Consider the following 112323-nt stretch of genomic DNA (forward strand, 5'->3'; position numbering starts at 1 on the left):
CCTTCTCGTCGGCGGCACCTGGCTCGGCGCCTCCTACGCCACCGCGCCCGACGGCAACCGCGCCACCGAGCGCACCGCCACCCTCACCGAGGCCCCGGCCCGCGCCGCGACGCCGACGCCCACCGCGCTCTCCGCCGGCTGGACCGCCCACCGCGAGACGGCGATGCACGCCGTGCTCTCGCTGCCGAGCGGATACCGGGCGTCCGCCAGGGAAGGGGGCGCCGCCCGACCGCCCCGCCTCGTCGAGTACGGCGAGACCGACGGCGACGTCAGCATCCGCCTCACCGAGTGGGACAGAGCGCCCCGCACCCCGATGGCCGAGGCGCAGGCGGCCCACGCAGTCTGGAACGGCTACGCCGGGGACGCGCGCACCCAGTACACCCGCACCACCTTCCACGGCCACGAGGCGGTCCTCGCCGACACCACCTACGGCACGGCCGGCTCCCCGACACGGGTGATGCAGCTGATGATCCGCACCGGCGACGGCCGCCTGTACGAACTGCGCGCCGACATGCCCAAGGGCACCCCGGACGAGAAGAAGGGCACGGCGCTCTTCAAGGGCGCGCGTGACCGTTTTGTCATCGGAAAAAGCTGAACCGTATCGGGCCGTCCCCGTACAAGCGCTGATCAGCGCATTCGTTGCCAGTGAGCACTGGCGTCGTGTGAGCAGTCGGTGAAGCCGCGTTACCGACGGGTACCCAAAGCCTGCGCACCGGCATACCCTGCGCCTCATGACGGACGCGCAAGCCCCGGCCAAGACCGGCACGAATCCCCTCGCCCCCGCACCGGAGGGCGCCCGTACGGCCGCCGACGTGGTGACGCCCGAGCTGGTCGCCCAGCTGACCAAGGGCGTGGTCGGCTCCGGCCGTACCGCCAACCACACGCCGTTCACCGGCGAGAAGCTCGCCGACCTGCCGGAGTCCACGCCCGAGGACGTGGCGAAGGCCTTCGACGCGGCCCGTGCGGCGCAGGCGGTGTGGGAGCGGACACCGGTACGGCAGCGCGCGGCCGTCCTGCTCCGCTTCCACGACCTGATGCTCGCCCGCCAGGCCGAGGTCCTCGACCTGATCCAGCTGGAGACCGGCAAGGCGCGCCTGCACGCCCACGAGGAGGTCCAGGCCGTCGCCGTGGCCTCCCGCCACTACGGCCACAAGGCCCCCTCGTACCTCAAGCCGAAGCGGCACACGGGCGCGATCCCGACGCTGACGAAGGTCACCGAACTGCGCCATGCGCGCGGGGTGGTGGGCCAGATCGCCCCCTGGAACTACCCCCTGGAACTGTCGGTCGGCGACGCCCTGCCGGCGTTCGTGGCGGGTAACGCGGTGGTGATGAAGCCCGACACGGAGACCTGCCTCACCGCCCTGTGGGCCCGTGACCTGCTGATCGAGGCCGGTCTGCCCGCGGACGTCTTCCAGGTCGTGCTCGGCGACGGCCCGGTCGTCGGCCCCGAGGTCGTCAAGCACGCCGACTACGTCTCCTTCACCGGCTCCACCCGCACCGGCCGCGAGGTCGCCCAGGGCGCCGCCGCCCGTCTGGTCGGCGTCTCCCTCGAACTCGGCGGCAAGAACGCGATGCTGGTCCTGGAGGACGCCGACATCGAGAAGGCGGCCGCGGGCGCTATCCGTGCCTGCTTCTCCTCGGCCGGCCAACTCTGCATCTCCATCGAGCGGTTGTACGTCCACGAGTCGATCGCGGACGCCTTCCTGGAGCGCTTCGCCGCCCGCACCAAGGGCATGCGCCTCGGCAAGTCCCTCGCCTACGGCGCCGACATGGGCTCGCTGGTGGGGGAGCGGCAGCTGGAGACGGTCACCCGGCATGTCGAGGAGGCGGTGGCCCAGGGCGCGAAGGTCGTCGCCGGCGGCACGGCCCGCCCGGACATCGGCCCGTACTTCTTCGAGCCGACCATCCTCGACGACGTGACCGAGCCGATGTCGGTGTGCACGGAGGAGACCTTCGGACCGGTCGTCTCGATCTACCGCTTCAAGACCGACGACGAGGCGGTCGAGCACGCCAACTCCACGCCGTACGGCCTGAATTCCTCGGTCTGGACGAAGGACGGCGGCCGCGGCCGCGCGGTTGCGGCACGGCTGCGCACCGGCACCGTGAACGTCAACGAGGGCTACGCCCCCGCCTACGGCAGCGTCCAGTCCCCCATGGGCGGGATGAAGGACTCCGGCCTCGGCCGCCGCCACGGCTCCGAGGGCATCCTCAAGTACACGGAGGCCCAGACGGTGGCCCAGCAACGCCTGCTGCCGATGGCGCCGTCGCTGGGGATGGACGACGAGAAGTACGCCCAGTTCATGAGCCGGAGCCTGCGGCTCATGAAGGCGTTCCGGTTCCGGTAGAGGAGAGTGCGCGTGAGCAACGACGCTTACGACTACGACGTCATCGTTGTCGGATCCGGCTTCGGCGGTTCGGTCACCGCCCTGCGTCTCACCGAGAAGGGCTATCGCGTAGGGGTGCTGGAGGCGGGCCGGCGCTGGAGTCGCGACACCCTCCCCAAGAACTCCTGGGACCTGAAGAACTACCTCTGGGCGCCCAAGCTCGGCATGTTCGGCATCCAGCGCATCCACCTGCTCGGCAACGTCATGGTGCTGGCCGGCGCGGGCGTCGGCGGCGGCTCCCTGAACTACGCCAACACCCTCTACGTACCGCCGAAGCCGTTCTTCGACGACCCGCAGTGGCGTGACATCACGGACTGGCAGGAGGAGTTGAAGCCGTACTACGACCAGGCGCAGCGCATGCTCGGCGTCCGGCTGAACCCGACGATGACGCCGTCCGACGTGCATCTGAAGGCCGCCGCCGAGCGGATGGGCGTGGGCGACACCTTCCACATGGCACCGGTCGGCGTCTTCTTCGGCGACGGCGAGGACGCCGAGGGGAAGTCGAGGACCACGCCCGGACAGCAGGTGGACGACCCCTACTTCGGCGGCGCGGGCCCGACGCGAAACGCCTGCACCGAGTGCGGCGAGTGCATGACGGGCTGCCGCCACGGCGCGAAGAACACCCTCAACGAGAACTACCTGTACCTCGCCGAGAAGGCGGGCGCGGTCGTGCACCCGATGACCACCGTCGTGTCGGTCACGGACGACTCGCAGGGCGGCTACGCCGTCGCGACGCTGCCCACCGACAACAAGAAGAAGGACGCCGGCCGCACCTTCAAGGCCCGCCGGGTGGTGCTGGCGGCCGGCACCTACGGCACCCAGACCCTGCTGCACCGTATGAAGAGCGGCGGTCAACTGCCGTACATCTCGGAGAAGCTGGGCGTGCTGACCCGTACCAACTCCGAGGCGCTGGTCGGCGCGCAGACGGACAACCGCCGTTACCGCAGGGCGACGGGCGAGCCGAAGGTCGACTTCACGCGGGGAGTCGCCATCACCTCGTCAATCCACCCGGACGAGAACACCCACATCGAGCCGGTCCGCTACGGCAAGGGCTCCAACTCGATGGGCGGCCTGTCCATCCTCCAAGTCCCGTACGCGGAGGGCTCGTCCAGGGTGCTGGCCTGGCTGCGCAACGCGGTCCGCCACCCGATGCTCGTCCTGCGGTCCCTGTCCAACCGCCGCTGGTCGGAGCGGACCATCATCGGCCTGGTGATGCAGTCCCTGGACAACTCCCTGACCACATACCTGAAGCCGGACGGCATGGGCAAGGGCCTGCTCACCGCCCGCCAGGGCCACGGCGCCCCCAACCCCGTGCAGATCAAGGCCGCTTCGGAGAGCGCCTCGGTCATCGCCGCCGACATCAACGGCTTCGCGGGGTCCAACGTCGGCGAGCTCATGGGCACCCCCCTCACCGCCCACTTCCTCGGCGGCTGCCCGATCGGCTCCTCCCGCGAGACCGGCGTGATCGACGCGTACCACCGGCTCTACGGCCACCCGGGCATCTCGGTGGTCGACGGCGCCGCGGTCTCCGCCAACCTGGGCGTGAACCCCTCCCTCACCATCACCGCCCAGGCCGAGCGCGCGATGTCGTACTGGCCCAACAAGGGCGAGGCGGACCAGCGTCCGGAGCAGGGCGCGGCGTACGAACGCCTGAAGCCGGTGGAGCCGATGGCCCCGGCGGTCCCGGCGGACGCCTTCGGCGCGCTGAAGCTGCCGTTCCTGGGAATGCCGGCGGTGCCGCCCAAGAAGTGACCGTCCGCGCAAGTGACGGCCGTTGGACATGAGAGAAGGACCCGCACCCCCCTCCGAGTGCGGGTCCTTCTCCTGTCCTTGAGCAGGTTCCGGTCAGGCGCTGCGTGTCACGCGGCCGCGCCGGCCTTGCGGCGGCGCACCACGAAGACCGCGCCGGCGCCCAGTGCGACGGCGAGGCCGCCGGTGAGGCCGATCATCGGCAGCGCGGAGCTGGAGCCGGTCTCGGCGAGGCTGCCGGTGGCGTCGACCTCGTTCACGTCCTTGATCGGCTTCATGCCACCGGTCTGCGGCTTGGCGTCGCCCGGCTTACCGGGGTCGGAGCCGGCGGCCAGGATGTCGAAGAAGTAGACCCAGCCGTTCGGGTCGTCGGCGAGCCAGCAGCCCTGCTCGTCCGCGTACTCGGCGAGACCGCCGGTCAGGCCGAGCGAGTCCGGCACCTTGCCGCTGACGCTGAGACGCAGCTGGTAGGAGACCGACTGGCCGGCGCCGAGCGAGAACGCGGTGAAGGTGCCGCCCTCGCCCGCCGCGTCCGCGATGGTCTGCCAGGACTTGGTGGCCTTGTCGAAGACCTGGACCTTGATCTGGCCCGAGTAGTCCTCGGCGTCGTCCCAGCCGATCGCGGCGACGCCGATCAGCGGCTTGATGTCCTTGATCTCCTGGTCACCGTGGTTGGACACGTTGAAGGAGAACCCGGTCCAGCCGCTGCCCGCGACGATCGTGTCGGGCAGGCCGGACAGGCCGCTCTTCAGGGACTCGCTGAGCTCCGCGGTGCTGTCGCCGTTCTCGTCGACGCACAGCTCGCCGCCGGCGGGGGCGCTCGTGCTGGGGCTCGGCGACGCGCTCGCGCTCGCGCTGCTGCTTCCGTCCGGGGCAGGCGTGGTGCTCTCGCCGGCGGCGGGGGTGGTGCTCTCGCCGCCCGCAGGAGTGGTGGTGTCGCTCCCGGCCGGGGTGGTGTTGTCGCCGGAGGGCGTGGTCTCGCCGGCTGCGGGGGTGGTGCTCTCGCCGCCCGCCGGAGGGGTCTCGGTGCCGGGGGCGGAAGTGGTGTCCTCGGCGGCGGGGCTGCTCGTAGAGGTGCTGGGAGTGTCCTCCGCGAAGGCGGCCGGCGCCGAGAGCAGGGTCAGGGGCGCTATCACAGCCGTCGCGGCCGCAGTGGCCATGGCACGACGCAGCTTCATGAAAACCTCAAGGGAGTCCAAAGGGAGGGCTCCGCGTGTGGGGCGCGGGTGTGGGCCCTGATTCGCCAAGTTGGATCAGTGAAACGGGTCAATGGTTGTGCCTGCATTGACAGAATTCTTATGTGGCCCGGGTCACAGTTGATCCCGGGCACGGGAAGCGTGCCGAAGCGGGCACGCGAAGGGCCCCGCGGGCTCGAGCCGCGGGGCCCTTCTCCGTCAGCACCGACGTCAGGGCAGCGCCGGTGCCTGGGAGCGGCGCCGGGGGGTTGCGCCGCTTGTCTCGTGTGCCCTGGGTCGCCGCTCCGGCGCAGTTGGGGCGCACGGATGGTCTCGACCTCTGGCGGTGCGGAAGTGCAAGCAATGCAGTTGTCTGCGGCGGGACTTGGGCTTTGTACGCATCGTGCTGGATGGGCGGGGGCTGCGCAACCGTTTCACCCAGGGTTGTGCATTTTTGCATGTTCCGCCGGTCGGCCCCGGGCGTCCCCGGAGCCGACCGTTCTCTTGGGTGACCGGGCTGCTGTCCCCTGCTGTCCGGCCACATCCCTGGAGCGAGGTCCCACGACGTACGGCACGACCCGTACGTCTCATCGCTCCAGCAAGCCACGCGTGGTTCTTTCGGGCCCGCCCCTGGCTGGCACGGACAACCTCCACAACGAAGGGGTCCGCGGGACGGTCACGCTCCGTACGGGTGAGAGAAGTCCCGAACTCAGATGCGACCGCGGCACAGTTCGAGCAGCGTCATGGCGAGCCCCGTGCCGGGCTTGCCGAGGGCGTCGCTGTAGTGGCCGAGGACCTCCATCTCGCGGGAGAGGTTCACGCGCCGGCCGCCGGAGGCGATGCGCGCCTCCTGGATGACGGCGGAGACGGCCATCCGTTCCTGGATCAGGCCGATGATCCGGTCGTCGAGCGCGTCGATGCGCTCACGGGCGCCGGTGATCACGCCGGCGGCCTCGGTGGTGCGGGCGCCGGTCTTCTCGTTCGCGATGGCGGTCATGTCGGGGGCTCCTCGTCACATGGATGGGATGGGGTGCCCCGGCCCGGCAGGATCCGGTGAAACGCCAGGCGCCCCGGACCTTGTCGGCCCGGGGCGCCTGGGAAGTCGCTTGTCAGTTGCTCAAGCAGCACGACCATGGCAGCCGGTGGGCCGGTTGCCATAGGTAAAGAGGAAGGTCGTCCGGGTGAGCATGGGGTCAGTATGCACGGGGCGGGGGTCCCGGCCAAGCCGCGTCCACGATCCGGGCGGGAGGTGACCCACCGCCACCCCGTTAGAATCGGAAAACACAGACCCCCGCCCCACCGCCGGAAGGCACCCCGTGTCATCAGCGACCCCCGCTGCCGCCGCCCCCGACACCGTCCTGGTGGTCGACTTCGGCGCACAGTACGCCCAGCTCATCGCCCGTCGCGTCCGCGAGGCCCGGGTCTACAGCGAGATCGTGCCGAGCACCATGCCGGTCGCCGAGATCCTCGCCAAGAACCCGGCGGCGATCATCCTCTCCGGCGGCCCCTCGTCCGTGTACGAGGAGGGCGCTCCCGGCCTCGACCGCGCGATCTTCGAGGCCGGCGTCCCCGTGTTCGGCATGTGCTACGGCTTCCAGCTGATGGCGCGCTCCCTCGGCGGCACGGTCGACAACACCGGCGCCCGGGAGTACGGCCGTACGGATCTGCACGTGTCGAAGTCGTCCTCCACCCTCTTCGAGGGCACCCCGGCCGAGCAGCACGTGTGGATGTCGCACGGCGACGCCTGCTCCGCCGCCCCCGAGGGCTTCACCGTCACCGCCTCCACCGAGGTCGTCCCGGTCGCCGCCTTCGAGAACGACGAGAAGAAGCTCTACGGCGTCCAGTACCACCCCGAGGTCATGCACTCCACGCACGGCCAGCAGGTGCTGGAGCACTTCCTTTACCGGGGCGCGGGCCTGAGCCCCGACTGGACCACCGGCAACGTCATCGACGAGCAGGTCGCGGCGATCCGCGAGCAGGTCGGCGACAGGCGCGCCATCTGCGGTCTGTCCGGCGGCGTCGACTCCGCGGTGGCCGCGGCCCTCGTCCAGAAGGCCATCGGCTCCCAGCTGACCTGCGTCTACGTCGACCACGGCCTGATGCGCAAGGGCGAGACCGAGCAGGTCGAGAAGGATTTCGTGGCCGCGACCGGCGTCCAGCTGAAGGTCGTCGACGCGGAGGAGCGCTTCCTGACCGCTCTGAAGGGTGTCTCGGACCCGGAGGAGAAGCGGAAGATCATCGGCCGCGAGTTCATCCGCGTCTTCGAGCAGGCGCAGGCGGAGATCATCGCGGACGAGGGCCCGGCGGTGGAGTTCCTGGTGCAGGGCACGCTCTACCCGGACGTCGTCGAGTCCGGCGGCGGCACCGGCACGGCGAACATCAAGTCCCACCACAACGTGGGCGGCCTGCCCGAGGACCTCGAGTTCCAGCTCATCGAGCCGCTGCGCCAGCTCTTCAAGGACGAGGTCCGGATGGTCGGCCAGGAGCTCGGCCTGCCGGACGAGATCGTCCAGCGCCAGCCCTTCCCCGGCCCGGGCCTCGGCATCCGCATCGTCGGCGAGGTCACCAAGGACCGCCTGGACCTGCTGCGCGAGGCCGACGCGATCGCCCGCGAGGAGCTGACCGCGGCCGGCCTCGACCGGGACATCTGGCAGTGCCCGGTGGTCCTGCTCGCGGACGTCCGCAGCGTCGGCGTCCAGGGCGACGGCCGCACCTACGGCCACCCGATCGTGCTGCGCCCGGTGTCCAGCGAGGACGCCATGACGGCCGACTGGTCGCGGCTGCCGTACGACGTCCTCGGCCGGATCTCCACGCGGATCACCAACGAGGTCGCCGAGGTCAACCGGGTCGTGCTCGACGTGACGTCGAAGCCGCCGGGCACCATCGAGTGGGAGTAGACACCCCCTAGGTCCGTTTGAGAGTGCGCACCGGCTCTCCGGGCTGCCAGACCTGGGCGACCAGATACGTGTCGTCCTCGACGTAGGTCCGTACGACCTCCGTCAGCTCGGTGCGGAAGAGGTGGAACGGCTCCGGCGGTTCCACCTCTTGCGTGTACGCGCCCTTCGCCACCGGATCCTCGACCTCGATCGCGCGCCCGCCGATCCGGATGTCGCCGGGGCCCGGGTCCTTGCCGGGGCCGGGGTTCGCCTGGAGCGCGAACCGCGGGTCGCGGCGCAGGTCCAGCGCCTTGAGCGAGTCCGGCATCATGCCGAGCCAGAGCTCGCCGTTCAGGAAACGGACCTCGAGGCCGCTGGTGCGCGGGGAGCCGTCCCTGCGCAGGGTGGCGAGCACGTGGTGGGTGGAGGCGCCGAAGCGTTCCTCGGCGATCTTCGACAGTTCGGGTTCCGCGGCGGTGAAGGCCGCCCAGTTCCATGCCATACGCAGAGTCTCGCGCCGATACCGGACATCTGCTGTCGGGTATCGGCCACGCGCGTCATCTTTACAGAACAGCTCTGTTCTCCTTCGCTGACCGGCGGTAACTTCCGCCCCGTACAACAATCCAGTCCTGGAGGACACATGCACGGCACCCCCGGGGCCGGGCCCACTCCGCCCCCCGCCCTCCCGTCCGACCGGCTCCAGTTCGCGATGCCGCCGATGCACGACTCGGTCGACGACGAACGCCGCCATCGCAAGGAGCGGCTCGCGGGCGCGCTGCGGATCTTCGGGCGGCTCGGCTTCGAGGACGGCGTCTCGGGGCACATCACGGCGCGCGATCCCGAGTTCAGCGACTGCTTCTGGGTCAATCCGTTCGGGATGCCCTTCAAGCACGTCACCGTGAGCGACCTGGTGCTCGCCAACTCGGAGGGGCAGGTCATCGAGGGCCGCTACCACGTGAACCAGGCCGCCTTCACCGTCCACTCCCAGGTCCACGCGGCCCGCCCGGACGTCGTCGCGGTGGCCCACTGCCACTCCGTGCACGGCCGCGCCCTGTCCGCGCTGGGCGAGCTGCTCGACCCGATCACCCAGGAGAGCTGCGCCTTCTACGAGGACCACGCCCTCTACGACGCCTTCACCGGCGTCGCCGTGGACGCCGAGGAGGGCCGCCGTATCGCCACCGCGCTCGGCACCCGCAAGGCGCTGGTGCTGCGCAACCACGGGCTGCTCACGGTCGGCGACTCGGTGGACGCGGCTGCCTGGTGGTTCGTGTCCATGGAGCGCTCCGCCCAGGTGCAGCTGACCGCCAAGGCCGCCGGGCGCCCGCTCCTCATCGACCACCGGGCGGCGGTCGCGACCCGCGAACAGCTCGGCGGCGACCTGGTCGCGTGGATCAACTACCAGCCCCTGTGGCAGGACATGAGCCGCAGCGAGCCCGACCTGCTGAGCTGAGCGGGCCGCCGGCTAGAAACCCCGCAGCACGGCCGCCTTGGTCATCGCGAACTCCTCGTCCGTGAGCACACCGTCCCGGTGCAGCTCGCCCAACTCCCGCAGCCGCCGCAGGAGTACGTCGTGGTGGTCGGCCGGGGGCGGCAGGGCCGCCTGCTGACGCCGGTCGACCAACTCGCCGCCCCGGGTGGACGGGTGCGGCAGACGCGAGGTGATCGCGGTGGCGACGAGCGCGGTGAGCAGATCGCGACGGGCGCTGCCCCACAGGTCCAGGGCATAGGGGTCCTTCTCCGGCGGGAGCTTGGAGAACGCCGTCTCGCGGGTCACGAAGCGCAGGAAGCCGTCCTCGTAGCCGGAATTGGGCAGCCACTCCACCTGCACCAGATCGGCCACCGAGATGATCCGCGGCCCGGTCGCCCGCTTGACCCGGTCGGAGGTGTCGGCCCAGTCGATGCGCACCTGGTTGCCGTCGAAGGAGACGGTGCCGTCGGAGGAGCGGACGGAGACCGGGACGGGCGGCCCGGGCAGCAGATACGCCTTGGTCGGATCCTTGGGGATCTGGTCCAGCATCAGCGCCCGGCGGATCTCCTCGGCGACGTACTCGGCGACCCCGGCCCGGTCCACGTCCACCGTCAGCCGGTACGGATCGGCCGGATCCGGCAGCCGCCCGCCGGTCGCCTGGAGCAGCGGGTCAGCCCCCTCGCGCAGCCGCATCCGCAGCCGCCCGCGCTTGCGTTCGGGCTCGAAGACCACGCCCGCGACGGCTTCGAGGGGTACGGCGACCTCCCCGTACGTCTGCCGGAACAGTGGCACGGAGCGGTGGAGACCCGGCGTGATCCTGACCGTGGTGCCGTCGAAGGCCCAGGTCCCGTCCCGCTGGATGATCTCGGCCATAGGGAAATTCTCGCAGCCGGGTCAACACGGCGGCTCCCGCTTCACCCGCGTCGGCCGGACCTGCCGGACGCGCGGGGGGCGGTGTAGGGCACAATTCGCTGTCATCACATGGGAGTTGCCGGGTCGTGGCCGTCGGCCGGAAGGGTGCCGTCGGCAGGGGCTCCGGGAAGGCGGGCGTCGGGCGTGGCGGTGCAGGAGGCGAGAGGCGGCGCGGACGCGCCGGGCAGTGTTCATGGAGGCGGCTGCACCTGCGGGGACTGCCCGCACGGGGCGCGGGCGGGGCACCGGCGCGCGGTCGCGGAATTCCTGCTGCTGCGCGACGGCTTCGCGGCCGGACAGGGGCTGCCCGCCGCGGTGGCCCACTCGGCCTCGGCCTCGCGCCAGTGGGTCTCGGAGGAGCTGCGCCAGTCCGCCGAACTCGTCGCCGAACGCGGCCGCGCCGAGGGCGAGGCCTGGCTGGCCCGTCTGTGGCGCTGGACGGCGTGCACGGTGTGCGCGCTGGTGGTCGTGCTGCTGCTGGCGCAGACGCTGACCGCGATCGGCGCGGGCTGGACGCCGGCCCGCACCGCCGGTCTGCTGGCGGCCCTGGTCACGGGCGGCGCGCTGACCGCCGCGTCCTGGTTCCACCGTGCGCGCGGCGGCGTACTGGCTCCCGTCATCGGCGAGGACAACCGCCTGTCCACCTCCCGCACGGTGGCCGCGACCTGGGTGCTGTTCGTCGTCCACGCCGTGCTCGTCCTCGCCGGGCGCCTCGCCATGGCGTCCGGCCACGCGGAGCGCGACGCCCTGATCTCCGGCCTCGACCTCGCCCGCGGGGCCGGAGTCGTCACCGTCCTCGCCGTGATCTGCGGCGTCGCCGTGCTGGTGCGGCGCGTCGTCGGCCTGCGGGTCCTCGGCCAGCGGCTGCAGAAGCTACGGGCCGACCGGCCCCGCGCCGCCGACCTGCTCACGGACGACGCCGGCCGGGGCGCCTTCGCCGACATCCAGTACGTCGTGATCAGCGCCGTCGCCGTGGTGTTCGCCGCGGTGCGGCTGGCCCGCCGCCCGGACCAGCTCCCGGACCTTCCCTGGGGCCTCGCGGTGCTGGTGCTGGTGTCCGCGGCGACCTACCTGGCCGGCAAGTACGCCGAGGGCGGCCGTCCGGTGATCCTCTCCGTGGTGCGCACCCGGGAGGCCGGCGACCTCGACGCCCCCATCCGCACGGGCGACGACATCGAGATCCGCGGCGCGGGCTTCGTGCCTCCCGGTTCACAGGGCGCCGACCGGCTCACGCGGATGGTGGTCCGCATCGGCGCGGTCAACGTCCATGTGCCGCTGGTCCCCGTCGCCGGAGGCTTCAGCAACCCGACGGACGCCGTCCTGACCGTGCCCGTCCCGGTGGACGTGGAACCGGGGAGGGTCGAGGTGCAAGTGGTGACCGCTGCGGGGGTAGAGACCAACCAGTACGCGATCGACGTGACGGACTGATGTGACCGGCCGAGACCCCGGGAGCGGCCACCGGCCACCTGGTAGGAAATCGACAGGTACGGATTGAGCGCCCCGTCCCTTACGTACGTATCGTCATCTGAGGGGTCCCGGCCCAGCGGGCGAGAGGCGACAGCGATGACTCACGGCATGCGCACGGACACGCACACCCCCTATCTCGACGGCGACCGGACCTGGCGCGACACCGCCACCCGGTACGCCCTCCTTCCACTCCGCGTCTTCCTCGGCGTCACCTTCATCTACGCGGGCCTGGACAAGCTCACCAACAGCGACTTCCTGAAGGCCTCCGGCGCCGGCTCCATCGGCGACATGATGCACCAGGTCCGCGGCACCGCCGCCATCCCGGCGATGGTCGACCTGGCCCTGAAGAACCCGGTGGGCTTCGGCTACGCCATCGCCCTCGGTGAACTGGCCGTCGGCATCGGCACCCTGATAGGCCTGCTCGCCCGCCTCGCGGCGCTCGGCGGCGCGCTGATCTCCCTCAGCCTCTGGCTCACGGTGAGCTGGGCCTCGGACCCGTACTACTACGGCAACGACCTCGCCTACCTGATGGCCTGGCTGCCCCTCGTCCTCGCGGGCGCCTCCGTGTTCTCCCTGGACGCGGCACTGCGCGCGCGGCGGAGGCAGCGGGCGGGAGGTTACCGGTAGCCCCTGTTCGGCGGGGGCTACCGGTGGCGGGTCCCGGGCATGACCCGGGACCCCACGACGGCCACTCTCACCCCGCCCCGGCTCCCACCTCGCCCGGGCTCTCATCCCGACGCCGCTCTCATCGCGACGCGTCCAGCGGTGTCTGCGCCGGGTCCGCCGGGTCCACCCGCCCGGTGACGGCCCGGCGCCGGCGTACAGCCCGGCTGACCACCCCCGCGGCCCCGGCGAGGCAGAGCCCGCCCACGACCACCGGGATCACCGCGAACCACGGCGCGTCCCACAGCCCGCCCGCGTCCCCGACGAAGACCACGCCCGCCGTGGCGAGGAAGAGTCCGGCGACCAGCCTGCCCGGCTGGAACTCATGACGCAGCACGGCTCACCTCCGCCTGTCCGACGCCGACCTTGAGATCGAGGTCGAGCGTGCCGGTGTTCTTGCCGCCCGTGACCGGCGGCAGGGTCAGCTCCTTGTGCTTGCCCGGCTCCACGTCCACGTCCTTCTGCCCGTCGCCCGGCAACTGGATGTCGCCCACGCCCACGTCGATGCTCAGCTTCACGGCCGCGTCCTTCGGCACGATCACCTTCAGCCGGCCCGCGCCGACCTCGGCGTTCGTGCTCACCGTCTGTCCCTTCGCCACCCGCAGGCGGCTCAGGTCCAGGGTGCCGACACCGCTGCCGAGCTCGTACTTCGGCCGGACGTCCGCGACCGCGGCCGGCTGCCATGTCGTGCGTATCCAGTGGGTGTTGATGTCCTTGGGCAGCGCGGCCGACGCCGCGAGCAGGGCCGCGGTGACGACGGCCAGGAAGACCGAGCCCGCGCCCGTGCGCCCCAGGAACGCGCTGATGGCGATGCCCAGGCCGAAGACGATCAGCGCGGCGGCGAACCCGGCCTGCAGGCTGGTGCCCAGCGCATGGTCGTCCCACGTCAGGCGGGTGCCGAGACCGCCCGCGAGCAGGGCGAGCAGGAAGGTCCAGCCGCCGATCCAGCGCGGGCCGCGCGGCTTCGGTGCCGGGGTGCGCGCGGTCCGTGTGTCGGTGCGGTCGGTCCAGGTGTTGCCGAGGCTGATGTCGACCGCGGCGGCGATGTCCCGGTCGCGGGAGTCGCGGGGGCCCCAGAGATAGCCCGTGCCCCCGTCGTGCGTGCCGTCCTTGACGATGGGGTCGCGCCACCACGAGGGGTAGGCGGCGGGCGCCGGCGGCGCCTGCGCCTCCGGCGGCGCGTCGGCGGCGGCCTGCGCGGCGAGCGGGTCGGTGTCGAGGGTCCCGCGCTGCCGCGACCAGTACCCGGCGCCGGCGAGGAGCAGGGAGAGGACGACGGCGAAGGCCAGCACCCCGCCGTTCTTCAGCATCGTCAGGAAGACCCCGCAGCCGACCAGAGCGAACAGCACGGCCGTCAGCGCCTGGCCGTCGACGCGGCCGGTCAGCAGCTTGCGTACCTCGTTCTCGTCCTCGTCCTCGTACGGCACGAGGAGCCAGGCGAAGCCGTAGAAGATCAGGCCGATGCCGCCGGTGGCGGAGAGCACCGCGAGCGTGATCCGGAAGATCACCGGGTCCATGTCGCACTGCCGCCCGAGCCCGGCGCACACCCCCGCGAGCGTCTTGTTCCGCCGGTCACGGCGGAACTTGCCGGGGGCCGCCGCGACCTCCGTCTGCGGGCTCCCCTCGGCCTGCGCGCCCGCACCGGGTCCCGCCCCGGCCGCGGCGTCCGCGGCGGGCGCGGCATCCTGCGGCCCGGCACCCTCCGCGGGGTGCGGGCCGGAGCCGGGTCCCGGACCCGTCGCGGCGCGCTCGTGATCTGTCATGTGTCCATGGTGACGGCCGAGCGGCCCCGGCGGGAGTCGGTACGACCCTGGCCGGACCCTGATATCGCCCCTGAGCCGGCGCCGGGGAAGCGTTCGACGGGCCGGGCGTTCGAAGATCACCGGAGTATCCCGAAGATCAGGGGAGTATCGGGGGCCGACCCTGATGCCCGTGTCCTGAGACCGTGTGAGTATCGGTGGCATGCCGGAAGCCGCCGCAGCGCCACTCGTCGAACCGCGGCCGCCGCGCAAGCTCTACCGCAGCAGCGACGGACGCTGGCTGGGTGGCGTCGCGCGGGGGCTCGCCGGGCATCTCGGCCTGCCCGTCATCTGGGTGCGGCTCGTGTTCGTCGGCCTGTTCATGGCGGACGGTCTGGGCGCGCTGCTGTATGCCGCGTTCTGGTTCTTCGTGCCGCTCGGCGTGGGCGGCGTGGGAGATCAGAAACCCCCGTCGCTGGTCACCACCGAGACCTCGGCGGACGGCCGCCGCAGACTCGTCGCCCGCAGGCCGGACCGGGGCCAGATCGTGGCCCTGCTGCTCATGGTCGCCGTGGCCATGATCTTCGTGGGCAACGTCAATCTGAGCGGCGGCGCCAAGGTCTACCTCTGGCCCGTCGTCCTCGTCGGCGCGGGCGTCGCCCTGGTCTGGCGCCAGGCGGACAACGTCCGCCGGGCCCGCTGGGTGGAGGTCGGCAGCCGGCGGCGCACGCTCACCCTGCTCCGCGCGGCAGGCGGTGTCCTCCTCGTCACGGCCGGCGTCTCCGGCATCTTCGTGCTCCAGGGCTCCGCCGCCCATCTCGGCTCCGTCCTGCAGGCGGCCCTCGCGGTCCTCGTCGGGATAACGCTCCTCGCGGGGCCGTACCTCGTGCGCATGACCCAGGACCTCTCCGAGGAGCGCCTGATGCGCATCCGCGCGCAGGAGCGCGCCGAGGTCGCCGCCCACGTCCACGACTCCGTGCTGCACACCCTGACCCTGATCCAGCGCAACGCGGAGAACGCGAACGAGGTGCGCCGCCTCGCCCGCGCCCAGGAGCGCGACCTGCGCACCTGGCTCTACAAGCCCGAGGGCACCGGCAAGGAGGAGGCCGACGAACCCTCGACGCTCGCCGACGCGGTGCGGCGCAGCGCCGCGGAGGTTGAGGACAAGCACGGCGTCCCCATAGAGGTCGTCATAGTCGGCGACTGCCCGCTCGACGACAGAATCGGCCCGCAGATGCAGGCCGCACGCGAGGCGATGGTGAACGCCGCCAAGTACGGTGGCGAGGGCGGCGCGGTGCAGGTCTACGCCGAGGTCGAGGGGAGGACGGTCTTCGTGTCGGTCCGGGACCGAGGCCCCGGCTTCGACCTGGACTCGATACCCGCCGACCGCATGGGCGTCAGAGAATCGATCATCGGCCGCATGGAGCGCCACGGCGGCACGGCGCGGCTGCGCGCGGTGCCCGACGGCGGCACTGAGGTCGAGCTGGAGATGGAGAGGGCGGAGAAGACGTGATGAGCGACCCGACCGAGGCGAACGGTACGGCGGGCGGGGCCGAGGGCGCCGAGCCCGCGGCGCCGGCCGGTGGTGGCACGGACGAGCGCCGCGTGCGCGTGGTCCTCGTCGACGACCACCGCATGTTCCGTACGGGAGTGCAGGCCGAGATCGGCCAGACCGCGCAGACCGGCGTGGAGGTCGTGGGCGAGGCCGCGGACGTCGACCAGGCGGTCACGGTCATCACCGCGACCCGCCCCGAGGTGGTCCTGCTCGACGTCCACCTGCCGGGCGGCGGCGGGGTCGAAGTCCTGCGCCGCTGCGCGGCGTTGATGGCCGACGCCGAGCAGCCCGTGCGCTTCCTCGCCCTGTCCGTGTCGGACGCGGCGGAGGACGTGATCGGCGTGATCCGGGGCGGTGCGCGCGGCTACGTCACCAAGACCATCACCGGCACGGACCTCGTCAACTCCATCTTCCGCGTGCAGGAGGGCGACGCCGTCTTCTCGCCGCGGCTGGCCGGCTTCGTGCTGGACGCGTTCGCCTCCACCGACGCCCCGCCGGTCGACGAGGACCTGGACCGCCTCACCCAGCGCGAGCGTGAGGTGCTGCGGCTCATCGCCCGCGGATACGCGTACAAGGAGATCGCCAAGCAGCTCTTCATCTCCGTGAAGACGGTCGAGTCCCATGTCTCGGCGGTGCTGCGCAAGTTGCAGCTGTCGAACCGGCACGAGCTGACCCGGTGGGCGACGGCGCGACGGCTGGTCTGAGGGTCAGATCACGCGCGTGGCGCCCGCGAACGGCATCTCGTCGATCGGTGCCAGCCGCACCGGTGCCGACGGGTTCGGGGCGTGGATCATCTGGCCGTTGCCGACGTAGATGCCGACGTGACTGATGCCGGAGTAGAAGAACACCAGGTCACCCGGGGCCAGTTCGGAGCGGGAGACACGGTGGCCGGCGTCGATCTGGGCGTAGGTCGTGCGGGGGAGGGAGATGCCGGCGGAGTTGTAGGCGGCCTGGACGAGGCCCGAGCAGTCGAAGGCGTTCGGGCCGGTCGCGCCCCACACATAGGGGCTGCCGAGCTTGGAGTAGGCGTACGAGACGGCGGCCGCGGCACGGGAGCCGGGCGCCGCGGCGGTGCCGGAACCGGGGGCCTGCAGACCGACGCGAGGGGCCGAGCCGGAGCGTGAGGCACGGTCCGTGCCGCCGCCGACGCCGAGCCGTGCGCGCTCCGCCGCGGGCAGTTGGGCCAGCAGCCGCCGGGCCACGTCCAGCTTCCCGGTGATCGTCGTCCTGGTCCGCCTCAGTTCCGCCTGCCGCGCCTTCAGCCCGGTCAGCTCGACGCGGGCGGCCCCGCGCAACTGCTCGATCTCCCGCAGCTGTTCGCGTACACCGGCCACGGCCGCCGCCTGCCGGGTGCCCGCCCGGTCGGCGAACTCGGCGCCCTCCAGGTAGCGGTCGGGGTCGTCCGACAGCGCGAGTTGCAGAGCGGGGTCGAGACCGCCGTCGCGGTACTGCGCGGCGGCCATCGAACCCAGCGCGTCCCGCGCCGAGTTGAGCTTGTCCGTCTTGCGTGCCGCCTCGTCCCGCAGCGTGGAGAGCCGGTGCTCGGCCGCGTCCGCCTTCTCCTTCGCGCCGTCGTACTTCTGGGTGGCGGTCTCCGCCTCCTGGTACAGCTTGTCCACCTTCGCCTTGACCTGCGCCGGTGTCAGATCGGGCTCCGCGTGTCCGGTGCCGTCGAAGCCGGTCGCGGTCGCCGCGCCCGCCAGGGCGATGGTGAAGGCGGTGCGGGCCGTACCGCCGCCGAGTGAACGCCGACCGGTCTTGCGGTGCGCTGCCACGTGGACAGCACGTCCTTTCGTAGGGCCGCCTCGCCCCCCGGCGGCTTTACGCGTCCGGCGGCGGCCCGCACAGGGGGAGCGGGCCGCCGCCGGACCTTCTCGGCGGTGGTGTCCGACTGCCGCCCCTGGCCCGGGCGGCGGTGGGGAGCCGGTCACCTGGGGCAGGACGCTAAACCTGACCGTGACCGTTCGGTGACACGAAGTGCGGAAGTGCCGCCGCCGGATCGCCGGGTGACCGTTTGCGACCGTGATCCAGGAGCCGTGCCGTCGACTTCACGCAGTGCGCTGACCGATGTGCGGGTTCCGGACCACGGCCGCGGGACGGACTGCTATGAGCCGCATATATGCACAACCGTTGAAAGGGCAGGCCGGTGTCGGACGCCCCATGCGTCCCTGTTTAAGCTCCAGCCCCATGGACGTACTCATCCATCTCTTCGTCGCCCTGCACATCATCGGCATCGCCGCGCTGCTCGGTGGCTTCCTCACCCAGCTGAAGGCGATGGGACAGGGCACGGCCCGCTTCGTCCCCGGCATGCTGCACGGGGCGCTGACGATGCTGGTCACCGGCGCGGTCCTGGTCGGCCTCAACCAGGCCGACGACCACGACGTCAACACCATCAAGATCGGCATCAAGCTGGCGCTGCTGGTGGTGATCCTCGGCCTGGTCTACGTGAAGCGGGACGACGAGAAGGTGGACAAGGGCCTGTTCGCACTGGTGGGCCTGCTCACCACGGCGAACATCTTCATTGCGGTGCTGTGGACCTGAGACCGGCGCGGACGTCCGCCGCGGCCCCCGCGGCGACGGCCACCCACACCGCCACGGCGATCCACAGCAGCACCTGCCCGGGCCCCTTCAGCCACGGGGCGTCCAGGGCCGAGGCGGCGGACAGCAGCGCCGCGGCCGTCATGCCCAGCGGGAACACGGTCGCCCAGCGGCGCGCGTCGTAGCGCAGCCGCGGCCGGGCCGCCTCGCCGACGAGCAGCACGGCGTACCAGGCCAGGTCGAGCACGAGCAGGGCCGCCGTGATTGAGCGCAGGACGCCGCGGTCGTCGTCGTTCCACAGGTACAGGCGCGCACTGTCCGCGGCGAGGAGCTTGGACCCGGCGAGCGAAGAGATGGCGAGCGCACCGCCCGCCACCCAGTGGTCCCCACGCCCCTCCGTCACCTGCCCCAGGTCGAAGCGGGTCAGCGCGACGCAGTACAGGACGAGCCCGAGTCCGAACAGCACGAGCGCCGTGTGCGCGAGCCATGCCGTCGCCTCGGCCCCGGCGAGCGTGGCGCCGAGCACCGCGAGCCCCTGCGTGGCCACGCAGCACAGGAACACCGATCCCGGCATACGGCGCTGCCAGTTCCGTACGACCTCGACGAGCAGCACCGGCCACAGCACGGCCGCCAGCGCGAGCAGGGCCTCGGCCAGGGTCGGCCGGCCGGCCAGGGAGAACCGGGCCCCGAGTACGGCGGTCGCCGCGACGGCGGTGAGCGACTGCGGCCTGCGCGCGTCCGCCCACCACCTCTCCCGGTCCCGCACCAGGCGCATGCCGAAGTCCGCCGCCAGACCCACCCAGGCCGCACAGGCCAGGACCAGGGCGATCCGCGACAGCACCGCGTGCTCCGTCAGATACAGACCGACCGACACGATGCCGGTGGCCATCACGGCGGCGCCCGCCGCCGGCGGACGCTGCGCCCACCAGGCGCGGAAGGAGGTCGGTCCGGACATGGGGCCGATGCTAGGGAGCGCGAGAGGTGTTGCGGGCGGGGCACGCGCGCGGGCGCGGCAAATTTACGCGCGGGGGAGTGCCCCGCGCGTGTCTCAGGCCGGCCGCACCACGCTGTGGATGATCGACGAGCCGGCGTAGTAGATCGACTCCTCGCGGACGTACGCGCCGGGCTTCGGGGCGTGGATCATCATGCCGTTGCCGATGTAGATGCCGACGTGGCTGATGTCGTCGTAGAAGAAGATCAGGTCGCCCGGCTGGGCGTCGGTGAGGGAGACCGTGGTGCCGGCGTCGACCTGGTCGTAGGTGGTGCGCGGGAGGCTGACGCCGGCGGCCTTCCAGGCGGCCTGGGTGAGGCCGGAGCAGTCGTAGGAGTCGGGGCCGGTGGCGCCCCAGACGTACGGCTTGCCCATCTGCGCACGGGCGAAGGCGAGCGTCTTCGCGGCCTTGGTGGCGTACGTGGAGTCGCTGGTGGAGGTGGATGTGGAGCCCGAGTCCGAGGACGAGCCGGAGGTGGAGCTGCTCGCCTTGGCCGCGGCCTCCTCCTTGGCCTTCTGCGCGGCCGCCTGCTTCCTGGCCAGCTCGGCCGCCTGGCGGGCGGCCTCCTCTTCCTTCTGCTTCTGGATCGCCGCGAGCCGCGCCTTCTCCTCGGCGTTCAGCTTCGACAGCAGCTCACGCGCGTCGGAGAGCTTCTTCTGCACCGTGGACTTGGCCGTCCGCAGGTCGTCCTGCGTCGCGGTGAGCGTCTGGAGGTCCTTGGACGCCTCCTGGCGCTTCTTCATCGTCGCGGACTGCTCGGTGAAGTAGTCGTCGACCGCGCTCTTCTGACGGGAGGTCATACGCCCCATCAGCTGCGTCTGGTCGAAGTAGTCCTGCGGGGAGTCGGCGAGCAGGAAGGTCGCCGTGTCGGGCGCGGCGGCGCCGGTGCGGTACTGGGCCGCGGCGAACGTGCCGAGCTGCTCGCGCTCGTCGTTGAGCTTCTGGGTGCGCTCGGCGACGTCGGTGAGGAGGGTGTCCACGCGCTTGCGCTGCGTCGTGGTCTTCTCCTTGGCCGCGTTGTACTTCTCGGTGGCCGATTCCGCCTGACGGTAGAGGTCGTCGACCTTCTTCTCGACCTCCTCCACGCTCGGCTTGCCGTCGGCCACGGGGGCGGCGTTGGCCGACTGGGACAGCAGGGCCACGGAGGTGAGCGCGGCCGTGGCGAGAGCGGGTGTGCGTATGCCTGCGACGCGTGAACCTGAGGGGCGCGACTTGCGGTGCGACGCCAAGGGAGGCGACTCCTTCCACGTTCCGCCTACCGGGTTAGCTGTCGGGTTCGGGCGGGTGGTTCGGAAGGCTTGCCCTACGGTCCGGGCCCTGTGCGGGAGTCGGACCGATTCACCCCGGGAACGGTGGGTCCCCGGTTCCGGATACGCGGTGGCGCGCCGGATTCGGCGGAGGCCGCGCGGCCCGGCGACGTTCGCCGGTGGGGGTCGTACGGCCTGCCCGGAACCGTAGCCAACTCGTGTGACCCCTGTGAAGGTTGATGTTCGATATGCCCGATACATTTTCGTGACCTTTGGTCGAGGCGTCACCGGGCGCGGTCCTTCCGGAACGATCTGCGCGGATGCGTGCCGATTCTGGCCGGACTGGTGTTGTGTGCCCGGTTCCGGGAGCTGACTTCCGGCCGGTCGCGGTCAGGTGCGGGGCATTGCGGACTGCCCTCGAGTGATTGCGGAACGTGACGATGCGGCCCTGGACGGCAGCAGGCCACGGGGCGGCTTCCGGGCACGCCATCTCACCGATCCGGCGAAGTTCCCGGGGTGGCGGCGGGCTGTCAGTGAGGCGCCCTAGACTCGGAAGGCGATGAGCAGCCTCTTTGACGACAGCTTCCTGGCGGACCTCAAAGCCCCTCGCGGGCACGAGGGGGAGCCCCCGCCGCCGCCCGAGGACGATCATGTACCGGAGCCGGTTCCGGACGATCTGTTCGGTGGGAAGTTCGACGTGCCGCCGGACCGGGACTCCTACTACCGCGACGGCGCCCCGCGTCCGGCGATCGACGCGGCCGCCCTGCTGGACGGGCTGAACGAGAACCAGCGCGCGGCCGTCGTCCACTCCGGCACGCCCCTGCTCATCGTGGCCGGTGCCGGCTCCGGCAAGACCCGTGTGCTCACCCACCGCATCGCCCACCTGCTCGCCGAGCGGAACGTGCACCCGGGCCAGGTCCTCGCGATCACCTTCACCAACAAGGCCGCGGGCGAGATGAAGGAGCGCGTCGAGCACCTCGTCGGCCCGCGCGCGAACGCGATGTGGGTGATGACCTTCCACAGCGCGTGCGTGCGCATCCTGCGCCGCGAGTCGAAGAAGCTCGGCTTCACGTCGTCGTTCTCGATCTACGACGCCGCCGACTCCAAGCGCCTGATGGCCCTGGTCTGCCGTGACCTGGACCTCGACCCCAAGCGCTACCCGCCGAAGTCCTTCAGTGCCAAGATCAGCAACCTGAAGAACGAGCTGATCGACGAGGAGGACTTCGCCGCGCAGGCCGCTGGGGGCGCCTCCCAGGCTATCGGCTCCGGGGGAGGGTTCGAGAAGACCCTCGCCCAGGCCTACGCCATGTACCAGTCGCGGCTGCGCGAGGCGAACGCCCTCGACTTCGACGACCTGATCATGACCACGGTCAATCTGCTGCGCGCCTTCCCGGACGTCGCCGAGCACTACCGCCGCCGCTTCCGGCACGTCCTCGTCGACGAGTACCAGGACACCAACCACGCCCAGTACGCGCTGGTGCGCGAACTCGTGGGCACGGCGGCCCACGACGAGGACGTACCGCCCAACGAGTACGACCTGGCGCCCGCCGAACTGTGCGTCGTGGGCGACGCCGACCAGTCCATCTACGCCTTCCGCGGGGCGACGATCCGCAACATCCTCCAGTTCGAGGAGGACTACCCGGACGCGACGACGATCCTGCTGGAGCAGAACTACCGCTCCACGCAGACCATCCTGACCGCGGCCAACGCGGTCATCGAGCGCAACGAGTCCCGCCGCCCCAAGAACCTGTGGACCAACGCGGGCGCGGGCGCGCGCATCACGGGCTACGTCGCCGACACCGAGCACGACGAGGCCCAGTTCGTCGCCGACGAGATAGACCGTCTCACGGACGCGGGCGACGCGAAGGCCGGCGACGTCGCCGTCTTCTACCGCACGAACGCCCAGTCCCGTGTCTTCGAAGAGGTCTTCATCCGCGTCGGCCTGCCCTACAAGGTCGTCGGCGGCGTCCGCTTCTACGAGCGCAAGGAGGTCCGGGACGTCCTGGCCTACCTGCGCGTGCTGGCCAACCCGGAGGACTCGGTCCCGCTGCGCCGCATCCTGAACGTCCCCAAGCGCGGCATCGGCGAGCGAGCGGAGGCGATGATCGACGCCCTCTCCCAGCGGGAGAAGATCAGCTTCCCGCAGGCGCTGCGCCGCGTCGACGAGGCGTACGGCATGGCGGCGCGCTCCGCCAACGCCGTCAAGAAGTTCAACACGCTGATGGAGGACCTCCGTACGATCGTCGAGTCCGGCGCGGGCCCGGCGACCGTCCTGGAGGCGATCCTCGAACGGACCGGCTACCTGGCCGAGTTGCAGGCGTCGACCGACCCGCAGGACAAGACCCGTATCGAGAACCTCCAGGAACTCGCGGCCGTGGCCCTGGAGTTCGAGCAGGAGGCGGGCGAGGGCGAGGAGCCCCCCGGGCTCTCCGACTTCCTGGAGAGGGTCGCGCTGGTCGCCGACTCCGACCAGATCCCGGACGAGGAGGAGGACGGCTCCGGAGTCATCACCCTGATGACCCTGCACACCGCCAAGGGCCTCGAGTTCCCGGTCGTCTTCCTGACCGGCATGGAGGACGGCGTCTTCCCGCACATGCGCGCCCTCGGCCAGACCAAGGAGCTGGAGGAGGAGCGCCGGCTCGCCTACGTCGGCATCACGCGCGCGCGTGAACGGCTGTATCTGACCCGGTCGTCGCTGCGCAGCGCCTGGGGCCAGCCGTCCTACAACCCGCCCTCCCGGTTCCTGGAGGAGATCCCGGCCCAGCACGTCGACTGGAAGCGGACGGGCGCCACGTCACCGGTCTCCTCCGGCCCGGCGTCCGGTGTGGCCGCCTCCCTGTCGTCCTCCCGCTCGCGCTCCTCGGCCTCGGGCGCGTCCGGCTTCGCCACCAGCCGCGCCTCCGACAAGCCGGTGGTCTCGCTGGCCGTCGGCGACCGGGTCACCCACGACCAGTTCGGGCTCGGCACGGTCGTCGCCGTGAAGGGCACGGGTGGGAACGCCGAGGCGACGATCGACTTCGGCGACACGAAACCGAAGCGGCTGCTGCTGCGGTACGCACCGGTGGAGAAGCTGTAGGCGCTCGCAGGTGAGCCCCCGCTCAAGGGCGGGGGCTCGCAGGGAAGTTCATCAGGTCTACGTCGGGTCGAGCCCGTGGCTGCGCAGCCACGGCAGCGGGTCGACCGCCGCACCGCCGCCCGGCCGGACCTCGAAGTGCAGGTGCGGGCCGGTCGAGTTGCCCGAGTTGCCGGAGTACGCGATCGGCGTGCCGGCCTTCACCTCCGTGCCGGAGGAGACGCGGTAGCTGGAGAGGTGGCAGTACCACGTCTCCGTGCCGTCCTTCGCGGTCAGTATCAGCATGTTCCCGTACGCGCTGTTCCACTGCGTACGGACGGTGCCGTCGGTCGCGGCCATCACCGTCGTGCCGTACGAGACCGGGAAGTCGATACCGGTGTGCACGGACATCCAGTTGATGCCGGCCTGGCCGAAGTAGGCGCTGAGCCCCTTCTGGGTCACCGGCAGCACGAACTTGGGGCGCAGCCGCTCCTTGCGGGCCGCCTCCTCCGCCGCCTTCTTCTTGTCGGCCGCCTGCTGGGCCTTGAGGTCGATGCGCTCCTGCGTGCGGCTGGCCCGGTCGGCGAAGTCGTCGGCGCCCGCGGACAGGCTCTGGAGCTGGCTGTCCAGCTTGTTGTTGGCGGAGGACGGCTTCACCGCGTGCGCGTCCGACGCGGTCGTGGCGGTGTCCTTGCCCTCGCTGAAGGTGCCGACGGAAGCGGCGGCGATACCGGCCACACCCATCACACAGGCCGAGGGCACGGCGATGGTCAGCAGCGCGGAGCGCTTGGCGGGGGCGCGGCGGCGGGAACGGGACGCGTTGCGCGCGGCGGCACGCGAGGGCGGAACCGGCACGACCTCTTCCTGGTCGTCCAGCAGCGGTGCCACGGCGGGGAGTTCACCGGTGGAGCCCAACTCGCCGTCGTCCTGGGCGTGTTCCTCGTACGGGCTCTGGTCCCCGTACGGGCTGTGGTCGGTATGCGGGTCCTGGCCGGAGTACGCGTCCTGCTTCGGGTACGCGTCCTGTCCCGTGTACGCGTCCGGCTCGGTCTGCTCGAAGACGGTGGTCGACTGCTGGTCGAACGGTTCTCCGGGCTGCTCGCCGGCGGAGTTCCACTGCGTCGCGTCGTACGTGCCGGTCTCGAAGGTCTGCGTGCCCCATTCCCACTGCTGGGTCTGGTCGGCCGCGTGGCCCTGCTGATCGGGCTGGAGCCAGGCGCTCGCATCCCACTGGCCGGAGACGTCATGGCCGGTGGACTGCGCCGGGATCACCGGGAGCGGCTGCTGCTGGTAGCCGGCGGGCCAGGCGTTCGTCTCGTAGGCGCCGGTGTCGTATGCGGCCTGGTGCCCGGCCGCGTACGCGTCGTAGTGCACGGTCTGGTGGTGGCCCGTGCCCCACTGGGACGCGTCGTAGGAGCCGGTGCCGTCGCCGGGGAGGCTACCGAAGAGGGGGTCGGCGTCGAAGGTCGCCGTTGCGGTCGGGTGCCCGCCGGTCGCAAAACCGTTGGCGTCGTAGTCGCCGTACGTGGTGAAGTCGCCGTACTGGGCCTCCTGCGTGCCATAGGGCGCGAAGTGCGCCGAGGCGGCATCGGAAGCCGGGGTCGGGGTGGTCATGGTCCCCGACGGGTGACGGTCGTTCACCAACTTCTCTTTCGCCTCGACAACAGGGGCTGCCAGAGCAGTGCGGCGACTGTACCCGGCGGTATACGGGCGCGACAATCTTCAACTGGTTTCGGTCGCGCAGGAAACGGGCATTCGGCCGTGTTTCGGCGGAGTGCGGACGCGGCCTTGGCCGTGTGTTCGAGCGCTGTTCGATGTGAAGTCTCTGAGGGGCGCCTGTCACGCCACTGTCAGGCCGTCGGCGTGGGCGGCGGCTTCGGCTCCCGTTCGCTCGGCGTCGAGGGCCTGGCGTATCCCGGTCGCGACGGCGGGGTGCACCGGCAGGGCCAGATGCCCGATCCCGCTCACCTGAACGTTCTGCACCATCAGGTCGGGGTGATCGATACAGGCGGTCTCCAGCGGGTCCATCAGGTGGTCGAGGTCGCTCCAGAAGCTGACGAAGTGCGTACGGCAGCCGGGTGCGGGCCGGGTCAGCTCCTCGAGCAGCTCCGAGCCGGGGCGCATCTGGCGCACGATCGGGTGCGCGTTGGCCAGCGGCACCACCCGGGTGCCGGAGTGCGGGGTGCCCAGCGTGACCAGGGTGCGGACGCGGATGTCGCCGCCGAGCCGCTGCGCGTAGTACCGCGCGATCAGCCCGCCGAGGCTGTGCCCGACGATGTCGACCTGCCTGCTGCCGGTGCGCTCGCAGATCTCCTCTATGTGCCGGCCGAGCAGTTCGGCCGCGGTACGGATGTCGCAGGTCAGCGGCGAGTAGTTGAGCGACTCCACCTGGTGCCTGCCGTGCTGGGCGAGGCTGCGGCGCAGCAGCACGAAGACCGAGCGGTTGTCGATGAAGCCGTGCAGCAGGACGACCGGGGGCTTGGTCTCGGTCGGCAGCTGCGCGGCGCCGTCCGGCGTGGGGAGCGGGGCCGACGCTCCCCGGCGCTCCGTGGTGATGCCGGTGGGATAGAGAAGGAGGTGGCCCGCGAGGATCGCGAGCTCCAGGGCGGTCGCCTTCAGCAGGGCCAGTGAGAGCCCCGCCAGCCTGCCCGGATGCAGCCTCTGGCAGAGGGGTGGAAAGGGCAGTGCTGCCCTGGTGACCTTCATGGCCGACCTCCTGTCGGCACGCAGGAGGACGCCTCTGTCCCCCGTGTGCCCTCGTGGGAAGCCGCGAGGACGGCGGTCGACGGCCCAGTCCTGCCGTCGTCGACGCACCGCACCGCCACGGCCCGCGCTCCCGCGGTGCCGTGCTGCGGCGACCTCATTGCGGCTCCTGTTGCGCGAGCTCCCGCCGGAACGCCGCGCGGTGAACGTGTCCCATCGTGTGATTTCCCCCTCGGTCTGGACCGCGAAACTGCCGGTTGCGGGATGCTGGGGATAACGTTCGTTCACTTCCCTGGTGGGCGCGGGTACCTCTGTACCTGTCGGTAGGGATGAATGCAGTCGCTTCATGGAGGCAGTGATGGGTGTGGCAGCCGGTCCGATCCGCGTGGTGGTGGCCAAGCCGGGGCTCGACGGCCACGATCGGGGAGCCAAGGTGATCGCGCGGGCGCTGCGCGACGCCGGTATGGAGGTCATCTACACCGGGCTCCATCAGACCCCCGAGCAGATCGTCGACACCGCGATCCAGGAGGACGCCGACGCGATCGGGCTGTCCATCCTGTCCGGCGCGCACAACACGTTGTTCGCCGCCGTGATCGAGCTGCTCAAGGAGCGGGACGCGGAGGACATCCTGGTGTTCGGCGGCGGGATCATTCCCGAGGCGGACATTCCGCCGCTGAAGGAGCTGGGTGTCGCGGAGATCTTCACCCCGGGGGCCACGACGCAGTCGATCGTGGACTGGGTGCGGGGCCATGCGGGGCAGCCCGCGTAGGTCTTGGGCGGTGCGGGCGTTGTCCGGTGCGGGTCGGGTGGGGTGACCGGCCCTCGGGGCTCCGCACCCGGACCCCCGGTCGACCCTGCGGGTCTCGTCCTCGAACGCCGGACGGGCTGGATGGTGCCGGCCAGGGCAGAGGTCGTGCCGCAGCCCTATGCCGCTCCCAGTTCCTCCGCCATCGCCTTGCGCAGCCGCAGCGTGGTGACCAGTCGCTGGAACGCCTCCGCCCAGTAGCCGCCGGCGCCCGGTGACGCGTCCTCGTGTTCGTCCGGTATCGCGAGCAGGCCGTCGAGGCGGCTTGCCTCCGAAGGGTCGAGGCAGCGTTCGGCCAGGCCCATCACTCCGCTGAAGCTCCATGGGTAACTCCCCGCGTCCCGCGCGATGTTGAGCGCGTCGACCACCGCCCCGCCGAGCGGTGCCGTCCAGGGCAACGCGCAGACTCCGAGCAGCTGGAACGCCTCGGACAAGCCGTGTGCCGCGATGAACCCGGCGACCCAGTCGGCCCGTTCGACGGTGTCCAGGGTGCCGAGCAGCTTGGCGCGCTCGGCCAGCGACACCGCACCCGGACCGCCGGCCTCCGGGGCGGACGGGGCGCCGAGGAGCGCGCGGGCCCACTCGGGGTCCCGCTGCCGCACGGCCGCCCGGCACCAGGCCGCGTGCAGTTCGCCCTGCCAGTCGTCGGTGACCGGCAGCCCCACGATCTCCCGGGGCGTACGCCCGCCCAGCCGCGCCGACCAGGTCGCGAGCGGTGTCGCCTCCACCAACTGGCCGAACCACCATGACCGTTCACCCCGTCCTGCCGGAGGCTTGGCCACGACACCGTCGCGCTCCATGCTCGAGTCGCACTCGTGCGGCGCTTCGACCGTGATCGTCGGTGCGTCCTGGGTGTGGTCGACGGCCACGCACGCCGCGGCTCTGACCGCCATCCGCGCGGCGAGTGCCGAGCCCGGCAGCGCGGAGAGCAGCTCGGCCGCCGTCGCCCGGACGTTCCGGCTGCGGTCGGACAGTGCCTGCTCCAGGAAGGGTTCGTCCCGCGGGCCGAGTCCGGTGCGCAGCGAGTCCAGGAACATCAGACGGTCCTCGGCCCGCTCCGTGCTCCACGTCGTCGACAGCAGTTCGCGGGCGGCGCCGGGCTCACGGGCGCGCAGGGCGGACAGCAGCGCGACCCGCTCGGCGAACAGGCCCTCCTCCCACAGGCGCCGGGTGTGCTCGGCGTCCTCGGGGTCCGGCAGGGCGGTGCCCCCGCCCGGCGTCGCGCGCAGGGCGAACCGCCAGTCCGGGTTCAGCCGGGCCAGCCACACCGCGCGCGGGCCCGCGAAGGCCAGCGCCGCGGGCCGCAGATCCGTGCGTCCCCGGGCCGCGTCCAGCAGTGCGGGCAGCGCCTGTGGGGGTGCCGCGAAACCGCGGGTGTTCGCCGCCGCGAGCCACTGGGGCAGCAGCTCCATGAGGTCCGGTGCCGTACCTCTGCGGCCGCTGCCCGTGCCGGGGCGGTCGGCCAGCAGCAGCGCGAGCCTGCGGGCCGCCGCCGCGGGCAGCGCGGGCCGCGGGTCCTCGGCAGCCGGCTCCGGCCGCCCGGCGGCGCGGGCGGGCCGCAGTCCGGCCCGCCGCCGTACGGTCTCCACGGCTGCCGCGTCCAGCAGCGCCAGCGGCGCTTCCCGCCCCGGCGCACCGCCCGGCGGGGTACGTCGCTCCGTCCCGAGCAGGGCTGTGGTGACGAGCTCTTCCCAGGCGCCCGGCGCGGGCGCATCCACAGGTGCGGGCGTCCTGTTCATGCGGTTCCTTTCCGTGGAGTGCCGAGGAGGAGACAGGGGCCGGGGATGCCGGCGGTTCGGGTGGTCAGCACAGCGCCACCGCCTCTCCCGGCTTCTCCGGCCAGGCCGTCAGCGGGGTGAAGCCCCGGTGGCCGCACTCGCCGAAGACCTTGACCGGGGCGCCGCCCGACAGGGCGACGAGGCGCCACAGGCCGGGACGGGAACGGGCGGCCGGGGTCAGCGGGAGCGCCGTGTCCCCGTCCGCGTCCGCAAGCTGCCATGAGTCACCGTCCGGGATCGGTACCACCCGGTCCAGGGTCACCGGCACGGAGTCCAGCCAGGGGTCGTTCCGCAGCGCCTCGCCGTAGCGTGCCGCCGCCTGGGCCGTCGTCACTCCCGGTGGCCGTGTCGCGTCGGGTGCCGGCGGCGCGAACTGCTCGCCCAGGGCCGCCCGCAGCTGGCCGGCGCCCGGATAGGCGGACACCTCGGCGTCCAGGGCCAGCCCGACGGGCAGCGCGAGCTCGGGTGCGCGGCCCGCGGCGCCGTAGGAGAGCAGCAGTGCCGTCCGGTCCGAGTCGGTGCCGTGCAGCCAGATGCGGCGGGTCGTCAGGCGGGCGTCCGCCGTGTCGTACTGGGCGAGGACCAGCCAGCGGTCGCGCAGCGGCGGGCCGTCCGCGGTGCCGGACAGGCCGATACGGCCACGGACCGTCGCCGCCAGGCCGTCCGGCAGGTCTTCGCGGTGCAACCAGCCCTGGTCGAGGAGATGCAGCAGCGCGCACTCCTCCAGCAGGCGCACCGGCCAGCCGGGCCCGGACGACGGGATGGACCCCAACTCCCGCACACGGGCGGCCAGTCCGGAAGCCTGGGCGTCGACCATGCGGGCCGCCGTCTCCTCCCACAGCCCGTAACCCGCCTGCTCCGCGCTTGCCAGGCCGCCGCGCAGCAGGTCCGCCAGGCGCTGCTCCAGCTCGGTCGCCCCAGCCGTCACCCGCTCGGCACGGCGCTCCGCCCGGCGCCGCGCGGCCTCCGGATCACCGGAGCCGGGCGAGGCACCGGCCGCGGGCGCCCCCCGCTTCTGCTCGGCACGCTGTCTTCTCCCCGCCAGCCACTGCTCCGCCCAGTCCGGCGCCTCGCCCGGCGGCATCGCGCCGTCCTCGCCCGCCCAGACCAGCAGCAGCCCGAGGGCGTGCTTGCACGGGAACTTGCGGCTCGGGCAACTGCACTTGTACGCGGGGCCGGCCGCGTCCGCGATGTCGACGACCGTCTGATACGGCTTGCTGCCACTGCCCTTGCACAGCCCCCACACCGCCCCCTCGTCGGAACTCCCCGTCCCGGACCACGGCCCGGCCGCACCGAGTTTGCTTCCCGCTTTGCGTGACGCGGCGTCAGGCGCCAGTGCCAGCACCTGATCCGCGCTCCAGCGCACCCCCTGCTGAGTCATGTCATCGAAGGTAGATCCCGGCACTGACAATCGGCCTCGCGAGCGCGTTCTCGCAGGTCACAACGCATTGTCAGTGGCGTGGTGCACGGTTGGTCACAGATCCGAACCGGCCGAGCAGGAGGGGGCCTCAGCCATGACTGTGTCCGTGGAACCGACGTCTGTGGAAGTTCTCGCGAAGGAGCCTGCCGAGGCGTTGCGACCGCACGCCGAAGACGCCTTCGCCGGTGAGCTGGCGACGCTGGCCGCGCAGGACGACCGCCCGCGTCCGGCCCGCTGGAAGCTGTCGCCGTGGGCGGTGGCGACGTATCTGCTCGGCGGCACGCTGCCGGACGGCACGGTGATCTCACCGAAGTACGTGGGCCCGCGCCGCATCGTCGAGGTCGCCGTCACCACGCTCGCCACCGACCGCGCCCTGCTTCTGCTCGGCGTGCCCGGCACCGCGAAGACCTGGGTGTCCGAGCACCTGGCCGCGGCGGTCAGCGGTGATTCGACGCTGCTCGTGCAGGGCACGGCGGGCACGCCGGAGGAGGCGATCCGCTACGGCTGGAACTACGCGCAGCTGCTGGCCAACGGCCCGAGCCGGGACGCCCTGGTGCCCAGCCCGGTCATGCGGGCCATGGCGGAGGGGATGACGGCGCGGGTGGAGGAGCTGACCCGTATCCCGGCGGACGTGCAGGACACGCTGATCACGATCCTGTCGGAGAAGACGCTGCCCATACCGGAGTTGGGGCAGGAGGTGCAGGCGGTCCGTGGCTTCAACCTGATCGCCACGGCGAACGACCGGGACCGCGGGGTCAACGAACTCTCCAGCGCCCTGCGCCGCCGCTTCAACACGGTGGTGCTGCCGCTACCGGAGAGCGTCGAGGCCGAGGTCGACATCGTCTCGCGCCGTGTGGACCAGCTCGGCCGCTCGCTGGACCTGCCGGCCGTGCCCGACGGCATCGACGAGATCCGCCGGGTCGTGACCGTCTTCCGCGAGCTGCGTGACGGGGTCACCTCCGACGGCCGTACGAAGGTCAAGTCGCCCAGCGGCACGCTCTCGACGGCCGAGGCCATCTCCGTCGTCACCAGCGGGCTCGCCCTGGCCGCCCACTTCGGTGACGGCGTGCTGCGGGCCGGCGACGTCGCCGCGGGCATCCTCGGCGCCGTCGTCCGCGACCCCGCGGCCGACCGCGTCGTCTGGCAGGAGTACCTGGAGGCGGTCGTCCGCGAGCGTGACGGCTGGAAGGACTTCTACCGGGCCTGCCGGGAGGTCGGCGCGTGAGCGATCTGGGGTGGGGCCGCACGGGCGGCGGCAAGGACTCGGGCGGGAGCAAGGGCTCCGGCGGACCCAAGGATCCGGGCGGGTCGAAGGGCTCCGGTGGGTTCATGGGATCGGGTGGGTCCAAGGGGTCGGGCGGCTTCATGTGCGCGTCGTACGAGGGCGGTGTGCACGAAGGGCGCGGCAGTGGCGGGGCGGGCTTCAGGAAGACGCCCGCCACCGGCCGCCGGGCGTGGCGATGACGAGGGGGACGGTGTGACGGGGCTGGACAGGGGCGGGAGTTGGGCGGCCGGTGGCGGGCCGCTGCTGCTCGGCGTGCGGCATCACGGACCCGGCTCGGCGCGCGCGGTGCGGGCGGCGCTGGACGCGGCCCGGCCGCAGGTCGTGCTGATCGAAGGGCCGCCCGAGGCCGACGCGTTGATCCCGCTGGCCGCCGAGGAGGAGATGCGGCCGCCGGTCGCCCTGCTCGCCCATGCCGTGGACGAGCCCGGCCGCTCGGCCTTCTGGCCGTTCGCCGAGTTCTCCCCGGAGTGGGTCGCGATCCGATGGGCCGTGGGGCACGAAGTCCCGGCGCGCTTCATCGACTTGCCGGCGACGCACTCGCTGGCGTGGGGGAGGAGCGAGGGGCTGGACGAGGACGCGGCGGGCGACCGGGAGGGCGCTGGTGCGGACGCCGGCACGGACAGCAGTGCCGATGCCGACAGCGGTGCGGCTGCCGAACCCGGTGGCGACGGCGACGTTCAGACCTCCGACGACGACCCGGCAGCCGACGTCGACGTCCGCATCGACCCGCTCGCCGTTCTCGCCGAAGCCGCCGGTTATGACGATCCCGAGCGGTGGTGGGAGGACGTCGTCGAGCACCGGGGGATCGGTGAGGGGGACGCGTTCGCTCCGTTCGCCGTGCTCGAAGAGGCCATGGGGGCCCTGCGGGAGGCGTACGGCACCGGGGGACACGAGCGGGACCTCGTGCGGGAGGCGTACATGCGGCTCCAAGTACGAGCGGCGCAGCGGGAGTTCGGGAGCGAGGTGGCCGTCGTGTGCGGGGCCTGGCACGTGCCCGCGCTGCGGCAGAAGACGGCCGTCGCCGCCGACCGGGCCCTGCTGAAGGGGCTGCCCAAGGTCAAGGCGGACATGACCTGGGTGCCGTGGACGCACCGGCGGCTGTCCCGGGTCAGCGGGTACGGAGCGGGGATCGACTCGCCGGGCTGGTACGGGCATCTGTTCGCCGCCCCGGACCGGCCGGTCGAGCGGTGGATGACCAAGGTGGCCGGGCTGCTGCGGGACGAGGACCGGATCGTCTCCTCGGCGCATGTGATCGAGGCGGTGCGGCTGGCCGAGACGCTGGCCGCGATGCGCGGCCGGCCGTTGCCTGGGCTCGGCGAGACGACCGACGCCGTGCGTGCGGTGATGTGCGAGGGCTCGGACGTTCCGCTGGCGCTGGTGCACGACCGGCTGGTCGTCGGGGACGTGCTGGGGGAGGTGCCGCAGGCCGCGCCCGCCGTGCCGTTGCAGCGGGACCTGGACCGGGCCCAGCGCCGGTTGCGGCTCAAACCGGAGGCGCTGGAGCGGGAGTTGGAGCTCGACCTGCGCAAGGAGACCGACGCCGGGCGCAGCAGGCTGCTGCACCGGCTGCGGCTGCTGGGCATCGCGTGGGGCGAGCCGGCGGTGTCCCGCGGGAGCACGGGCACCTTCCGGGAGACATGGCGGCTGCGCTGGGAGCCGGAGCTGTCCGTGCGGGTCGCGGAGGCCGGGGTGTGGGGCACGACCGTGCTCGCCGCCGCGACCGCCAAGGCCGAGGCGGACGCCCTCGGCGCGCGGGCCCTGGCGGACGTCACCGGGCTCGCCGAGCACTGCCTGCTGGCCGAACTGCCAAGAGCGCTGCCGGTGGTGATGCGGGTCCTCGCCGACCGCGCGGCGCTCGACACGGACGTCGGCCATCTCGCGCAGGCCCTGCCGGCCCTGGTCCGCTCCTTGCGGTACGGCGATGTGCGCGGCACCGGCACCGGGGCGCTGGCCGAGGTCGCCGCGGGCCTCGCCGAGCGGATCTTCGTCGGTCTGCCACCGGCCTGCGCGGCCCTGGACGCGGACGCCGCCGAGGAGATGCGGCGCCATGTGGACGCGGTGCACGGTGCGGTGGGACTGCTGGGCGACGTGCCCGGGCCGGAACACCGCGATCTGCGCGGGCGCTGGCAGTCCGTGCTGCGCGTGCTGTCCGTACGGGACACCGTGCCCGGCGTGATCCGGGGCCGGGCCGTACGGCTGTTGCTGGACGACGGCGAGCTGGAGCAGGACGAGGCGGCGCGGCTGATGGGGCTCGTGCTGTCGCCGGGGACGCCGCCGGGGGACGCGGCCGCGTGGATCGAGGGCTTCGTCGGCGGAGGGTCCGGCGGCGGAATGCTCCTCGTCCATGACGAGCGGCTGCTCGGGCTGGTCGACGCGTGGCTGACCGGGGTGCCGGCGGAGGCGTTCACGGACGTACTGCCGCTGCTGCGGCGGACGTTCTCGGCGTACGAGCCCGGGGTGCGCCGGACGCTGGGCGAGCTGGTCCGTCGCGGACCGGGGGAGCGGGGCGGCGTGACGGCCGCCGGCTCCGGCATACCCGGCTTCGCGGCCGATCTCGACCCCGCGCGCGCGGACGCCGTAGTGCCGGTGCTCCGGCTGCTGCTGGGGCTGGACGGCCCCGCCCGGCCGGGCGGAGCGGAAGAGGACATAGACAACGACCTTGCGGAGGTGGCGGGATGACGAAGAACAGACGGACGCAAGCGCGGGAGGGCGTCGGCGGGCCGGCGGCCGGCCGGGACGGCGACGGCCACCGGTACGGAGGCGGGGCGAAGGACCGTCCGGCGTTCTGCGTCGCGGTGATGCCGCTGTGGGACCGGCCCCGTCCGGGGGTGTGCCGATGACCACCGTGCCGACGGACCCGGCGCAGGAGCGGCTGCGGCGCTGGCGGCTGGTGCTCGGGGGCGACGCGGCCGACGGCACGGGATGCGCGCTGTCGGGCCAGGACGTCGCGATGGACGGGGCGTTGGCCGCGCTGTACGGGAAAGGGGACAAGAAGGCGCAGGCGGGGCGGGACCGTTCGGCGGGGCTCGGGGCGTCGGCGCCGTCCGTGGCACGCTGGCTCGGCGACATCCGTACGTACTTCCCCTCCTCCGTCGTCCAGGTCATGCAGCGCGACGCCATCGACCGGCTCGGTCTGTCCACGCTGCTGCTGGAGCCGGAGATGCTGGAGGCGGTGGAGGCCGACGTCCACCTCGTCGGCACGCTGCTCTCCCTCAACAAGGCCATGCCCGAGACGACGAAGGAGACGGCACGGGCCGTCGTGCGCAAGGTCGTCGAGGACCTCGAGAAGCGGCTCGCGACCCGCACGCGCGCCACCCTCAGCGGCGCGCTCGACCGCAGCGCCCGGATCAGCAGGCCGCGCCACCACGACATCGACTGGAACCGCACCATCGCGGCCAACCTCAAGCACTACCTGCCCGAGTACCGGACGGTCGTGCCCGAGCGGCTCGTCGGGTACGGGCGGGCGGCACAGTCCACCAAGAAGGAGGTCATCCTCTGTATCGACCAGTCGGGATCCATGGCGGCATCGGTCGTGTACGCATCGGTGTTCGGAGCGGTGCTCGCCTCGATGCGGACGATCTCCACGCGACTCGTCGTCTTCGACACGGCGGTCGTAGACCTCACCGACCAGCTCGACGACCCGGTGGACGTCCTGTTCGGGACGCAGCTCGGCGGCGGCACGGACATCAACCGGGCGCTCGCCTACTGCCAGTCGCAGATCACCCGGCCCGCGGAGACGGTGGTCGTGCTCATCAGCGATCTCTACGAGGGCGGCATACGCAACGAGATGCTCAAGCGGGTCGCCGCGATGAAGGCGTCCGGGGTGCAGTTCGTGACGCTGCTCGCGCTGTCGGACGAAGGCGCGCCCGCCTACGACCGGGAGCACGCGGCCGCGCTCGGGGCGCTGGGGGCACCGGCGTTCGCGTGCACGCCCGACCTCTTCCCGGAGGTGATGGCGGCGGCGATCGAGAAGCGGCCGCTGCCGATACCGGACACGGCGTGAGCGCCGGGCCGGCCGGGAGACGCGCACGGGCAGGCGGTGGTGTTCGGTGACGATTTGTCGACCAGTCGTCGTCCGACTTGGCCCAGCAAAAGGGACATGACTACCCATCGGTAACAGGGGGCTTGCGCAACCTCCGGAGTCCCGTGCGAGGATCGACGCTCGCCGGCGGTGCGCCGCGCTCCGCCCGTTCGTACCGCGCCGAGTCGACTCGTAGCTCGGCACGGTTCGTTACGTGTCATCAGTTCCGCCGCACGGGAGGACCCGCCCCCCTTGACCTGGTCAGCAGCTCTGCCCGGAGTCGCTGTGCGCGTGATGCGCACGGCGACCGGGCGGCGTGCGCTGCAAGTGGTCCTGCTGGTGGGCGGGTTGTTCGCACTCGGCTTCCTGTGCGGCGAGCAGGCACACGCGGCGGAGGGGACACCGGCCCTCTCCTCCACCTCCTCCATGAACGCCGCGAAGGCCGTATCGGCCGACCCGGTGGACGGCGTCCGCTCCCTGGTCGGCGGCGCGGTCGGCACGGTCGACCGGCTGACACACGCCCCGGCGGCACCCGCGGCGCAGGCGACTGCACCCCCCGCGCAGCCGACGGCACCCGCTGCCGAGCCGAACCCCACTCCGGACCAGCCGAAGCCGCACACCCCGGCCACGCCCGCCCCCCAGCCCCACCCGGTTCCGGTCCGCCCGGTCACCGAGTCCCCTGGCCAGCCGCTCACCGACGTCCTCACGCGCCCCGGCGCAGACGACTCCGTCCTCGGCCCGCTGACCGAGCAGCTCGTCCGGACCGTGGGCGTGCGCGTCGTACAGCCGGTGGGTGACCTGGTGGAGACCGTGACCGCAGGGCTCGGCGAAGTGACGTCGCAGATACCGCCGTTGGCCTCCCTGCCGTCCGTGCCGGTGCCCGGGTCTCCGTCGGTGCCCGTTCTGCCGACCCTGCCCAGCGCTCCCGCGCTGCCCGGCCACACGCTCCCCGCACCGGTCGTACAGGCCCCGCAGCCAGGCGAGCCGGGACATGCGGCGGAAGCGGCCGTGGACGAGAGGCGGTCGGCGGCGGCGAGCGGTACGGCGTTCGGGCCGCAGCTCGCCACCGGCAGCACCAGTGCCGTGGCCGGTGCCGGCCGTGTGCAGCGGGTGGCCTCTGCCGGGCGCGCCCCGGCACACCCGCACCAGGCCCCCGACAGTGACCCGACCGACGAGCTGGTGAGCCATGCCGCGGTCGACAACGGCGGCTCCAGACACGGTGACGCGCACGCCGTCACCCTGAACCACCGGGCGCCCCTGCTGCTCGTGCCCGGCTCCGCAGTGCGCGCCGACGCCGCCGGCACCCGGGACAGGCACCGGGACATCCCCGTCTTCCCCGGCTAGGGCACGGCAGACCCTTTCCCCGCCGGACCTGCCGCGCGGGGGTGGAACAGGTCTGCCCGTCCGTCCGGGCACGTCTCCGTTCCCCGGACGGCAAGCCGCCGCCACCGCTGGTCCCCGACTCCCCCGGACCAGGACAGGACGCGGTGCCGCACATGCCCCAAGCCTTTCGAAGATCTAGGGATCTGACGCACGCATGAACAAGAACATCCGCCGTTCCATCGTCATAGCCGCCGGTGTCACCGGTGCGTGGGCGCTCGGTTCGGCCGTAGCCAGCGCGGACGAACTGCCCGCATCCTCCCTGTCCACGTCCGACGCGACCGGTGACACCGGCAGCACCCTCGGCTCGGTCACCGACGCCGTCACCGGCACGGTCGACGGCGTGGTCACCGGTGTGCACGACACCGTCTCCGGCGTCACCGGCACGGCGCACGGCACCGCGGGCAAGGCGACCTCCACGGTCACCGACACCCTCGGCGGGGTCCGGAAGGCGACGCCCGCCGGCACCGCCGAGCAGGCCGGTCGTCAGGTCGCCGCGAAGTCCTCCGCCGCCCGGACGGCGGAGAGGACGACCGGAACCGCCTCCAGGATCAGGGGCGCCGCCGCCATCCACGGCGCCAAGGCCGCCCGCGCCGCGCAGGCCCGGGCGTACACCGACGTGCACGCCACGGCCGAGCACACCGTGACCGCCGCCCGGACCACCGTCTCCGGCGCCACCTCCTCGACCCGCGGTGATGTCGACTACCTCTTCGGTCCCCTCGGCGCCTTCGCGCCGGAGGTGGAGGAGGCGCTCGCCGCCGCCCAGACCAAGCTCCAGGGTGTGCAGTCGGCGGCCCGCACCCGGACGCAGGGAGTCGACGGTGCCGTACGGACGAAGGCGCAGTACGCCGTCGCGGGCGCGGGCGCGGGCCGCACCGCGGCGGGTGTCCACGGCGCCGCGCGGACCGCGGTGACCGGCGCCGAGGGCCGGGTGGGCGGCGCGACCGGCACCGTCCAGGGCGAGGCGGGTGCCGTCGCCGGCGCCGCGCACGGGGCCGTCTACGCGGTCCCCGGCCATGTCACGGGCACCGTCACCGGTGTCGAGCAGCAGGTCGTGGGCACGGTCGGCGGCGTTCCCGGCCTGGTCGCCCCGGTCGTCGGGGAGGCCGTCCCGCCGCTCGTGGCCAGTGCCGTGCACGGTGTGACGCCCCTCGCGGGGCAGGCCGTGGCGGGTGTCGTCCCGGTCGCCGGCCAGGCCGTCGCCGGGGTCCCGCCCGTCGCCGGTCACGCGGTGGACGGCGTGGTGCCGGTCGCCACGGGTGCCGTGCACGGGGTGACGCCCGTCGCGGGCGGAGCGGTGGCCGGGGTCGCGCAGACCGCCGGTCACGCGGTCGACGCGGCGACGGCGCTGGCGTACGGCGTCGTCGCCGACGTCCAGCCCGTCGCGGGCGGCGTCGTCCAGGGCGTGCAGCCGGTGGCCGGCGGTGTGGTGCGGGGCGTGGCGCCCGTCGCCGGCGGTGCGGTGTCCGACGTGCGGTCGGTGGCAGGCGACGCCGTGTACGGCGTGGTGCCGGTCGCGGGCGGAGTCGTCGCGGACGTGCCGCCGTACGCCACCGGCCTGGTCGGCCAGGTCCGTGACGACGTCACGGGCTCCGTGCTGCCGCCGGTCGTGCACACCGCCGTGGACGGCGTGCTGCCGGTGGCGGGGCAGGCCGTGACGGACTCGGGTGCGCTGGCGTACGGCGTGACCGGCGACGTGCAGCCGTTCGCCGGCGGGATCGCCGAGGCCGCTGTGCCGTTCGCGCACGGCGTGGTCGGTCACGCGACCGGTCTCGCCGACGGCCTCACGGGCGAGGTGCCGCAGTTCGCGCAGGGTGTCACCGGCGCCGTGCAGCCCGTCGTGGACACCGTCACCGGGACGGTCCGGCCGGTCGTGCGGGGCGTCGGCGGCAGCGCCACGACGCTGGCGTACGGCGTCGCGGGCGACGTCGCCCCGTTCGCGGGCGGGGTGTCCGGCGAGGCCGGCCCCTTCGCGTACGGCGTCGTGGACCAGGTCGCGCCCTTCGCCGGTGACCTGACCGGCACCGTGCGCTCCACCGCCGGCCCGCTCGCCGGGCACGCCGTCACCGGCGTCGACGGCGTCGCCGGATCCGTCCCGCCCGATCACCTGCGCGAGGGCGGCACGTACGGCATCTGACCCCCCACCGGACGCGCCCGAGGACGGGCGCGTCCCGAACCGGCGCGCTCGACGGGCGCGCCGGCCAACCGACTCCACGGGGTGACGAGACCCGGACGGCCGAAAGCCGTCGGTCCGTCCGGCCGGGACCCCGCGGAACGGGACGGACGGTCCCCATTGGGGTGGTGATCGCCCGTCCGCAGCCCCAGGAGCGGCCCATTCGTGGCCCTTCCGGGGTGTTCAAGGGGCCTCACCGGGTCAACCCCAGCCCGGTGAGGCCCTTCTCCGTCCTGCGCCCCATACCGCTCGGGTGCCTCACATACGGCACGCCGTGCCAGTGAGTACGGCATCATGTGACAGGTATCACCGCTCAGGTGTGACCCGCGATTTAGAGGCCCCTCGGAAGCAGGGATAACCTGCGAGACGGACATGCCGCGCGCTCGGACACCGTGTGCGCCTCCCTTGTGACACATGCGGACGTCACGTTGCCCTTCGCGGCACGCCCACGCATCCAACGAACCGCGAGATCACTGATAGGGACGGAAGCGCGTGGACCTGTTCGAGTACCAGGCGAGGGACCTCTTCGCCAAGCACGATGTACCGGTGCTGGCCGGTGAAGTCATCGACACGCCTGAGGCGGCCCGCGCAGCCACCGAGCGTCTCGGTGGCAAGTCTGTCGTCAAGGCCCAGGTGAAGGTCGGCGGCCGTGGCAAGGCCGGTGGCGTGAAGCTCGCCGCCACCGCCGACGAGGCGGTCGAGCACGCGACCAACATCCTCGGCATGGACATCAAGGGCCACACGGTCCACAAGGTGATGATCGCCGAGACGGCCCCGGAGATCCTGGAGGAGTACTACGTCTCCTTCCTCCTCGACCGTGCCAACCGCACCTTCCTCTCCATCGCGTCCGTCGAGGGCGGCATGGAGATCGAGGAGGTGGCGGAGACCCGCCCCGAGGCCGTCGCCAAGACGCCGATCGACGCCAACGTGGGTGTGACCCCCGAGGTCGCCCGCCAGATCGTCGAGGCCGCGCACTTCCCGGCCGAGGTCGCCGACAAGGTCGCCGACGTCCTCGTGACGCTGTGGAATACCTTCGTCGAGGAGGACGCCCTCCTGGTCGAGGTCAACCCGCTGGCCAAGGTCGCCTCCGGTGAGGTCATCGCCCTGGACGGCAAGGTCTCCCTCGACGAGAACGCCGAGTTCCGCCAGCCGGAGCACGAGGCCCTCCAGGACAAGGACTCCGCGAACCCGCTGGAGGCCGCCGCCAAGGAGAAGAACCTCAACTACGTCAAGCTCGACGGCGAGGTCGGCATCATCGGCAACGGCGCGGGTCTCGTCATGAGCACCCTGGACGTCGTCGCGTACGCCGGTGAGAACCACGGCGGCGTGAAGCCCGCCAACTTCCTCGACATCGGTGGCGGCGCCTCCGCGCAGGTGATGGCGAACGGCCTGGAGATCATCCTGGGCGACGCGGACGTCAAGTCCGTCTTCGTCAACGTCTTCGGCGGCATCACCGCGTGCGACGAGGTCGCCAACGGCATCGTCCAGGCGCTGAAGCTCCTGGAGGACCGCGGCGAGGACGTCACCAAGCCGCTGGTCGTGCGTCTGGACGGCAACAACGCCGAGCTGGGTCGTCAGATCCTCACCGACGCCAACCACCCGCTGGTCCAGCGCGTGGACACCATGGACGGCGCGGCCGACAAGGCCGCCGAGCTCGCGGCTGCGAAGTAAGGGACGAGGACACACCAGCCATGGCTATCTTCCTCAACAAGGACTCCAAGGTCATCGTCCAGGGCATGACCGGCTCCACGGGCATGAAGCACACCAAGCTCATGCTCGGCGACGGCACCAACATCGTCGGTGGCGTGAACCCGCGCAAGGCGGGCACCTCCGTCGACTTCGACGGCACCGAGATCCCGGTCTTCGGCACGGTCGCCGAGGCGATGGAGAAGACGGGCGCGAACGTATCCGTCCTCTTCGTACCGCCGGCCTTCTCCAAGGCCGCCGTCGTCGAGGCCATCGACGCCGAGATCCCGCTCGCGGTCGTCATCACCGAGGGCATCGCCGTCCACGACTCGGCCGCGTTCTACGCGTACGCCAAGTCCAAGGGCGACAAGACCCGGATCATCGGCCCGAACTGCCCCGGCCTCATCACGCCGGGCCAGTCGAACGCCGGCATCATCCCGGGCGACATCACCAAGCCGGGCCGCATCGGCCTGGTCTCGAAGTCCGGCACGCTGACGTACCAGATGATGTACGAGCTGCGTGACATCGGCTTCTCGTCCGCCGTCGGCATCGGTGGCGACCCGGTCATCGGCACCACCCACATCGACGCGCTCGCCGCGTTCGAGGCCGACCCCGACACCGACCTGATCGTGATGATCGGTGAGATCGGCGGCGACGCCGAGGAGCGGGCCGCGGCCTTCATCAAGGAGAACGTGACCAAGCCGGTCGTCGGCTACGTCGCGGGCTTCACCGCGCCCGAGGGCAAGACCATGGGCCACGCCGGCGCCATCGTCTCCGGCTCCTCCGGCACGGCCGCCGCCAAGAAGGAGGCCCTCGAGGCCGCCGGCGTCAAGGTCGGCAAGACGCCGACCGAGACCGCCAAGCTGGCGCGCGCCATCCTGGCCGGCTGAACAGCCGCTTCCTGGTTGCTCGTCGACGGGCCCGCTCCCTTCCGGGGCGGGCCCGTCCGCGTCACCGGAACACCGGAAGGAGCCGCTCGGGCCCGTGCGCCATGGCCTGGCGCAGCTTCGTCCGCAGCTGCGTCTCCTGCTCCGACAGCGGGCCGAGAGCCACCCGCGGCGGCACCCCCTGCACCCGTACGCCCGCGGGCACCGGCGGCTCGTAGTGCGTCGGAGCCGTGCGCAGGGTGAACGTCGTCGTCCCGATCAGCGCCACCGTGAAGGCGATGGCGGCCCGGGTCCAGAAGAGGGACCGGCGCTCGCCGCCCGTGCGCACCGCCGGGGGCCTGGGCGCGTTCAGCCGCTCCACGGACGCCAGTTCGGCCAGCCGCCGGTGCAGCACGGACGGATCGGCCAGCTCCGGCAGGCGCTTCGCGATCACCTCACGCGCGTGCAGCAGCCGGCCGGCCGCCGCCGGTGTGCTCGCCTCCGTCTCGGCCGCCGTCTCGGGCAGATCCAGCCCGACGCCGTCGTAGAGCAGCAGTGTCCGGCGGTACGGCGGCTGGAGCTTCAGGAGCACGTCCATCAGCACGCGGTCGTCCGCGTCCTGCGGGGGCGGCTCGGGGTGCCGGTGGCTCGGGCGGAAGCGGTGCCAGGGGGAGAGCGCGTACTCGTATGCCGCCGCCCGCACCCACCCCGCGGGGTCCCGGTCGACGGCCACCTCGGGCCAGCGCTGCCACGCGAGCTGGAAGGCCCGCTCGACCGATTCGCGCGCCAGCTCACGCCGTCCGCAGAGCAGATATGCCTGCCGTACGAGGGCGGGGGCGCAGAACGCGTAGAGCGCGTCGAAGGTCTGAGCGGGCGTCAGGGGAGTGGCTGCGGGCTCGGGTTCGGGGACCGCCGGGCAGTTCTCCGGACAGACCGTCACTTTGGTCTCGCCGCCGGAGAGTTCGGCCAGCAGGGCGACGTAGGCCTCGCGCTTGCGGCCGCGCGGGGTCGTGCGGCCGGACTCCCATGCGTGCACGGTCCTGGTGGGAATGCCGAGCCGCTTGGCGAGCTGATCCTGCGTCAGCGAGCCCGTCTCGCGCAGGCGTCGGCGGTCCGTGGGCGGGGGCAGCGGGCTCGCGGGGTTCGGCGTCACGGTGCGCCCTTCCGACTGAAAAAGAACATAAACGTATATTGAGCGACACTTCGGAGGTTTGCCTGTTACGACGAGAAAGCGCGTGTCGTTGGGAGCATGGCGGGCGTGATCCAGACGACCGTTCGCCGACCTCCGTTGTCGTCCCTGCTCGCCCGGCTGCGCGACCGCTCGCCGGGACTGGCCGCCGGCCTCGTCGGCGGTGTCCTGGCCGCCGGGCTGGGGCTCGGATCGTTCGCCGTGCTCGTGGTGGTGATGTGGATCAGTTCGCCGTATCCCGACAGCGGGCCGGGCGGCTCGCTCCATGTCGCCGCGGCGCTGTGGCTGCTGGCGCACGGCGCCGAACTGATCCGTACCGAGACCCTCTCCGGAGCCCCCGCGCCCGTGGGTGTCACACCGCTGCTGCTGCTCGCCCTGCCCGTGTGGCTGGTGCACCGCGCGGCGCGGGACGCGGTGGAGGGCGGCGAGGAGGACGAGCCGCTCGGCTCCGGCCGCGCGGCGTGGACGGGCGTCGTCCTCGGCTACCTCGGAGTCGGCCTGGCCGCCGCGGTGTACGCGTCGGGCGGCGAACTGCGGCCCTCCTGGGAGTGGACCGTGGTGAGCCTGCCGGTGATCGTCATGGGGGCGGCGGCGAGCGGGGTGTGGGCGGCGTCCGGGCGGCCGCTCGAGGCGGCCGACGGCGTGCCGGGACCGGTGCCTGCGGGGCGTGCGCCGCTCCCGCCGGACGTCCGTGCGCGCCTGGCCACGGCGGCGCGGGCCGCGAGCGCGGGCACGGCCGTGCTCGTCGGGGGCGGGGCACTGCTCGTGGCCGCCTCCCTGACGTGGCACGGCGAGGCGGCGCAGGCCGCGTTCCGGCAGCTCACGGAGGGCTGGTCGGGCCGGTTCGCCGTGCTGCTCCTGTGCGTGGCGCTGGTGCCGAACGCGGCGGTGTGGGCGGCGGCGTACGCCCTCGGACCGGGCTTCGTGCTGGGCGCGGGGCATGTGGTGGGGCCGCTGGCCTCGGCGCCGGCACCGCTGCTGCCGCCGTTCCCGCTGCTGGCCGCGGTGCCGGACGCCGGGACCGGAACGTGGACGAACTGGGCCGCGGGCGGCGTGCCGCTGGCGTCCGCCCTGACCGTGGGCTGGTTCGTGGGCCGGGCCGAGCCGTCCGGCGCCCGGCGCACCGCCCAGATCGCGGCGCTTGCGGCGCTGCTGAGCGCGGTGGCCACGGCCGTGCTCACCGGACTGGCCGGTGGCCCGCTCGGTGTCGCGGAGCTGGCCCGGTTCGGGCCGGTGTGGTGGCAGACGGGGGCAGCGGCGCTGGTGTGGACGGCGGCCGTGGCGGTTCCGGCGGCGCTGGCACGGTGGGCCTGGGGGTGCCGCAAGCGCCGGCGGGCGGCCGAGAAGCGGAGCCGGACGAAGAAGACCGTGGAACTGAGGATCAAGGAGCCGAGGACCGTGGATCCGAGGATCGTGGCGTCGAAGATCGTGGGGCCGCAGAGCGCCGGGGCGAAGGCCGTGGCGCCGAAGAGCGGAGAGTCCGAGGCGCAGGCGCCGGTACGCGGCGGCCGGGTCCGGCGGACGATCACGTCCGTCGGGGCGTGGTTCGGGTTCCAGAAGGCCCCCGGCCAGGAGGGCCCCGGCCACAAGGACCGGGCGACGGCCGGATCAGCGGTGAAGCCGCCGTCCGTGCCCTACGACCAGGGGGACGTGTACGGCCCGCTGAGCGAGAAGGAAGAGACGCCGTACGACTTCCTGCCCGCCGAACCGCTCCCCGCGCCGCCCCCTCCCCGGCGCGACGACGCCGGCCGAGAGGCGCGAGAGGCTCGCGAGGCGCGCTGGGCCGAGCTGGAGGCGCGCTGGGCGGCGCTCAAGCAGGAGTCGGCCCTGTCGCGGACCGCGGAGACGCGAAAGGCGCCGCAAACACCCGCAGCCCCGGATGAACCGGACGCGCCGGACGTACCGAAGACCGCGGACGGCCTGGACCCGACCGACCCCGTCGACCCGACCGCCCCGGCCGACGGGTCGTGACGCGGCCCGTCCCGTCCGTCAGGGGTTCGTGCCCAGCAGCCCCCGCAGCTCCTTCGGCAGAAGATCGCTGCATGACTGCTTCGCCTGGCTGGTGAGGGCGTCGTTGGTGCAGGAGTAGTAGTCGCTGTAGACCAGCTGGGCCGTGAAGGTCGCGGCCACCAGGGCGAGGGCCAGCGAGGCCGTCACCAGGCCGGTCACCGCCGCCGTCGTCCGGGGACGGCCGGCCGCCGGGTCGTGCGAGGACTCCTCCGCGCCGTTCTTGGCGCGCAGCGCGCTCACGCCCCAGTACAGGGCGAGGGCACCGAGCAGCAGGGCCACGTAGGGCCAGCTGAAGAGGGCGAAGAAGAAGGCCCACATGCCGCACAGCAGTGCATAGCGCGCGCGGCGCTGGGCGGGGTCCGACGGGTCCCAGCGCATGCCCTGGCCCGGGGTGTTGCCGCCCTGGCCCTCGGGGCCGGCCGGCGGACCGCCGGGCCGCTCGCCGAAGCCGCCGGGGGAGCGGCCCGGCTGGCGGTCGCTCCACTGACTGCCCCACGGGGAGTTGCCGTCGCCGTCGGATCCGTCACCGCTGCCGCCCGCCGGACGGCGCGGCCGCCACGGCTTGTCGGGCGTGCCCTCCGGCGGCGGTGCGAAGGGGTTGTCCTCGTCCTGTCCCCCGCCGTTCTTCTTGCCGTCCTCGCGGTCGGAGGGCGCATCGGGCGGCGAGGCGGGGCGCTCCCGCAGCAGCACGCGGCGGCGCTCCCCTCCCTGCACCTGCTGCGGCGGGAGCGTGAGGAGTCGCAGGCTGCGGTCCGGCATCAAGTGAGCGTCTTCCCCTAGGTATACGGCGTTGATCAGGCGTTCGTACGGCGGTACGTCGTGAGCCTTCCCTCAGGGAACGCACCGCACGACGACCACGTTCCCGACGGAGCCCTCCCAGACGCTACCTTCCGGCCACGCCCCCGTCCCGTGGGGGCCGTCCGGAGTGCCGGTATCGTTGCTGACGTTCGGCCGCTTCGTAGACTTCCCCGTATCCGGGGGCCCGAAGCATTCGTACGACCGTACAAACGCTCCTTCGAGAAAGGGCCTCACCCGTGGCCGCCAAGCCCGTGGTCAAGCGCCTCGTCGTGCTGGTCTCCGGATCCGGTACCAATCTGCAGGCGCTCCTCGACGAGATCGGGGCCGCCGGCACCGAGGCCTACGGCGCCGAGATCGTGGCCGTCGGCGCCGACCGTGAGGGCATCGAGGGACTCGCGCGCGCGGAGCGCGCGGGGTTGCCGAGCTTCGTCTGCCGGGTGAAGGACTTCGGCAGCCGCAAGGAGTGGGACGCGCACCTCGCCGGGGCCGTCGCCGCGTACGAGCCCGACCTAGTCGTCTCCGCCGGATTCATGAAGATCGTGGGGGAGGAGTTCCTCGCGCGCTTCGGCGGGCGGTTCGTGAACACCCACCCCGCCCTGCTGCCCAGTTTTCCCGGAGCCCACGGTGTGCGTGACGCGCTCGCGTACGGCGCCAGGGTCACCGGCTGCACCGTCCACTTCGTCGACGACGGCGTCGACACCGGGCCGATCATCGCGCAGGGCGTGGTGGAGGTCAGGGACGAGGACGACGAGAGCGCTCTGCACGAGCGCATCAAGGAAGTCGAGCGAAGGCTGCTCGTCGATGTCGTGGGGCGGCTCGCCCGCAACGGCTACCGCATTGAGGGACGAAAGGTAGTTATCCAGTGACCGCCGAGAGCAACAAGCGGCCCCTTCGCAGGGCGCTCGTCAGCGTCTACGACAAGACCGGCCTGGAGGAGCTCGCCCGCGGGCTGCACGAGGCCGGCGTGGAACTCGTCTCCACCGGCTCCACCGCAGCGAAGATCGCCGCCGCCGGCGTCCCGGTCACCAAGGTCGAGGAGCTCACCGGCTTCCCCGAGTGCCTGGACGGCCGGGTCAAGACCCTGCACCCCAAGGTGCACGCGGGCATCCTCGCCGACCTGCGCCTGGAGAGCCACCGGCAGCAGCTGGCCGAGCTGGGCGTGGAGCCCTTCGACCTCGTCGTGGTCAACCTGTACCCGTTCCGCGAGACCGTCGCCTCCGGCGCCTCGCCCGACGAGTGCGTCGAGCAGATCGACATCGGCGGTCCCTCGATGGTGCGCGCCGCCGCCAAGAACCATCCGTCGGTCGCCGTGGTCACCAGCCCGGCGCGGTACGGGGACGTCCTCGCCGCGGTCGAGGCCGGCGGCTTCGACCTCGCCACCCGCAAGCGCCTCGCCGCGGAGGCCTTCCGGCACACGGCCGAGTACGACATCGCCGTCTCCTCCTGGTTCGCCTCCTCCTACGCGCCCGCCGACGACTCACAGTTCCCCGAGTTCGTGGCGAGCAGCCTGGAGCGCGCCCACACGCTGCGCTACGGCGAGAACCCGCACCAGCCGGCCGCGCTCTACACCTCGGGCACGGGCGGTCTGGCCGAGGCCGAGCAGCTGCACGGCAAGGAGATGTCGTACAACAACTACACGGACACGGACGCCGCGCGCCGTGCCGCGTACGACCACGACGAGCCGTGCGTCGCGATCATCAAGCACGCCAACCCCTGCGGTATCGCCGTCGGTTCGGACGTCGCCGAGGCGCACCGCAAGGCGCACGCCTGCGACCCGCTGTCGGCGTTCGGCGGCGTCATCGCCGTCAACCGCCCGGTGAGCCGGGAGATGGCCGAGCAGGTCGCCGAGATCTTCACCGAGGTCATCGTCGCGCCCGGCTACGACGACGGCGCGCTGGAGGCCCTCGCCAAGAAGAAGAACATCCGCGTGCTGCGCGCCCCGGGCCGTCCCGAGGCCGCGGTCGAGGTCAAGCCGATCGACGGCGGCGCCCTCCTCCAGGTCACCGACCGCCTCCAGGCCGACGGCGACGACCCGGCCAACTGGACGCTGGCGACCGGTGAGGCGCTCACCGCGGACCAGCTGTCGGAGCTCGCGTTCGCCTGGAAGGCCTGCCGCGCCGTCAAGTCCAACGCGATCCTCCTCGCCAAGGACGGCGCCTCGGTCGGCGTCGGCATGGGCCAGGTCAACCGTGTCGACTCCGCGAAGCTGGCCGTCGAGCGGGCCGGCGCCGAGCGCGCCCAGGGCTCGTACGCCGCCTCGGACGCGTTCTTCCCCTTCCCCGACGGCCTGGAGATCCTCACCGGCGCCGGCGTGAAGGCCGTCGTCCAGCCGGGCGGCTCGGTCCGCGACGAACTGGTCGTCGAGGCCGCCAAGAAGGCGGGCGTCACGATGTACTTCACGGGGACGCGCCACTTCTTCCACTGACACCCGGATCTCACCGACCCGGACACGACGCGGCCTCCGGCCCTCCCCCGAGGGAGCCGGAGGCCGCGGCCGTGACACCACCGTGCGGCCGGCCGCCCGCGAGCGGTACCTCGGAACTCTCAGGGTCACTACTTGCCCGCGGGGGCGTACTCCTTGAGGTAGTGGGCGACGCGGGTGGAGTAGGCGCGGTTCTTCGGGGGAACACCGCCCGCGGCGTTCACCTTCTTGTACGAGGTCCGGTAGGCGGCGGCGAGCAGGACGCGGCGGTCGCCCGGCAGGGAGGTGTGCAGCAGGGGTTCCATGTAGCAGAGGTAGCGGCCCATGGCGGGGATGGACATGGCCGGGGACAGCGGTGGTGCGGGGGTCGCCGACGCGGGCACGCCGTCCGAGCGGCTCCACCAGCGCAGCACGCTCGGGGTCCAGCGGGCGATGCCGTACTCGCCCTTGGCGGGGTCGGAGAGGTCCGGGTCGAAGTTGCTCTCCACCTTCAGCATCGCCGCGATCAGCACCGGGGAGACCTCCCGCTGGAGGCAGTCGTGGGCCGAGTCGACGATCAGCCGGCGGTACCGCACCGGGATGCCCTTGTCCGTACGGAGTTCGGAGGCGCCGTAGGCGGCGGCGCCCGTGGAGCTCTTCGCCTGCTGCGCGCCCGAGTCGGCCCAGCTGCTGATGCCGTAGCCGAGCGCCGCCACGGCCACCGTCGCCAGCGCGGAAACCAGTGCCACCGCGCCCCGGCGCCGGCGAGGGAACAGCACCCTGGGCAGCCGCGGCGAGCGGACCGCGCCGGCCGCCTTCTCGACCCGCCGCAGCAACGCGTCGGTGCCGACCCGGTCCGCGTGCGTCCGGGCCAGGCAGTCCCGCACGATCTCCCGCCAGGCGTCCGGGAGTTGGGGCGAAAGCCGCAGCTCGTCGGTGCCGCGGGCGTATGCGACGGCCGCGTCACGGCGGGCCGTCGGGGTGCCGCCGGGCAGCGGGAAGGAGCCGGTCAGCACCAGATGGGCCAGCACGCCGAAGGCCCAGACGTCCGCCGACGGGCGGATACGGCGGCCCCGCTCGCCGATCTCCGCCCAGAGCAGCTCCGGCGGGGTGTAGTCCGGCGTGGAGAAGGCCGGCGTGTACGCGTGCGTGCCCTCCAGCTCCGCGGCCATGTTGAAGTCGGCCAGCCGTGCCGAACCGTCCTTCATCAGCAGCACGTTGGCGGGCTTCAGGTCGCCGTGCACCCAGCCGGCGCGGTGCAGCTGGGCCAGGCCCTCGCAGATCTGCGCGAGGAGCGCGGGTCCCGCCTCCGGCCCGGGCGTGCGGTCGAGGAGCGCGCCGAGCGATCCCTCCGCCTTCTCCAGGACGAGGACGGTGGCGCCGTCGAGGGCGGGGCGGTCCTGGTCGTCGACGACGAGCGTCTCGTACATCCGGATCAGCCGCGGCTGCTTCAGCCGGCGGTGCAACTCGACCTCGCGGTCGATGAGTTCGCGCAGATGCGTGAGCTGGCGGGGGGTGCCGGTGCCGGTGGGCAGGAACTTGAGCGCGGCCGTGCGGGGCAGGCCGGCCGCCGCGTCGCCGACGCGTCTGCCCTCGTACACGCTCCCGAAGGCACCCGTGGCGATCGGCTCCCGGACCTCCCAGGCGCCGACCCGGTACCCCTTGGGCACCGGCACGGCGTACGGCTCGGTCACCGGGCGGCCCGGCCGGAGCGTGCCGCGGACAGGACGATCAGGTCGTCCTCGCGCACGAGGTCGAAGCGGAGCGCGAGCGAGACCAGCGATTCCTTCTTGCCGTTCAGGCGCGGGCCCGTGTCGGCCTCTTCCGGGCCGGGCTTCAGGCGCAGCTTCACCGCGAGGTAGTCGATGTTCCACTGCACCGAAGTGCGCGACGCGCTCGGCCAGTTCGGGCGCAGCCGTTCGACGACCTGGTCCACCGTGGGCAGCGCCGCGTGCGGTTCGCCCCGCAGCCGGGGCTCGCACAGGGCCGCCAGCACCGCGAAGTACCGCTTGGTGCGGTCGACGGAGAAGGCGGGCGCGGTGGTGGCGCCGTCGAGGCCGCCCTCGGTGTGCAGATAGTCGTGGCGCGGCGCCCACACCTCGATCGGCAGCAGGTCGCCCGCGGCCGGCAGCACGATCCGCGAGAACTCGAACGGGATCGGGGCGTCCAGCCGGCCCGGCCCGACCTTGATGTGCTCGCCGGCGCCCTCCGGGTTCTCCACGACGTACGTCTGCTCCCGGCTGAGGTTGCTCAGTATCCAGAAGGCGCCCTGCGCGGTGATCTCACCGGCTCTGCGGGACACCCCCTCGTGCGGGATCGGCACGTCGACGCCCTGCGCCGAGCGTCCGAAGGTGAGCCGTTCGCCGGGCGCGAGCCGGAACTGGTTGCGGTGGGGTTCCTCCGTGGTCGGCGGAGGTACCACGATGATGCTGTACAAGGTGCGTCTCCCCGTGCCTGCAGCTATCCACGTCAGAGTAGGGGGACGGGCGCGGGCCGTGTCCCCCTCATACGGGTGAGACACGGCCCGGGGCGATTTATTGGCGCGAACTGTTCAGTACGGCGCGCGCGTTGGTGCCGAACGCTCAGTAGCGCGGGCGGTTGAACCAGGCGGCGCCGTTGGCGTTGCCCACGAACACGGCGACGAGAATGGCCAGCACGGTGTGGATGAGGCCCACGACGATGAACGGGTAGATGCCGAGGATCGCGGTGATGATGGCGAAGACCAGGGTGGTGATCCGCACGCCGTTGCCGCCGGTGTTGAACTTCACCGCCAGCACGATCGCGAACACCGCCCAGGCCACGGCGAAGGCCGCGAAGCCCCAGAGCATGCCGGACGAGTAGTCGGCGAGCTGCTGGAAGGCGGCGTCGTTCTTGAGCTGGTCGTCGTTCTTGGCGGCGTGGACGCTCGCGGCACCGAAGGCGAACAGGGCCACACCGAGGATCTGCAGGCCGACGATGACCCACATCATCACGCGGGCCGCGCTCACCGTGCCGGGCATCGACGTCATCACGGGGCCGCCGCCGTAGGGGCCCACCGGAGGAGCCGCCGGGTAGCCGTAGCCGCCCGGTGCCTGCGGCTGCTGCGGGTAGCCGTAGCCCTGCTGCTGACCCTGAGGGGGGCCGTAGGGATTGTTCGGGTCGCCGAAACTCATGGCGGGTCTTCCTCCGTCGGGTCCAAGTGCGGGGACGACGTGCGGCTCCGTACGGAGGAAGGTTCTTGCAGTGCGCTCGATCCCCCCGATGAGCTGCCCGCGGCACTATCGGGCCATCGTTCTTTACTGCTGACTTACTTGTCCAGCGGGAAGCCATATGTGTTGTGCAAGTGCAACATCCATGATCTTGGCCGGATACGGACGGAGCTGTGACGGGGCAGCCGAGGGGCCCTGATTGGAACCGCGAGGTGGTCATCCGCGAGGATGGGGGTATGACCGCCCAGATTCTCGATGGCAAGGCCACCGCAGCCGCGATCAAGTCCGATCTGACCGCCCGCGTGGCGGCGCTGAAGGAGAAGGGCGTCACGCCCGGCCTCGGCACGATCCTCGTCGGGGACGACCCCGGCAGCCAGAAGTACGTCGCCGGCAAGCACCGCGACTGCGCCCAGGTCGGCATCGCCTCCATCCAGCGCGAACTGCCCGCCACGGCCTCGCAGGAGGAGATCGAGGCGGTCGTACGCGAGCTCAACGAGGACCCGGCGTGCACCGGTTACATCGTCCAGCTTCCGCTGCCCAGGGGCATCGACGAGAACCGCATCCTGGAGCTGATGGATCCGGACAAGGACGCGGACGGCCTGCACCCGATGAACCTCGGCCGGCTGGTGCTGAACGAGCCGGCCCCGCTGCCCTGCACCCCCAACGGCGTCCTCACGCTGCTGCGCCGCTACGGCGTGGAGATCAAGGGCGCCGAGGTCGTGGTCGTCGGCCGCGGTGTCACCATCGGCCGCCCGATGCCGCTGCTGCTGACCCGCCGCAGCGAGAACGCGACCGTGACCCAGTGCCACACCGGCACCCGCGACCTCTCCTCCCACCTCAAGCGCGCGGACATCATCGTCGCGGCCGCGGGCTCGGCCCATCTGATCCGGCCCGAGGACGTCAAGCCGGGCGCGGCCGTCCTCGACGTCGGCGTCTCGCGCAGCGCCGAGGGCAAGATCGTGGGTGACGTCCACCCGGGCGTCGCCGAGGTCGCCGGCTGGATCTCGCCGAACCCCGGCGGTGTCGGCCCGATGACCCGCGCGCAACTGCTCGTCAACGTGGTCGAGGCGGCGGAGCGCAGTGCCGGCTGAGGCGAAGGACCCCCAGGAACAGGCGGAGGAGACCGTGCGAGACGCGATCAGCGCTCCTGACGCGACGGGCCACCCGCGTCGCACGACGCGCCGCTTCCCGCTGTTCACGAGGGACACCGCGCGCCCGGAGGGCGGCGGCCGGGCAGCGCCCTCGGACGCCCCCGCGCCCGCCCGGCAGTGGCCGATCCTGGCCGTCTGCGGCGCGGTCGGCCTCGGCCTGCTGCTGACCGCGCTCGACCTCTTCCGCTACGGCACCCTGCTGATCGGCCTCGCCCTGGTGGCCGGTGCCGTGCTGCGCTGGGTCATGCCCGGTGTCGGCATGCTCGCCGTGCGCTCCCGCTTCACGGACATCGTCACCTACGGCGTACTGGGCCTGGTGATCGTGCTGCTGGCGCTGATGGTGCAGCCGAACCCGTGGCTGCAGATCCCGTTCCTGAAGGACACGCTGCACTTCACGGTCAGCAGCGGCGGCTGACGCCGGCACCCGGCGGCACCGGCCCGTCCCCTCCCCCGAGCAAGGACGGACCGGCGCCGGGATCCACCCTCCTGCACGGAGAACCGCCTGTTCAACGGCTGTCAGAGCGCTGTGGCACGGAGGTGACCGTTCCGCAACGCGGGAACCATCGGCGGGCCCGCTTCGTCACCTGCTCAGACCGGGCAATTGCGAGAAACGCCGTGGAGGTGGGCGATGGGCGGCTGGCAGCCGCTGCCGGACGATCTGCCGCCGGAGGTGCGGCACTTCGTGGAGCAACTGCGGCTCCTGAAGGACCGTACGGGGCTCAGCCTCGTCGCGCTCGGCGCCCGCACCGCGTACAGCAAGTCCTCGTGGCACCGCTATCTCAACGCCACCCAGCCGCCGCCCCGGCAGGCGGTCGCCGCGCTGTGCCGGATCGCGGGCCTCGCCGAGGCGGACGCCGAACGCTACGTCGTGCGCTGGGAACTGGCCGTCCAGGCCTGGCCGCGCCCGGCGAAGCCCGCCGGTGACCAGAGCGCGCCCGAGTCCCCCGAGTACGAGGACGACCCCACCCTGCCCTGGTGGGACGCCCCTGAGGAGGACGGCGGCCGCAGGGCCGGCGGCCTGGTGCTGCTCTACTGCGCGCTGCTCCTCGTCCTCATGCTGCTGATCCTGCTGGTCGCCGCCGTCGCCCTCGGCTGAGCCGGTCGTCGGGGCGTCGACGGGGGCCGCCGGTGGGACACTGGACCACGGCCGGGCCGGCGTGCGACGGTGCATGCCGATCGGCTCGAACGCTCCCGTGCGCCCCCATCCCGGGAACTGAGATCCTTGTCGGGCGCATCCCTGTGGGTAGCCAGAACGGGCACCACGCACGGGGGCCTCGCGAGGTGGACAAGCACGAACCGGGGGGAAGAGGGGGAAGCAATGCCTCGTTGGAGGGCCTTGCCGGACGAACTCGATCCGCAGGTCAGGGAGTTCGCGAGCCAGCTGCGGCGGCTCGTGGACCGCAGCGGCCTGAGCATCGCGTCGGTGGCCGACCGTACGGGCTACAGCAAGACGTCGTGGGAGCGTTATCTGAACGGCCGGCTGCTCGCGCCGAAGGGCGCGATCGTGGCGCTGGCCGAGGTCACAGGCACCAATCCGGTCCATCTGACGACCATGTGGGAGCTCGCCGAACGCGCCTGGAGCCGTTCGGAGATGCGTCACGACATGACCATGGAGGCCATCCGCATATCCCAGGCGCGCGCCGCGCTCAGTGAGTTCGGTGCGCCGCCGCCCAACGCGAAGGGCGGCAAGTCGGCCCGCAAGTCCGGTCCCGCGACGGCGACGCCGGGGGTCGCGGGGCCGGCGGGAGTGGCTCCGTCGATGCCTTCGCAGCCGTCGCTGCCCGCTCAGCCGTCGGTGCCGTCCCAGCCGGCGGCGCCCGACGTGCGCGACGCCCGCGACCCGGAGGCCTCCTCCTCGCAGGCGAGCTCGTCCGGCACCAACTCGTGGCGGCTGGCCGGTTACAAGGGCCCGTCGCAGGCCGGAGGCCGGACACCGGAGCCCACGGCGCCGACGCCTTCCGCCGACGGTCCTGCCTGGACGCCGGGGACGCCCAGCCCGTTCGGCGAGCCGCCGCAGGGCCCGCCACCCGGCGGCGACCCCTCCCCCGGAGGGGGCAGGCGCAGGCTGACGATGTTCCTCGCGGGCGTCGTCGGCGTGCTGGTCGTGATCGCGGCCGTCTTCTTCCTCACCGACAACGGCGGGGGCAAGAAGAACGAGGGCGGCGGCAAGCCGTCCGCGTCCGCCAGTAAGCAGACCGATCTGCCGCCCGGGGTGAAGTGCGCGGGCGCCTCCTGCACCGGCAAGGACGCCGAGGCCATGGGCTGCACCAAGGACACCGCCGCGGTGACCACCGCCAAGACCGCGGTGGTCGGCGCGACCACGCTCGAGGTGCGCTACAGCAAGACGTGCGGCGCCGCGTGGGGCCGTATCACCCAGGCCGTGCAGGGGGATTCGGTGCAGGTGACGGCCGGCTCGGCCAAGGAGAACGACAGCATCACCGCGACCGGGGACACCATCGCCTACACGCCGATGGTCGCCGTGAAGGACGCGGGTGAGGCGAAGGCGTGCGCCACGCTGGCGTCGGGGCAGAAGGGGTGCACCCCGTAACGGGGCCCGAAAGACAGCCTGAAAGACGCTGAAAGACAGAGGGGGCGGCCGCCCGTCCGGGAGAGGAGAGACTGCGACGGCCGCCGTTGGGGGCACCGACCGTGCCGGACTCCCGTGGGGGTACGGTTCGCGTGCCCCGGATGCGGCTGGATATTCCTGCCACCTGAGAATTCTTCGCGGTCCCGCTCTGTGGGCCGGGCCACAGGGGGCAGCGCATCCGGGATGCCGGATGCGCGATAGCCTGACCGCTGGATCTCTCTTGATACCAAGAGATCGATCATCTGTACGTCCGTCCGCACCCCGGGGCAAGGACGCTACGCCCACCGCCTGCTGTCATACGGAGAACGCCATGACCCGCACTCCCGTGAACGTCACCGTCACCGGCGCGGCCGGCCAGATCGGTTACGCCCTCCTCTTCCGCATCGCCTCCGGCCAGCTGCTCGGCGCGGACATGCCGGTCAAGCTCCGCCTCCTCGAGATCACGCCCGCGCTCAAGGCGGCCGAGGGCACGGCCATGGAGCTCGACGACTGCGCGTTCCCGCTCCTTCAGGGCATCGACATCACCGACGACCCGAACGTCGCCTTCGACGGCACCAACGTCGGTCTCCTCGTCGGCGCCCGCCCCCGCACCAAGGGCATGGAGCGCGGTGACCTGCTGGAGGCCAACGGCGGCATCTTCAAGCCGCAGGGCAAGGCCATCAACGACCACGCCGCGGACGACGTCAAGGTCCTCGTCGTCGGCAACCCGGCCAACACCAACGCCCTGATCGCCCAGGCGGCCGCGCCGGACGTACCCGCCGAGCGCTTCACCGCGATGACCCGCCTCGACCACAACCGCGCGCTGACCCAGCTCGCGAAGAAGACGGGCTCCACGGTCGCCGACATCAAGCGCCTGACGATCTGGGGCAACCACTCCGCCACGCAGTACCCCGACATCTTCCACGCCACCATCGCCGGCAAGAACGCCGCCGAGGTCGTCAACGACGAGAAGTGGCTGGCCGAGGACTTCATCCCGACCGTCGCCAAGCGCGGCGCCGCGATCATCGAGGCCCGTGGCGCGTCCTCCGCGGCCTCCGCCGCCAACGCCGCCATCGACCACGTCCACACCTGGGTCAACGGCACCGCGGAGGGCGACTGGGTCTCCATGGGCATCCCCTCGGACGGCTCCTACGGTGTCGCGGAAGGCCTGATCTCCTCCTTCCCGGTCACCGTCAAGGACGGCCGCTACGAGATCGTCCAGGGCCTGGACATCAACGAGTTCTCCCGCGCCCGCATCGACGCCTCCGTCAAGGAGCTCGAGGAGGAGCGCGAGGCGGTCCGCTCGCTCGGCCTCCTCTGAGCCCTTTACGGTTCTGTCACGAGCCTGCACGGGCCCCGTTCCGGATTTCGCCGGAGCGGGGCCCGCGGCCGTTTTCACCGCTACCGTCTGAAAGCGATACCCAATGGGGTGATTCGGGGGGCGTGTCATGGGCGAATGGGACGGCTACGACGAAGGCCGGCACTCCGGTTCCGGACCGGAGCGCGAACCCAGCGAGGAGAGAGGCCAGGCGGCCTGGGCCGCCGGACAGCCGGGTAGCGTGCCGCCGTGGGCGTCGGCCGAGACGCAGGCCGGGCAGACACCGCCGCCGTGGGCGTCCGCCGAGACCCACACGGGCAGCCCGATGCCGTCGGCCTGGCCGCCCCCGCCGCCGCCCCTTCCGGTCCCGGGCCCCGGCCCGGTGCCCGCGACGACCGTGCCGACCCCGGCGGTCGCACCCGCCCCGCGCAGCGGCGCCCGCAACGTGCTGCTCGCCTTCGTCGCGGTTGCCGTCCTCGGCGCGGGCGCCGGAGCGGGTGCCTGGTACCTCACCCGCGACCACTCGACCGGCAACGGGGCCGGTCCCGGGACGAGCGTCAGCGTCACGGTCACCACCACGCCGACGCAGAGCACGACGGCGACGGACACCCCGACCGCCACCGGCACCCCGTCGGCCTCGACGCTCGTGTCGCCGTCGTCCTCGCCCTCGGTCGGCTACCGCCGCGCACAGGACCCCGTCGGCTACTCGGTCGACGTCCCCGAAAGCTGGACCCGCCGTCAGACGCAGGGCAAGCTGGCCCCCGTCGTCTACTACGACAACGCCTCCGACGGCCGCCAGCTGCAGATCTTCGAGGTCACCGAGGACACGCCCTACCAGTCCCTGACGCTGGCCGAGACCGACCCCGGCTTCGGCTTCGCCAAGCAGCGCGGCTACCAGCCCCTGGGCCGCGACCGCGGTGACACCTGGGCCGAACTGACCTACCGCTACGACGACAAGGACAAGGGCGCCCGCCAGGTCATCGACCACCGCTTCCGGGCCGCCGACGGCACGCTGTACGCGATCCGCTCCAGCGGCCCCGCGGACCTCGACCCGGAGCAGGTGCGGGAGCCGCTCGCGGCGGCGGTGCGCTCCTTCTGCCCGACGGGCGCGCAGTGCTCGTAGACGTGCGGTGCTCGTAGGCGCAGGGCGGAGCCGGGATCACGGCTTGGCCGAACGGGACAGCACTCGCTCCCTGCCCGACGCGACCGTGTGCGTCCTGCCGCGGCTGCCGTAACCCGCCACGACCACCGCCGTCGCCGCCAGCACCAGCAGGGCCACCGTGCGCAGGGCCGGGCCCATGCCGTGGGAGAGGTCGGGGTGCGCGGACAGGACCGTGCCGGTGACGGCGACGCCGAGGGCCGCGCCCACCTCGCGGGCCGAGGTGCCGAGCCCCGAGCCGAGGCCGGCCCGGTCGGCGGGCAGCGCGGTGACGACGCCGAGGGTGAGAGCGGGCATCGACAGGCCCGTGCCGGCCGAGATGACCAGCAGCCAGCAGGCGTACGCCGGGTAGGGCGTGCCCGCGTCGGCGGTGGACGCGCCGAGCAGGCCCAGGCCGATCAGGGCGAGGCCGGCGCCGATCACCGGGCGCGGGTGCGAGGCCCAGCGCGCCGCCAGCTTCGGCACCAGCGCCATGCCGACGATCAGCGGGACGATCGCGACGCCGGTGACGGCCGGGCCGTAGCCCTTCACGCCTTGCAGATACTGCGAGTTGACGTAGAAGAGGGCGAAGAGGCCGAAGAAGCCGGTGGTCATGCCGAGGGAGGCGGCGCGCAGTTGGGGGGAGGAGAAGACGCGCGGGTCGAAGAGGGGGGTGCGGGAGCGCAGGGCATGGCGGGTGAAGGAGGCCGTCAGCAGGGCGCCCGCGACGAAGACGCCCACGATGCGCGGTGAACTCCAGCCGTACGCCGGTCCCTCGATGATGCCGAACAGCACGGCGACCAGGGCTGCGGTGAGCAGGAGGGTGCCGACGGGGTCGGGGTGGTTGCCGGGGACGCGCTCCGTGCGCGGTGTGCTGAACGCGACGGCGAGCGCGAGGAGCGCGGCCAGCGGGACCATCGCGCCGAACAGGGCGCGCCAGGTGAGGAATTGGCCCACCAGCCCGCCGCCCAGGTTGCCGAACATCCCGCCCAGGCCCATCGCCAGCGTCCAGGACGCCATGGCCTGGGCCCGGCGCTCGGGACCGGCCAGGCGCATCAGGATCGACATGGTGGCCGGCGTGATCAGCGCGGCGCCCGCGCCGGAGACGCCCCGGCCGGCGATGAGGGCCGCCGGGTCCCGCGCGAGCGCGCTGGTGGCGGCGCCCGCCGCGAACAGACCGAGACCGGTCAGCAGCGCGCCCTTGCGGCCGTAGCGGTCGCCGAGGGCGCCGGCCGGGATCAGCAGGGAGGCGAAGACGATGACGTAGGCGTCGACCGTCCACAGAACCTCGGTGTGAGAGGGGTGCAGGGAGGACGAACTCAGCTGCGGGATCAGGAGGTTGATGGCGGCGACCATGGACTGGGCGACCAGGACGCAGGCGCACATCGCCAGCAGTGTGGACCGTTTCAGGGCGTGCGAGGGCACGGCTCCTCCAAGGGAGTTCGGGCTGGTGTGGGATGCCCTGTCACCGTAGGCTCGGGTCCGCCCTGCACTCCAGTGCAACCTTTGCAAGGGATCGATGCGTGTGACGCAATCCGAGAGCCCTCCTGGTCCGGGAGGCGTGGACCTCAATCTGCTCGTCGCCCTCGACGTGCTCCTGGAGGAGCAGAGCGTGGGCGCCGCAGCGCGCCGGATGCATCTGTCCGAGCCCGCGATGAGCCGCACCCTCGGCCGGATCCGCAAGGCGCTCGGCGATCCCGTCCTGGTCCGGGCCGGGCGGCAGATGGTGCCCACGCCGCACGCGCTCGTGGTGCGGGCCGAGGTGAGCGCGGTGGTGGAGCGGGCCCGGGCGCTGTTCGCGCCCGGGCGGGACGCCGACCTCGCGACCGTGCGCCGCACGCTCACGATCATCGGGAGCGACGCCGTCGCGGCCACCCTGGCTCCCGCCCTCTTCGCCCGCGCCGCCGCCGAGGCCCCCGGCGTCCGGGTCCGGTTCCTCGCCGAGAGCCACGCCGACGAGCCGTACCTGCGCGAGGGCACCGCCGACCTGGAGGTCGGGGTCGTCGACACCGTCGCGCCCGAGGTGCATGTGGAGACCCTGCGCGAGGACCGGATGCTGGGCGCCGTACGGGCCGGGCACCCGTTGCTGGAGGGCGAGTTGACGGCCGCGCGGTTCGCCTCGGAGGTCGATCACCTGATCGTGTCACGGCGGGGCAGGCTGCACGGCCCGGTCGACGCCGCGCTCGCCGAACTCGGCCTGAAGCGCCGGGTGGTGGGCACGGTGGGCACCTTCCCGGCCTCCCTGTTCGTCCTGCGGGAGACCGATCTGACCGGGCTGATCACCTCCTGGTCGCTGCCGCTGGTGACCGCGCTGGGCCTGGTCGCCTACGACATACCGCTGCGGCTGCCGCCGCTGGAGGTCGGACTGGCCTGGCATCCGCGGCACGACGCCGATCCCGCGCACGCCTGGCTGCGGCGAGCCGTGCGGGAGTTGTTGGCCGCGTGGTCCGGGGGTGCCTAGCGTCGTTCGCCGGCCGCGGGTTCGTTGTCCAGCCGTTTCTCGAACCAGTGGTCCGCGTAGACGTGGTCGACGTAGGCCGGGATCTCGGTGTAGCCGGACGCCCGGTACATGGCCTGCGCCTCGGTGAGCGCGCGATGCGTGTCGAGCCGTACGACGAAGAGTCCGCGCTCGGCGGCGGCGCCCTCCAGCGCGGTGAGGATGCGGCGGGCCAGGCCCAGGCGCCGGGCGCCGGTGTGCACCCACACGTGCCGGATCTCGCCGACGCCCGGCTCCAGCCTGCGCAGCGCCCCGCAGCCCACCGGGCACTCCTCCTCGTACGCCACGAAGAACGCGCCCGCCTCGCCGGACACCTCCTCGGGCGACACCAGGTCGGACGGGTCGAAGCCCTCCGGGAAGCGCGCGCCGATGTCGGCTGCGTAGGCGTCCAGACAGGCGCGGGCGTCCGGGGCGGCGCCGTCGACGAGCTCGACGGTGATGGCGGCCAGCCGCAGCAGGCGCTGTGACGTGGTCATCGCCTCGATCAGCTGCGCGCGCCGGCCCGCGTCGAGGGTGTCGAGCAGACCCGCCGCCAGGGCGTCGGCCCGGCGGTTCTGCTCGTTCACCTCGATACGCCCGGCCGGGGTGAGCTCGATCATCCGCACCCGGCTGTCCTCCGGGTGCACGCTCACCCGGACCATGCCCTGCGCCTGAAGCGCCTTGGTCAGCCGGCTCAGATAGCCGGCGTCCAGGCCGAGCCGGGTCCTGAGCTCGCGCAGCGGCAGCCCGTCCCCGATCTCGAACAGCAGCCGCGCCTCGCCGAGCGGGCGGTCCTGGCCGAGGTAGTGGTCGTCCAGCACCCCGATGCGGCGCGTGAAGTAACGGTTGAACCGGCGGAGGGCCGCCACCTGTTCCGCAGACACTGCTTCCATATTTCTTTGACTTTAGTCAAAGAATTCTCGGGCGTCCACGGGTCGGCGGCAACCGGACGGTTTGCGGTGACCGGACGGTTTGCAGTGACACGGCGCACTTTGCATCCCGGACGCGCATGTATCCGAGGGCGGGGGGCAGGCGCTCCCGGTCCTTGTGGGTGACACCTGTGTCACTCACGGATGTGGAACAGGAACGGAAGGCAACACGGATCATGGCGGACAGAGCGGAAACCCAAGGGCTGGACGCGCAGGCGACCATCCACGTGGCGGGGGAGTGGCGAGAAGCCGTCTCCGGCGCCACGCGCGAGATTCTCGACCCGGCGGACGGACAGCCCTTCGCTCTGGTCGCGGAGGGTGACGAGAAGGACGTGGACCTGGCGGTCGCGGCGGCCCGCCGGGCCTTCGACGACGGCGACTGGCCCCGCACCCCGGTCGCCGGGCGCGCCGCCCTGCTGCGCCGCGTCGCCGACCTCCTGGTGCGCGACCGCGAACGGCTCGGCCGGCTGGAGAGCTGCGACGCCGGCAAGACCATCGAGGAGGGCCGGGTCGACATCGACTGTGTCGCCGACGCCTTCCGCTACTTCGCGGACCTGGTCGCGGGCGAGGCCCCCGGCCGGGTCGTGGACGCGGGCTCGCCCGACATCCACAGCGTCGTCGTGCACGAGCCCGTCGGCGTGTGCGCGCTGATCACGCCCTGGAACTACCCGCTGCTGCAGGCCAGCTGGAAGATCGCTCCGGCGCTCGCGGCGGGCAACACGTTCGTGGTCAAGCCGAGCGAGATCACCCCGCTGACCACCATCGCCCTGATCGACCTGCTCTCCGAGGCGGGGCTGCCCGCCGGGGTCGCGGGCATCGTCACCGGCCCCGGCCACTCGGTCGGCGCCCGGCTCGCCGAGCACCCCGACGTCGACCTGGTCTCCTTCACGGGCGGCCTGGTCAGCGGCACCAAGGTCGCCCAGGCCGCGGCCCCCACGGTGAAGAAGGTCGCCCTCGAACTCGGCGGCAAGAACCCCAACGTCGTCTTCGCCGATGCCTGCGCGACGGACGAGGACTTCGACACGGCCGTCGACCAGGCCCTGAACGCCGCCTTCATCCACAGCGGCCAGGTCTGCTCGGCCGGCGCCCGCCTGATCGTCGAGGAGTCCGTGCGCGAGCGCTTCGTCGCCGAGCTCGCCCGCCGGGCCGGCCGGATCCGGCTCGGCCGCGGCAGCGAGGACGGCGTCGAGTGCGGCCCCCTCGTCTCCGAGCAGCAGCGCGCCAAGGTCGAGGCGTACGTCGCCTCCGCGCTGGAGGAGGGCGCTGTGCTGCGCACCGGCGGCAGGCGGCCCGAGGCCACGCCGCAGCGGCCCGCCGGCGGCTTCTTCTACGAGCCCACGGTCCTCGACCAGTGCCACCGCGAGATGCGCGTCGTACGCGAGGAGGTCTTCGGGCCCGTCCTCACCGTGGAGACCTTCCGCACCGAGGACGAGGCGGTCGCCCTCGCCAACGACACCGAGTACGGCCTCGCGGGCGCCGTGTGGACCACGGACGCCGGCCGGGCCCGCCGCGTCGCGGGACGGCTGCGCCACGGCACCGTCTGGATCAACGACTTCCACCCCTATCTGCCGCAGGCGGAGTGGGGAGGCTTCGGCAAGAGCGGCACGGGCCGGGAGCTCGGCCCCGCCGGTCTCGCCGAGTACCGCGAGACGAAGCACGTCTACCAGAACCTCGCGCCGAAGCCGGTGCGCTGGTTCGCGGGCTGAGCCGCGCTCGCCCCACGGAGCCTCCCCCACACCCCTTGGAGCACCACCCCTCATGCCCGAGAACACCCAGATATACGACTACGTCGTCATCGGCGGCGGCACGGCGGGCTCCGTCATCGCCTCCCGCCTCACCGAGAACCCCGACGTCACCGTCGCCGTCGTCGAGGGCGGCCCCAGCGACGTCGGCCGCGAGGACGTCCTGACGCTGCGCCGCTGGATGGGCCTGCTCGGCGGCGAGCTGGACTACGACTACCCCACCACCGAGCAGCCGCGCGGCAACTCCCACATCCGGCACAGCCGCGCCCGCGTCCTCGGCGGCTGCTCCTCGCACAACACGCTCATCGCCTTCAAGCCGCTGCCCTCCGACTGGGACGAGTGGGAGGAGGCCGGCGCCAAGGGCTGGGGCGCGGTGCCGATGGAGGCGTACTACGCCCGCCTGCTGAACAACATCGTCCCGGTCGACGAGAAGGACCGGAATCCCATCGCCCGTGACTTCGTCGACGCAGCTCGGCATGCGACGGGGGTGCCCCGGATCGAGGGCTTCAACCGCGCCCCGTTCGCCGACGGCGCCGGCTTCTTCGACCTCGCCTACCACCCCGAGAACAACAAGCGCTCGTCGGCGTCGGTGGCGTATCTGCACCCGGTGATGGACGAGCGCGAGAACCTGACGATCCTGCTGGAGACCTGGGCGTTCCGGCTCGAGCTGAACGGCACCCGCGCCGAGGGCGTGCACGTGCGCACCAAGGACGGCGAGGAGATCCTCGTCAAGGCCCGGAGCGAGGTGCTGCTCTGCGCCGGCGCCGTCGACTCCCCCCGGCTGCTGCTGCACTCGGGCATCGGCCCGAAGGCGGACCTCCAGGCGCTCGGCATCCCCGTCGCGCACGACCTGCCGGGCGTCGGCGAGAACCTGCTCGACCACCCCGAGTCGGTGATCGTCTGGGAGACGGACGGGCCGATCCCGGAGAACTCCGCGATGGACAGCGACGCCGGTCTGTTCGTGCGCCGCGACCCCGAACACGCGGGCCCGGACCTGATGTTCCACTTCTACCAGGTCCCCTTCACGGACAACCCGGAGCGCCTGGGCTACGAACGCCCGCCGCACGGCGTCTCGATGACCCCCAACATCCCCAAGCCGAAGAGCCGCGGCCGCCTCTACCTGACGAGCGCCGACCCGTCGGTCAAGCCCGCCCTCGACTTCCGCTACTTTACCGACGAGGACGACTACGACGGCCGCACCCTCGTCGACGGCATCAAGATCGCCCGCGAGATCGCGAGGACCGAGCCGCTGGCCGGCTGGCTCAAGCGCGAGGTGGCCCCCGGGCCGCACCTCACGAGCGACGAGGAACTGAGCGAGTACGCCCGCAAGGTCGCGCACACCGTGTACCACCCCGCGGGCACCTGCCGTATGGGAGCCGTGGACGATCCGCAGGCCGTCGTCGACCCGGAGCTGAGGATCCGCGGCCTGGACGGCATCCGCGTCGCCGACGCCTCCGTGTTCCCGACCATGACCGCCGTGAACCCGATGATCGGAGTGCTGATGGTCGGGGAGAGGGCCGTAGACCTGATGGGAAGTGGTGCGTGATGAGTACCCCGGTTTTCTCCGTGGAGGGGCTGTGGAAGGTGTTCGGCCCGAAGGCCGACCGCGTCCCCGGCGACCCCGAGCTGACCTCGCTGGAACCCGCCGAACTGCGTTCCCGCACCGGCTGCACGGCCGCCGTCCGTGACGTCTCCTTCGACGTCCACAAGGGCGAGGTCTTCGTGGTGATGGGCCTGTCCGGCTCGGGCAAGTCCACCCTCGTGCGCTGTCTGACCCGGCTCATCGAGCCGACCGCGGGCTCGATCGCCATCGACGGCGAGGACGTCCGCGCCATGGACAGGTCCCGGCTGCGCGAACTGCGCCGCCATCGCGCCGCGATGGTCTTCCAGCACTTCGGCCTGCTGCCGCACCGCACGGTCCTCGACAACGTGGCCTACGGCCTGGAGATCCAGGGCGTGAGCCGGGCCGAGCGGCGCAGCCGCGCCCAGGAGGTCGTCGCCAAGGTCGGCCTGGAAGGCATGGAGCAGCGCCGCCCGGCCCAGCTCTCCGGCGGCCAGCGCCAGCGCGTGGGCCTGGCCCGGGCGCTCGCGGTGGACCCCGAGGTCCTGCTGTTCGACGAGCCGTTCAGCGCGCTCGACCCGCTGATCCGGCGGGACATGCAGGAGGAGGTGATCCGCCTGCACCGCGAGGAGGGCCGCACCATGGTCTTCATCACGCACGACCTCTCCGAGGCGCTGAAGCTGGGCGACCGCATCGCCCTGATGCGCGACGGCCGCGTGGTGCAGCTCGGCACCCCGGAGGAGATCGTCGGCAACCCCGCCGACGACTACGTCCGCGAGTTCGTCCGTGACGTGGCGCGCGAGCAGGTCATGACGGTCCGTACGGCGATGCGGCCCGGCGGCTGCGACGGGACGGAGCATCCCGGCGCGCTCGACCCGGGCGAGGTCGTCGCCGACGCCATCAAGGTCGTCGCCCGCAGCGGCAAGCCCGCCTGTGTCGTGGAGGACGGCCGCTGTCTCGGCGTCGTCGACCACGAGCGCCTCCTCGGGGTGGTGGCGGGAACGGAGCCGCAGAAGGAGGCGGTCTGATGGCCACGGTCACCGCATCCGCCCCGCGCCTCGCGCTGCCCGGGGTCCTCAGGCACCACGCCGTGCGCAAGCTGCTGCTGCTCGGGCTCGCCGCGGCGGTCCTCGTGCCGCTCGCCGACGCCCGCTGGGCGAGCGGCAGCTGGCCGCACGCCCTCACCGTCGACGTGTCCAAGCCGCTCGCCGACGCCAGCAACTGGATCATCGACAACCGCGACAGCCACCCGCTGTTCCTCTACTTCTTCGGCTACATCAGCAACGCGGTCGTGATCTCCGTTCACGCCGTCTACCTGCTGCTCCTCGGGGCCGGCTGGGCCGGTGTCACGGCGATCGGCGCCCTCGTCGCCTGGCGCGTCGCCGGAGTGCGCCTCGCCCTCGGCACGACCGTCGCGTTCCTGGCCTGCGGGCTGCTCGGCATGTGGGTGCCGACCATGCAGACGCTCGCCCTCATGGTGGTCGCCGTGCTCGTGTCGGTGATCGTCGGACTCGTGCTCGGCCTCGCCGCCGGCCTCTCCGACCGCTTCGACCGGGCGCTGCGCCCCGTCCTGGACACCATGCAGGTGCTCCCGGCCTTCGCGTATCTGCTGCCCGTGGTGCTGGTCTTCGGCATCGGCGTCCCCGCCGCCGTCCTCGCCACCGTCGTCTACGCCGCCCCGCCCATGGCCCGCCTCACCGCGCTCGGCCTGCGCGGCGCCGACAAGGAGGTGCTGGAGGCGGTCGAGTCGCTCGGCGCCACCGCACCCCAGCGCCTGCTGACCGCCCGTCTTCCGCTGGCCCGCAAGGAACTCCTGCTGGGCCTGAACCAGACGATCATGATGGCGCTGTCGATGGCCGTCATCGCCTCCGTCATCGGCGCCGGCGGCCTCGGAGACCGCGTCTACCAGGCGCTGGCCTCGGTCGACGTGGGCGCCGCCCTCGAGGCCGGCATCCCGATCGTGCTGCTGGCCGTCGTTTTGGACCGCATCACCGGCGCGGCGGGCGAGAACGCCGGCGAGGAGCCCGGAAGCCGGCTCGGATGGCTCTACGCGGCCGTCGCCGCCGTCGCCGTCGCGCTCGCCGGACGGCTGGCCGGACGCCTCGACTGGCCCGACGCCTGGACCGTGAACCTCGCCGAGCCGGTCAACCGCGCCGTCGACTGGATGACCGCGCACCTGTACTCGGGCGTCCCCGTCGTGGGCGGCACCGCGGACTGGGCGGGCCACTTCACCACCTGGGCGCTCGACCCTGTCCGCAGCGGCCTGCAGTGGCTGCCCTGGTGGTCGGTCCTGCTGCTGGTGGCCGCGCTCGCCTGGCTGATCGGCACCTGGCGCACCGCGCTCACCGCGGTCCTCGCGATGGCCGCGATCGGCGTGCTCGGTGTGTGGAAGCCGTCGCTCGACACGCTCTCCCAGGTGCTCGCCGCCGTCGCCGTCACGCTCGTCCTGGGCTTCGCGATCGGCATCGCGGCGGCCCGCAGCGACCGCTTCGAACGGGCGCTGCGCCCGGTCCTGGACGTCTTCCAGACGATGCCGCAGTTCGTGTACCTGATCCCGGTCGTGGCGCTCTTCGGTGTGGGCCGCGCCCCGGCGGTCGCCGCGGCGGTCGTCTACGCGTTGCCCGCCGTCGTCCGCATCACCGCGCAGGGCCTGCGCCAGGTCGACCCGGCGGCACTGGAGTCGGCCCGCTCGCTCGGCGCGAGCAGCGCCCAGCAGCTGCGCCAGGTCCAACTCCCGCTCGCCCGGCCCGCATTGCTGCTCGCCCTCAACCAGGGCGTGGTCCTGGTCCTCGCCGTCGTCATCATCGGCGGGCTGGTCGGCGGAGGCGCCCTCGGCTACGACGTCGTCTTCGGCCTCGCGCAGGGCGACCTGGCGACCGGTCTGGTGGCCGGTGCCGCCATCGTGTGCCTGGGGCTGATGCTGGACCGGGTGACGCAGCCGACCCGGCGCCGCACGAAGGAGGGTGTCTGACATGGCATTGCACCTGAACCGCAGGGCGGCCCTGATCGCCTCCTCGGCCGCGGCGCTCTCCCTCCTCACCGGCTGCGGCGCCGCCGACATGACCAAGCAGGCGTCCCCCTTCGCCAACGCGCAGGGCGCCAAGACCGTGACCCTGTCCGTGCAGTCGTGGGTCGGCGCCCAGTCCAACGTCGCCGTCGCCCAGTACCTGCTGGAGCACAAGCTCGGCTACCGCGTCGACACCGTCCAGGTCGACGAGGTGCCCGCCTGGGACGCGCTCAGCCAGGGCCGGGTCGACGCGATCCTGGAGGACTGGGGCCACCCCGACCAGGAGAAGCGGTACGTCACCGACAAGAAGACGATCACGCGTGGCGGCGGGCTCGGGGTGACCGGCCACATCGGCTGGTACGTGCCGACCTACCTGGTCAAGCAGCACCCCGACATCACCGACTGGAGGAACCTCGACAAGTACTCCTCGCTGTTCCGCACCCCGGAGAGCGGCGGCAAGGGCCAGCTGATGGACGGCTCCCCGTCCTATGTCACCAACGACAAGGCCCTGGTGAACAACCTGAAGCTGAACTACCAGGTGGTGTTCGCCGGTTCGGAGGCCGCGCAGATCACCCAGATGAAGCAGTTCGCCAAGGAGAAGAAGCCCTTCCTGACGTACTGGTACGCGCCGCAGTGGCTCTTCAAGAAGGTCCCCATGACCGAGGTGAAGCTGCCGGCGTACAAGGAGGGCTGCGACGCGGACGCGGCGAAGGTCGCCTGCGCCTATCCGCACACCCCGCTGCAGAAGTACCTCAACGCCGGCTTCTCGAAGAACGGCGGCAAGGCGGCGGCCTTCCTGAAGAAGTTCAAGTGGACGACCGAAGACCAGAACGAGGTCTCCCTGATGATCGCCGACCAGAAGATGACGCCGGACCAGGCGGCGAAGAAGTGGGTGGACAGCCACGCGTCCACCTGGAAGGCGTGGCTGTCCTGATCAGCGGCGCGTGTTCAGTTCGTCGGCCATCCCGCGCAGCGCCAGCGCCGCCCGCCGCTGCAGCCCCGGCCCGAACGTGACGCGAGTGGCCCCGAGTTCACCGAGTTCGGTGGGCGAGGGGCCCTTGCCGTCCAGGGTGCCGTGCACGTTGACCGGTCCCTGGATGCCGGACCGCAGCAGCGGCAGTGCGTCCGCCGGGGCGCCGATCGGATAGACGCAGTCGGCACCCGCGGCGACGTACAACGCGGCCCGCTCGATGGCCCGGTCGGGACTGCGCTCACCGCGGATGAAGGTGTCGACGCGGGCGTTGACGAAGAGCTGGTCACCGGCCGCCGCCCGCACCTCGGCGAGCCAGTCCGCGTGCTCCCGCGGGTCCTTGAGAACTCCGTTGCGGGAGTCCTCGAGGTTGCAGCCCACGGCTCCCGTCTCCAGCAGCCGCTCCACCAACTCCTTGGGCGCCAGCCCGTATCCGCCCTCGATGTCCGCCGACACCGGCACGTCCACGGCCCGTACGACGCGCGCCACCGCGGCGAACATCTCCTCGGCCGGGGTCGAGCCGTCCTCGTGCCCGAGGGAGGCGGCGACCCCCGCACTCGGCGTCGCGAGCGCGGGGAAGCCGGCCTCGGCGCACACCCGCGCGCTGACCGCGTCCCAGGGCCCGGGAAGCACGAGGGGATCGCCCGGGAGCCGGCCCCGGTGCAGTGCGCGGAAGACCTCCACCTTGCTCACGGCGTGTAACCCCCCGGCGGGATACGGCGGCTGACCATCACGCGGTTCCAGTTGTTGATGGCCACGATCAGGGCGATGAGGTGCGCGAGCCGGGGCTCGTCGAAGTGTCCCGCGGCCCGCTCGTAGACGTCGTCCGGCACGAAACCCTCGGTCAGAACGGTCACGGCCTCGGTCAGCGCGAGCGCGGCCCGCTCCCGCTCGTCGTAGACGTCCTCGGTCTCCTCCCAGGCGGCGAGCAGATCCAGCTGACGCTCGCTCACCCCGTGCTTGCGCGCGACGGCGAGATGCATGTCCAGGCAGAACGCGCAGTGGTTGAGCTGCGAGGCCCGGATCACCACCAGCTCGGCGAGCGCGGCGTCGCCGAGCCCCCGCTTCGCGGTCGCGCTGAGCGCGGAGAAGGCCTGCGCGACCCCGCGGTCGAGAACCGTCGTGCGGCTCATCGGTGCTGCCCCGCCTCGTAGTGGCCCGGAGCCATCCGGCAGCTCACACCGAACCGGTTCCAGGCGTTGATCACGGTGATCGCGGCGATCAGCTGCGCCAGCTCGGCCTCCTCGAAGTGCTTGGCCGCGTGGTCGTACACCTCGTCCGTGACGAAGCCGTCGGTCAGGACGGTCACCGCGTCGGTCAGCGCGAGAGCCGCGAGCTCCTTCTCCGTGTAGAAGTGCGCCGACTCCTCCCACGCGCCGAGCTGGACGATCCGCTCCACGCTCTCGCCGGCCGCCAGCGCGTCCTTGGAGTGCATGTCCAGGCACAGGGCGCAGTGGTTGAGCTGCGAGGCGCGGATCTTCACCAGCTCCAGCAGCCGGGGTTCGACCCCCTGCCGGGCAGCCACGTCGAGGCGGAGCATCGCCTTGTAGACCTCGGGTGCGTGCTGGGCCCAGCGCAGCCGGGGCTCGTGTTCGGGGGCGTATTCGACGGTCTCCTGTGTCGTCATACCCACGACCCTAGAAGCAGGGCAGCCCACAGGTATGGTCCAGTTCCATGGCGAAATCATGGGCCACTCCGGGCGTCGACCTTCATCTGGAGCCGACCGGGCCGAGGGTGCGCCGGGGCCTGACCGACGCCCTGCGCGAGGCCGTCCGCACCGGCCGGCTGTCCCCCGGCACCCGGCTGCCTTCCTCCCGCGCCCTCGCCGCCGACCTGGGCATCGCCCGCAACACCGTCGCCGACGCCTACGCCGACCTGGTCGCCGAGGGCTGGCTCACCGCACGGCAGGGCTCGGGCACCCGTGTGGCGGCGAGGGTACCCACTCCTTCCGCACAGTGGGGGAGCACGGCCGTCCCGCCCACCGGCATCGCACCGCATCCCCGCCCCCGCAGCCGCCCCGCCTACGACCTGCTCCCCGGCGTGCCCGACCTCTCCTCCTTCCCCCGCGCCGAGTGGCTCAAGGCCGCCCGCCGCGCCCTCGCCGCCGCCCCGAACGAGGCCTTCGACTACGGCGATCCGCGAGGCCGCGTCGAGCTGCGCAGCGCCCTCGCCGGCTACCTCGCCCGCGCCCGGGGCGTACGCGCCGACCCCGGGCGCATCCTGGTCTGCGCGGGCATCTCGCACGGCCTGCAGATCCTCGGCGCCATGCTGCGGGCGCGCGGCGCGAGCACGGTGGCCGTGGAGTCGTACGGCCTCGACGTGCACTGGCGGCTGCTGGCGGGCACCGGCCTGCGGACCGTCCCGCTGCCCTTCGACGAACGGGGCACCGATCCTGGGCAGTTGACGGACCAGGGCGCCGTCCTCCTCACCCCCGCCCACCAGTTCCCCATGGGCGGCACCTTGCACCGCGACCGCCGCGCGGCCGTCGTCGACTGGGCACGCCGCACCGGCGGACTGGTCGTGGAGGACGACTACGACGGCGAGTTCCGCTACGACCGCCAGCCCGTCGGCGCCCTCCAGGGCCTGGACCCCGACCACGTCGTCTACGCGGGCACCGCCAGCAAGTCCCTCGCCCCCGGCCTCCGGCTGGCCTGGCTGGTGCTCCCGCCGGGCCTCGTGGAGGAGGCGGCACGGGCGAAGGGCGGCAAGGACATGTGCGGCGCCCTCGACCAGCTGACCCTCGCCGAATTCCTCAACTCCGGCGCCTACGACCGCCACGTGCGCGCCGCCCGTCTGCGCTACCGGCGCCGCCGCGACGCGCTGGTCGCCGAGCTCGCGCGCCGCGCCCCGCAGGTCCACGCGACCGGTATCGCGGCCGGCCTGCACGTGGTGCTCCGCCTGCCCCCCGGCACCGAACAGGCCACACTACGGGCGGCCTCCTGGCAGGACCTCGCCGTGCACGGCCTGCACCGCTACCGGCACCCCGACGCCCCGGCCGATCCACTGGACGCCCTGGTCGTGGGCTACGGAACGCCACCGGACCACGCATGGTCGGGAGCGCTGGAGGCGTTGTGCGCGGCGCTGCCGGAAGCGGACGGGGAGGGATCTACGGGGTCGCCCTCGCCGGGACCGTGATCGCTCCCTCCACCTCGCGCGGACTCGAAAGGCCCGGAGCGTACGGGCGGGCCCTCACGCCGTTTCTTCCACCTCCGGCGCCTCGCCGAACCGGGCCAGCGCCAGTGCCCCCGCGACGGCGATCATGAAGCCCAGGACCGCCAGCCAGGCCAGGCCCTCCCGGGTGCGGTCCCCGAGCCACACCACGCCCACCAGGGCCGGTCCGATCGTCTCGCCGATCACCATTCCGGCCGTCGCCGTGGTGACCGAGCCGCGCTGGAGGGCCGAGGTCAGCAGCAGGAAGGCGCCGCCTCCGCCGAGGAGGAGCGCGTACGTCGCCGGGTTGGTGAGCAGGCCCGACGGCTGGAGCGAGTCGATCAGCCGCACCGACACCTCCACGACCCCGAACCCGCACCCCGCCCCCGAACCGAGCACCAGCGCCCGCCCGCGCCCGCTCCAGCGCCCGCCGAACAGCCCGAGCAGCAGCACCAGTACGGCGATCGCGAGCATCACCCACTTCAGCGCCGCAGGCCCCTCGCTGTCGCCCTCGGCACCGGACGCCAGCCCCAGCATCGCGAGCCCGGCGCACACCACGCCGACCGCGGCCCACTCCACCCCGCTCAGCCGCACCCGCAGCAGCCGCGCCGCCACCACCCCGGTGACCGCGAGGCTGGACGCGAGCGCCGCCGCGACCGCGTAGATCGGGATCGACCGCAACGCGGCGATCTGGAGCAGGAATCCCAGCCCGTCGAGCGCCAGTCCGGCCAGATACCGCCACTGCCGCAGGGCCCGGAGCAGCAGCGCCGCCTCCCCGCCCCCGCCCCCTTCCGCACTCGCCGCCCGCGCGGCGACCGCCTGCAGCACCGTCGCGGTGCCGAAGCAGACCGCCGCCCCAAGCGCGCACAGCATCCCAAAGATCACAAAGCGACTGTAGGGGAGGCCGGGCACCGATGGGGCCCTTCGGTGTGTGCTCACACTGATCTCTAGGCTGGCCCCCTGACATCGCACGACCGACATCGCGCGACGAGCACAGCAACGGGGAGACAGGACATGGCGGACGCACGCCGGCAACTTCGCTCGGGCACGGTCGTACTCGGCGGCATGGGACTTCTCGCCGCGGCCCTCACCGCCTGCTCCTCGGACCCCGACAAGCGCTGCGTGGACCGCGACAGTTACAACCTCGCCAAGGGCTACAAGGTCGTCTCCGACAAGAACTGCACGTCCACCAAGACCTCGGCCAACGGAACCTGGTACTACGGCGGCAGCAAGAAGGGCTCCTGGGTCGAGGACGGCTCCTTCACCAAGCCCCGCAAGGCCTCCGGCGGTTCGGGCGGCTCCGGCGGCGGCCACGGTGTCTCCCGCGGCGGCTTCGGCGGCGGCAAGGGAAGCTCCGGCGGCTGAGCCCGGACGCGAACCACACCATGCGACGTCACACCATCACCCCTCGCCCCGGCTGGCAGCAGACCGTCGAGGAGCAGGGACTCATCTACCCGCTCACCCGTCACCCCGACGACTCCCTGCGCCCGTACTGGGACGAGAGCGCCTACTACTCCTTCAGCCTCGACGAGGTGGAGGCGCTGGAGGAGACCGTCGAGGAACTCCACCGCATGTGCCTGGCGGCGGCCGACCACATCGTCACCGCCGGCCGCTTCGCCGACCTGGGCATCACCGACCCCCGCGTGGCCGGTGCGATCGCCGACGCCTGGCGCCGACGCGACGAACTCCCCTCGGTCTACGGCCGTTTCGACCTCCGCTACGACGGCACCGGCCCGGCGAAGCTCCTGGAGTACAACGCCGACACCCCCACCTCCCTGGTCGAGGCCGCCTCCCCGCAGTGGTTCTGGATGGAGGAGCGCTTCCCGGGCGCCGACCAGTGGAACTCCCTCCACGAGCGTCTCGTCGCCGCCTGGAAGAAGCAGTCAGCCCTCCTCCCGCCGGGCAGCCCCCTCTACTTCGCGCACTCCTCGGACGACGAACTCGGCGAGGACCTGATGACGGTCGCCTACCTCAAGGAAACCGCCGAGCAGGCCGGCCTGGACACGGACTGGATCTCCATGGAGGAGATCGGCTGGGACTCCCTCTCCGGCCGTTTCGTCGACAATCAACTCCGCTTCATCCGCAGCTGCTTCAAGCTCTATCCCTGGGAGTGGCTCACCACCGACAGTTTCGCGGGCCATGTCCTCGACACCCTCGACAACGGCGGCGGCACGGGCTCGACGATGTGGATCGAGCCCGCCTGGAAGATGCTCCTCAGCAACAAGGCCCTCCTGGCGATCCTCTGGGAGCTCCACCCGGGCCACCCCAACCTCCTCCCGGCCTACCTCGACGGCCCCCGCGACCTGGCGAGCACCACGGGATACGTCGCCAAACCCCTGCTCGGCCGCGAAGGCGCCGGCGTGACGATCCATGAACCCGAACCCGAACCCGAACCTGGACCCGGCACCGGGTCGGCCGGCGACGAAGCAGTCCCGCCGGTCCGCGAAGGGGCCCGCTGCTACCAGCAGTTGGCCCCACTGCCCGACTTCGACGGCAACCGCGTCGTCCTCGGCGCCTGGGTCGTGGAGGACGAGTCCGCGGGCCTCGGCATCCGCGAGTCGTCCGGCCTGATCACGGACGAGTACGCCCGCTTCCTGCCGCACGTGATCCTTTAGGAGCTTCCCGGCGGCGCGGAGTGCGCGTCGGCGGCGCCGATCGGGCTCTCCGCAGCAGTCATGGGATCTCCAGAAAGCGCAGGGTGCTGAGGGTGCCGCCACTTCCGCCGTCGCTCGCATGGTGGACGCGGGACCTCGGCCCTCCGGCCCGCCCGGTAGGCTGACCGACGGGCCGTGACTGGCGCGCTGGGATGGGACCGACCATCGGGGAGCGGCCCGTGAAGCGAGCGAGTGCCGTGCGCCTGGGCCAAACCGTGAACCGTGAATGCTTCAAGCCACGCCACCCGGAGGCCGACGACATGTCAGAGCAGCAGCCCCTCTCCACCGAGTCCACCGCCTTCCGTGCCGCCCTCGACGTGATCAGGTCCGTCGAGCCGCGCGTCGCCGACGCCATCGGCCAGGAGGTGCACGACCAGCGCGAGATGCTGAAGCTGATCGCCTCCGAGAACTACGCCTCCCCGGCCACCCTTCTCGCGATGGGCAACTGGTTCAGCGACAAGTACGCCGAGGGCACCATCGGCCGTCGCTTCTACGCCGGCTGCCGCAACGTCGACACCGTCGAGTCCCTTGCCGCCGAGCACGCCAAGGAGCTCTTCGGCGCCCGCCACGCCTACGTCCAGCCGCACTCCGGCATCGACGCCAACCTGGTCGCCTTCTGGTCCGTCCTCGCCCAGCGCGTGGAGATTCCGGCGCTGGAGAAGGCCGGCGTCCGCCAGGTCAACGACCTCTCCGACGCCGACTGGGCCGAGCTGCGCCAGGCCTTCGGCAACCAGCGCATGCTCGGCATGTCCCTGGACGCCGGCGGCCACCTCACCCACGGCTTCCGCCCGAACATCTCCGGCAAGATGTTCGACCAGCGCTCCTACGGCACCGACCCCTCGACGGGCCTGGTCGACTACGAGGCGCTGCGCGAGTCGGCCCGTGAGTTCAAGCCGCTCATCATCGTCGCCGGCTACTCCGCCTACCCGCGTCTCGTGAACTTCCGCATCATGCGCGAGATCGCCGACGAGGTCGGGGCGACCCTGATGGTGGACATGGCGCACTTCGCCGGCCTGGTCGCGGGCAAGGTGCTGACCGGCGACTTCGACCCGGTCCCGCACGCCCAGATCGTCACGACCACCACCCACAAGTCGCTGCGCGGCCCGCGCGGCGGCATGGTGCTGTGCGACGACTCCCTCAAGGACCAGGTCGACCGCGGCTGCCCGATGGTCCTCGGCGGCCCGCTCCCGCACGTCATGGCCGCCAAGGCCGTCGCCCTCGCCGAGGCCCGCCGGCCCGAGTTCCAGGACTACGCCCAGCGCATCGTCGACAACTCACGCGCTCTCGCGGAGGGCCTGATGCGCCGTGGTGCCAACCTGGTCACCGGCGGCACCGACAACCACCTCAACCTGATCGACGTCGCCACCTCCTACGGCCTCACCGGCCGCCAGGCCGAGGCCGCGCTCCTCGACTCCGGCATCGTCACCAACCGCAACGCCATCCCGGCCGACCCCAACGGCGCCTGGTACACCTCCGGCATCCGCATCGGCACCCCCGCCCTGACCACGCGTGGCCTGGGCACCGGCGAGATGGACGAGGTCGCGGGCCTCATCGACCGTGTCCTCACCAGCACGGAGCCGGGCACCACCAGCAAGGGCACCAAGTCGAAGGCGCAGCACATCCTCGACCCGAAGATCGCGGACGAGATCTCGCACCGCGCCACCGACCTCGTGGCCGGCTTCCCGCTGTACCCGGAGATCGACCTGGGCTGACACGCCCTCTCTGGAGTTTTCAAAGATCCGGGACTCCGCGAGGTCCATGACGGTCGAGGCCGAATCCGCGACGGTCAGAGATCGATGAGTTCCTGTCGTGGCTCCTCCCGCGGCGGTCCGGCCCCTGGCCGGGCCGCCGCGCGGCGTATCAGCAGCGTGCCGCCGGCCCCGGCCACGAGCCCCACGGCCAGCCCCGGCACCGCCCACCAGCGACTGCCCCGGCCGCCCCCGTCCCCCGCGGTCTTCCGTGCGGTGGCCCCGTCCCCTCCCCGTCCGCCCGCGGACGCGCTCCCGCCGAGCCCGGCGAGCACCTTCTCCCGCTCCAGCTCCACGAAGATCGAGCGCGGCGCCCGGTGCCAGCGGATGTCGTCGTCCTGGATGTCCGGCGCCGGATCCGTCCGTATCCAGGGCGTGCCGTCCGCCGCCACCACCAGCTGGTCCTGCCGCTCGACCGCCACGTCACCGCCTGGCGCACGATCCGTCTGCGGCCAGCCTCCGACCCCCGTGAGCCCCCAGATCACGGTGAAGTCCGCCGGCGGATATCGACCCTCGGCCCACGCCTGCGGCACCCGCTCCGTTCCTGTGTAGTCCGGCCGCAGCAGCTGCCGGAGGTGGGCGAAGGCAGCCTGGCCGGAGCGCAGCACCGTCGTCCGCCCCGTCCCGCCCGCGATGACCATCGCCAGATCGGGGACCTTCCGGTCCTGTGCCGCAGTCGCCGTCGCTGTCTCCACCGCCGTCGCCGCGTGTGCCCGAACCGCCGCTCCAGTCCGGGGCTCCGCCACCGCCGCCGCATCGCTCACCGCCCCGCACAGCACCAGCGCTGCCACCGTCGGCACAAGCGCCACCAGCCTGGACGTGACCGGCATGCTCCGACCCGCCATGCATCCCCCTCCGCTTCTCATGGATCACGCAGCTCCTGCCTGGGCCCGCTCTCCCGCGCACGCCTCCAGCGGTCGACCGGCACCCGCGAGGCGAACGGCCTCAGGACCAGGACCAGCACGACCCCCGCAGCCACGCCCGGCAGCGTCCACCACCAACCCGCCCGCCAGTTGACGCCGTGGCCCGTCCCGGGCGTACCTGCTCGCGCAGACGTCGTGTCCACGGCCGGACCCGGAGCGGCCGTCGCGCTCGGCTCCTGCGACGACCAGGGCGCCGGGAAGATGCCTCCGTAGCCGTCAGCGGTCGTCTTGCCCATCACGCCCAACCGCCCGAGCAGAGTGCGCAGCCGGGCAGGGTGTTCGACGCGGTGCCAGTAGCCGTTCATGCTGTCCGGCACGTCGGTCGCAGTGTGAATCCACACGGCCCCGGAACCCGATCCGCCGGGGTAGACCCGGTCCATGCGCCAGGGCCAGATGTCGTGCGCCATCCACGTGACGTTGATCTGGCGCTCGCCTTCCAACTCCCGCCCCGGAGGCCTCTCCTTGGTCCCGACACCGGACGGGCCGAGTAACTCCTGGAGGTCCCCGTACGCCTTGTCCGGGTAGTACAGCGCGGAGGCCTCCGCGCTCTGCGGCGATGTCACCAGTACACTCGTCGGCCCGCCGGCCGAAGCGGAGGACGCGCCCCACGCCATCAGGGTGAGCATCACCGCCAACGCGCCTGCCGGCGCCGCCAGTTCACGGACCCCGCGCCTCCGTCCACGCATGCCGTCCCCCAACCAGAAAGTCCCGCGCGACCCGTCCCCGAACCGCATGTCACTTCTGGTACACCGCCCGACCCGCCGGGGTTCCCGGTTCCGGCGAACTATGTGGAGGACCGGGTCGACGGTGCCTCCACCGACTTGGCGATCCGCACCGCCCGCTCCTTGGACGTGACACCCTCCAGCCGCAGCGTCACGCCGCCGTCCCCCGTCCCATGGGTCCACAGCAACGTCGGCCCGGCGGTCCGCTCCGCACGGGTGAAGCGGTGCCCGTCCGCGTCCACCAGCCAGAAGCTCAGCAGATGCGGCTCGGGGAACCACAGGGCGAAGTCCTGCGTGCCTCCGGGCGATGTCCGCCCGTCCAGCGGGAGCCACTCCGGGGGCTCCGGCAATCTCTTGGCGAAGCCGATGTCCAGCCAGGCCGGGAACTCGTCCAGCCGGACCGTGCGCCCGCCCTCCCGCCAGCACAGGCTCACCAGGAACCGGCCGTGCGGTTCGTCGGTCACCGCCACCGTGTCCGGCATGCCGAGCGCGTCCGGCACCAACGGCTCGAAGCCGGCCCGCTGCTGGGCCTGTCCGAGCGACACCGACCTGCCGCAGCCGGGAACGACGGCTCCGGGCGAGGGCACCGCCGACGGGTCGTACCGCACCTCGACCCCGCCGAAGTCGAACCAGTCCATGACCGCCGCCCGCACCGGGGGCGTGAGCGCGAGCACCGTCAGCAGACCGCACAGGGCCGCGGTCACCGACCGCCACCGCAGCCGCGTCCAGTGCCGGACCGCGCGCAGCCGCCCACGGGCGCCCCGGGGCTCGGCCGCGGGGACCGGCAGCTGCTCGGCCAGTATCTGTCCCAGCACGCGCTCGACCATCGTCTCGGAGCCGAGAGGATCACCGGCGCCCTCCGCACCGCTCGCCCCGGGCGCCTCCAGCGACCTGCCCAGCGCCCGCAGCTCGTCCGGCAGCCCGGACGCGCCGCCGTCACGGCGCCGCCCGCGGACCCGTCCTCGCCACCCCGGACCCCCGTCACCGGCACGGCCACACCCGCCCTCGCCGTCGTACGCATTCCGTCCCTCACCCACGCTCATCACCCCCTTCCCGAGGCTCGACATCCGGCAGGAGCCGGCCCAGCTTGCGCAGGGCGCGGTTGAGGCGGGACTTGACCGTCCCGCGCGGCCAGCCCAGGGCCTGGGCGGTCTCGGACTCGTCCATCTCCAGGAGGTAGCGATAGGTGACGACCAGGCGGTGCTCCTCGCTCAGCCGCTCCAGGGCCGCGAGGAGGGCGGTGCGGCGCTCCGTCTCCAGCGTCGCCATCGCCGGGTCCGCCGATTCCGGTATCAGCGGCTCCGCCTCCGCGAAGGCCGCCTCCCGGCCGGCGAGCGTGCGCTGCCGCGCCGCCGTGCGCACTGTGTTCCTCGTCTCATTGGCGACGATCGACAGCAGCCAGGGCCTGAAGGCCGCGCCCTCCCGGAACCTGCCCAGCGCGCAGTACGCCTTCACGAAGGCCTGCTGCACCACGTCCTCCGCGTCCGCCCCCGCCCCGAGCGCGGTGGCCGCTCTGAGCGCGATGCCCGTATGGGCCCGCACCAGGTCCGCGTACGCCTCCGGCTCTCCGGCGCGTACGCGTGCGATCACCGCGGCCTCATCGACGATGCGGCCCCCCTCCCGCGTCCTCACACCCTTGTTACACCGCAGGAAGCAGATCGGTTCCCGTCTGTTTCCGACCACTTCCGGATCGGGGCCCAAGACCTGAGAGAATGGTGAGCATGGCCTCTGATCGTCCCCGCGTGCTCTCCGGAATCCAGCCCACCGCAGGCTCGTTCCACCTCGGCAACTACCTCGGCGCCGTCCGCCAGTGGGTCGCCCTGCAGGAGTCCCACGACGCGTTCTACATGGTCGTCGACCTGCACGCGATCACGATTCCCCAGGACCCGGCGGAGCTGCGCGCGAACACCCGGCTGGCCGCCGCCCAGCTCCTCGCGGCCGGTCTCGACCCCGAGCGCTGCACGCTGTTCGTCCAGAGCCATGTCCCCGAGCACGCCCAGCTGGCCTGGGTCATGAACTGCCTCACCGGCTTCGGCGAGGCGAGCCGCATGACCCAGTTCAAGGACAAGTCCGCCCGGCAGGGCGCCGACCGCGCGAGTGTCGGCCTGTTCACGTACCCGATCCTCCAGGTCGCTGACATCCTGCTCTACCAGGCCAACGAGGTCCCGGTCGGCGAGGACCAGCGCCAGCACGTCGAGCTGACCCGTGACCTCGCCACGCGCTTCAACGGCCGCTTCGGCGAGACCTTCACGATCCCGAAGCCGTACATCCTCAAGGAGACGGCGAAGATCTACGACCTGCAGGACCCGTCGATCAAGATGAGCAAGTCGGCGTCCACGCCGAAGGGCCTGATCAACCTCCTCGACGAGCCGAAGGCCACCGCGAAGAAGGTCAAGAGCGCGGTCACCGACACCGACACCGTCATCCGCTACGACGTCGCGGACAAGCCCGGCGTCAGCAACCTGCTCACCATCTACTCGACCCTCACCGGCAGGTCCGTCGCCGACCTGGAGCGCGACTACGAGGGCAAGATGTACGGCGCGCTGAAGACGGACCTCGCCGAGGTCATGGTCGAGTTCGTGACGCCCTTCCGGGAGCGCACCCAGCAGTATCTGGACGACCCGGAGACGCTGGACGCGCTTCTGGCCAAGGGCGCCGAGAAGGCGCGAGCGGTCGCCGCGGAGACCCTCGCCCAGACGTACGACAAGGTGGGCTTCCTGCCCGCCAAGCACTGACGCGCACCACCGCCCACGGGCACCGTTCGGCAGAGCGCTGCACATCACTACGGTTGCGCGTGCCCACGACACATCCGTAGCCGTACAGTCGATAGCCGACGGCTGAGAACAAATCCGTCACGACGACAGGAGATGACGTGGGGACCGTAACGATCGGCGTTTCGATCGCGGTCCCGGAGCCTTACGGCAGCCTGCTCCAACAGCTGCGCACGGGCTTCGGCGACGCCGCGGCTCACGGCATTCCCACACACGTCACCCTGCTGCCGCCGACGGAGGTCGACGGCAGTGCCCTGCCGGCCGTGGAGGCGCATCTGACCGAGGTCGCCGCGGCCGGGAGGTCGTTCCCGATGCGGCTGTCCGGGACCGGCACCTTCCGGCCCCTGTCACCCGTCGTCTTCGTGCGGGTCGACGAGGGCGCCGAGGCGTGCACCTGGCTGCAGAAGCAGGTCCGCGACGCCTCCGGACCGGTGCCGCGGGAGCTCCAGTTCCCGTACCACCCGCACGTCACGATCGCGCACGGCATCGACGAGGAGTCGATGGACCGCGCCTTCGAGGAACTCGCCGACTACCGCGCCGAGTGGTCGTGCACCGGCTTCGCGCTGTACGAGCAGGGCCCCGACGGCGTCTGGCGCAAGCTGCGCGAGTACCCCTTCGGGAGCCCGGTGGTGCCGCCCCAGGGCGGTCACGTGCGCGGCACCATCTCCAGCCACTGACCGGAACCGCGCCCCCGGCCGCCGATCAGAGTGGCAGTCGCCGCAGCACCGCCCGCGGCACATGCCGGAGCACCGACATCACCACGCGCAGCCTGCCGGGCACCCACACCGTCTCCGAGCGCCGCCGCAGCCCCAGTTCGACGGCCGTGGCGACCGCCTCCGGGGTCGTCGCGAACGGCGCCTGAAGCAGACCTGCCGTCATCCTCGACCGGACGGACCCGGGGCGTACGACCATGACGTGCGCGCCCGTGCCGTACAGCGCGTCGCCCAGGCCCTGCGCGAAGGCGTCCAGGCCGGCCTTGCTGGAGCCGTAGATGAAGTTGCTGCGCAGGGCCCGCTCGCCGGCGACGGAGGAGAGCACCACCAGGGAGCCGCGGCCCTGCGCCTGCAAGGCGCTCGCGCTCACCAGGGCCGCCGACACCGCCCCCGTGTAGTTGGTCTGCGCGACGCGCACCGCGGCGGCCGGATCGCGCTCGTCGCGTGCCTGGTCGCCGAGGATTCCGAAGGCGAGCAGCACCATGTCGACGTCGCCCTCGGCGAAGACCTTGCCGAGCACCGCCTCGTGGGAGCCGGGGTCGAGCGCGTCGAAGGCGACGGTGTGCACGTCGGCGCCGTGCCCGCGCAGCTGCGCGGCGGCCTGTTCCAGGGCGGGCGAGGGACGTCCCGCGAGCCACACCGTGCGGGTGCGGCGGGCGATGAGACGGCGTGCGGTGGCGAGCGCGATCTCGGACGTACCGCCGAGGACGAGCAGGGACTGGGGGAGGCCGAAGGCGTCCTTCACGACAGCAGCTCCTAGGTGCCCAGAGGGCGGGACGGCGGGACGGCGGGACAGGTCCGGGGCGAACACCGCGCGCGGGCCGCGAGGCCGAGGGCGAGCGACCGGCCCGGCACCGGATGCAGACATGTCGGCGACCGTATCGCCCCTTTACGGGCGATCAGTTTTGAAACATGACGCTCGTCCGCAAAATGGGTGATTAATGGGATGTCGTGCAATATTGCCGCGACATCGGCGGCCTCGGGCGCGTACGGCGCCGCAACACCACAGTCCTTTCGGGGTACTCGCACATCGGGCGTCCGTACCGAGGGGAGAGTCGGATCATGGACTGGCTGAAGAACCTCCCCGTGGTCGGCCCGCTGGTGGCGCGACTGATGCTCACGCACGCGTGGCGTTCGTTCGAGCGTCTGGATCGCGTCAAGTGGACCAGGCTGGCCGCAGCGATGACCTTCACCAGTTTCGTCGCGCTGTTCCCGCTGCTCACCGTGGGCGCCGCGGTCGCCGCCGCCACGGTCAGCGAGCAGCAGCAGAAGGACCTCCAGGACAAGATCGCCGAGCAGGTGCCCGGCATCTCCGACCAGCTCGACGTCCAGGGACTGGTCAACAACGCCGGCACCATCGGCCTCATCGCGGGCGCCGTCCTGCTGTTCACCGGCATCGGCTGGGCGGGCTCCATGCGGGACAGCCTGCGGGCGGTGTGGGAGCTGCCCGACGAGGAGGAGAACCCCTTCCTGCGCAAGGCCAAGGACCTGGGCATCCTCGTCGGACTCGGCGGCGCCGTCCTCGTCACGCTCGCGACCTCGACCATCGCCTCCGCGATGGTCGGCTGGATCACCCAGCAGATCGGCATCGACAAGGACGGCTGGGGCGGCGTCCTGCTCTACGTCATCGCGTTCCTGGTCTCCGTGTTCGCCGACTTCCTGCTGCTTCTGTACGTCCTCACCCTGCTGCCCGGCGTCGAGCCGCCGCGCCGCCGCCTTGTGGTCGCCGCGCTGACCGGCGCGATCGGCTTCGAACTGCTGAAGACGCTGCTGAGCGGCTACATGCAGGGCGTGGCGGCGAAGAGCATGTACGGCGCCTTCGGCGTGCCGGTGGCCCTGCTGCTGTGGATCAACTTCACCTCGAAGCTGGTCCTGTTCTGCGCCGCGTGGACGGCGACGCAGAACAAGGAGGAGGACGAAATCGTCACGGTCGAGTCCGGCGACGTACCAGATCCGGCAGCGGCCAGCGGCGGTTGACCAGGAACGCGCCCGCACCGAGCAGCACCAGCACTCCGGCCACTATGGCGAAGGCGACCCCCATGCCGCCCGGGGCGCCCTTCGCCGTGGAGCTCGCCACCGGCGTGCCCGAGGCGTTACCGGCACCGCCCGCCTGACCCGACGGGTTCGCGCCGGGCGTGGTGCCGGACTGCGCGCTGCGCGGCGCGACCAGCGCGCCCACCGGCGACGCCTTGCCGGACGCCTTGAAGCCCCAGTCGAAGAGCTTGGAGGTCTCCTTGTAGACCTCGTTGTGGTCGTTCTTCTCCGGGTGCATCACGGTGACCAGCAGCACCCGGCCGTTGCGCTCGGCGACGCCCGTGAAGGTCGCGCCCGCGTTCGTCGTGTTGCCGTTCTTCACGCCCGCGATGCCCTGGTAGACGGGGGTGTCGTAGTCGCCGGCCAGCAGCCGGTTGGTGTTCTGGATCTCGAAGGACTGGCGGACCGGCTTGCCGCCCTTCTTGCCCTTCTTCGTCTCGCCCGGGAACTTGGCGCGCACGGTCGAGCAGTACTCGCGGAAGTCCTTCTTCTGCAGCCCGGAGCGGGCGAACAGGGTCAGGTCGTAGGCCGACGAGACCTGGCCCGGGGCGTCGTAGCCGTCGGGCGTGACCACGTGCGTGTCGAGGGCCTGGAGCTCCTGGGCGTGCTGGTTCATCTCCTTGACCGTGGTGTCGACGCCGTCGTTCATGGCCGACAGCACGTGCACGGCGTCGTTGCCGGAGCGAAGGAAGACTCCGAGCCACAGGTCGTGGACCGTGTAGGTCTCGCCCTCCTTTATCCCGACCATGCTGGAGCCGACGCCCATGCCGGCCAGGTCGGCGGGGACGACCTTGTGCTTGTCGCTCGCCGGGAACTTCGGCAGCACCGTGTCCGCGAACAGCATCTTCATCGTGCTCGCCGGAGGCAGTCGCCAGTGCGCGTTGTGCGAGGCGAGCACCTCGCCCGACTCGGCGTCCGCGACGATCCACGAGCGGGCGGTGATGTCCTTGGGGAGCACCGGGGCGCCGCTGCCGAGGTTCACCTGGGTCCCCGACTGCCCGAGGCGGGTGCCGCCCACGCTCGACATGTGCGCCGGGGGAGTGGCCGACGGACTGGTGGAGGGACTCGGGGCCGCGAGGGCGGCGGGCGCGGCCAGTGGGAGCGAGGACAGGGCGGCGGCGGTGACCAGCAGGGATCGCCTGATGGTCTTCTTGGGAGCGGACACGGACGGAAACGTACATGCCCTACGGCGTGAAGTCCCGCCTCCCACCCCACCCCGGACGCCGAACCGGACAGACGGCGGTGATACTGAACGTATGAAGCTCAGTCGCCCCGTCTCCTGGTTCCTGCTCGCCTTCGGGGTGTGGAGCTGGGTCATCTGGGTCACTTTCGTCAAGAACCTGGTCAAGGACGGCAGCGGCCTCGCGTTCGACGACGGCCACCCGACGGCCTACTTCTGGGTGCACCTGACGCTCGCTGTCGTCTCCTTCGTATTGGGGACGGTCGTCGGGGGCATCGGGTTGCGCGGCCTGCGCGCTTTGCGTCAGACCTCATAAGCGGCGAATCCGCACGCAACCGCAGAACCGGCAACGGGGGTCGACACACGGTGGTCATCGTCTTCGTCCTGGTCGCCCTGCTCGCGCTCGGCGTGCTCGGTGCGGCCAACTGGTACCTGTGGCGCCGTCTGTTCCGCGACACGACCGCGCGGCCGGGCCCGGCGCGCCGGGCGGGCGCGGTGCTGATCGCGGGCGGCTGGGTGCTGGCCGTCGGCGCGATCGTCGCCGAGCGCGCCGGTGCCCCCTTCTGGCTCCAGCAGGTCCTCGCCTGGCCGGGCTTCCTGTGGCTCGCGCTGTCGATCTACCTTCTGCTGGCCGTCGTGGCGGGCGAGGTCGTACGGCCGCTGCTGCGCCGCGTGCCGGCCCGGCGGGCGCGCGCCTCGGCGGACGTACCGCAGGCGCGGCCGGTTTCGGCCGGATCCGTACCCTCGCAGGGGTCCGTACCCTCGCAGAGGTCCGAGCCCGGACCCGAGTCCGAGCCCGGGAGTGAGCCGGAGGCCGGGGCCCCCGGCCCCTCGCGCCGCCTGTTCGTCTCCCGTGTCGTCGCGGGCGCCGCCGCGGCCGCCGCCGTGGGCACCGTCGGCTACGGCACGTACGACGTCCTGCGCGGCCCGCGCGTGAAGCGCGTCACCGTGCCGCTGGCCAAGCTCCCGCGCGCGGCGCACGGTTACCGCATCGCGGTGGTCAGCGACATCCACCTGGGCCCGATCCTCGGCCGGAGCTTCACGCAGAAGGTCGTCGACACGATCAACTCCACGCAGCCGGACATCGTCGCGGTCGTCGGCGACCTGGTGGACGGCAGTGTGAAGAACCTGGCCCCGGCGGCGGCCCCGCTGACCCAGCTTCAGGCGCCCTCCTACTTCGTCACCGGCAACCACGAGTACTTCTCGGGCGCCCGGCAGTGGGTCGAGGAGGTGCGGCGGCTCGGGCTGCACCCGCTGGAGAACGCCCGTACCGAACTGCCCTGGTTCGACCTGGCCGGTGTCAACGACATCGCGGGCGAGAGCACGGGCCAGGGCCCCGACTTCGGCAAGGCGCTCGGCGACCGGGACACGGCACGCGCGTGCGTGCTCCTCGCCCACCAGCCGGTCCAGATCCACGACGCCGTCAGGCACGGCGTCGACCTCCAGCTCTCCGGCCACACCCACGGCGGCCAGCTCTGGCCCGGCAACTTCATCGCGGCGGCCGCCAATCCGACCGTCGCGGGCCTGGAGCGCTACGGCGACACGCAGTTGTACGTCAGCCGGGGCGCCGGCGCCTGGGGACCGCCCACACGTGTGGGGGCGCCGTCCGACATCACCGTGATCGAACTGGCCTCGACGCGGGCCTGACGGTCCCGGGCCGCCCGTGGTGACCGCTTGCCCGACCTTCCGGGACAGATCCTGTGACGGCGCTGTGAAACGTGGCGGAAAACCCTTGCGGCGACTTCGGTCTCAACTCACCAGATCCCTCTTCCCTCAGCTGAAACACGTGTGATTAGGTGAGCCGCGCCACTAGGGGGTGGCACATGGGGTGGGGGCCCTTCGGGGCAGGGGAGGGCAAACCGATGCGTTCGGTTCGCATGCGCATTCTCGCGTCGCTTCTGGTACTTGCGGGCGTGGGAGTGGGTGGCTGGCAGCTGCTGCCGTCACAGGAGGACACCGGGAAGACCATCAGGGTCGGCACGACGGACGAGATCACGGCTCTCGACCCGGCCGGCGCCTACGACGCGGGCTCCTGGGCGCTGTTCAGCAACGTCTTCCAGTCACTGCTGACCTACGAGCCGGGCAGCGCCACGCCGGTGCCCGACGCGGCCCAGAGCTGCGGCTTCGTCGGCAGCGAACCGACCACCTACCGCTGCCGGCTGCGGGCCGGGCTCACCTTCCCGAGCGGCCGCGCGATGACCGCGGAGGACGTCAAGTACTCCTTCGACCGGGTCAAGAAGATCAAGTCCGACGTCGGTCCGTCCTCGCTGTTCGGCACGCTCCGCTCGGTGAGCGCGGACGGCCTGACCGTCACATTCCACCTGTCCTCGCCGGACGCCACGTTCCCGTTCAAGGCGGCCACCGGCGCCGGTTCGATCGTGGACAGCCAGAAGTACCCGAAGGACGGGCTGCGCACCGACACCGGTGTGGACGGCACCGGGCCGTACACGCTGGCGTCGTACGCCAAGGGCAAGAAGGCCGTCCTCACGCCCAGCAAGCGCTACCGCGGCGCCCTGAAGAGCACGGGCCGGCCCGTCGACCTGCTCTACTACGTCGACCCGCAGGCCCTCGACAAGGCCTGGAACGCCAAGCAGGTCGACGTCGCCACCCGCCAGCTCCCGCCCCAGGTCCTGTCCGGGCTCTCGGCGAGCGATCCGCACCAGCGCCTGTCGGAGTCCGACAGCTCCGAGACCCGCAACCTCTACCTCAACACCCGGGCGAGCTCGCCCCTGCACGACGTGCGGGTGCGGCGGGCCATGGCCTGGCTGATCAACCGCGAGCGGCTGGCCGCCACGGTGTACAAGGGGACCGTCGACCCGCTGTACTCGCTGATCCCGACGGGCATCACCGGCCACACGACGTCGTTCTTCGACGCCTACCCCAAGCAGGACGCGCAGAAGGCGAAGGACCTGCTCGCCGAGGCCGGTGTGACGACGCCGGTCCGATTCACCTACGGCTACGCCGAGAACCGCGGCGCCTCCGAGGCGGAGGCCACGGCCCTCAAGCAGCAGCTGGAGGCGAGCGGCCTGTTCAAGGTGACCCTCAAGGGCTACGAGTGGACCGACTTCCAGGAGCGCTGGGCCGCCGGGAAGCTGGACGCGTACGCCGTCGGCTGGGTCGCCGACTACCCGGACCCGGACACCTTCGGGGCCCCGCTCGTCGGCAGCGACGGCACCATGAACACCGGGTACAGCAGCAAGGCGGTGGACCGGCTGATCCTTACCAGCCAGTCGTACGCCGACCGCTCGGACGCCGCGACCGACTTCACCGGTCTCCAGCAGGACGTCGCCCGCGACGTGCCCGTCATCCCGCTGTGGCAGGGCAAGGAGTACGTTCTCAGCAGCGAGGACGTCGGCGGCGGCCAGTATCTCGACGACGGCACCGGCGTGTTCCGGCTGTGGAGCCTCACCTGGATCTGACGTGAACTCGCGGCGTCGGCCTTCGCGATTGATGCCGTACACGCACCCGGCGCAGGACCATGTGACGGAGGTGTGCGCGCGGTGAGGAGCGAACGTGTTGAGACGCAACTCCTTCCGGCTGCCCCGGCATCCGGCGTCCGTCGGTCTCGCCCGGCACCGGGTCCGGGATCATCTGGCCGACTGGGGCCATCTGCCGGACGATCAGGCGCTTGCCGACGCGGTGCTGCTGGTGTCCGAGCTGGCGACCAACGTCGTACGCCACGGGCCTTTGCTGGAGCGGGAGTTCGAGGTGGCGGTGACCGCGCTGGCGGACGGGTCCTGTCTCATCGAGGTGTCGGACGAGGGCCGGCTGGAACCGCGATTACGCGTCGTCGGCGACCGGGAGGAGGCCGGCCGCGGTCTGCATCTGGTGGAGAGCGTGGCGGCGGCCTGGGGGGTGTGGAGCAGGGGGCGCCACGGCAAGACGGTGTGGGCGCTTTTGACGGCCAACGCCTGAGTCACGCCGGGGCAGTTGGGGCCGGCCGGCGCACGGCCCCGGGAGTCACGACCGTACGGCCGTCCGCGCCGGGAGCGTGACCGTCACCGCCAGCCCCTCGCCCGGTGCCGTGCGCACCGCCACGTCCCCGCCGTGCGCCTGCACGACCCCCTGCACGATGGCCAGGCCCAGCCCGCTGCCCGCGCCTGTGCCGACCCGGAAGAAGCGGTCGAAGACGCGTGCCGCGTCGTCGTCGCACAGCCCCGGGCCCTCGTCCGCGACACACAGCTGCACGACTCCGTCCTCCCGCTCCACGTCCAGCCGCACCGGCACGTCCGCGGGTGTGTGCGTGCGGACGTTGCCCACCAGGTTGCCGAGCACCTGTCGCAGACCCGACTCGTCGGCGTGCACCAGCAGCGCGCCGTCGGCGCCCACCGTGATGGGCCGATCCGGCTGCTGCACGCGCAGGTCCTCGGCCGCGTCCCGCACCAGGCGGCTCAAATCGACGTTGCGGAAACGCAGTTCGGGCTGCTGGTCGAGACGGGCCAGGGTGAGCAGCTCGTCCACCAGGTGCCCCATGCGGTCCGTCTCCGCCAGGACCCGCTCCCAGGCGCGCTTGCGCTCGTCCGGATCGCTGAGCATGCCCTTGTCGTACAGCTGGAGATAGCCCCGTATCGCGGACAGCGGGGTGCGCAGCTCGTGCGAGGCGTCGGCGACGAAGCGGCGCAGCTGGGCCGCGCTGTGCTCGCGTGTGCGGTACGCCGACTCGACCTGGTGGAGCATGGAGTTGAGGGCGAGCCGCAGCTGCTCGACCTCCTGCGTGGGATGGGTGCTGGAGGGGACGCGCAGGGTCAGGTCGCCCTCCGCGATCGCCGACGACGTCTCCACCATGTCCTCCAGCGGCCGCATCCGCCGCCCCACGCTGAACAGCGTCAGACAGGCCAGCAGGGCGAGCAGCAGACCGCCGACCGCGAAGTCGAGGCGGAGCGCCTTGCTCATGCCGGTGTGCAGGGCCTCGGTGGAGGTGGCCATCAGGACGTACGTGCCGTCGGTCAGCCGGACGGCGGTGACCCGGTACGGGGTGCCGTGCACCGTCACGTCGTGCGGATCGGTGTCCTTGGCGAGGGCCGCGGCGTCGCCGACCGCGTGGGCCAGGCCGGTCTGCGCCGCGGTGGGTTCGACCCCGAGGATGCCGACGGCGGTGCCCCGGCCGTTGACCGCCGTGTAGATCGAGTCCGGGTCCGAGCGCTCCTTGTCCGTGTCGCCCGGGACCAGCCGGTCGCGGACGAAGGCCAGGGCGCTCAGTGAATCGATCTGCCGGACGGTGAGCTGCGAACCGCCCAGCGAGGCGCGCATCTTGGTCAGCTGGGAGTCGACCTGGTCGAGCAGGTAGTACCGCATGCCCATGAGGCTGATCGCGGTGGTCGCCACGATGCCGAGGGCGAGCAGCGCGACATTGGTCAGCGTCAGCTTGGCGCGCAGCGAGTGCATGCCGCGCTCGCAGTTCAGCCAGCGGATCCTCATGCCAGCCCGTATCCCACACCGCGCCGGGTGGTGATCACAGGCGGCCCGAGCGCCTCCAGCTTGCGCCGCAGATAACTGATGTACGTCTCGACGACGGTGGACTCCGGCGGCGTGTGCTCGTACTGCCAGACGTGGCGCAGGAGTTGCTCCTTGGGCACGACCCGGCCGCCGTTGCGCACCAGGAAGCGCAGGAGGGCGTACTCGGTGGGGGTGAGCTCGACGCTGCGGCCCGCGCGGTGGACGCTGTACGTCGTCTCGTCCAGTTCCAGGTCGCCGTATCTGAGCGGGGGCCGCTGCGGCAGCACGTCCGCCGGGCGGGTGCGGCGCAGCACCGCGGTGATCCGGGCCACCACCTCGTCGATGTTGAACGGCTTGGTGATGTAGTCGTCGCCGAAGCCGAGGGCGCCGACTATCTCGGCGGGCGAGTCGCGCGCGGTGAGGAAGACGAGCGCCAGATCGGGCTGCCGGCCGCGCAGTTCACGCCCCAGCGTCCGTCCGTCGCCGTCCGGGAGCATGACGTCGAGCAGTGCCGCGTCCGGCCGGGTGCGCTCGGTGAGCGCGAGGGCCTCGCGGACGGTGCCCGCGACCATCACCTCGAAGCGGTGGTAGCGCAGGGCGATGGCGAGGACGTCCGCGATGCTCGGCTCGTCCTCCACCACCAGCACGGTGCCTGGAGCCGTCGTCATGTCCCCAGTATCGGGCGGAGAGCCGGCAGCGGGGCCGGATCGGTCTTTGGAGTTCCTTGAGAGTCATGGCGCAGCCCACCCGTGGGCGAGCGGCGCCCCCAATCCTGTTGCCAGGACCTGGGGGACCGACCGACGACCGACAAGGAGCGATTGATCGTGGCGGCATTGGCACGGTGGTGCTATCGGCACCGGCTGGTGGTCCTGTTCCTGTGGGTGGGGGCGTTGTTCGGCGTGGGCTTCTCGGCCTCGGCGGCGGGCACGAACTACGCGAACGTCTTCTCCCTCCCCGACACGGACTCCAAGAGCGCGTACGACCTCATGCAGAAGGCCTTCCCGAGCACCTCGGGCGACACCGACACCGTGGTGTGGAAGGTCGACGGCGGCTCGGTGAAGGACCAGGCGGTCCGGACCCGTATCCAGCCCGCCCTCGACAAGATCGCGAAGATGCCCGGCGTCGGCGCGGTCACCAGTCCCTACGCTGGCACCCAGGGGGCCGCGCAGATCAGCGGTGACGGCAAGATCGCGTACGCCCAGCTGACCTTCGCGAAGCGTGCGAACGAGGTGCCCAAGGACCTCGTGCAGAACGTCGTCGACACCGCGCGGAACGCCGAACGCGGCGGACTGCGCGTGGAGTTGGGCGGCCAGGCCATCCAGCGCATCCAGGAGCCGCCGCAGGGCCTGTCGGAGATGGTCGGCATCGTCGCCGCGGCCGTCGTGCTGTTCCTGGCGTTCGGCTCGCTGTTCGCGATGCTGCTGCCGATAGCGATCGCCGTCTTCGGGGTGGGCATCGGTCTGTTCTCGACCCAGCTGCTCAGCCACACCACCGACATCCCCGACATCGCCCCGCTGCTCGCCTCCCTGATCGGCCTCGGTGTCGGCATCGACTACGCGCTGTTCATCGTCACCCGGCACCGGCGCGGCATCCAGCGGGGCATGGACCCCGAGGAGTCGGCGATCACGGCCCTCAACACCTCGGGAAGGGCGGTGCTGTTCGCGGGCGGCACGGTCTGCATCGCGCTCGCCGGCATGCTCGTGACGCGGTTGCGCTTCCTGGAAGGTGTCGTCGTCGGCACCTCGCTGACCGTGGTGCTGAGCGTCCTCGCGGCCACGACCCTGCTGCCGGCCCTGCTCGGTCTCCTCGGCCCGCGCGTGCTCAGCCGCCGCCAGCGGCGCCGTCTCGCGGCCCGGGGCCCCGAGACGGAGACGGCGAGCGGTCTCGCCGCGCGCTGGTCGGCGAACGTCCAGAAGCGCCCCCGCAGGATCGCCGCGCTCGCCCTGGTCGTCATGGCCGTCCTCGCCGTCCCGGTGCTCTCGCTCCGCCTCGGCGCCACCGACCAGGGCAACGACGACGCGTCGACGACCACCAGGCAGGCGTACGACCTGCTCGGCGAGGGCTTCGGGCCCGGCTTCAACGGCCCGCTCCAGGTGGTCAGCGTGAGCGGCGACACGGCCACGCTGGTCAAGGGCATCGGCGCGACCCCGGGGGTCGCCCGGGTCGCCCCGCTGCCGCCCGCCAAGGGTGTGACGGTGATCCAGGTCGTCCCGACGACGTCACCCCAGTCGAAGCAGACGGACGACCTGATCGACACCCTGCGGAACCAGGTGATCCCGAAGGCCGGCGCGCAGGCGCACGTGGGCGGTGTGACCGCGGTGTCCAAGGACTTCGCGTCGGTGACGGGCGACCGTCTGCCCCTGTTCATCGCGACGATCATCGGCCTCGGTTTCCTGCTCCTGCTGGTCGCCTTCCGCTCGCTCGTGGTGCCGTTGACGGCCGCCCTGATGAACCTGATCGCCGCGGCGGCCTCCTTCGGCGTGCTCGTCGCGATCTTCCAGTGGGGATGGGGCCTGGACCTGCTCGGCCTCGGCAAGGAGGGACCGATCAACGCCTTCCTGCCGGTGATCATGCTGTCGCTGCTCTTCGGGCTCTCGATGGACTACCAGGTGTTCCTGGTCAGCCGGATGCACGAGGAGTGGGTGCACACGAGGGACAACGCGCGCGCGGTGCGCGTGGGCCTGGCCGAGACCAGCCGGGTCATCAACAGCGCCGCCCTGATCATGGTCTGCGTGTTCCTGGCGTTCGTCCTGAGCGGCGACTCGGGCGCGGCGATGGCGGGCGTCGGCCTCGCGGCGGCGGTCGCGCTCGACGCCTTCATCCTCCGTACGGCCCTGGTGCCGGCCGCGATGCATCTGCTCGGGAACTCCAACTGGTGGCTGCCGGGATGGCTGGAGCGGCGACTGCCGCACCTGGCGGTGGAGCCGAAGGAGGAGGCGTTCGAAGCGCCGGCCTCCCAGGGTCCCGCCTCGGCGGTCCACGGCTTCGTCCGCACGTCAGACGGTGAGCCGGTCGACGGCGCCTCGGTGACGCTGCTGTCGAAGGGCGGGCGTCAGCTGGACCGGGTGACGTCCCTGGCGGACGGCTCGTACATCGTGTCGGTGCCCGCGCCGGGGACGTACCTGCTGGCGACCACGGCCGCGCCGTACGGCTCGCGGGCGGCGCACGTGGTGGTGGCCGGGGGGCCGCTGGTGTTCGACGTGGAGCTGGCGGAGGGCGAGGTGGACGCGGTGAACTGACCGCGTCCCCGGTCCTAGGACCTGCCGGGGGTGGGGAACACCTTCGTCATCCCCGGCAGGAAGTCCGTGAACAGCTCGTGCACCTCCCGCACCAGCGGCCGCAGTACCCGGAAGCGGGCCAGGGAGACGCCCCGGGCGGTCAGCCGGGCCCCCCGCTCGGCGAGCCGGTAGCTGCGCTCCCGGCCCTCCGTGCGGTCGAAGATCCAGTACAGGACCAGGCCCATCTGGGAGAGCCACATCAACTCGGGCAGCACGTCCCGCAGTTCCTCCGGGACCTTCGTTCTGGTCGCCCCGGCGAGCACCTCCCGGTGGATGGAGATGGCCTCCTCGCGCGCGTGCTCCGACTCCTCGGAGAACGGGCTGAGCGGGCTGTCCGGATCGGCGGCGTTCTTGAAGAACTGCACCGCGAACTCGTGGTACGGCGTCGCGATGTCCAGCCACACCCGCAGCACGCCGGCCAGCCGCGCCTCCAGGTCGGTCTCCCGGTCCAGGACCTCCCGGACCGCCACCCGGTGCTCGGCGGCGATCCGGTCGTAGAAGCCCTGGATCAGGTGCTCCTTGCCGGCGAAGTAGTAGTACGCGTTGCCCACGGAGACGCCGGCCTCAGTGGCGATGGCCCGCATCGTCGTCTTGTCGTAGCCGCGCTCCTGGAACAGCCGCATCGCGGTCTCCAGGATCAGCGCGCGGGTCTGCTCGGACTTCGTCTGGTTGGCGCCCTCGTCGGGGCCGTCGTTCTTCGCAGGCACGGAAAGGAGCCTAAGGGGTGACGCACGTACCGCCGTCGCAGGCCGGTGCGACGTACCTCCAGCCCTGCCCCGGGTCGTACCGCCAGCCGTCCCCGCGGCTGTACGCCTGCCCGCCCCACTGCCCGCCACGCCACTTCGCGGCCGCCAGCACCGCCCCCTTGGCGAGCTTCGCGCCCGACGGGGTGCTGAGCCGGTGGGCGAGCGGCCGGTGCTCGCGCAGCGCCCACAGGGTGACGATCCAGGCGGCGGTGCCCCGGTAGACCTGCCCCGCGTCGCCCACGGCGGTGATGTCGTCGAGGGTGGCGCGGTGGTCGAGGGCGGGGTAGCGCCGCCGGGCCTGCTCCGAGCCCGCGGGCACGAGCTCCAGCGGCACCAGCTGCGGCTGCCGGGTGAGCCAGTCGCGCAGGAAGGTGCACAGCGCGCACTCGGCGTCGTACAGGAGGGTGAGCCGGCGGACCGGGACCCGGTCCGCCGCTGTGGTGCCCACGGTCCTCACGCCCCGACCCAGTCCTGCGGCGCGACCGGCGGCACCTGCTCCCGCTCCAGCGCCCCGCGCCGCCGGATCTTGTTGAGGACGTACACGTTGCCCAGGTGCATCACGCCGAGCACCAGCAGCACCACGCCGAGCTTGGTGGACAGGGTCTCGAAGATCCCCCGGGTGTCCTCGATGGTCCCGTCGCCGCTCAGGTACAGGGCGACGAAGCCGAGGTTGACGAGGTAGAAGCCGACCACCAGAAGGTGGTTGACGGCTTCGGCGAGGTTCTCGTTCCCCTTGAGCACATCGGCGAGGAAGATCCGTCCGTTGCGGCTGAGCGTGCGGGCCACCCAGACGGTCAGCGCGATGCTGACCAGCAGGTAGATGACGTAGGCGACGACCGTGCGGTCCATGCCCCCACCCCTTCTTGAACGCGTTCAAAACGCTGACAGGGATGACTCTAGACCCATTTTTGAACACGTTCAACCAGAAGGGGGTGGAGCGAAGTCTCAGGTGCGGCGGCCCAGTTCGGGGCGCTTGCTGTAGTCGGTGAATCCGACGACGTTCCCCCAGGGATCGGCCATCTCCACCGTCCAGCCGGTGGCCACGGCGAAGGGCTCGTCGAGCGGGGCGATGCCCGCGGCGGCGAGGGTGCGGGCCGTCGTCCGCGCGTCGGCCACCTCGATCCACAGGCGCGCGGAGGGCCAGGGCGGCGGTCTGTGCCCCAGCCCCTCCTCCTGCCGCAGCAGGACGCCGGGCGTCTCGCCTCCGACCTTGAGCAGCGCGATCCCGGCCTCGTCGAGCCGGAATCCCACCGCGAACCCGGCGCTCTCGTAGAAGCCGACCGCCGTGCCGAGGTCGCCGACGGGCAGCAGGACGTTGTCGAATCCGAGCAGTTCGTACGACTGGTCATCTGACATACCGTCAGAGTAGGTGGGCGGGAGGCCGGAACCGGTGATTGCCGGGGCGCCCTTGGCGAGGGCCGCCGCGGACGCGAGAGGGCCCCGCCTCGGTGCGAACCGGAGACGGGGCCCTTACTGGCGCTGGAGAGCGGAGCTCAGAAGCGGCGCGTGATCAGCGCCCGCTTGACCTCCTGGATCGCCTTCGTGACCTCGATGCCGCGCGGGCAGGCGTCCGTGCAGTTGAAGGTCGTGCGGCAACGCCACACGCCGTCACGGTCGTTGAGGATCTCCAGGCGCTGCTCGCCGGCCTCGTCACGCGAGTCGAAGATGAAGCGGTGCGCGTTGACGATGGCCGCCGGGCCGAAGTACTGGCCGTCGTTCCAGAAGACCGGGCACGAGGACGTGCAGGCGGCGCAGAGGATGCACTTCGTCGTGTCGTCGAACCGGGCGCGGTCCTCCGCCGACTGCAGACGCTCGCGCGTCGGCTCGTTGGTGTCCTTCGTGATCAGGAAGGGCATCACGTCGCGGTACGCCTGGAAGAACGGGTCCATGTCGACGACCAGGTCCTTCAGGACCGTCAGGCCCTTGATGGGCTCGACCGTGATCGGCTTCTCGGGGTTGATGTCCTTGATCAGCGTCTTGCACGCAAGGCGGTTCCTGCCGTTGATCCGCATGGCGTCGGAGCCGCAGATGCCGTGCGCGCAGGACCGGCGGAACGTCAGCGTGCCGTCGACGTCCCACTTGATCTTGTGCAGGCCGTCGAGGACGCGCTCCTTGGGGTCGATCTCCAGCTGGAAGTCTTCCCAGGTCGCCTCGGCCGAGACCTCGGGGTTGAAGCGGCGGACACGGAAGGTGACCGTGATGTAGGGGGACGCCGCGGACTCCGCCTCCACCTTGTCCAGAACAGGGGTTGCCATCAGTACTTACGCTCCATCGGCTGGTAGCGGGTCTGGACGACCGGCTTGTAGTCGAGTCGGATGGACTCGGTGCCGTCGTCGCCCACCTCGCGGTACGCCATGGTGTGGCGCATGAAGTTGACGTCGTCGCGGTTGGGGTAGTCCTCGCGGTAGTGACCACCGCGGGACTCCTTGCGGGCCAGGGCGGACACGGCCATGACCTCGGCCAGGTCGAGCAGGTTGCCCAGCTCGACGGCCTCCAGCAGGTCGGTGTTGAACCGGCGGCCCTTGTCCTGGATCGCGACGTTCTTGTAGCGCGCGCGCAGCTCGGCGATCTTCTCGACGGCCGTCTTGATCGTCTGCTCGGTGCGGAACACCATGACGTTCGCGTCCATGGTCTCCTGCAGCTCGCGGCGGATGGCCGCCACGCGCTCGGTGCCCGTCGACGTACGCAGCCGCTCGACCTGGTCGATCACCAGCTGCGCCGGGTTCTCCGGCAGCTCGACGAAGTCCGCCTTCTGGCTGTACTCCGCCGCCGCGATGCCGGCCCGGCGGCCGAACACGTTGATGTCCAGCAGCGAGTTGGTGCCCAGGCGGTTCGCGCCGTGCACCGACACGCAGGCGACCTCGCCGGCCGCGAACAGGCCCGGGACGACCGTCGTGTTGTCGGTCAGGACCTCACCCTCGACGTTCGTCGGGATGCCGCCCATCGCGTAGTGGGCCGTCGGCTGGATCGGGATCGGGTCCGTGTAGGGCTCGATGCCGAGGTAGGTGCGCGCGAACTCCGTGATGTCGGGCAGCTTCGCGTCGAGCTGCTCCGGCGGGAGGTGCGTGAGGTCGAGGTAGACGTGGTCGCCCTCGGGACCGCAGCCGCGGCCCTCGCGGATCTCCGTGTAGATGGAGCGCGAGACGACGTCACGGGAGGCGAGGTCCTTCATGACCGGCGCGTACTTCTCCATGAAGCGCTCGCCGTCCTTGTTGCGGAGGATGCCGCCCTCACCGCGGGCGCCCTCCGTCAGCAGGATGCCCATGCGCCAGATGCCGGTCGGGTGGAACTGGAAGAACTCCATGTCCTCCAGCGGCAGTCCGCGCCGGTACACGGCGGCCTGGCCGTCACCGGTCAGGGTGTGCGCGTTGGACGTCACCTTGAAGAACTTGCCGGTGCCGCCGGACGCGTAGATCACGGCCTTCGCCTGGAAGACGTGGATCTCGCCGGTCGCCAGCTCGTACGCCACCACGCCGGCCGACTTCTTGACGCCGTCGACCTCGGTGATCAGCTGGTCCAGGACGTAGAACTCGTTGTAGAACTCCACGCCCTCCTTGACGCAGTTCTGGTACAGCGTCTGGAGGATCATGTGGCCGGTGCGGTCGGCCGCGTAGCAGGAGCGGCGGACCGGGGCCTCGCCGTGGTTGCGGCTGTGACCGCCGAACCGGCGCTGGTCGATCGTGCCGTTGGGCGTCCGGTTGAACGGCAGGCCCATCTTCTCCAGGTCGAGGACCGAGTCGATGGCCTCCTTCGCCAGGATCTCGGCGGCGTCCTGGTCGACCAGGTAGTCACCGCCCTTGACCGTGTCGAAGGTGTGCCACTCCCAGTTGTCCTCCTCCACGTTGGCGAGCGCGGCGGCCATGCCGCCCTGCGCGGCGCCCGTGTGGGAGCGGGTGGGGTACAGCTTGGTCAGCACGGCGGTGCGGCTGCGCTTCGTCGACTCGATGGCCGCGCGCATGCCGGCGCCGCCGGCGCCGACGATGACGGTGTCGTACTTGTGGATCTTCATGATTCTCGCAGCCCCGTGCCTAGCGGATGTTCGGGTCGAAGGTGAAGATCACCAGCGTGCCCAGCAGGATGGTGAACACCGTGGCGGTGTAGAGCAGGGCCTTCAGCCACAGCCGGGTGTTCGCGCGCTCCGCGTAGTCGTTGATGATCGTGCGCAGGCCGTTGGCGCCGTGCAGCATCGCGAGCCACAGCATCAGGAGGTCCCACACCTGCCAGAAGGGGGACGCCCAGCGGCCGGCGACGAAGGCGAAGCCGATCTTCGAGACACCGCCGTCCAGCACCAGCTGGATCAGGAGGTGGCCGATGACCAGGACCACCAGGACGACGCCGGACAGGCGCATGAAGAGCCAGGCCGCCATCTCGAAGTTGCCCCGGGTCGACTTCGGGGTCTTCCTGGTGCGCTGGCGCGGGGCCTCGATGAGGTCCGCCGGGTTGTCGACGTTGTAGACGGATTCGCCTTCGACGGGGCCGATCCCGGATGCGGCGGTTTCAGTGGTCGCCATCTGTGTCAGCTCCCGAACAGTTCACGAGCGGCGTGGCCGAGGACGGGGTAGATCGCCCCGAGCATCAGCACGACCCAGATGCCTACGACGGACCAGAGCATCTGCTTCTGGTAGCGCGGGCCCTTCGACCAGAAGTCGACGGCGATGACGCGCAGGCCGTTCAGCGCGTGGAAGAGGATGGCCGCGACGAGGCCGTACTCCAGCACAGCCACGATCGGCGTCTTGTACGTGGCCACGACCTTGTCGTAGTCCTCGGGGGAGACACGAACGAGAGCGGTGTCCAGCACGTGAACGAACAGGAAGAAGAAGATGAGGACGCCGGTGACTCGGTGAGCCACCCAGGACCACATTCCTTCCCGGCCGCGGTACAGCGTTCCAGCCGGCACGGAAGTCCCTCCGGGAGCGGGGATTGGGGCCGCGCCGGCTTGTGCTGTCGGTCGGGCCCGGCCGGGTACGGTCCACCGGCCCCCAGCATCGTACTCAGGCGCTGCCGCCGGGCTTACGTCGGGCCTACCGGTGTGATCAAAGTGGCACGCGTATGGGTTAGAGGGGCGGCTTCTGGGGTGGTGTGTTCGGTTATGCGCCGGCTGCGGGAGCGTTCGGGCCGGCCGCTCCGCCGAGGCGTTGCACCAGACGTCCCCTCGCATGGCGCCGCAGCTCCTCGGCCGCCACCACGCGCTCCTCCTCCGGGTCGTTCGCGAGACGGGAGCGGATGCCTTCGAGGATGCGGTCGAGGTACTCGCCGGGGGGCGCGTCGCCCACGTAGATGACGAAGGAGTGGCCGAAGCGGGCCTCGTACGCCGCGTGGGCGGCGCTCAGTGCCGTGTGGGCGGCCGCATACGTCTCGTCCGGCAGGGCCGGCCACGCCTCGCCGGCCAGCGCCTCGGACAGGTCGGCCGGGGAGAGGTCGTAGGCGGCCTCGTCGGAGGCGGCGAGGAGGGAGTCGAGGTCCGGGTAGGGGCGGTGGGCCGCCACCCGATGGGACCAGCTGAGGCTGCGGAGACAGGTGAGCAGGAGGCGCCGCGCCTCGTCGGAGGGCGCGGTGTTGAACTCCTCCAGCCCCTTCGGGGACGGTGGAGTGCGCGTCTGCTCGGGCAGCGCCGGTATGGCGGCGACTCGGCCAGGAAAATGTGTGGGCGTCACGTGGGTTTCGGCAGAGGAAGCTGTGGGAGGTGTGACGTCACGTTATCGAGAGTGGGCATGACGTGTCCGACGGATGCCCGAATTTCACCCGGAGGGGAGAGTTTCGGAACGTGTGGTGGACGCATCGTGGTGCCCGAGGGTTCTAGGTTGGCCCTGTGAGCCAGCACCGGCGCCGGCCTCCGGCGCGGAATGTGAAGCAGAGGCGGATGATCGTCGCGGGCGCGGTCGCCGGGACGATCGCGCTCGGGGTCGGCGTGGGGCTCTGGGCCTCCGCCGACGACGGCGGTCCGGCGGGGTCGGCGCAGCAGGAGCCCTCGGGCGGGCGGACCGGGGACTCGTCCGGTCCGGACGGTGCGAGCCCGACGCCGAGCCCGACCCGTTCCTACGCCCTCTCCGAGGCGCCGAGCACCATCCCCGCAGTGCGCTCCCACACCGCGGCCCGCGGACCCGGCTGGCGGCCGGCGCGCGGTGAGCGCGTGGTGGTCGGCGACGCCGACCTGGCCGACGAGGGCCGCCTGATCGCCGGTGAGCTGGGACTGACGTACGGCGGCGAGAAGGACGACGTGAAAGCCGGGGACCTGCGGCTGGCGCTGAACGACGACGAGGGGGCGGACCCGGAGTCGTACACGATGACCGTGCGCGGCGGGCGCGTGACCATCAGCGGACGCGCCGACGCGGGGGTCTTCTACGGCACGCGGACGCTCAAGCAGGAGGTGCACGGCGGGGGTACGGCGCCCGAGGGCGTCGTCAAGGACGGGCCCGCGAAGCCGGTGCGCGGGTTCATGCTGGACATCGCGCGCAAGCACTTCACCGCGGGCTGGATCGAGGACCGGGTGCGGGAGCTCGGGGACCTGAAGTTCAACGAGCTGGGGCTGCACTTCTCCGACGACCAGGGCTTCCGGATCGAGTCCCGTACGCATCCTGAGGTCGTCTCGCCGCAGCATCTGACGAAGGCCGAGGTCAAGAGGATCGTCGACCTCGCCGCGAGCCGGCACATCACCGTGGTCCCCGAGATCGACTCGCCGGGACACCTGGGGGCCGTCATCGCCGCCCACCCCGACCTCCAGCTGCGCAACACGTCGGGCGTGGCGGCGCGCGGGGCCGTCGACATCTCCAAGCCGGCCGCCGCCAGGATCGTCGACGACCTGCTGAACGAGTACGCCGGTCTCTTCCCCGGCGGAAAGTGGAACCTCGGCGGTGACGAGTACCAGGCGCTGATGGCGTCCAACCCGTCCGCCTCCTATCCGCAGCTGTCCGCCGCGGCCCAGAAGGCGTACGGGCCCGGCGGGACCATCTCCGACCTCGCCACGGGGTGGCTGAACGACCGGGCCAGGACGGTCCGGGCGCACGACCGGACGATGCGGGCCTGGAACGACGGCTTCTACGCCGGGACGTCCGTGCAGCCCGCCAAGGACCTGCAGGTCGCGTACTGGACCGGCAAGGAGATCGGGGCGCGGCAGCCGGTGGTGTACCTGAGCGCCGGGCGGAAGCTGATCAACTACAACGACGAGTACCTGTACTACGTCCTCGGGCAGCCGAACGACTTCGTGTACCCGACGGGCCGGCGGATCTACGAGCAGTGGACCCCGCGTGTCGTGCGCGGCACCGAGGCGGTGCCGGCCAGGTACGACGCGCAGATCCTCGGCGGGTCCTTCGCGGTCTGGTGCGACCTCTCCACCTCGCAGACCCAGGACCAGGTCGCGGCCGGCATCCGGATGCCCCTGCGGGCGACGGTCCAGAAGCTGTGGGACGCGCGGAAGCCGGCGCTGACGTGGGCGCAGTTCCAGGCGCTGGCGGCCAGGCTGGGCTGAGCCCGCCGCGACGTGGGCCATTTGGTGCGTACGGCTGCGAACTGCCGTACGACTGTGGTGTATTCGGCGCGGGCCGAAGCCGACACAGCCGTGGGGGAGCGGGACATGGGCTACTGGGGGTACTTCGTCGTGGGCCGCAGCGAGCGGCCGCTCGCGGAGCTGGACGCGCTGTCGGACGCCAAGGGCATGGAGCTGCGCACCGAGGCGCCCGGCGGCTGGCAGGTGTGGGAGTACCCGAACGGCGAGGGCGAGGTCGGGAACATGAACGTCCTCGCCGGGGAGACCGGGGCGCCCGCGCTCTTCGGGTACGTCATGGACAGCGACTGCGTGGTCGTCGAGGCCTCGGCGCCCGAGAGCGGGGCGTGGACGACGTGTCTGGCGCGGGCCGCGATGGCCGGGTACCTCGGCGCCGCGAGCGACGGGCTCACGGTGGAGGACTACTTCCTCCAGCCCCAGGACGCCGCCGCCCGGGCGGTCGCCTGGGCCGCGGAGGCCGGGCACGACGTGCCGGCCGGACCGCTGGTCGACGTGCTGACCGCGGACCCCGATCCCTTGGCCGAAAACCTTTTCTTCCGGTTGCTCGACCGGCTGGGCGTGGTACCGCTGTGACACTCACGGGCCGTCGCACGCAGTAAGGGGAAGTGCGGGCTCGGTGAGGGAAGACGCCCTGCTTAAGCGTGCAAGGGACCCGCAGAGGGAGGCGTGGATGAGCCTGGTGGATCTGATCGCTCAGGCCGACGAACGCGGACTGGCCGCCAGCGGGTTGGCTTGTTTGGACCGCTGCGTGCCCCTGCTGGGCGGCGACGACGAGGTGCTGCGGCCGCTGTGGGCCAATCTCGCCGACGCCGGCGACGCCGGGGACTGGGGCGAGCGGCTGGACGACGCGCGCGCGAAGCTCGGCGGGACCGGGGAGCCCGGTGAGAGCGAGGCGGCGATGCTGGCCCGTCGGATGCTGGCGGCCGCGCCGGACGATCTCGGCGGTGGGCCGGTTCGGGTGTGGGCGGACGCCTGTTCCGTGGCCGCCCTGCAGATACACCGGCTGCTGGATCTGGTCGACGACGAGGAGTCGTCGGTCGACGCGCGCCGCGAGGGGCGTACGGAGGGGATGTCTCCTCTGGTCGCCGCGGAGTTGCGCCGGCAGGTCGTCGTGCTCGAGGTTCTGGCCGGGCACGGCGCGGGTGGGCTGCGCCGGGCCCTGGACGTTTCCATCGAGGGGCGGCGGGTGCTGCAGGCCGTCGTCGCTCGGCGGGCGCGGCTGGCGTAGGGGCGCGCGGCCGGTCGGCGGGTGCGGGTCGGTCGTGGCATGTCGCGCAGCTCCCGGCGCCCCCGATGTGGCACCGCAGGAGGCCGGGACGTGTCACAAGGCGCACTTGACGACCGCGTCTCCGTATTCGGCCGTCCTCGTGTAGAAGGCCGTCAGGTCGTGGTGGGTGGACTCGAAGAGGGTGCGCATCTGGTCCTCCACCGGGGCGCCGCCGTAGCGGGGGAGGAGATCCTCGCGGGACCGCTGCCACAGGTCTGCGATGTCGGACGTCGCGAGGAAGGCGGCGACCTGGGCGGCCCGCGCCGCCGGCAGCAGGAGGAACGGCGGGTGGCCGGGGTCCGGGTGCGGGACCGGGCTGCCGCCGAGCACCACGTCGGCCGGTGGGCCGTCCTCGATGCGGTGCGGGGGAGCGCCGGCATAGAGAAGGTCGTGGTCGGGATGGTGCCGGTACAGGAACTCCTCCCGGTGCCGGTCGAGCCTTCGGCGCACGGTCGTCCAGTCGTCCTCGAACAACCCTCGCAACCAGTTCGCGCTGTTGCGCAGCGCCGACGGGGGCACCGCGCGGAGATGGAAGTACATGCTCATCAGTGAGAGGAGCGCAGCGAAGCGGCGAAGCGTCACTCCCCGGGAAGAACCCGCACCTGAGAGCGTCCTGTGTCCGTCCTGCGACGGGGCCGGGGTGGTCCTGCGCCGTTCTTGGGAAACCGCCGGAATCGGCGTGACGTCCGGCACACCGGTTCCGCTCCTGTGTATGTGACTACCTTCCACGAGACCAGGCCGAACGCGGCGACGAAGCCCGTGCGGTGGGCGGCGGACGCGGTTCTGGCGATGCGCGAGGGGGCGCGGGTGCGCCTCGACTACTCGGCACAGAGTGTGTGGCGTGTCGACCGGATCATCGAGGGGATACGGCACGAGGGGGCGCCGTACGCCGCCGTGGAGAACGTGCTGCGCGCCTTCGGGGCGTACACGGGCGAGGTGATCGCCCGCCAGACGGGCGCCGAGTGGTGGTCGGGCAGCGGGGAGCACTGGCTCCGTACGCCCGACGGGCGGATGTGGGACCCGATCGACGAGGCCCGCCGCTGTTTCCTGGGCGACGGTTCGCTGCGGCTGCTGTGCCGGGACGTGGTGACGGCGGCCGGGATGACCGGGGCGGCCGCGGCGGCAAAAACCCCGTAATAAGAGACGCTGGCGTTCCCAAACGGGGGTCGGGGGGCGCACGATGGGCCGTATGGCTGACAACCGCCGTTGGTGGGCGCTCGTGGTCATCGCCCTCGCCCAGTTGATGGTCGTCCTCGACATGACCATCGTGAACATCGCCCTGCCGTCCACCCAGGCCGACCTCAACATGTCGGACGGGAACCGCCAGTGGGTGATCACCGCCTACACGCTGGCCTTCGGCGGACTGCTGCTGCTCGGCGGCCGGGTCGCCGACCTGGTCGGACGCCGGAAGACCTTTGTGATCGGGCTGCTCGGCTTCGCCGCCGCCTCCGCGCTCGGCGGAGCCGCCGGCAGCCAGGGGATGCTGTTCGGGGCGCGGGCCCTGCAGGGCGTGTTCGCCGCGCTGCTCGCGCCGTCCGCGCTGTCGCTGCTCGCCACGACCTTCACCGACCCCAAGGACCGCGGGAAGGCGTTCGGCATCTTCGGCGCCATCATCGGCGCGGGCGCCGCCGTCGGTCTGCTCGCGGGCGGCTTCCTCACCCAGTACCTGAACTGGCGCTGGTGCCTGTACGTCAACATCCCGATCGCGCTGGTCGCCTTCTTCGGCGCGCTGGCGCTGCTCGCGCCCGGCGAGCGCCATCCCGTCGCCCGCCTCGACGTGCCCGGGGCGGTGCTCGGCTCCGCGGGGATGCTCTCGCTGGTGTACGGCTTCTCCGAGGCGGAGTCCAGGGGCTGGCGCGACGGCCTGGTGCTGGGGCTGCTCGCCGGCGGGGTCGTGCTCCTCCTGGCGTTCGGCTGGTGGCAGACGCGGGCGCGGGTGCCGCTGCTGCCGATGTCGGTGGTGAAGGACCGGCAGCGGGTCGGCGCCTTCCTGACCACGCTGCTGGTGACCATCGGCATGTTCGGCACGTTCCTGTTCCTGACGTACTACATGCAGGGCGTGCTCGGATACTCGCCGGTCAAGACGGGCGTCGCTTACCTGCCCATCACGGTCGGCATGATTACCGGCTCCACGCAGGTCGCGGCCCGGCTGCTGAATCGGGTGCCGCCGCGGGTGCTGATGGTGCCGGGACTGCTGATCGCGGCGGGCGCGCTGGCGATCATCGCCCAGGTGGGCACGGAGCCCGCGTACGCCTCGCACATCCTGCCCGCGATGCTGATGCTCGGCCTCGGCATGGGCACGGCGATGATGACGTCCGTCTCGCTGGCGACCGGGAGCGTCGCGCCGCGCGACTCTGGCGCGGCCTCGGCCACCTTCAACACCGCCCAGCAGGTGGGCGGTTCGATCGGTACGGCGCTGCTCAACACCATCGCCGCGACCGTGACGGCGCGGTATCTGACGGCGCATGCGGCACCGGGCGTGGACAGGCGGCTGCTGGCGGCGAAGGCCACCGTGCACGGCTTCAACGTCGCCACCTGGTGGGCGATGGGCGCGCTGCTGCTGGCCGCGCTGATCGCCGGTGTGGTCGTGAACGCGGATCGGGCGCCCACGATGCAGAGTGCCGCATCGAAGACGCCCGAGCCGGTGGATTCGGCGCTGTGAGCGGCTACTTGAGGTAGACCAGGCCGTCCGTCGTGATCGTCGGACGGCCGCTGGTGCCCACCACCACGATCTTCACGGTGTGCTTGGCGCTGCTCGACCAGGTCTTGGTCCAGATCGCCTGGCGGTACATGGTCGTCGAGGACTTCAGGTCCACGGTGGAGACCTTCGTGCCGTCGACGTAGACGTAGACCTGCCCGGAACTCGAGGCCCGGGAGACCACCCAGGACGCGGAGCGGCCGGTGAACGTCCAGGTCAGGCTCGCGTTCCTGGAGCTGCTGGAGTACGACTTGCCACCGAGGTAGCTGGTGGAGGAACGGGTGCTCCAGGTACCTGACTTGACCGCCGAGGACTCCTGCAAGATCACCGGCGTGTACGAGGGCGACGACGTCCTGGTGTTGCCCGCGTAGTCGTACGCCTTCATCGACCAGGTGCTCGCGGAGCCGGACTTGGCGGTGCGGCTGGAGCTGGTCGTGGTCGGGCCGAAGGTGGCCGTCGTCGGGGACAGCAGGCTGACGGACTTCAGCGCGGCGTTGTCGGTGGCCTTCCAGCCGAGGGTGACCGGGACGGCGGTGGTGTTCACCGTGCCGGTGCGCAGCGAGATCTTCGGGGTGGTCGTGAACGTCGGCGCGGTGGTGTCCGTCGCGACGGTCAGCGCCGCGCTCGTCGCGGTTCTGCCCGACTGGTGCACGGCCCGTACGGCGACGCTGTGGCTGCCCGCCGGCACGGTGGCGCCGGCGGAGGTGGCCGAACCCGTCGCGGTGGCCGCGACCTTGCCGTCCACCAGCAGCTCGAACTTGGAGATCAGCGAACTCGGCGTGGTGGTGGACCACTTCGCCGTGACCGCCCCCTTGGTGTAGTACGTCGAGCCGGACAGGCTCGCGCCGGACAGCGAGGTGACCTTCAGGCCCTGCACCGGGCCGGCCGCCCAGGCGCGGATGGTCGGCAGCTGCGCGTAGAGCGAGCTGCCCGGGCACTGGGTGTTGTAGCCGTCGCGGTGGGCGGAGATCCGGTTGAAGGTGTACTGGCTGCCCGCGGTGAACGCGGTGCCGAAGTAGTTCGTCTGCGCCGCGCCCGCGGTGAGCTTCACGGTCGAGGAGGGATCGGCGCCGTACTGGCCGAGCTTCCAGGCCGCGACACGGGCGACGGAGGCCAGGGCCGCACTGGTCGCGCCGGTGGTGGTGTAGTCACCGAGCACCGCGATGCCCGCGGACTCGCGGTTCCAGCCGTAGGTGTGCGCGCCGAGCACGGGCAGGTCGGTGCCGCCCTTGCGGCCCTCGAAGATCGTGCCGCACTTGTCGACCAGGAAGTTGTAGCCGATGTCGTTCCAGCCGTCGACCTGCACGTGATACGCGTAGATGCCGCGCACGATCGAGGCCGAGTCGGCGCACGAGTAGTCGTTGGAGCCGTCTGTGTGGTGCACGAAGACGGCCTTCACGTCCGCGTTGTACTCCGACGGGTCCGGGCTGATCGACTCGTCTGCGCCCCAGCCGGCGCGCGAGGTGATCGGCGGCTCGGGGACGGTGGACGGCGGCGCGGTGGGCACGGTCGGGCTCGCGGAGGCACTGTCGGTCGGGCTCGCGGACGAGGTGTCGGTCGGGCTCGGGGACGTGCTGTCCGTCGGGCTCGCGGAGGCGCTGTCCGTCGGCGTGGCGCCCGGCGTCGTGTCCGCCACGAACGCGGCGGGCTCCTTCGCGGGGTCGGTCGCCTTCGTCTCGGCGTCGGTGACCACACCCGGGTCGACCAGGTTGACCTGCAGCCCCTTGGGCAGCCCGGCGCTGGTGGAGCCGTTCTTGTGCACGACCTGGACCTCGACGCCGTCGGACGGGCCGACCCACAGCGGCTCGGACGCGCCGCGTGCGTCGGCACCCGCCTGCGGGTCCCGCAGCGGATCGGCGTCCGCCTCCAGGTCCCGCCAGGCGCTCCACGCGCCGGTCTCGGCACTGTGCGTACGGACCTGGGCCGTGCCGTGCAGCCGCTGGGTCGCCCCCGCCCAGGAGACGCCGAGCATCGAGAACTGCTTGGTGTCCGTGCGCGGCAGTTCCCGCTTGCCGTTCGCGGTGGTCTTCAGCGCCATGTCGTAGACCTTCACCGGCCGCTTGGCCCGGCCGGCCGCCTGGTGGTCGGCGGACGGGCTGGCGACGGCGTAGGTGACGACACCGCCCCCTCCCAGCACCACCGCGCCGAGCGTCAGCCAGGCCCGGCGTCTCAAGCTCAGCGGTCTGTACGCGCGCGTCCCGCGAGGACTCAATTACCCCACCCCTAAGAGAAGTTCATGCTTGGCGCACCTGTGACGGCAGGTGGCACTCACACACAGCGCACAGCTTTGACCAAACGTCACCTGTGACACTTCCGTGAAGCCTGGCGCTGAGGACCGTGGGGGCGTGTCCACGGGCCGGTGTGGGGCGCGGGGCGGGTTCTGCGGAGCCCGCGCACCACTCGTACGAACGACGAGGAATCTGTTGGGCCAGGGACGGGAACCCCGCCGCGCGCAGGCGTACGACGGGGAGCTGGGGACGGCCGTCGCGCGGGCCCAGGAGGGCGACGAGGCCGCCTTCGCCCGCGCGTACCGGATCGTGCAGCCCGGGCTCCTCGGCTATCTGCGCGGGATCGTCGGCGACGACGCCGAGGACGTGGCGTCCGACGCCTGGCTGGAAATAGCCCGCGACCTCGGGCGGTTCAAGGGCGACGGGGCGGGCTTTCGCGGCTGGACCGCGACCATCGCCCGGCACCGTGCCCTGGACCACCTGCGCCGGCAGAGGGTGCGGCCCCGGTCGGCCGGGCTCGACGCGGACGTGCTGGAGCTGGCCGGCCCGCACAGCACCCACGACCAGGCCCTGGAGGCGCTGTCCACCGAGCGCGCCCTGGAGCTGGTCCGCAGCCTGCCGCGCGACCAGGCCGAGGCCGTGCTGCTGCGCGTGGTCGTCGGGCTCGACGGCCCCTCGGCGGCGCGCGTCCTCGGCAAGCGCCCCGGCGCCGTGCGCACCGCCGCGCACCGGGGGCTGAAGCGCCTCGCGACCCTGATCAACGGCCCGGGTGTGACGAATGACGACCCCTGGACGCTGGGGGAGTCGAAATGACTGACAGCGGCGGACCGAACGTCCACGGCGGATCGAACGTCCACGACGCGGCGAATGACGACGACGGCGGGACCGGCGCGAACGGCCGGCAGCCGCACACGGATGGATACGGACATGGGTGACCGGCACAGCGACGGCGGCGGTGCCCGCGCCCGTCGGCGCGCGCACCCGGGGACCCTGCCGGGCCCCCTCGACGGGCCGGCCGGCCCGGCACTGGAGAGCCTGATCGCCGGCGTGCTGCGCACGGAGGTGCTCGACGCCGACGCCGAGCAGCGGGCGGTGGCGGCGTTCCGGGCCGCCCGCCAGGCCGCGGCGCACGACGCGCGGACCCGCCGCCGGGACGACTGGCGCCCGCGTGGGCACCGCCGGATCCGCCGCTCGCTGCGCGTCACCTTCACGCTCTCGCTGGCCGGTCTCACCCTGGGCGGCGTAGCGTTCGCCGCGATCGACTCCGTCCACGGCTCCTCGCACGACGGGCAGCCCTCGCGGCAGCAGACGCACGCGTCGGCCGCTGCGCCCTCCGGTGCGGCTTCGCGCACACCCGGCTCGTCCGCCACGCCGGGCCGGCCGGAGACGGCGAAGGACACCGAGGCGCACTGCCGGGCGTACGAGAAGGTCAAGGACAGCGGCAAGTCGCTGGAGTCGACCGCCTGGCAGCGGCTGATGGCGGCCGCGGGCGGCAAGGACAACGTCACGGCGTACTGCGCCGCGAAGCTCGGGCAGCCGGCGGTCGGGAACACGCCGTCCGCGACCAGGAAGCCGAAGAATCCGCAGAGCACCCAGAAGGGCAAGGCGTCGAAGAACGCCAACGCGGGCGCTCATTCCGGCAAGAAGGACAAGTAGCCCTTTTCTGGATGTTCCTGAAGGGGAATCCGGACGTTCCTGAAAGCGAATCCGAGCGGGGAGCCGGGTTCCGCTTGCTTGCGCGTGTCCTCGTCCGGGGCCCCGCCGTGGCTCGTTCACGGCCCTGCCGTGCGCCACCGAAGCAACGGCCGGGGCCGCCACCCCCCACAGGAGAGGCCCCGGCCGTCGCGCGGCACGGGCCGCGCGGCGACCCGTACTTGCTACAGCGCCATGAGTGCGGTTTCTGTCACACCCCAGGCATTCCGCTCCGCGTCATAGGTGGTTGCATCTTGTACGGACATGGACGAGCAGCGGTTTCAGGTCGTAACGTGCCTTTCGCGCCGGGCGCGGAAGACAAGATCATGGCAAGGATCGGCGGCCTCGACGCCGCGACCATCGAACGAGGAACCACTGGTGCTGGGGGACGACGCGGAGCTGACGGCCGCGGTGCTTGCGGCACAGGACGGGAACGAGACCGCGTTCCGGACTGTGTATCGCGCAGTGCATCCGCGCCTGCTCGGATACGTCCGGACACTGGTCGGTGACCCGGACGCCGAGGACGTCGCGTCCGAGGCCTGGTTGCAGATAGCCCGTGACCTGGAGCGCTTCGAGGGCGACGCGGACCGCTTCCGCGGCTGGGCCGCCCGCATCGCCCGCAACCGCGCGCTGGACCACATACGGATGCGCGGGCGCCGCCCCGCCATCGGCGGCGACGAGACGGAACTGACCGGCAGGCCCGCCGAGTCCGACACCGCGGGCGAGGCCATGGAGTCGCTCTCCACCGACCACACCCTCTCCCTGATCGCCCGGCTGCCGCAGGACCAGGCCGAGGCCGTCGTGCTGCGGGTGGTCGTGGGCCTCGACGCCAAGACCGCGGCGGAGACGCTCGGCAAGCGCCCGGGCGCCGTGCGCACGGCGGCGCACCGCGGTCTGAAGCGGCTCGCCGAACTGCTCGGCGACGATCCGGAATCGACCCGCGGTCTGGACGGGCTGCCGCCCCAGCGAGAACCGCGCGACGCCGCGGTGACGTCCGCGAGTGTGACGCATATGCGTGCGCGGACGCAGAAGGACATGTGATGGCCGACGAGCAGTACAGGTGGCTGGACCGCGAAACAGCGGAGAGTTTGCTGCGCGGAGAGTCACTCGAGGCTGTCGATCCCGCCGTCCGTGATCAGGCCGAACGCCTCGCGAAAACCCTTGAGGGGCTGACCGTCGAGCCCCCGCCCGGCAGCGTCGAACTGCCCGGTGAGGCCGCCGCGCTGGCCGCCTTCCGGGCCGCGCGGTCCGACGCCGGGGCCGAGCGGTCCGCCACCGGTCCGCGGGCCGCGGCACCCCCGCCGCCCGACGCGGGTCTCGTCCGTATCAGCGGCCCCGGACGGAGCGAACGGAGCTCCCGCCGGGGCCGGTCCGCGCGCTTCGTGCTGACGGCCGTGCTGGCCGCCGGCATGGTCGGCGGAGTCGCCGTCGCGGCGACAAGCGGAGTGCTCCCGACGCCGTTCGGCCACGACCGGCCCGGTCCCGGCGCCTCCGTCTCGGCCGCCGTGCCGCAGCAGAGCCCGCTCATGTCGCCCTCGCCGGGCGGCTCCCTGGGCGAGCCCACACCCGACGGCTCCACCGGCGCCTCCTCCGGTCCGGCGATCCCGCCCGGCTCGTCGTCCGGTGGCGCCACTTCGGCCAAGCCCGGCTCCGGCTCCGACGGGCGCAACAGCGGCGGCCGGTGGCGCGGGGCCGCCTTGGCCTGCAGCGACCTGCGCGACGGCAAGGAGCTGGGCACCGGCCGCAGGCGTGCCCTCGAGGGCGCCGCGGGCAGCTCCGACCCCAAGCGCGTGGGGAAGTACTGCAAGCACGTCCTTGCCCTCACCGACGGCACGTCCCGGCGCGGCAAGGGCCAGGACCGGGACGGCAAGGGCGACGGCAAGGACCAGGGCGATCAGAACGGCCCTGGCGGCGAGCACGGCCAGGGCGGCGACCAGGGCGACCAGGGTGGTGACGACGACGGCCACGGCATACTGCCCGGCGTCGGCACAGCCGGCGCCGGTGCCTCGTCCTCTCCCGCCACGCTGCTGCCCAAGCAGCTGATCAGGACCCCCACCGCGTCCCCGAGCCCGACGTACAGCGCGCTCTGACCTGCTGTTTTGTGGTGCAGGCACTTTTCTCGGCCGCGCCAGTAACGTTTTCGGCCGCCCCCGCGCAGTAGAGAGTGAGCCGACTGGTCATCGGCCGTCGCACAGAGCCGGGGTTCCCCCCGTACCTACGGCTCGTGCACCTAGGCGCGGGCGGGACACGTTCCCCCGGTCCCGCCCGCGCCCCGCATCCCTCTCCCGCCTCCGGGACCTCACTCGTGGACGACGACCTTGTCGCCGGTGCGCACCTGCGCGTACAGATCCGCGATCGCCGCCTCGTCCCGTACGTTGACGCAGCCGTGCGAGGCGCCGGTGTAGCCGCGGGCGGCGAAGTCGTAGGAGTAGTGGACGGCCTGGCCGCCGCTGAAGAACATCGCGTACGGCATGGACGAGTCGTAGAGCGTCGACCAGTGGTGGCGGGACTTGAAGTACACGTGGAAGACGCCGTCGCGGGTCGGTGTGCCGACCGCGCCGAAGCGGACCGACATCGTCGCCACCGTCCGCCCGTCGATCATCCAGCGCAGGGTCCGGCTCGTCTTGTCGATGCACAGCACGCGCCCGGTCAGGCACCGCGGATCGGCCGGGCCCGCGGGCTGGCCGCCCATCAGATACAGCTCCCACTTGCCCGGCTCGTGCGTCATCCTCGTCAGCCGCTGCCAGGTGACTGTGTCCGTCTCGCCCGTCCTCGGCAGCCCGCGCTTGCCCTGGAACCCCTTGACCGCGTTCTCGGTCAGGTCGTCGTACGTCCCGGTCGGACCGTCGAAGAGCCAGTCGGCCTGGCGCAGCCGGGCCTGCAGCTCGCGCACTCCGTCGCCGGAGTCGCCGGGGTACCACATGACCGGGGCGCCGCCCTTCGACGTGGGCCCGGCGGGTGTGGCGGGCGCGCTCGGCTTCCCGTCGCTCCCGCCCGCCTTGTCGTCGGCGGTGGCGGAGGGCGGCTTGCTGCCGGGCAGCTCGATGTGCACCGGCGAGTGGGTCTTGCCGTCGGTGCCCTGCACGGTGCAGCCGCACACGGTGACCAGGGCCGCGAGTGCCGCCCATGCGGCGAACCATCTCCCCATGCCCGTATTACGCACCACGGCCCCCCTCGCTCTCAGCGGCACACCCGCGTGTCACC

Annotated in this window: 101 protein-coding genes and 2 riboswitches (1 of these 103 only partly in view); of the genes, 57 read left to right on the forward strand and 44 right to left on the reverse strand. The window is 72.0% G+C overall.

Annotated features, from left to right (window positions below; translation table 11 throughout):
• From ACGFYN_RS04210 to ACGFYN_RS04220, 3 genes are all read left to right on the forward strand, one after another.
• Positions 1 to 595: the end of a serine/threonine-protein kinase gene (locus ACGFYN_RS04210; protein ID WP_393864202.1), read on the forward strand. 1307 nt of this gene lie to the left of the window's left edge; 595 of the gene's 1902 nt are visible here — the last part of the coding sequence; the start codon falls outside the window, past its left edge; the stop codon is at positions 593 to 595.
• 136 nt (positions 596 to 731) lie between these two features.
• Positions 732 to 2345 carry a succinic semialdehyde dehydrogenase gene (locus ACGFYN_RS04215; RefSeq protein WP_393864203.1) on the forward strand — a complete coding sequence of 538 codons (1614 nt, stop codon included), beginning with the start codon at positions 732 to 734 and terminating at the stop codon, positions 2343 to 2345.
• A gap of 12 nt (positions 2346 to 2357) precedes the next feature.
• Entirely contained in the window at positions 2358 to 4136 is a 1779-nt protein-coding gene (locus ACGFYN_RS04220) for a GMC family oxidoreductase N-terminal domain-containing protein (protein WP_393864204.1), read from the forward strand.
• Positions 4137 to 4243: 107 nt separating this feature from the next.
• Here the strand turns inward: ACGFYN_RS04220 and ACGFYN_RS04225 are convergent, their stop codons facing one another.
• Positions 4244 to 5311: an LAETG motif-containing sortase-dependent surface protein gene (locus ACGFYN_RS04225; RefSeq protein WP_393864205.1), complete on the reverse strand. Its 1068-nt coding sequence runs from the start codon at positions 5309 to 5311 to the stop codon at positions 4244 to 4246.
• Between the two features lie 706 nt (positions 5312 to 6017).
• Positions 6018 to 6305, reverse strand: coding sequence for a chorismate mutase (locus ACGFYN_RS04230; RefSeq protein WP_393864206.1), 288 nt, complete (start codon positions 6303 to 6305; stop codon positions 6018 to 6020).
• 319 nt (positions 6306 to 6624) lie between these two features.
• Between ACGFYN_RS04230 and guaA the strand changes: the two genes are divergently transcribed.
• Entirely contained in the window at positions 6625 to 8205 is a 1581-nt protein-coding gene (gene guaA / locus ACGFYN_RS04235; RefSeq protein WP_393864207.1) for a glutamine-hydrolyzing GMP synthase, read from the forward strand.
• 7 nt (positions 8206 to 8212) lie between these two features.
• On the opposite strand, the gene ACGFYN_RS04240 is transcribed toward guaA, so the two are convergent.
• A complete protein-coding gene (locus ACGFYN_RS04240; RefSeq protein WP_393864208.1) occupies positions 8213 to 8686 on the reverse strand; it encodes a pyridoxamine 5'-phosphate oxidase family protein in 474 nt (157 codons plus the stop codon).
• A gap of 138 nt (positions 8687 to 8824) precedes the next feature.
• Between ACGFYN_RS04240 and ACGFYN_RS04245 the strand changes: the two genes are divergently transcribed.
• Entirely contained in the window at positions 8825 to 9634 is an 810-nt protein-coding gene (locus tag ACGFYN_RS04245) for a class II aldolase/adducin family protein (protein ID WP_393864209.1), read from the forward strand.
• 12 nt (positions 9635 to 9646) lie between these two features.
• Here ACGFYN_RS04245 and ACGFYN_RS04250 read toward each other — a convergent pair whose 3' ends face one another.
• Positions 9647 to 10525 carry a DUF4429 domain-containing protein gene (locus ACGFYN_RS04250; protein ID WP_393864210.1) on the reverse strand — a complete coding sequence of 293 codons (879 nt, stop codon included), beginning with the start codon at positions 10523 to 10525 and terminating at the stop codon, positions 9647 to 9649.
• A gap of 183 nt (positions 10526 to 10708) precedes the next feature.
• Between ACGFYN_RS04250 and ACGFYN_RS04255 the strand changes: the two genes are divergently transcribed.
• Both ACGFYN_RS04255 and ACGFYN_RS04260 read left to right on the forward strand, forming a co-directional pair.
• Positions 10709 to 11992 (forward strand): hypothetical protein, encoded by a 1284-nt coding sequence (locus ACGFYN_RS04255; RefSeq protein WP_393864211.1) that lies wholly within the window; start codon positions 10709 to 10711, stop codon positions 11990 to 11992.
• Positions 11993 to 12127: 135 nt separating this feature from the next.
• Positions 12128 to 12658 (forward strand): DoxX family protein, encoded by a 531-nt coding sequence (locus ACGFYN_RS04260; protein ID WP_393864212.1) that lies wholly within the window; start codon positions 12128 to 12130, stop codon positions 12656 to 12658.
• A gap of 118 nt (positions 12659 to 12776) precedes the next feature.
• Here ACGFYN_RS04260 and ACGFYN_RS04265 read toward each other — a convergent pair whose 3' ends face one another.
• Both ACGFYN_RS04265 and ACGFYN_RS04270 read right to left on the reverse strand, forming a co-directional pair.
• Positions 12777 to 13031, reverse strand: a complete 255-nt coding sequence (locus ACGFYN_RS04265) for a hypothetical protein (protein WP_393864213.1) — start codon at positions 13029 to 13031, stop codon at positions 12777 to 12779.
• Positions 13018 to 14457, reverse strand: coding sequence for a PspC domain-containing protein (locus ACGFYN_RS04270; protein WP_393864214.1), 1440 nt, complete (start codon positions 14455 to 14457; stop codon positions 13018 to 13020). The genes ACGFYN_RS04265 and ACGFYN_RS04270 overlap by 14 nt, the downstream gene beginning before the upstream one ends.
• Before the next feature lie 199 nt (positions 14458 to 14656).
• On the opposite strand from ACGFYN_RS04270, the gene ACGFYN_RS04275 reads away from it, so the two are divergent.
• Both ACGFYN_RS04275 and ACGFYN_RS04280 read left to right on the forward strand, forming a co-directional pair.
• On the forward strand, positions 14657 to 15946 hold the full coding sequence (locus ACGFYN_RS04275) for a PspC domain-containing protein (RefSeq protein ID WP_393864215.1): 1290 nt from the start codon (positions 14657 to 14659) through the stop codon (positions 15944 to 15946).
• Positions 15946 to 16692: a LuxR C-terminal-related transcriptional regulator gene (locus tag ACGFYN_RS04280; protein WP_393864216.1), complete on the forward strand. Its 747-nt coding sequence runs from the start codon at positions 15946 to 15948 to the stop codon at positions 16690 to 16692. Before ACGFYN_RS04275 ends, ACGFYN_RS04280 begins: the two co-directional genes overlap by 1 nt.
• Positions 16693 to 16695: 3 nt before the next feature.
• Here the strand turns inward: ACGFYN_RS04280 and ACGFYN_RS04285 are convergent, their stop codons facing one another.
• Positions 16696 to 17763 carry an NlpC/P60 family protein gene (locus tag ACGFYN_RS04285; protein ID WP_393864217.1) on the reverse strand — a complete coding sequence of 356 codons (1068 nt, stop codon included), beginning with the start codon at positions 17761 to 17763 and terminating at the stop codon, positions 16696 to 16698.
• A 412-nt stretch (positions 17764 to 18175) separates the two neighbouring features.
• Between ACGFYN_RS04285 and ACGFYN_RS04290 the strand changes: the two genes are divergently transcribed.
• A complete protein-coding gene (locus ACGFYN_RS04290) occupies positions 18176 to 18529 on the forward strand; it encodes a hypothetical protein (protein WP_393864218.1) in 354 nt (117 codons plus the stop codon).
• Here ACGFYN_RS04290 and ACGFYN_RS04295 read toward each other — a convergent pair.
• The gene (locus ACGFYN_RS04295; RefSeq protein ID WP_393864219.1) at positions 18507 to 19481 is read right to left on the reverse strand and encodes a tellurite resistance/C4-dicarboxylate transporter family protein; all 975 of its coding nucleotides are present in this window, start codon (positions 19479 to 19481) and stop codon (positions 18507 to 18509) included. The genes ACGFYN_RS04290 and ACGFYN_RS04295 overlap by 23 nt on opposite strands.
• Positions 19482 to 19574: 93 nt before the next feature.
• Positions 19575 to 20747, reverse strand: a complete 1173-nt coding sequence (locus ACGFYN_RS04300) for an NlpC/P60 family protein (protein WP_393864220.1) — start codon at positions 20745 to 20747, stop codon at positions 19575 to 19577.
• Between the two features lie 7 nt (positions 20748 to 20754).
• Positions 20755 to 20925: riboswitch (cyclic di-AMP (ydaO/yuaA leader) on the reverse strand.
• A 399-nt stretch (positions 20926 to 21324) separates the two neighbouring features.
• On the opposite strand from ACGFYN_RS04300, the gene pcrA reads away from it, so the two are divergent.
• Entirely contained in the window at positions 21325 to 23841 is a 2517-nt protein-coding gene (gene pcrA, locus ACGFYN_RS04305) for a DNA helicase PcrA (RefSeq protein ID WP_393864221.1), read from the forward strand.
• A 57-nt stretch (positions 23842 to 23898) separates the two neighbouring features.
• On the opposite strand, the gene ACGFYN_RS04310 is transcribed toward pcrA, so the two are convergent.
• On the reverse strand, positions 23899 to 25431 hold the full coding sequence (locus ACGFYN_RS04310; protein WP_393864843.1) for a M23 family metallopeptidase: 1533 nt from the start codon (positions 25429 to 25431) through the stop codon (positions 23899 to 23901).
• A gap of 225 nt (positions 25432 to 25656) precedes the next feature.
• Positions 25657 to 26523: a lipase family alpha/beta hydrolase gene (locus tag ACGFYN_RS04315; protein ID WP_393864222.1), complete on the reverse strand. Its 867-nt coding sequence runs from the start codon at positions 26521 to 26523 to the stop codon at positions 25657 to 25659.
• Between the two features lie 355 nt (positions 26524 to 26878).
• Here ACGFYN_RS04315 and ACGFYN_RS04320 point away from each other — a divergent pair, with 355 nt between their 5' ends.
• Positions 26879 to 27289, forward strand: a complete 411-nt coding sequence (locus ACGFYN_RS04320; protein ID WP_393864844.1) for a cobalamin B12-binding domain-containing protein — start codon at positions 26879 to 26881, stop codon at positions 27287 to 27289.
• Between the two features lie 155 nt (positions 27290 to 27444).
• On the opposite strand, the gene ACGFYN_RS04325 is transcribed toward ACGFYN_RS04320, so the two are convergent.
• The gene (locus ACGFYN_RS04325; RefSeq protein WP_393864223.1) at positions 27445 to 29064 is read right to left on the reverse strand and encodes a DUF5691 domain-containing protein; all 1620 of its coding nucleotides are present in this window, start codon (positions 29062 to 29064) and stop codon (positions 27445 to 27447) included.
• Between the two features lie 64 nt (positions 29065 to 29128).
• Positions 29129 to 30484, reverse strand: coding sequence for an SWIM zinc finger domain-containing protein (locus ACGFYN_RS04330; protein WP_393864224.1), 1356 nt, complete (start codon positions 30482 to 30484; stop codon positions 29129 to 29131).
• A 133-nt stretch (positions 30485 to 30617) separates the two neighbouring features.
• Here ACGFYN_RS04330 and ACGFYN_RS04335 point away from each other — a divergent pair, with 133 nt between their 5' ends.
• The 9 genes from ACGFYN_RS04335 (at position 30618) to sucD (ending at position 41958) form a co-directional block, all read left to right on the forward strand.
• On the forward strand, positions 30618 to 31748 hold the full coding sequence (locus ACGFYN_RS04335) for an AAA family ATPase (protein ID WP_393864225.1): 1131 nt from the start codon (positions 30618 to 30620) through the stop codon (positions 31746 to 31748).
• Positions 31745 to 31987 (forward strand): hypothetical protein, encoded by a 243-nt coding sequence (locus tag ACGFYN_RS04340; RefSeq protein WP_393864226.1) that lies wholly within the window; start codon positions 31745 to 31747, stop codon positions 31985 to 31987. Before ACGFYN_RS04335 ends, ACGFYN_RS04340 begins: the two co-directional genes overlap by 4 nt.
• 13 nt (positions 31988 to 32000) lie before the next feature.
• The gene (locus ACGFYN_RS04345) at positions 32001 to 34487 is read left to right on the forward strand and encodes a DUF5682 family protein (protein ID WP_393864227.1); all 2487 of its coding nucleotides are present in this window, start codon (positions 32001 to 32003) and stop codon (positions 34485 to 34487) included.
• Complete coding sequence (locus ACGFYN_RS04350; protein WP_393864228.1) at positions 34484 to 34648, forward strand: hypothetical protein; 165 nt, start codon at positions 34484 to 34486, stop codon at positions 34646 to 34648. Before ACGFYN_RS04345 ends, ACGFYN_RS04350 begins: the two co-directional genes overlap by 4 nt.
• Complete coding sequence (locus ACGFYN_RS04355; RefSeq protein WP_393864229.1) at positions 34645 to 35811, forward strand: vWA domain-containing protein; 1167 nt, start codon at positions 34645 to 34647, stop codon at positions 35809 to 35811. Before ACGFYN_RS04350 ends, ACGFYN_RS04355 begins: the two co-directional genes overlap by 4 nt.
• Positions 35812 to 36081: 270 nt before the next feature.
• Positions 36082 to 37173: a hypothetical protein gene (locus tag ACGFYN_RS04360; RefSeq protein WP_393864230.1), complete on the forward strand. Its 1092-nt coding sequence runs from the start codon at positions 36082 to 36084 to the stop codon at positions 37171 to 37173.
• Between the two features lie 193 nt (positions 37174 to 37366).
• Positions 37367 to 39346, forward strand: coding sequence for a hypothetical protein (locus tag ACGFYN_RS04365; RefSeq protein WP_393864231.1), 1980 nt, complete (start codon positions 37367 to 37369; stop codon positions 39344 to 39346).
• Positions 39347 to 39874: 528 nt separating this feature from the next.
• Positions 39875 to 41053 carry an ADP-forming succinate--CoA ligase subunit beta gene (gene sucC / locus ACGFYN_RS04370; RefSeq protein WP_393864232.1) on the forward strand — a complete coding sequence of 393 codons (1179 nt, stop codon included), beginning with the start codon at positions 39875 to 39877 and terminating at the stop codon, positions 41051 to 41053.
• A 20-nt stretch (positions 41054 to 41073) separates the two neighbouring features.
• Positions 41074 to 41958: a succinate--CoA ligase subunit alpha gene (gene sucD, locus ACGFYN_RS04375; RefSeq protein WP_393864233.1), complete on the forward strand. Its 885-nt coding sequence runs from the start codon at positions 41074 to 41076 to the stop codon at positions 41956 to 41958.
• A gap of 61 nt (positions 41959 to 42019) precedes the next feature.
• Here the strand turns inward: sucD and ACGFYN_RS04380 are convergent, their stop codons facing one another.
• Positions 42020 to 43087 carry a helix-turn-helix domain-containing protein gene (locus ACGFYN_RS04380; protein ID WP_393864234.1) on the reverse strand — a complete coding sequence of 356 codons (1068 nt, stop codon included), beginning with the start codon at positions 43085 to 43087 and terminating at the stop codon, positions 42020 to 42022.
• Between the two features lie 96 nt (positions 43088 to 43183).
• On the opposite strand from ACGFYN_RS04380, the gene ACGFYN_RS04385 reads away from it, so the two are divergent.
• A complete protein-coding gene (locus ACGFYN_RS04385) occupies positions 43184 to 45094 on the forward strand; it encodes a DUF6350 family protein (RefSeq protein ID WP_393864235.1) in 1911 nt (636 codons plus the stop codon).
• Positions 45095 to 45112: 18 nt separating this feature from the next.
• Here the strand turns inward: ACGFYN_RS04385 and ACGFYN_RS04390 are convergent, their stop codons facing one another.
• Entirely contained in the window at positions 45113 to 45892 is a 780-nt protein-coding gene (locus tag ACGFYN_RS04390) for a hypothetical protein (RefSeq protein WP_393864236.1), read from the reverse strand.
• 275 nt (positions 45893 to 46167) lie between these two features.
• On the opposite strand from ACGFYN_RS04390, the gene purN reads away from it, so the two are divergent.
• Positions 46168 to 46797, forward strand: coding sequence for a phosphoribosylglycinamide formyltransferase (gene purN / locus ACGFYN_RS04395; protein ID WP_393864237.1), 630 nt, complete (start codon positions 46168 to 46170; stop codon positions 46795 to 46797).
• Positions 46794 to 48356 (forward strand): bifunctional phosphoribosylaminoimidazolecarboxamide formyltransferase/IMP cyclohydrolase, encoded by a 1563-nt coding sequence (gene purH, locus ACGFYN_RS04400; RefSeq protein ID WP_393864238.1) that lies wholly within the window; start codon positions 46794 to 46796, stop codon positions 48354 to 48356. Before purN ends, purH begins: the two co-directional genes overlap by 4 nt.
• A 128-nt stretch (positions 48357 to 48484) precedes the next feature.
• Here purH and ACGFYN_RS04405 read toward each other — a convergent pair whose 3' ends face one another.
• From ACGFYN_RS04405 to ACGFYN_RS04415, 3 genes are all read right to left on the reverse strand, one after another.
• Positions 48485 to 50026 (reverse strand): protein kinase, encoded by a 1542-nt coding sequence (locus ACGFYN_RS04405; protein ID WP_393864239.1) that lies wholly within the window; start codon positions 50024 to 50026, stop codon positions 48485 to 48487.
• Complete coding sequence (locus tag ACGFYN_RS04410; RefSeq protein WP_393864240.1) at positions 50023 to 50769, reverse strand: FHA domain-containing protein; 747 nt, start codon at positions 50767 to 50769, stop codon at positions 50023 to 50025. Before ACGFYN_RS04410 ends, ACGFYN_RS04405 begins: the two co-directional genes overlap by 4 nt.
• A 145-nt stretch (positions 50770 to 50914) precedes the next feature.
• Positions 50915 to 51484, reverse strand: a complete 570-nt coding sequence (locus tag ACGFYN_RS04415; RefSeq protein ID WP_393864241.1) for a hypothetical protein — start codon at positions 51482 to 51484, stop codon at positions 50915 to 50917.
• A gap of 272 nt (positions 51485 to 51756) precedes the next feature.
• On the opposite strand from ACGFYN_RS04415, the gene ACGFYN_RS04420 reads away from it, so the two are divergent.
• The 6 genes from ACGFYN_RS04420 (at position 51757) to ACGFYN_RS04445 (ending at position 57678) form a co-directional block, all read left to right on the forward strand.
• Positions 51757 to 52611 carry a bifunctional methylenetetrahydrofolate dehydrogenase/methenyltetrahydrofolate cyclohydrolase gene (locus ACGFYN_RS04420; RefSeq protein WP_393864242.1) on the forward strand — a complete coding sequence of 285 codons (855 nt, stop codon included), beginning with the start codon at positions 51757 to 51759 and terminating at the stop codon, positions 52609 to 52611.
• Positions 52601 to 53086, forward strand: coding sequence for a DUF3017 domain-containing protein (locus tag ACGFYN_RS04425; RefSeq protein ID WP_393864243.1), 486 nt, complete (start codon positions 52601 to 52603; stop codon positions 53084 to 53086). Before ACGFYN_RS04420 ends, ACGFYN_RS04425 begins: the two co-directional genes overlap by 11 nt.
• 213 nt (positions 53087 to 53299) lie before the next feature.
• The gene (locus tag ACGFYN_RS04430) at positions 53300 to 53767 is read left to right on the forward strand and encodes a helix-turn-helix domain-containing protein (RefSeq protein WP_393864244.1); all 468 of its coding nucleotides are present in this window, start codon (positions 53300 to 53302) and stop codon (positions 53765 to 53767) included.
• A gap of 222 nt (positions 53768 to 53989) precedes the next feature.
• Complete coding sequence (locus tag ACGFYN_RS04435; protein ID WP_393864245.1) at positions 53990 to 55219, forward strand: DUF2690 domain-containing protein; 1230 nt, start codon at positions 53990 to 53992, stop codon at positions 55217 to 55219.
• 349 nt (positions 55220 to 55568) lie between these two features.
• A complete protein-coding gene (locus ACGFYN_RS04440) occupies positions 55569 to 56558 on the forward strand; it encodes a malate dehydrogenase (RefSeq protein WP_393864246.1) in 990 nt (329 codons plus the stop codon).
• Positions 56559 to 56685: 127 nt separating this feature from the next.
• Positions 56686 to 57678, forward strand: a complete 993-nt coding sequence (locus ACGFYN_RS04445; protein ID WP_393864247.1) for a hypothetical protein — start codon at positions 56686 to 56688, stop codon at positions 57676 to 57678.
• A gap of 36 nt (positions 57679 to 57714) precedes the next feature.
• Here the strand turns inward: ACGFYN_RS04445 and ACGFYN_RS04450 are convergent, their stop codons facing one another.
• Complete coding sequence (locus tag ACGFYN_RS04450) at positions 57715 to 59118, reverse strand: MFS transporter (RefSeq protein WP_393864248.1); 1404 nt, start codon at positions 59116 to 59118, stop codon at positions 57715 to 57717.
• Between the two features lie 94 nt (positions 59119 to 59212).
• On the opposite strand from ACGFYN_RS04450, the gene ACGFYN_RS04455 reads away from it, so the two are divergent.
• Positions 59213 to 60154 carry a LysR family transcriptional regulator gene (locus ACGFYN_RS04455; protein ID WP_393864249.1) on the forward strand — a complete coding sequence of 314 codons (942 nt, stop codon included), beginning with the start codon at positions 59213 to 59215 and terminating at the stop codon, positions 60152 to 60154.
• On the opposite strand, the gene ACGFYN_RS04460 is transcribed toward ACGFYN_RS04455, so the two are convergent.
• Positions 60151 to 61062, reverse strand: coding sequence for a GNAT family N-acetyltransferase (locus ACGFYN_RS04460; RefSeq protein WP_393864250.1), 912 nt, complete (start codon positions 61060 to 61062; stop codon positions 60151 to 60153). The genes ACGFYN_RS04455 and ACGFYN_RS04460 overlap by 4 nt on opposite strands.
• A gap of 212 nt (positions 61063 to 61274) precedes the next feature.
• On the opposite strand from ACGFYN_RS04460, the gene ACGFYN_RS04465 reads away from it, so the two are divergent.
• The 5 genes from ACGFYN_RS04465 to ACGFYN_RS04485 are packed head-to-tail and all read left to right on the forward strand — an operon-like array spanning position 61275 to position 68342.
• Positions 61275 to 62804, forward strand: a complete 1530-nt coding sequence (locus ACGFYN_RS04465) for an aldehyde dehydrogenase family protein (protein WP_393864251.1) — start codon at positions 61275 to 61277, stop codon at positions 62802 to 62804.
• 52 nt (positions 62805 to 62856) lie between these two features.
• Complete coding sequence (locus tag ACGFYN_RS04470; RefSeq protein ID WP_393864252.1) at positions 62857 to 64386, forward strand: GMC family oxidoreductase; 1530 nt, start codon at positions 62857 to 62859, stop codon at positions 64384 to 64386.
• On the forward strand, positions 64386 to 65429 hold the full coding sequence (locus tag ACGFYN_RS04475; RefSeq protein ID WP_393864253.1) for a glycine betaine/L-proline ABC transporter ATP-binding protein: 1044 nt from the start codon (positions 64386 to 64388) through the stop codon (positions 65427 to 65429). The genes ACGFYN_RS04470 and ACGFYN_RS04475 overlap by 1 nt, the downstream gene beginning before the upstream one ends.
• Entirely contained in the window at positions 65429 to 67372 is a 1944-nt protein-coding gene (locus ACGFYN_RS04480; RefSeq protein WP_393864254.1) for an ABC transporter permease, read from the forward strand. The genes ACGFYN_RS04475 and ACGFYN_RS04480 overlap by 1 nt, the downstream gene beginning before the upstream one ends.
• Before the next feature lies 1 nt (position 67373).
• Positions 67374 to 68342, forward strand: a complete 969-nt coding sequence (locus tag ACGFYN_RS04485; protein ID WP_393864255.1) for an ABC transporter substrate-binding protein — start codon at positions 67374 to 67376, stop codon at positions 68340 to 68342.
• Here ACGFYN_RS04485 and ACGFYN_RS04490 read toward each other — a convergent pair whose 3' ends face one another.
• The 3 genes from ACGFYN_RS04490 to ACGFYN_RS04500 are packed head-to-tail and all read right to left on the reverse strand — an operon-like array spanning position 68343 to position 70005.
• Positions 68343 to 69071 (reverse strand): isocitrate lyase/phosphoenolpyruvate mutase family protein, encoded by a 729-nt coding sequence (locus ACGFYN_RS04490; RefSeq protein WP_393864256.1) that lies wholly within the window; start codon positions 69069 to 69071, stop codon positions 68343 to 68345. It lies immediately after the preceding gene.
• On the reverse strand, positions 69068 to 69511 hold the full coding sequence (locus tag ACGFYN_RS04495; RefSeq protein ID WP_393864257.1) for a carboxymuconolactone decarboxylase family protein: 444 nt from the start codon (positions 69509 to 69511) through the stop codon (positions 69068 to 69070). The genes ACGFYN_RS04490 and ACGFYN_RS04495 overlap by 4 nt, the downstream gene beginning before the upstream one ends.
• Complete coding sequence (locus ACGFYN_RS04500; protein ID WP_393864258.1) at positions 69508 to 70005, reverse strand: carboxymuconolactone decarboxylase family protein; 498 nt, start codon at positions 70003 to 70005, stop codon at positions 69508 to 69510. The genes ACGFYN_RS04495 and ACGFYN_RS04500 overlap by 4 nt, the downstream gene beginning before the upstream one ends.
• Before the next feature lie 47 nt (positions 70006 to 70052).
• On the opposite strand from ACGFYN_RS04500, the gene ACGFYN_RS04505 reads away from it, so the two are divergent.
• Positions 70053 to 71513, forward strand: coding sequence for a PLP-dependent aminotransferase family protein (locus ACGFYN_RS04505; protein ID WP_393864259.1), 1461 nt, complete (start codon positions 70053 to 70055; stop codon positions 71511 to 71513).
• Between the two features lie 54 nt (positions 71514 to 71567).
• Here ACGFYN_RS04505 and ACGFYN_RS04510 read toward each other — a convergent pair whose 3' ends face one another.
• Positions 71568 to 72401, reverse strand: a complete 834-nt coding sequence (locus ACGFYN_RS04510) for a hypothetical protein (RefSeq protein WP_393864845.1) — start codon at positions 72399 to 72401, stop codon at positions 71568 to 71570.
• 141 nt (positions 72402 to 72542) lie between these two features.
• On the opposite strand from ACGFYN_RS04510, the gene ACGFYN_RS04515 reads away from it, so the two are divergent.
• The 3 genes from ACGFYN_RS04515 to ACGFYN_RS04525 all read left to right on the forward strand — a co-directional run bounded on the left by ACGFYN_RS04515 (position 72543) and on the right by ACGFYN_RS04525 (position 75894).
• The gene (locus ACGFYN_RS04515) at positions 72543 to 72893 is read left to right on the forward strand and encodes a hypothetical protein (protein WP_393864260.1); all 351 of its coding nucleotides are present in this window, start codon (positions 72543 to 72545) and stop codon (positions 72891 to 72893) included.
• Between the two features lie 20 nt (positions 72894 to 72913).
• The gene (locus ACGFYN_RS04520) at positions 72914 to 74143 is read left to right on the forward strand and encodes a glutathionylspermidine synthase family protein (RefSeq protein WP_393864261.1); all 1230 of its coding nucleotides are present in this window, start codon (positions 72914 to 72916) and stop codon (positions 74141 to 74143) included.
• Between the two features lie 164 nt (positions 74144 to 74307).
• A riboswitch (ZMP/ZTP riboswitch) is annotated at positions 74308 to 74398 on the forward strand.
• 44 nt (positions 74399 to 74442) lie between these two features.
• On the forward strand, positions 74443 to 75894 hold the full coding sequence (locus ACGFYN_RS04525) for a glycine hydroxymethyltransferase (RefSeq protein ID WP_393864262.1): 1452 nt from the start codon (positions 74443 to 74445) through the stop codon (positions 75892 to 75894).
• A gap of 74 nt (positions 75895 to 75968) precedes the next feature.
• On the opposite strand, the gene ACGFYN_RS04530 is transcribed toward ACGFYN_RS04525, so the two are convergent.
• The 4 genes from ACGFYN_RS04530 to ACGFYN_RS04545 form a co-directional block, all read right to left on the reverse strand.
• Positions 75969 to 76775 carry a hypothetical protein gene (locus ACGFYN_RS04530; RefSeq protein ID WP_393864263.1) on the reverse strand — a complete coding sequence of 269 codons (807 nt, stop codon included), beginning with the start codon at positions 76773 to 76775 and terminating at the stop codon, positions 75969 to 75971.
• A 17-nt stretch (positions 76776 to 76792) separates the two neighbouring features.
• The gene (locus tag ACGFYN_RS04535; protein WP_393864264.1) at positions 76793 to 77539 is read right to left on the reverse strand and encodes a hypothetical protein; all 747 of its coding nucleotides are present in this window, start codon (positions 77537 to 77539) and stop codon (positions 76793 to 76795) included.
• Positions 77540 to 77637: 98 nt separating this feature from the next.
• The gene (locus ACGFYN_RS04540; protein WP_393864265.1) at positions 77638 to 78618 is read right to left on the reverse strand and encodes a hypothetical protein; all 981 of its coding nucleotides are present in this window, start codon (positions 78616 to 78618) and stop codon (positions 77638 to 77640) included.
• The gene (locus tag ACGFYN_RS04545; RefSeq protein ID WP_393864266.1) at positions 78605 to 79165 is read right to left on the reverse strand and encodes an RNA polymerase sigma factor; all 561 of its coding nucleotides are present in this window, start codon (positions 79163 to 79165) and stop codon (positions 78605 to 78607) included. Before ACGFYN_RS04545 ends, ACGFYN_RS04540 begins: the two co-directional genes overlap by 14 nt.
• A gap of 131 nt (positions 79166 to 79296) precedes the next feature.
• On the opposite strand from ACGFYN_RS04545, the gene trpS reads away from it, so the two are divergent.
• Complete coding sequence (gene trpS / locus ACGFYN_RS04550) at positions 79297 to 80310, forward strand: tryptophan--tRNA ligase (RefSeq protein ID WP_393864267.1); 1014 nt, start codon at positions 79297 to 79299, stop codon at positions 80308 to 80310.
• Between the two features lie 137 nt (positions 80311 to 80447).
• Positions 80448 to 81023 carry a 2'-5' RNA ligase family protein gene (locus tag ACGFYN_RS04555; RefSeq protein ID WP_393864268.1) on the forward strand — a complete coding sequence of 192 codons (576 nt, stop codon included), beginning with the start codon at positions 80448 to 80450 and terminating at the stop codon, positions 81021 to 81023.
• 25 nt (positions 81024 to 81048) lie between these two features.
• Here ACGFYN_RS04555 and ACGFYN_RS04560 read toward each other — a convergent pair whose 3' ends face one another.
• Complete coding sequence (locus ACGFYN_RS04560; protein ID WP_393864269.1) at positions 81049 to 81804, reverse strand: decaprenylphospho-beta-D-erythro-pentofuranosid-2-ulose 2-reductase; 756 nt, start codon at positions 81802 to 81804, stop codon at positions 81049 to 81051.
• A 317-nt stretch (positions 81805 to 82121) separates the two neighbouring features.
• On the opposite strand from ACGFYN_RS04560, the gene ACGFYN_RS04565 reads away from it, so the two are divergent.
• Entirely contained in the window at positions 82122 to 83036 is a 915-nt protein-coding gene (locus ACGFYN_RS04565) for a YihY/virulence factor BrkB family protein (protein WP_393864270.1), read from the forward strand.
• On the opposite strand, the gene ACGFYN_RS04570 is transcribed toward ACGFYN_RS04565, so the two are convergent.
• Complete coding sequence (locus ACGFYN_RS04570; protein ID WP_393864271.1) at positions 82984 to 84258, reverse strand: D-alanyl-D-alanine carboxypeptidase family protein; 1275 nt, start codon at positions 84256 to 84258, stop codon at positions 82984 to 82986. The two genes, ACGFYN_RS04565 and ACGFYN_RS04570, sit on opposite strands and share 53 nt — an antisense overlap.
• A 91-nt stretch (positions 84259 to 84349) precedes the next feature.
• Here ACGFYN_RS04570 and ACGFYN_RS04575 point away from each other — a divergent pair, with 91 nt between their 5' ends.
• From ACGFYN_RS04575 to ACGFYN_RS04590, 4 genes are all read left to right on the forward strand, one after another.
• Positions 84350 to 84589, forward strand: a complete 240-nt coding sequence (locus ACGFYN_RS04575) for an SCO4848 family membrane protein (RefSeq protein ID WP_393864272.1) — start codon at positions 84350 to 84352, stop codon at positions 84587 to 84589.
• Positions 84590 to 84639: 50 nt separating this feature from the next.
• Positions 84640 to 85920, forward strand: coding sequence for a metallophosphoesterase (locus tag ACGFYN_RS04580; protein ID WP_393864273.1), 1281 nt, complete (start codon positions 84640 to 84642; stop codon positions 85918 to 85920).
• A gap of 215 nt (positions 85921 to 86135) precedes the next feature.
• Positions 86136 to 87692 carry an ABC transporter substrate-binding protein gene (locus ACGFYN_RS04585; protein ID WP_393864274.1) on the forward strand — a complete coding sequence of 519 codons (1557 nt, stop codon included), beginning with the start codon at positions 86136 to 86138 and terminating at the stop codon, positions 87690 to 87692.
• Positions 87693 to 87786: 94 nt separating this feature from the next.
• Positions 87787 to 88188, forward strand: coding sequence for an ATP-binding protein (locus ACGFYN_RS04590; protein ID WP_393864275.1), 402 nt, complete (start codon positions 87787 to 87789; stop codon positions 88186 to 88188).
• 45 nt (positions 88189 to 88233) lie between these two features.
• Here the strand turns inward: ACGFYN_RS04590 and ACGFYN_RS04595 are convergent, their stop codons facing one another.
• Both ACGFYN_RS04595 and ACGFYN_RS04600 read right to left on the reverse strand, forming a co-directional pair.
• Positions 88234 to 89691 (reverse strand): ATP-binding protein, encoded by a 1458-nt coding sequence (locus ACGFYN_RS04595; RefSeq protein WP_393864276.1) that lies wholly within the window; start codon positions 89689 to 89691, stop codon positions 88234 to 88236.
• On the reverse strand, positions 89688 to 90377 hold the full coding sequence (locus ACGFYN_RS04600; protein WP_393864277.1) for a response regulator transcription factor: 690 nt from the start codon (positions 90375 to 90377) through the stop codon (positions 89688 to 89690). Before ACGFYN_RS04600 ends, ACGFYN_RS04595 begins: the two co-directional genes overlap by 4 nt.
• A gap of 165 nt (positions 90378 to 90542) precedes the next feature.
• Here ACGFYN_RS04600 and ACGFYN_RS04605 point away from each other — a divergent pair, with 165 nt between their 5' ends.
• Positions 90543 to 92948: an MMPL family transporter gene (locus ACGFYN_RS04605; protein WP_393864846.1), complete on the forward strand. Its 2406-nt coding sequence runs from the start codon at positions 90543 to 90545 to the stop codon at positions 92946 to 92948.
• A gap of 14 nt (positions 92949 to 92962) precedes the next feature.
• Here the strand turns inward: ACGFYN_RS04605 and ACGFYN_RS04610 are convergent, their stop codons facing one another.
• From ACGFYN_RS04610 to ACGFYN_RS04650, 9 genes are all read right to left on the reverse strand, one after another.
• Entirely contained in the window at positions 92963 to 93694 is a 732-nt protein-coding gene (locus tag ACGFYN_RS04610; RefSeq protein WP_393864278.1) for a TetR family transcriptional regulator, read from the reverse strand.
• A gap of 10 nt (positions 93695 to 93704) precedes the next feature.
• Positions 93705 to 94181: a thiol-disulfide oxidoreductase DCC family protein gene (locus tag ACGFYN_RS04615; protein WP_393864279.1), complete on the reverse strand. Its 477-nt coding sequence runs from the start codon at positions 94179 to 94181 to the stop codon at positions 93705 to 93707.
• Between the two features lie 5 nt (positions 94182 to 94186).
• On the reverse strand, positions 94187 to 94582 hold the full coding sequence (locus ACGFYN_RS04620; RefSeq protein ID WP_393864280.1) for a hypothetical protein: 396 nt from the start codon (positions 94580 to 94582) through the stop codon (positions 94187 to 94189).
• A gap of 96 nt (positions 94583 to 94678) precedes the next feature.
• A complete protein-coding gene (locus ACGFYN_RS04625; RefSeq protein WP_393864281.1) occupies positions 94679 to 95089 on the reverse strand; it encodes a VOC family protein in 411 nt (136 codons plus the stop codon).
• Between the two features lie 137 nt (positions 95090 to 95226).
• Complete coding sequence (locus tag ACGFYN_RS04630) at positions 95227 to 95988, reverse strand: succinate dehydrogenase iron-sulfur subunit (protein WP_393864282.1); 762 nt, start codon at positions 95986 to 95988, stop codon at positions 95227 to 95229.
• The gene (gene sdhA / locus ACGFYN_RS04635; protein WP_393864283.1) at positions 95988 to 97742 is read right to left on the reverse strand and encodes a succinate dehydrogenase flavoprotein subunit; all 1755 of its coding nucleotides are present in this window, start codon (positions 97740 to 97742) and stop codon (positions 95988 to 95990) included. The genes ACGFYN_RS04630 and sdhA overlap by 1 nt, the downstream gene beginning before the upstream one ends.
• Positions 97743 to 97761: 19 nt before the next feature.
• The gene (locus tag ACGFYN_RS04640; protein WP_393864284.1) at positions 97762 to 98244 is read right to left on the reverse strand and encodes a succinate dehydrogenase hydrophobic membrane anchor subunit; all 483 of its coding nucleotides are present in this window, start codon (positions 98242 to 98244) and stop codon (positions 97762 to 97764) included.
• Positions 98245 to 98249: 5 nt separating this feature from the next.
• On the reverse strand, positions 98250 to 98630 hold the full coding sequence (sdhC, locus tag ACGFYN_RS04645) for a succinate dehydrogenase, cytochrome b556 subunit (RefSeq protein ID WP_079061657.1): 381 nt from the start codon (positions 98628 to 98630) through the stop codon (positions 98250 to 98252).
• Positions 98631 to 98820: 190 nt separating this feature from the next.
• Positions 98821 to 99387, reverse strand: coding sequence for a 2-oxo-4-hydroxy-4-carboxy-5-ureidoimidazoline decarboxylase (locus tag ACGFYN_RS04650; RefSeq protein ID WP_393864285.1), 567 nt, complete (start codon positions 99385 to 99387; stop codon positions 98821 to 98823).
• A 206-nt stretch (positions 99388 to 99593) separates the two neighbouring features.
• Between ACGFYN_RS04650 and ACGFYN_RS04655 the strand changes: the two genes are divergently transcribed.
• The 3 genes from ACGFYN_RS04655 to ACGFYN_RS04665 all read left to right on the forward strand — a co-directional run bounded on the left by ACGFYN_RS04655 (position 99594) and on the right by ACGFYN_RS04665 (position 102462).
• Positions 99594 to 101198: a family 20 glycosylhydrolase gene (locus tag ACGFYN_RS04655; RefSeq protein WP_393864847.1), complete on the forward strand. Its 1605-nt coding sequence runs from the start codon at positions 99594 to 99596 to the stop codon at positions 101196 to 101198.
• 105 nt (positions 101199 to 101303) lie between these two features.
• Positions 101304 to 101807: a hypothetical protein gene (locus ACGFYN_RS04660; RefSeq protein WP_393864286.1), complete on the forward strand. Its 504-nt coding sequence runs from the start codon at positions 101304 to 101306 to the stop codon at positions 101805 to 101807.
• A gap of 97 nt (positions 101808 to 101904) precedes the next feature.
• Positions 101905 to 102462, forward strand: a complete 558-nt coding sequence (locus ACGFYN_RS04665; RefSeq protein WP_393864287.1) for a hypothetical protein — start codon at positions 101905 to 101907, stop codon at positions 102460 to 102462.
• 93 nt (positions 102463 to 102555) lie between these two features.
• Here ACGFYN_RS04665 and ACGFYN_RS04670 read toward each other — a convergent pair whose 3' ends face one another.
• Positions 102556 to 103041 (reverse strand): DUF1877 family protein, encoded by a 486-nt coding sequence (locus ACGFYN_RS04670; protein ID WP_393864288.1) that lies wholly within the window; start codon positions 103039 to 103041, stop codon positions 102556 to 102558.
• Between the two features lie 174 nt (positions 103042 to 103215).
• On the opposite strand from ACGFYN_RS04670, the gene ACGFYN_RS04675 reads away from it, so the two are divergent.
• Complete coding sequence (locus ACGFYN_RS04675) at positions 103216 to 103638, forward strand: hypothetical protein (RefSeq protein ID WP_393864289.1); 423 nt, start codon at positions 103216 to 103218, stop codon at positions 103636 to 103638.
• Positions 103639 to 103690: 52 nt separating this feature from the next.
• Positions 103691 to 105163, forward strand: coding sequence for an MFS transporter (locus tag ACGFYN_RS04680; RefSeq protein ID WP_393864290.1), 1473 nt, complete (start codon positions 103691 to 103693; stop codon positions 105161 to 105163).
• Between the two features lie 4 nt (positions 105164 to 105167).
• Here the strand turns inward: ACGFYN_RS04680 and ACGFYN_RS04685 are convergent, their stop codons facing one another.
• Entirely contained in the window at positions 105168 to 107372 is a 2205-nt protein-coding gene (locus ACGFYN_RS04685) for an N-acetylmuramoyl-L-alanine amidase (protein WP_393864291.1), read from the reverse strand.
• 250 nt (positions 107373 to 107622) lie between these two features.
• On the opposite strand from ACGFYN_RS04685, the gene ACGFYN_RS04690 reads away from it, so the two are divergent.
• The 4 genes from ACGFYN_RS04690 to ACGFYN_RS04705 all read left to right on the forward strand — a co-directional run bounded on the left by ACGFYN_RS04690 (position 107623) and on the right by ACGFYN_RS04705 (position 111209).
• Positions 107623 to 108240 (forward strand): RNA polymerase sigma factor, encoded by a 618-nt coding sequence (locus ACGFYN_RS04690; protein ID WP_393864292.1) that lies wholly within the window; start codon positions 107623 to 107625, stop codon positions 108238 to 108240.
• Positions 108241 to 108354: 114 nt separating this feature from the next.
• Positions 108355 to 109083: a hypothetical protein gene (locus ACGFYN_RS04695; protein WP_393864293.1), complete on the forward strand. Its 729-nt coding sequence runs from the start codon at positions 108355 to 108357 to the stop codon at positions 109081 to 109083.
• A 414-nt stretch (positions 109084 to 109497) separates the two neighbouring features.
• Positions 109498 to 110160 carry an RNA polymerase sigma factor gene (locus ACGFYN_RS04700; RefSeq protein WP_393864294.1) on the forward strand — a complete coding sequence of 221 codons (663 nt, stop codon included), beginning with the start codon at positions 109498 to 109500 and terminating at the stop codon, positions 110158 to 110160.
• On the forward strand, positions 110160 to 111209 hold the full coding sequence (locus tag ACGFYN_RS04705) for a hypothetical protein (RefSeq protein WP_393864295.1): 1050 nt from the start codon (positions 110160 to 110162) through the stop codon (positions 111207 to 111209). Before ACGFYN_RS04700 ends, ACGFYN_RS04705 begins: the two co-directional genes overlap by 1 nt.
• A 209-nt stretch (positions 111210 to 111418) precedes the next feature.
• On the opposite strand, the gene ACGFYN_RS04710 is transcribed toward ACGFYN_RS04705, so the two are convergent.
• A complete protein-coding gene (locus ACGFYN_RS04710) occupies positions 111419 to 112267 on the reverse strand; it encodes a L,D-transpeptidase family protein (protein WP_393864296.1) in 849 nt (282 codons plus the stop codon).
• Positions 112268 to 112323 lie beyond the last annotated feature (56 nt).

This window comes from Streptomyces sp. NPDC048419, assembly GCF_043200415.1.
Taxonomy (GTDB): domain Bacteria; phylum Actinomycetota; class Actinomycetes; order Streptomycetales; family Streptomycetaceae; genus Streptomyces.

What these genes read in the sequence shown, in the direction of transcription:
- ACGFYN_RS04705 (WP_393864295.1), top strand. Translation starts at nt 110,160, where the DNA reads ATGGCCGACGAGCAGTACAGGTGGCTGGACCGCGAAACAGCGGAGAGT.
- sdhA (WP_393864283.1), bottom strand. Translation starts at nt 97,742, where the DNA reads ATGAAGATCCACAAGTACGACACCGTCATCGTCGGCGCCGGCGGCGCC.
- ACGFYN_RS04585 (WP_393864274.1), top strand. Translation starts at nt 86,136, where the DNA reads ATGCGTTCGGTTCGCATGCGCATTCTCGCGTCGCTTCTGGTACTTGCG.
- ACGFYN_RS04415 (WP_393864241.1), bottom strand. Translation starts at nt 51,484, where the DNA reads ATGAGTTTCGGCGACCCGAACAATCCCTACGGCCCCCCTCAGGGTCAG.
- ACGFYN_RS04540 (WP_393864265.1), bottom strand. Translation starts at nt 78,618, where the DNA reads ATGAGCGTGGGTGAGGGACGGAATGCGTACGACGGCGAGGGCGGGTGT.
- ACGFYN_RS04530 (WP_393864263.1), bottom strand. Translation starts at nt 76,775, where the DNA reads ATGGCGGGTCGGAGCATGCCGGTCACGTCCAGGCTGGTGGCGCTTGTG.
- ACGFYN_RS04455 (WP_393864249.1), top strand. Translation starts at nt 59,213, where the DNA reads ATGCGTGTGACGCAATCCGAGAGCCCTCCTGGTCCGGGAGGCGTGGAC.
- ACGFYN_RS04280 (WP_393864216.1), top strand. Translation starts at nt 15,946, where the DNA reads ATGAGCGACCCGACCGAGGCGAACGGTACGGCGGGCGGGGCCGAGGGC.
- ACGFYN_RS04215 (WP_393864203.1), top strand. Translation starts at nt 732, where the DNA reads ATGACGGACGCGCAAGCCCCGGCCAAGACCGGCACGAATCCCCTCGCC.
- sucD (WP_393864233.1), top strand. Translation starts at nt 41,074, where the DNA reads ATGGCTATCTTCCTCAACAAGGACTCCAAGGTCATCGTCCAGGGCATG.
- ACGFYN_RS04390 (WP_393864236.1), bottom strand. Translation starts at nt 45,892, where the DNA reads ATGCCGGACCGCAGCCTGCGACTCCTCACGCTCCCGCCGCAGCAGGTG.
- ACGFYN_RS04355 (WP_393864229.1), top strand. Translation starts at nt 34,645, where the DNA reads ATGACCACCGTGCCGACGGACCCGGCGCAGGAGCGGCTGCGGCGCTGG.
- ACGFYN_RS04625 (WP_393864281.1), bottom strand. Translation starts at nt 95,089, where the DNA reads ATGTCAGATGACCAGTCGTACGAACTGCTCGGATTCGACAACGTCCTG.
- ACGFYN_RS04470 (WP_393864252.1), top strand. Translation starts at nt 62,857, where the DNA reads ATGCCCGAGAACACCCAGATATACGACTACGTCGTCATCGGCGGCGGC.
- ACGFYN_RS04680 (WP_393864290.1), top strand. Translation starts at nt 103,691, where the DNA reads ATGGCTGACAACCGCCGTTGGTGGGCGCTCGTGGTCATCGCCCTCGCC.
- ACGFYN_RS04260 (WP_393864212.1), top strand. Translation starts at nt 12,128, where the DNA reads ATGACTCACGGCATGCGCACGGACACGCACACCCCCTATCTCGACGGC.
- ACGFYN_RS04270 (WP_393864214.1), bottom strand. Translation starts at nt 14,457, where the DNA reads ATGACAGATCACGAGCGCGCCGCGACGGGTCCGGGACCCGGCTCCGGC.
- ACGFYN_RS04320 (WP_393864844.1), top strand. Translation starts at nt 26,879, where the DNA reads ATGGGTGTGGCAGCCGGTCCGATCCGCGTGGTGGTGGCCAAGCCGGGG.
- ACGFYN_RS04630 (WP_393864282.1), bottom strand. Translation starts at nt 95,988, where the DNA reads ATGGCAACCCCTGTTCTGGACAAGGTGGAGGCGGAGTCCGCGGCGTCC.
- ACGFYN_RS04620 (WP_393864280.1), bottom strand. Translation starts at nt 94,582, where the DNA reads ATGGACCGCACGGTCGTCGCCTACGTCATCTACCTGCTGGTCAGCATC.
- ACGFYN_RS04565 (WP_393864270.1), top strand. Translation starts at nt 82,122, where the DNA reads ATGGACTGGCTGAAGAACCTCCCCGTGGTCGGCCCGCTGGTGGCGCGA.
- ACGFYN_RS04510 (WP_393864845.1), bottom strand. Translation starts at nt 72,401, where the DNA reads ATGCTGTGCGCGCTTGGGGCGGCGGTCTGCTTCGGCACCGCGACGGTG.
- ACGFYN_RS04250 (WP_393864210.1), bottom strand. Translation starts at nt 10,525, where the DNA reads ATGGCCGAGATCATCCAGCGGGACGGGACCTGGGCCTTCGACGGCACC.
- ACGFYN_RS04275 (WP_393864215.1), top strand. Translation starts at nt 14,657, where the DNA reads ATGCCGGAAGCCGCCGCAGCGCCACTCGTCGAACCGCGGCCGCCGCGC.
- ACGFYN_RS04600 (WP_393864277.1), bottom strand. Translation starts at nt 90,377, where the DNA reads ATGACGACGGCTCCAGGCACCGTGCTGGTGGTGGAGGACGAGCCGAGC.
- ACGFYN_RS04505 (WP_393864259.1), top strand. Translation starts at nt 70,053, where the DNA reads ATGGCGAAATCATGGGCCACTCCGGGCGTCGACCTTCATCTGGAGCCG.
- ACGFYN_RS04385 (WP_393864235.1), top strand. Translation starts at nt 43,184, where the DNA reads ATGGCGGGCGTGATCCAGACGACCGTTCGCCGACCTCCGTTGTCGTCC.
- ACGFYN_RS04225 (WP_393864205.1), bottom strand. Translation starts at nt 5,311, where the DNA reads ATGAAGCTGCGTCGTGCCATGGCCACTGCGGCCGCGACGGCTGTGATA.
- ACGFYN_RS04245 (WP_393864209.1), top strand. Translation starts at nt 8,825, where the DNA reads ATGCACGGCACCCCCGGGGCCGGGCCCACTCCGCCCCCCGCCCTCCCG.
- ACGFYN_RS04670 (WP_393864288.1), bottom strand. Translation starts at nt 103,041, where the DNA reads ATGTACTTCCATCTCCGCGCGGTGCCCCCGTCGGCGCTGCGCAACAGC.
- ACGFYN_RS04655 (WP_393864847.1), top strand. Translation starts at nt 99,594, where the DNA reads ATGATCGTCGCGGGCGCGGTCGCCGGGACGATCGCGCTCGGGGTCGGC.
- ACGFYN_RS04420 (WP_393864242.1), top strand. Translation starts at nt 51,757, where the DNA reads ATGACCGCCCAGATTCTCGATGGCAAGGCCACCGCAGCCGCGATCAAG.
- trpS (WP_393864267.1), top strand. Translation starts at nt 79,297, where the DNA reads ATGGCCTCTGATCGTCCCCGCGTGCTCTCCGGAATCCAGCCCACCGCA.
- ACGFYN_RS04695 (WP_393864293.1), top strand. Translation starts at nt 108,355, where the DNA reads ATGGGTGACCGGCACAGCGACGGCGGCGGTGCCCGCGCCCGTCGGCGC.
- ACGFYN_RS04325 (WP_393864223.1), bottom strand. Translation starts at nt 29,064, where the DNA reads ATGAACAGGACGCCCGCACCTGTGGATGCGCCCGCGCCGGGCGCCTGG.
- ACGFYN_RS04495 (WP_393864257.1), bottom strand. Translation starts at nt 69,511, where the DNA reads ATGAGCCGCACGACGGTTCTCGACCGCGGGGTCGCGCAGGCCTTCTCC.
- ACGFYN_RS04535 (WP_393864264.1), bottom strand. Translation starts at nt 77,539, where the DNA reads ATGCGTGGACGGAGGCGCGGGGTCCGTGAACTGGCGGCGCCGGCAGGC.
- ACGFYN_RS04465 (WP_393864251.1), top strand. Translation starts at nt 61,275, where the DNA reads ATGGCGGACAGAGCGGAAACCCAAGGGCTGGACGCGCAGGCGACCATC.
- ACGFYN_RS04500 (WP_393864258.1), bottom strand. Translation starts at nt 70,005, where the DNA reads ATGACGACACAGGAGACCGTCGAATACGCCCCCGAACACGAGCCCCGG.
- ACGFYN_RS04525 (WP_393864262.1), top strand. Translation starts at nt 74,443, where the DNA reads ATGTCAGAGCAGCAGCCCCTCTCCACCGAGTCCACCGCCTTCCGTGCC.
- ACGFYN_RS04660 (WP_393864286.1), top strand. Translation starts at nt 101,304, where the DNA reads ATGGGCTACTGGGGGTACTTCGTCGTGGGCCGCAGCGAGCGGCCGCTC.
- ACGFYN_RS04480 (WP_393864254.1), top strand. Translation starts at nt 65,429, where the DNA reads ATGGCCACGGTCACCGCATCCGCCCCGCGCCTCGCGCTGCCCGGGGTC.
- pcrA (WP_393864221.1), top strand. Translation starts at nt 21,325, where the DNA reads ATGAGCAGCCTCTTTGACGACAGCTTCCTGGCGGACCTCAAAGCCCCT.
- ACGFYN_RS04445 (WP_393864247.1), top strand. Translation starts at nt 56,686, where the DNA reads ATGGGCGAATGGGACGGCTACGACGAAGGCCGGCACTCCGGTTCCGGA.
- ACGFYN_RS04310 (WP_393864843.1), bottom strand. Translation starts at nt 25,431, where the DNA reads ATGACCACCCCGACCCCGGCTTCCGATGCCGCCTCGGCGCACTTCGCG.
- ACGFYN_RS04290 (WP_393864218.1), top strand. Translation starts at nt 18,176, where the DNA reads ATGGACGTACTCATCCATCTCTTCGTCGCCCTGCACATCATCGGCATC.
- ACGFYN_RS04230 (WP_393864206.1), bottom strand. Translation starts at nt 6,305, where the DNA reads ATGACCGCCATCGCGAACGAGAAGACCGGCGCCCGCACCACCGAGGCC.
- ACGFYN_RS04335 (WP_393864225.1), top strand. Translation starts at nt 30,618, where the DNA reads ATGACTGTGTCCGTGGAACCGACGTCTGTGGAAGTTCTCGCGAAGGAG.
- ACGFYN_RS04595 (WP_393864276.1), bottom strand. Translation starts at nt 89,691, where the DNA reads ATGAGGATCCGCTGGCTGAACTGCGAGCGCGGCATGCACTCGCTGCGC.
- ACGFYN_RS04315 (WP_393864222.1), bottom strand. Translation starts at nt 26,523, where the DNA reads ATGAAGGTCACCAGGGCAGCACTGCCCTTTCCACCCCTCTGCCAGAGG.
- ACGFYN_RS04240 (WP_393864208.1), bottom strand. Translation starts at nt 8,686, where the DNA reads ATGGCATGGAACTGGGCGGCCTTCACCGCCGCGGAACCCGAACTGTCG.
- ACGFYN_RS04640 (WP_393864284.1), bottom strand. Translation starts at nt 98,244, where the DNA reads ATGGCGACCACTGAAACCGCCGCATCCGGGATCGGCCCCGTCGAAGGC.
- ACGFYN_RS04710 (WP_393864296.1), bottom strand. Translation starts at nt 112,267, where the DNA reads ATGGGGAGATGGTTCGCCGCATGGGCGGCACTCGCGGCCCTGGTCACC.
- ACGFYN_RS04575 (WP_393864272.1), top strand. Translation starts at nt 84,350, where the DNA reads ATGAAGCTCAGTCGCCCCGTCTCCTGGTTCCTGCTCGCCTTCGGGGTG.
- ACGFYN_RS04520 (WP_393864261.1), top strand. Translation starts at nt 72,914, where the DNA reads ATGCGACGTCACACCATCACCCCTCGCCCCGGCTGGCAGCAGACCGTC.
- ACGFYN_RS04485 (WP_393864255.1), top strand. Translation starts at nt 67,374, where the DNA reads ATGGCATTGCACCTGAACCGCAGGGCGGCCCTGATCGCCTCCTCGGCC.
- ACGFYN_RS04440 (WP_393864246.1), top strand. Translation starts at nt 55,569, where the DNA reads ATGACCCGCACTCCCGTGAACGTCACCGTCACCGGCGCGGCCGGCCAG.
- ACGFYN_RS04435 (WP_393864245.1), top strand. Translation starts at nt 53,990, where the DNA reads ATGCCTCGTTGGAGGGCCTTGCCGGACGAACTCGATCCGCAGGTCAGG.
- ACGFYN_RS04365 (WP_393864231.1), top strand. Translation starts at nt 37,367, where the DNA reads ATGAACAAGAACATCCGCCGTTCCATCGTCATAGCCGCCGGTGTCACC.
- ACGFYN_RS04430 (WP_393864244.1), top strand. Translation starts at nt 53,300, where the DNA reads ATGGGCGGCTGGCAGCCGCTGCCGGACGATCTGCCGCCGGAGGTGCGG.
- ACGFYN_RS04295 (WP_393864219.1), bottom strand. Translation starts at nt 19,481, where the DNA reads ATGTCCGGACCGACCTCCTTCCGCGCCTGGTGGGCGCAGCGTCCGCCG.
- ACGFYN_RS04460 (WP_393864250.1), bottom strand. Translation starts at nt 61,062, where the DNA reads ATGGAAGCAGTGTCTGCGGAACAGGTGGCGGCCCTCCGCCGGTTCAAC.
- ACGFYN_RS04330 (WP_393864224.1), bottom strand. Translation starts at nt 30,484, where the DNA reads ATGACTCAGCAGGGGGTGCGCTGGAGCGCGGATCAGGTGCTGGCACTG.
- ACGFYN_RS04475 (WP_393864253.1), top strand. Translation starts at nt 64,386, where the DNA reads ATGAGTACCCCGGTTTTCTCCGTGGAGGGGCTGTGGAAGGTGTTCGGC.
- ACGFYN_RS04515 (WP_393864260.1), top strand. Translation starts at nt 72,543, where the DNA reads ATGGCGGACGCACGCCGGCAACTTCGCTCGGGCACGGTCGTACTCGGC.
- ACGFYN_RS04665 (WP_393864287.1), top strand. Translation starts at nt 101,905, where the DNA reads ATGAGCCTGGTGGATCTGATCGCTCAGGCCGACGAACGCGGACTGGCC.
- ACGFYN_RS04350 (WP_393864228.1), top strand. Translation starts at nt 34,484, where the DNA reads ATGACGAAGAACAGACGGACGCAAGCGCGGGAGGGCGTCGGCGGGCCG.